Source organism: Pseudobutyrivibrio ruminis HUN009 (genome assembly GCF_000703005.1).
Lineage (GTDB): Bacteria > Bacillota > Clostridia > Lachnospirales > Lachnospiraceae > Pseudobutyrivibrio > Pseudobutyrivibrio ruminis_A.
The window spans coordinates 2,160,071-2,275,413 of the sequence record NZ_JNLH01000001.1 but is presented as its reverse complement, the minus strand read 5'-3'; the positions used below and the strand labels follow the sequence as shown (position 1 = coordinate 2,275,413).

Below are 115,343 nucleotides of genomic sequence, written 5' to 3'. Positions count from 1 at the left end.
TGATCCTAGATACACACGTGTGACTATTGTCACACATGGTGATGAAATGATATTGGAACAGATTGAAAAGCAGGTGTCAAAGCTTACAGAGGTTGTTGATCTCAAGGTTTTGGAGCATGGCACTTCTGTAAAGAGAGAGCTTATGCTTGTTAAGATTTCTGTTAGAAATGACGAGAGACAGGATGTTCTCACTATCGTTGAAATCTTCAAAGGAAAGGTTGTTGATGTTACTCACGATTCTATGATTCTTGAGCTTACAGGCAACCAGGACAAATTGGAAGCATTTTTGGATATGCTTGGAGACTACGACATCTTAGAGCTTGCTCGCACCGGTGTTACTGGTCTTAGCCGTGGCTCAGAGGATGTAGTTATATTATAAGGAGGATAAAAGAATGTCACAGGAAGCAAAGATTTATTACCAAGAAGATTGTAATCTCTCATTATTGAAGGGTAAGACAATAGCTATTATTGGTTATGGTAGCCAGGGTCACGCACACGCTCTTAACCTTAAGGAAAGCGGATGCGACGTCATTATTGGTCTTTACGAAGGTTCAAAGTCTTGGGCAAAGGCTGAAAAGCAGGGCCTTACAGTATATACAGCTGCAGAAGCAGCAAAGAAAGCTGATATTATTATGATTCTTATCAACGATGAGAAGCAGGCTGATATGTACAAGGCTGACATCGAGCCAAACCTTGAGGCTGGCAACATGCTTATGTTCGCTCATGGTTTCAACATTCACTTTGGATGCATCAAGCCACCAGCAGATGTTGATGTTACTATGATTGCACCTAAGGCTCCAGGTCACACAGTACGTTCTGAGTACCAGGCGGGTAAGGGAACTCCTTGTCTTGTTGCTGTATACCAGGATGCTACAGGAAAAGCTCTTGATCTTGCACTTGCTTATGGTGCTGGTATCGGTGGAGCTCGTGCTGGTATTCTTGAGACAACATTCAGAACAGAGACAGAGACAGACCTCTTTGGTGAGCAGGCAGTACTTTGTGGTGGTGTTTGTGCTCTTATGCAGGCTGGTTTCGAGACTCTTGTTGAGGCTGGATACGATCCAAGAAATGCATACTTCGAGTGTGTACACGAAATGAAGCTTATCGTTGATCTTATCTATCAGTCAGGCTTTGCTGGAATGAGATATTCTATTTCAAATACAGCTGAGTACGGTGATTACATCACTGGACCAAAGATTATTACAGAGGATACAAAGAAGGCAATGAAGCAGATTCTTTCTGATATTCAGGATGGTACATTTGCTAAGGAATTCCTTCTTGATATGTCACCAGCTGGTCGTCAGGTTCACTTCCAGGCAATGAGAAAGCTTGCTGCTGAGCATCCAGTAGAAAAAGTTGGTGAGCAGGTTCGTAGCCTTTACTCATGGAATAATGAGGAAGACAAGTTCATCAACAACTAATATAAAAAAATAAACCGCGAGGCCTAAGCCTCGCGGAAGTTTTTATTATGAAAGAATTTATACAGATGAGATGATATTTTGATTTCGGTGTATATGTCGGCATATTCACGAGGGGAATATTCAGATATAAAGTTGGTAGGAAATGCTTTTTTCATACCGCGGGCTTTGCATAAATCTACAGCCTTGTTGTAGGCTATAGCAGCTTTTGCTTCGCTATTATAACGGCCTACAATAAAATCTCCGTTAAGATGAATCTTAGCTGCATAAATTACCTTTCCGCCTTTTTCCTCGCGGTATACGCCGTGATATTTATTTACAACTATAATGTTTGAATATCTGAAATCAGTTTCGTCACCATTGGCGAAGAGAAAGTCCTTACCTTTAACACTGTAAGGCTTGATGCCATAACGGCCTAGAATGTTGTACTGCATTCCATAATCACTGACAAACATGTGGCCTCCGCGATACTGAATCTTATGACTTGAATAATAGAAGAGGTCATCGTTATCGAATTTCAAGATAGTTGTTTTATCTAAATAATATAGAAAATAATTTCTCTGAAGATATATTGGAGTTTTGATATAAATATGATTATCTCTAAAATTAATTAGAGTGATGCACTTATCAAAGGGAAGCTCTTTGATTTTGCTTTGTATATTCAAGATGGTTATATCATCATTTTTTAGTATATTCCAAGCTTCGTTGTAAGCTTTGTTGCATTTAGCTTCTGTAGAAAAACTACCGATGCTGATGTGTTTTCCGTTGTAAGTGATGTTGCCACGATAATAGACTGTTCCGTCTTTTTTAGTGGCTTGATATACGCCAGGTTTCATATAAAATCCTCCTATGTATATTATTTTACACTTTTGAGAAGAAAAAAGTTTAAAAAATTGGTGAAATAAAGGAATAATATGAATTTGAAAAAAACTAATTCGAATTTAACAGTATTTAGAGAAGGAGTGAGAGATGGTTTTCCTATCGGACTAGGATATTTTGCTGTTGCTTTTTCTCTTGGAATTCTTGCTAGAACCGCTCATTTCACTCCACTGCAGGGTTTTATTAATTCATTCTTAAATCGTGCTAGTGCAGGTGAATATGCCGTATATACGGTAGTGGCTGCTGGAGCTGGTTTTGTGGAAATGGCAATTATGACTTTAGTCGTCAATGCCAGATATCTACTGATGTCTACGGCCTTAAGTCAAAAGTTTGATCCTAAAACCCCTTTGATTCATAGAATGCTAGTGGGATTTAGTGTCACTGATGAGATTTTTGCTATAACCATTAACAGACCTGGTTTTATCAATCCAATCTATAATTATGGCGCTTGTGCAATAGCAGTTCCCTGCTGGGCTCTTGGAACTTCATGTGGAATTGTTGCAGGAGAGTTGATGCCTCTTAGAGTGGTTAGTGCATTTTCTGTTGCTTTGTATGGAATGTTTTTAGCTTGCATTATGCCGGAAGCCAGAAAACACAGAATAGTGGCAGTGTTTATTATAATAAGCTTTGTTCTTAGCTATTTAGCATCTAGATTAGAAGTTTTTGCATCCATATCAGCTGGAACAAAAACTATTATTCTTACTGTTGTAATTGCTGCTGTAGCTGCAATACTATTTCCGCATCCAATGGAGGAAGATGATGACTAGAACTTATATTTATATATTAGTGGCTGCCGTTGTTAGTACGTTTATACGTATTTTGCCAGTCACAGTTTTTAGAAAACAAATAAAGAATCGATTCATTCGTTCTTTTTTATATTATGTTCCTTATGTGACTCTTGCAGTTATGACATTTCCAGCAATCATTGATGCAACACAGGTAAAGCTTGCTGGAATAATTGCATTGATTGTGGGAGTTATAGCTGCCTGGTTTAATCAAAGCCTGTTTAAAGTAGCAGCACTTTGCTGCATTGTTGTATTCGTATGTGAATTGGTATTAGCTTAAAATAAAGAATTTGTATTATAAGAAAACAAGCCTTAGTGCTTGTTTTTCTTATTTTGTACAATTTGTAGTGTAGAATTTCAAAGATTATAAATAGAATTTTCTATTTTAAACAAAAAAAGTTACTGTTAATATCTATTTATAGTTAAAAACGACAACAAAGTTGTCAAGAAAACACAGGAGGAGAAGGTAAAATGAAAAAACGTGTTCTAAGTTTTATGATGACAGCCGCTCTTGCAATGGGGTTATTTGCAGGATGTGGCCCTGCAGACACAGGCGCTGATCCAGCTGCTACAACTGACACAGCAACAGAATCTTCTGATTCTTCAACACCTGCAGCTTCAAACGGAAAGAGAGTTGCAGTTGCAATGCCTACTCAGTCTTCAGAGAGATGGATTAATGATGGTAACAACATGAAAGAGAAGCTTGAGGCTCTCGGATATGAGGTTGACCTTCAGTATGCTGAGGATGATGTACAGGCTCAGGTGTCTCAGATTGAGAACATGATTGCTGCTGGCGCTGATTGCTTAGTAATCGCTGCAGTTGATTCATCAGCTCTTGTAAACGTAGAAGAGCAGGCTAAGGAAGCTGGTATTCCTATCATCGCTTACGACCGTCTTCTTATGGACACAGACGCTGTTTCTTACTACGCAACATTCGATAACAAGGGTGTTGGTACAGCAATTGGTAAGTACATCGAAGAGTCAAAGGATTTGGCTAACACAGATGAGACTTACACAATCGAGTTCTTCATGGGATCTCCAGATGATAACAACGCTGTAATGCTTTACAACGGACTTATGGAAGTTCTTCAGCCATACCTTGATGATGGTACATTAGTATGTAAGTCAGGTAGAACATCATTTGAAGATACTTGTATCCTCAGATGGTCTCAGGAAACAGCACAGCAGAACTGTGAGAACTACTTAACAGGTTTCTATGCTGATGAAAAGCTTGATATCTGCGCAACAGCTTTTGATGGTTTTGCTTATGGATGTAAGGCAGCTCTTGAGGGAGCAGGCTACACAGTAGGCGAGGATTGGCCACTTATCACAGGTCAGGATGCAGAGCTTATGGCTACAAAGAACATCATCGCTGGCTCACAGACAATGTCAATCTACAAAGACACACGTCTTCTTGCTGACAAGTGCGTAACAATGGTTCAGGCAGTTCTTGAAGGCTCAGAGCCAGAAATCAACGACACAGAGCAGTACAACAATGGAAAGATTACAGTTCCTTCATACCTTTGCACACCAGTTGCAGTAGATAAGGACAACTACAAAGAAATCATTGTTGATGGCGGCTACTACACAGAGGAGCAGTTAGCTGAATAGTAATTAATGTATTAATTGTAGTGGCGACTTAGTCTTAAGTCGCCATTACTTTTAAGAAGGAGAAGAATATGTCAGATTACATCTTGGAAATGAAGCATATTGTAAAAGAGTTTTCTGGAGTTAGAGCCCTTGATGATGTTAATCTGCAGGTTAAAAAGGGAGAGATTCATGCTCTTTGTGGGGAAAATGGTGCTGGAAAATCTACTCTGATGAATGTTTTATCAGGAGTTTATCCATACGGCTCATATGAGGGAGATGTTGAATATCACGGCGAAATCTGCAAATTCCATAACTTAAGAGATTCAGAGGCGAAAGGAATCGTTATTATCCATCAGGAGCTTGCTCTTAGCCCACTTCTTTCAATTGCTGAAAATGTTTTTCTAGGTAACGAACAGCTTAAAATGAAGGGCGTTATTGATTGGACAAAGACAAGACAAAAAGCCCAGGAAATGTTAGCTAGAGTTGGTCTTGAAAATGAAAATGTCAATGCTCCAGTAAATTCACTTGGCGTTGGTAAACAGCAGCTTATTGAAATTGCAAAGGCAATGGCAAAAAAGGTTGAGCTTCTTATTTTGGATGAGCCTACAGCGGCTTTGAATGATGAGGAGTCAAAGAAGCTTCTTGATATCATGTTTGAATTAAAGAAGCAGGGTATTACATGTATTATTATTTCTCATAAATTGAACGAGATTAGCTATGTTGCTGATGCCGTTACAATTATCAGAGATGGTAAGACAATCGAAACACTTGTTAAGGGTGTTGATGATTTCTCTGAGGATAGAGTTATTAAGGCAATGGTTGGTCGTGAAATGACTAATCGATATCCTGAAAGAGAAGGTGTCACTATTGGTGATACAATTTTTGAGGTTAAGAATTGGAATGTATATCATCCTGATGATCCAGAGCGTCAGGTACTTAAAGACATTAACATCGAAGTTAAAGCTGGTGAGGTTGTTGGCCTGGCCGGTCTGATGGGAGCAGGTCGTACCGAATTTGCCATGAGTGTATTCGGTCATAGCTATGGTCAGAAAATCTCAGGAACTGTAAAAATAAATGGCAAAGAAGTCCATTTAAATACAGTCAAGGATGCTATTGATAACAAGCTTGCGTATGTAACTGAGGATAGAAAGACAAATGGTCTTATTCTTATTGGTGATATCAAGGAGAATATGACAATTGCTGCTCGTCCAAAGTTCTTCTCAAAGCATGGTGTTATTAATGGGAACGAGGAAATCCTTGCAGCTGAAGAATATAAAAAGAAAATTAACATAAAATCGAATTCCATCAATCAGGTTGTTGGATCACTTTCAGGTGGTAACCAGCAGAAGGTTGTCCTTGCTAAATGGATGCTTACACAACCGGATGTATTGATTTTGGATGAACCAACTCGTGGTATCGATGTTGGTGCTAAATACGAAATTTACTGTATTATCAACGATTTAGCAAAGGCTGGAAAAGCAGTCATTGTTATTTCTTCTGAAATGCCTGAAATCATTGGTACCTGTGACCGTATTTACGTTATCAATGAGGGCGAGATTGCGGGAGAGCTTTCTAGTGCAGAAGTATCTCAAGAAAAAATCATGCAGTGTGTAATGGCACATAATAGAAAGGATGATGGAAATGAAAAATAAAAAAGCAAGTCTTGATATGAAACAATACGGCATGTTCATTGCCCTTATTGTTATTTATTTGATATTTGCCATTCTTACTGGTGGCAAAAACCTTACACCAATGAACATCAACAACCTTGTTATGCAAAATGGTTACGTTGTTATCCTTGCAATTGGTATGTTGCTTTGCGTATTAACTGGTAACGTTGACCTTGGTGTTGGTTCAGTAGTTGCATTGTGTGGTGCCACAGCTGGTATCATGATGATGGATTACAAAATGAATATGTGGGTTGCTATTATAGCAGCACTTGCTATCGGCCTTTTAGTTGGTATGTTTGCTGGATTCTTTATAGCATATTTGAGCATCCCACCATTCGTAGTTACCCTTGCTACAATGCTTATGGGTAGAGGATTAACATACACACTTTTACAGGCTCAGACAAAAGGTCCTCTTCCTACAAACTACAACTTTATTGGAGCAGGTTTCCTTCCTACATACAAGATTTTCTTTGGTGACGGAATTCTTGATTTAGTTTCAATTGCTGTTGCACTTATTGCTTCAGTAGCTCTTATTTGGAATGAAATCAGAGGAATCAAGACAAAGAAGAAATATAATTTTGTTCTTACTCCAACTTGGCAGACAGTTACAAAGCTTGTAATTGAGCTCTTCATTATTTGGTTCTTCTTCTACAAGCTTGCTCGTTACAATGGACTTCCATTTGTTCTTCTTATCATGGTAGTTCTTATTGGAATTTACGCATTTGTTACTACAAAGACTGTAGCTGGACGTCAGATTTACGCTTTAGGTGGTAATAGAAAAGCAGCAAACCTTTCTGGTATCGATACTAACAAGGTTTTCTTCTGGGTATATACAAACATGGGCGTTCTTTCAGCTATTGCAGGTATCGTTCTTTCAGCCAGAAACGGATCATCTACTCCTAAAGCTGGTGATGGTTTCGAGATGGATGCCATTGCATCTTGCTATATCGGTGGTGCTGCCGTAGCTGGTGGTTCTGGTTCTATCCTTGGTGCAGTTGTTGGAGCCTTTGTAATGGGTGTTCTTAACAACGGTATGTCACTTTTTGGATGGTCAACAGATATCCAGAAAATCGTAAAGGGTGCTGTACTTCTTGGCGCTGTTACTGTAGACGTTCTTTCTAAGCGTAAAAAGAACTAATATATTATTTCTTAGTCTAGGCTAAAGCTGGTAGGCAGCAAGCTCTTAGGTTTCTGAATGAAGCATTCTTAGCTGAATGAAGAAACTCTAAGGCTTGTAGCTGTAACCAGCTTTTTGTTATACTAGAGGTAGGTGTTTATGGGGGAATAATGTATGTATAATGTTATGTTAGTTGATGATGAGGAGGAAGTCCGCATCGCCATTGAAAAAAAGATTAATTGGCAGGATTTGGGGTTTAATGTTGTAGCAACTGCGGAAAACGGTCAGGATGCTTTGGAGAGAGCGCTTGAGGCCCAGCCGGATGTGGTTATGACTGATATTAATATGCCTTTTATGAATGGCTTGGAGTTTTCAAAGCAGTTAAAGGCGGAGCTTCCTGCAACTAAATTTGTTATTTTCTCTGGCTATGATGAGTTTGAGTACGCCAAGGAAGCAATCGAACTTTCAGCCGAAGAATATATTTTAAAGCCTATTGATGCAGATGAGCTGCATTCTATTTTTACGCGTATCAAACACACCTTAGATGAGGAGTTTGATAAGAGGCGGAATCTTCAAAATCTTGAAAAATACTATCAGGAGAGCTTCCCATTTTTTAGGGAGCAGTTTCTTATTGGCCTTATTGAGGGGCATATTGAGGTTGATAGGATAGCTGAGATAGCGTCTGATTACGGAGAAGATATTAAGGGGAATTTCTATGCCGTCGGCATAATCAAATTATCCTTTGAAAACAGTGAACAATTTAATAATACCGATAGAAAGCTATTTTCTGTTTCATTGAATCAACTTGCAAAGGAAACATTAAAAGACTACGGAAATTATCATTGCTTGAATTACCTGGGCAATGTTATTGTGCTGGGCTGTTTTGAGAAAGAAAATGAATACGAAGAGTTTGTTTCTAATCTTGATATGATTTGTAAGCTTTCTGCGAAGCTAATAGAGGTGCCAACTACTGCTGGTGTTGGCTTAATGGTAAATGAACTTAAGGATTTATTTAGTTCTTTTAAATCAGCTCGAGAGGCTACTGCCTATAGAAAGCTTTTTGATGAAAATCAGGCATTTTCTATTATGGATGTGGAGCCGGATAAGACAGATATAAATCTATTTGAAAATGATAACGTAAATACGATTCTTAAACTAATTAAGATTGGTTCGACTGAAGAGTTAAATGTTACTATTCATGAATTCTTTTCTAATTTTAGCCAAAAAGGGATTGGGCTATATCAGATGAAGATTTCTATTCTGGAAGCTTATTTTGAAGTCCTGAAACTTGCAAAGAACTATGATATTTCTGGATTATCGATTGATGGCAATGATGGTGATATTTTTGAGTTTTTGGACAATATTGATTCTATCCAGGAAGTTGAAAAATGGTTCTTAGATAAGTGCTTCTTTATCCAAAAGGAAATCAAAAAGAGTCGAATGGATTCAACAGAAGTACTTGTAGATAAAGCTAAGGAATATATTAGGGAACATTATAAGGATTCGGACTTATCGGTAGATAAAGTTTGCTCAAACCTTAATGTTAGCGCTAATTACTTTTCTGCTGTATTTAAGAAAAATACAGGGGAAAGCTTTGTTTCATATCTGACTAATATCAGACTAAAAAAGGCGGTAGAGCTGCTTGAAACAACAGATGAAAAGGCATATGTAATAGCAGGTCTTGTTGGCTATGATGAGCCTAATTACTTTAGCTATGTATTCAAGAAAGCCTATGGCATATCACCATCAAAGTATAGACAACAAAGGGAAAGCTGATGAAACTATTTGATTTTCAAAATCAATTTTATAGATTGCGTCGCGCGTCAAAGCGAAGGAGTATACAGCTTGTTATTTCTATTTCCTTTACGTTGGTTGCCATAATCAGCATGAGCTTTATGGCTATGGCCTTTTATACCAACTATATCAATACATCCAGACAGAATGCTATTGATAACGATGAGAAGATAGTAGAGCAGATAAGCTGGAATCTTAATTCGTATTTACGTAATATGATGGGCGTTTCCAATAGTATGTACTACAGCGTAATCAAGAATTTGGATTTAACTAGCGATAGTATGACTAAAGAAATGGACATCCTGTACGAGGCAAACAAGGATGATCTCATAAGTATCGCATGCATTTCCCAGGATGGAGCCCTTATTTCTGCTGCGCCAATCGCCACCAGAAAAAATGGGGTGGATTTTACGGAGCAGTCCTGGTTTAGCGATACTGAAGAAGAGAAAGCAGAGAATTTCCACTTCTCGGAGCCACATGTTCAAAACATGTTTGAAAGTGATAATTATCGATATTATTGGGTTGTTTCGCTCACCCGTAGTATTGATTTAAATTACATGGGCTATATCAGGCGAGGCATCCTTTTGGTAGACATGAACTATTCCGCAATAGAGCAGATGTTCATGAAGGCGAATGAGTCTGGTGAGGGCTATGTATACTTGATAGATTCAAACGGGGAGATTATCTATCATCCTGCCCAAAAGGCTATATATTCAGGTCTTGCTAATGAAAACAATATTGTGGCGGCTAGCTATGATGATGGAAATTATATCGAGACATTTGAAGGCAATGAAAGAGCAGTTATCGTAAAGACGGTAGGCTACACAGGCTGGAAAATTGTATCCGTAACACCTGTAAAGGAGCTGATAGGCGAAAGCTTCCAGCTGCGTGTATTCATGCTTATTATTCTTACAATAACTATTTTTATGATTCTTTTTGGAAACCTTTTCATTGCAAGAGTGGTTACTAACCCTATTAAGAAGCTAGAGGATTCTATTGGGGTTATCGATGCAGGTATGCTTGATGAGGATGTAATATTTATTGGTGGAACTCATGAAATCAGGCATCTGGGCCGTACCATAAAATCTCTGGTAGTTCAGATGAGAACCATGATGGAAGAAAGCGTTGCGGAGCAAAAAGAAAAACGTAAATCCGAATTAAATGCTTTGCAAGCTCAGATAAATCCTCACTTCCTGTATAACACATTGGATTCCGTTGTTTGGATGATTGAATCGGAGAAATATCCAGAAGCTATTTCTATGATTACAAGCCTTGCTTCCCTATTTAGAATTAGTCTTAGCAAGGGGAACAATATCATTACAATCAGAGATGAGATTACTCATGCAAAGAATTATTTAGCGATTCAAAAGGTTCGTTATAAAAATAAGTTTGAAGCAAACATCGATGTTGATCCCGCTATTGAGGATTGCATCACCATTAAGCTTATTATTCAGCCTTTAATAGAGAATGCCATTTATCATGCTGTGGGGGATTTGTATGATGAAGGTGTGATTGATATAAAAGGCTATGAAAAGGATGGAGATATTTATATCGAAGTTAAGGATAATGGAATGGGAATTCCTCCTGAGAAACTAAAGGATTTGCTTAAGGAAAAGGGCAAATCTCAAGGTAAAGGCTCTGGTATTGGATTGTGGAACATCAATCAGCGTATTAATCTTTATTTTAAGGAGGACTATGGCCTGAAAATTGAAAGTGAATTGGATGTAGGAACCACTGCCATAATTCATTTGCCAAAAATCTACTACAAGGATTACATAGGAGGTGACGGAAATGAGACGAAATAGATTCTTTATCGGCATGTTCCTGGTTCTTCTCTTGTTAATCATTGGTGAGTTTTATGTATACGCCAACTCAAGCGTATTTGAGGGCGAGGATGAGCGTATTTCATTTGTTGTGACTGGAGACAATCTGGATGATTGGGAAACATTAAAATCTGGTGCAGAAACAGCTGCGCTGGATAATAAGTGTCAGGTTACATTTTTGAATAGTCCTACATCTGCTGGGGTGGAAGGAGAAATTGAGTTAATCAATAGACAGATATACGAGGGAGCAGAATATGTATATGTTGCCTCAGGCTTTTATGATGAGTTGTACACTTATATCAAAGAACAGGGGCTAAAAAACAAAGTTAGATTTGTAAAGAATGGAAATTGTGATGATGATAAATACTCTATCATAGCTGATGACTATTCAATGGGTTCCGACTATGGAAAATACATTATTGATAGTGGGCTTACTGGGGCGTTGTATGTTATGTACAGCAATGAATCGGTGAACAACTGCAATTTTATCCATGGACTAGAAGAATCAGTAGAAGATTCAGAGGTTTATTTGAAAAAGGAACTTGTCACAATGGACGACAGCTCCTTGATAAACCATATTTACAATATTTATAGATCTGGTTTGTATAGTGGAATGATTCTGCTGGATGATAATGTGCTTGATTCTGCAATGTCATTGGGGATTGATCAAAAATCTGATTTTGCAATTTATGGAGTCGACGATAGACAGGCGGCTGTTTATTATCTCGACAGTGGCTTGATTCAGGCTCTTGCTTGCAAAGATGATTACACGATGGGGTATTTGGCGGTAAAGGCTGTGCTTAATAATGGAGAAAAGGTTTCTGATGAAGGCGTGCCTCTTTATTACATAATCAATAAAGAACAGATTTATTCAGAGGAGTATGAAAAAATCCTATTTCCATTTGTTAAATAAGAGGATGTAATGAGTAAGAGAAGGTTATTTTTGTGTGGAATAGCATTAATTGCTGTGGCTGGCGGTATTTTTGGGGGCTACCATATGGTTCAATCCAAGGAAAAGACTGAACCTCAGGTAATAAGGGTTGGAATTACTATGTACAATCAGTATGATCCTTTTACAGAAGAAATCAGGCATAATATCGAGGATTATCTTGCTGCCTATGGTACGGAAAATGATTTAGAAGTAGATAGTACTGTTGTATATTCTGGCAAGAACCAGTTGGTACAAAACGACCAGGTTATTGATTTTATTGACAAAAACTATGACGTTATCTGCGTAAACCTTGTTGATAGAACTGACCCTTCAGTGATAATTGAGGCTGCTAAATCGGCTGATGTTCCGATCATTTTCTTTAACCGTGAGCTTGTAGAGGATGATTTAAAGCGCTTTAATAAGCTTTATTATGTTGGAGCCAGACCTGAAGATAGCGGAAAGATACAGGGGCAGATTGTTATTGACGCCTTGAATGAACGATTTGATGAGATAGATGTTAATGGAGATGGCATCATACAATATGTTCTTTTAGAGGGTGAGGCTGGCCATCAAGATGCAATCCTTCGAAGCAGAGTTTCTGTAGAAACCATAAAAGCTGCAGGATACGAGATGGAAATGCTTGGAGATGAAATCGCAAATTGGGATAGAAAACAGGCCCAAACTAAAATGACATCTATGCTGGCAGGATATCCTAGACAAATCGAGCTTGTTCTTGCTAACGATGACAATATGGCTCTCGGTGCTTTGGATGCATTGACTGAATTTGGAGTACAAAACAATCCTTTAATAGTGGGAGTGAATGGTCAGGAAGAGGTTCTTTTAGACATTTCGGAAGGCAAAATCGAAGGTACTGCTTTGAATAACGCTAAGGAAAAGGGGCGAATTATAGCTGAATTGTCTATGGGAATTGCAATAGATGGAAGACCGCCAGAGGATATCCAAATGGAGGATGGTAAATATTATTATGTTCCTTATGAACGTATAGATAACACGAATGTTTTTAAGTATACTAATTCCCAGTGATATTACTATTAATTCTAAAAATCTAGTTGATAACATAGGCTTTAAAGAGGTATAATCTTTAAAGTCTATATTTATGTCGTTTTTTACTTGGAGGTTTTACTTTGTTAGACAAATTAGAGAAGAAATTTGGCCGATACGCCATAAATAATTTGATAGTTTATTTGCTTGGCGGATACGCCATCGGATATTTATTATATTTTGGACAGAGATTTACCGGGGTTCCTTATCTTAATTTTCTCAGTCTGGAGCCATATTATATTCTCCATGGGCAAATCTGGCGACTTATTTCGTGGGTTATCATTCCACCTGATACCAGCATTATTTGGGCAGTCATCATGTTTATGCTTTACTATCAATTAGGACAGACTCTAGAGCGTACATGGGGGGCTTTCCGCTTTAATGTATATATTTTTGGTGGTATGGTTTTCACCCTACTTGGAGCGTTTATTACATACTTTATTTATGGTGGAGCATTACCTGTAGGCTATATAGGACAGATTACCAGCACTTACTACATTAATCTTTCTATTTTCCTTGCATTTTCTACATGCTTCCCAGATATGCAGGTGCTTTTATATTTCATCATACCAATCAAGATGAAATGGATGTCTATTTTCTATTTGGTTATTATCGGATACGAAGTAGTCAGATATTGTATGGCAGGCGCATTTTTCGCAGCGGTACCAGTGATTGCATCACTACTCAATTTCTTCATCTTCTTTATGATGACTAGAAATATGGCGAGGTTCAATCCAAAGGACATCCATAGACGTAACGAGTTTAAACGACAGGTAACGCCACCACGAACTCAGTACCGTGACGGCACGCCTATCGCGAGACATAAATGTGCAGTATGTGGACGTACAGAACTTACAAACCCAGGTTTGGAGTTCAGATTCTGCAGTAAATGTAATGGAAATTACGAATATTGCAGCGATCATTTGTTTACACACAATCACATTAGATAAATCTAAAATATAATTATTGAAGGGACAATAAATAGATAATGAGTGAAGAAGTAGTTAGCAAAAATTTTATCGAGCTTGAAATTGACAAGGATTTAAAGGAGGGCGTTTACGACCATGTTTGTACACGTTTCCCACCTGAGCCAAATGGTTATTTGCACATTGGTCATGCAAAGTCAATTCTTTTAAACTATGGTCTCGCTGAGAAATACAACGGTGAGTTCCACATGAGATTCGACGACACAAACCCTACAAAGGAAAAGGTAGAGTTCGTTGATTCAATTAAGGCAGATATTCAGTGGTTAGGAGCTGATTGGGGTGAGCATCTCTATTTCGCTTCAAATTACTTTGACAGAATGTACGAAGTAGCAGTTGACCTTATCAAGAAGGGCCTTGCTTACGTATCTGATCTTAAAGCTGATGAGATGAGAGAATATCGTGGTGACTTCGAGCACCCAGGTAAGGAAGATCCAAACAGAAATCGTTCTATCGAAGAAAACCTTGCTATGTTCGAAGATATGAAGGCTGGTAAGTACGAGGATGGTAGTCATACTCTTAGAGCAAAAATCGATATGGCTTCACCTAACATCAATATGAGAGATCCAATTCTCTACAGAGTTGCTCATATGACACATCACAATACAGGTGATAAATGGTGTATCTACCCAATGTACGATTTCGCTCATCCACTTGAGGATGCATTTGAAGGTATCACACATTCAATCTGTACATTAGAGTTTGAGGATCACAGACCTCTATATGATTGGGTTGTTAAGTCGGCAGGCTTCCCTAATCCACCTCGTCAGATTGAGTTTGCAAAGATGTATCTTACAAATGTTGTTACAGGAAAGAGATATATCAAAAAGCTTGTTGAAGATGGAATTGTAGATGGTTGGGATGATCCACGTCTTGTTTCAATCGCAGCTCTTAGACGTCGTGGTTTTACACCTTCATCAATCAGAAAATTCGTTGAGCTTTCTGGCGTATCAAAGGCTAATTCTTCATCTGATTATGCAATGCTTGAGTACTGCATCAGAGAAGACTTAAAGACAAGCCGTGGTCGTGTTATGGCCGTTCTTGATCCAGTTAAGCTTGTTATTGATAATTATGAGAGCGACGATGTTGAATGGCTCGATGCTCCAAACAACCTTGAGAATCCTGAGCTTGGTAGCAGACAGGTTCCATTTGGCAAGGAGCTTTACATCGATAGAGAGGACTTCATGATTGAGCCTCCTAAGAAGTATTTCAGACTTTATCCAGGCAATGAAGTACGTTTAATGAATGCATACTTTGTAACATGCACAAGCTATGAGACAGATGAAAACGGCAAGGTTACATGCATTCACTGTACATATGACCCAGCTACAAAGGGTGGCGATGCTCCTGATGGACGTAAGGTTAAGGGAACAATTCACTGGGTTGCAGCTAAGACAGCTCTTAAGGCAGAGGTTCGTCTCTATGAAAACATTGTAGATGAAGAAAAAGGAGTGTATAATGAGGATGGTAGTTTAAATCTTAATCCAAACTCACTTACAGTTCTTAAAGATTGTCTTGTTGAGCCATCTCTTAAGGATGCCAAGGCTTATGATAGTTTCCAATTTGTTAGACAAGGATTCTTCTGCGTTGATTGTAAAGATTCAAAGCCAGATGCATTAGTGTTTAATAGAATTGTTTCTTTAAAGAGCTCATTTAAATTGCCTACAAACAACTAAGTTATAGATTTAGTAATCTATTAGAAAAGGATTGCAAAATGAATTTATTATCTGGAATGGAAAAATTCGGCTTCTCTATGGACGGAGAGCTTGATATTTTGGCGGACGACAAGCCTAAGAAGGATGCTGCACAAAAGACAGCTGCGGCTCCTGTTGTTAAAACTGAGAAAGATTTTATTATCGATAAAAAGGTTAGATGTCCAGTTTGTGATAAGGAATTTCCAATAAAGGCTGTGCTTACTACAAAGCTCAAGAGATTAGAGCCTGATTTCGATTTAAGACCTAATTACGAGCATGTTGATAAGTGCAAATACGACTTTATGTCATGCCCAAACTGCGGCTATTCTGCTCTCGATACTACATTTGCTAAGATTGACACAGCACGTGTAAAGCTTATCAGAGCTGAGTTCTGTCCAAGCTTTAAGCCACAGAAGGAGACAGCACTTCCTGAGACATATTCATACGAGTATTCAATCGAAAAGTTCAAGCTTGCATTGATTTGTACTATGAAAAAGCGTGCAAAGATGTCTGAAAAGGCTTATGTTTGCCTTAAGATTGCATGGCTTCGTAGAGCGCAGCTTAAGGAGCTTGAGGGAAACAAGGATGCTGATCCAAAGATTGTAGATATGATTCAAAAAGAATACGAAGGTTTCTACTCACAGGCATACGAAGGATTTATGAAGGCAGTTTCATCAGAAACACCTCCATATTGCGGAATGGCATCAGAGGCAGTTGAATACATGCTTGCTAATATGTCAGTTCACTACAAGAAATACGATGCAGCTATGAAGCTTATCGCAAGACTTATTCAGTCACCAAGTACTTCCAGAAAGCTTAAGGATAAGTGCTTAGAGCTTAAGGAAGATATTGTTGCAAAACAAGGAGCAAAGTAGAATTGACACATATCAGATTATTCTGATATGTGTTTTTTTGAGGTAAATATGAATTGGATTAAATATTCTATAAATACAACAACTGAGGCAGAGGATTTTGTTAGTGCAATGCTGATGGAGCTCGATATTGTCTCAATTGAAATTGAAAATAATGTTCCAGTTTCTGGCGAAAAGCAGGGTGGAGAATTCAAAGAGCTTCAGCCTGATTTGCCAGATGATGACGGTACATCTAGAGTTTGCTTTTATTTAGGAGAGGATGAGGATCATGAGTCAAAGCTTTCTGAGGTAAAGGCAGGCTTAGCAGAGCTTAAGGATATGATGGATATCGGTGAAGGAACAATCGATACATCTATCACAAAGCAAGAGGATTGGGTTAATAACTGGAAGGAATTCTTTAAGGCCTTCTATATCGAAGATATCCTTATCAAGCCTACATGGGAGGAAATCCCAGCAGATGCAAAGGATAATCTTGTTGTTGAAATAGATCCAGGTGTTTCTTTCGGTACAGGAAAGCATGAGACAACTCAGCTTTGCATTAGACAGCTCAAAAAATACCTTAAAGCAGGTGATGAGATTCTTGATATTGGTTGTGGCAGCGGTATCCTTTCTATTATTGCTAATAAGCTTTTAGATGGTAAGTGCCATATCGTTGGTACAGATATCGATGAAGATTGTATCGAATCGACATACGAAAACTTCGAAGTAAATCATATTTCAAAGGATGCAGGAGATTTCTATGTTGGAAATCTTACTGAGGATAAGGATTTACAGGACAAGGTGGGCTATGAAAAATATGATGTAGTTGTTGCAAATATTCTTGCAGACATCATCATCGGCATGGCGCCAGCTATTTATCCAACATTGAAAAAGGGAGCTTATTTCATTTCTTCTGGAATTATCAACTTCAAGGAGAATGAAGTAAAAGAAGCTCTTGAAGCAGTTGGACTTACTATAGTTGAGATTAATTATCAGGGTGAGTGGGTAAATATTACCGCTCGTAAATAATAGTATGCAGCAAATATTTGTTAATGAAGAGCCAATAGAAGGAAGATTTACTGTTACAGGTGATGACATGCATCATTTGGTGCGTGTAGTACGCATTAAAAAAGGTGAAATTATCCGTGTTTCTACTGCTTCGGGCAATAATTATCTTTGCTCTGTTAGTGATATTTTGGATAAAGAGCTTTTAGTTGATGTTACTGAACAGGTAAATTCTACTGAGCTTTCAAATAAAATATATCTTTTCCAGGCTATTCCTAAAGGGGATAAAATGGAAACTATCATCGAAAAAACTGTTGAACTTGGAGTATACGAAATTATCCCTGTTCAAATGAAAAACTGTATAGTAAAGCTTGATGATAAAAAGAAAAAGAATAAGCTTTCTAGATATCAGACGGTTGCACTTACAGCAGCAAAACAGTCAAAACGTTCTATCGTACCAAATATTCATGATGTGCTTTCCTTTAAAGAAGCTATGGAATATGCGGCAAATCTTGATTTGCTTTTGCTTCCTTACGAAAGCAAAAATGGCATGAAAGATACTTACGACGTTATTAACAGTTTGCAAAAGGGACAGAGTGTTGGTATATTTATTGGGCCTGAAGGAGGATTCGATGAGTCTGAAATCGAGCTTGTAAAGGATAAATGCAAGCTTATATCTTTAGGCAGAAGAATACTTAGAACTGAAACTGCAGCGATTTGTTCACTCAGTATGTTAATGCTAAAAAGCGAGGAATTGGAACTACAATGATATACTTTGATAATTCAGCCACCACTAGATGTTCTGATGGTGCGCTTAAAATAATGCAGGAAGCTTTGCAGGTAAACTATGGAAATCCTTCATCTTTACACAATATGGGTTACAAAGGAAAGGATTACCTTAAAACATCCAGAGAGATTATTGCCGGTATTTTAAAGTGCCAGCCTAAGGAAATCTATTTTACTTCAGGTGGAACAGAAGGCAATAACCTTGCAATAAAAGGTGGTGTGGAGGCTAGAAAACGTCTTGGCAATCACATTATCACTACAAAGATTGAGCACGCAAGTGTTTTGAACCCAGTTAAAGCACTTGAAAAAGAAGGCTTTGATGTAACCTATCTTGGCACTGACAAATATGGTGTTATTGATTTAGATGAGCTTAAAGCTGCAATCAGACCAGATACCATTTTTGTATCAATCATGATGGTAAATAATGAAATCGGTAGTCTTCAGCCAATAGAAGAGGCTGCCAAAATCATTAAGGCGGCCAATCCGGATATCATTTTCCATGTGGATGCTATTCAGGCATTCGGTAAAATGAATATCATTCCAAAGAAGATGGGGATGGATATTCTTACAGTTAGTGGTCACAAGATTCATGGACCAAAGGGTTCTGGATTTATATATATCAAAGACAAAGTACGAGTCGTTCCCCAAATTCTTGGAGGAGGACACGAAAATGGCATGCGATCTGGTACAGAAAACGTTCCAGCTATTGCCGCCCTTGGAGTTGCTGCAAAGGAAGCATATGATAATCTTGAAGCTTCTAGAAAGCATATGTATGAAATGAAGTTTAGACTTATCGAAGGACTTACAGCTATCGATGGTGTCACTGTAAATGGCCACCACGATGAAAATAGTGCCCCTCAGATTGTTAGCGTTTCCATCAAAGGAAACCGTACTAGAGCACAGGTCATGCTGAATGCACTTCAGGATACTTATGGAATTTATGTTTCAGCTGGTTCAGCATGTTCTTCAAACAAGCCAGCTATCAGTGAGACATTAAAAGCTATTGGATTGGAAAAGGATTTATTGGAGCGTACTATACGTTTTAGCTTTTGTCCTGAAAATACAATGGAAGAAATTGAGGAAGCAATTAAAGCAATGACTGAATTGGTTCCTATGATGGTTTTATAAATATAATCTAAAGGAGATTATTAATGACATATCAAGCATTTTTGATTAAATATTCAGAGATTGGTGTCAAAGGTAAGAACCGTTACGTGTTTGAGGATGCCTTGGTTCACCAGATTAAAAGAGCACTTTATGGTGTAGATGGCCACTTTGTGGTTAAGAAGCAGAGCGGTCGTATTTTGGTTTCTGTAGAAGGTGAATACGATTATGATGATGCAGTCGCAGCTTTACAGCATGTATTTGGTATCAGTGCTATTTGTCCTACAGTTGTTGTGCCAGACGAAGGCTTTGATAAAATGGCTGAAGCTGTTATCAAGTATGTTGATGAGGAATTTGCAGATAAGAACTTCTCATTCAAGGTAATGGGTAGAAGAGCAAATAAGCAGTATCCAATGACATCAATGGAAGTTGCAGCTGAGATTGGTGCAAGACTTCTTGATGCTTTCCCAGAGATGCATGTAGATGTTCATCATCCAGATCGAATTATTTACGTGGAAGTTAGAGAGAACATTGCTATCTATTCTACAGAGATTCCTGGACCTTGCGGTATGCCAGTTGGTACAGCAGGTAAAGCAATGCTTCTTTTATCAGGTGGTATTGATTCACCAGTTGCCGGATATATGATTGCAAAGCGTGGTGTTACACTTTCAGCAACATATTTCCATGCACCACCATACACTTCAGAGCAGGCAAAGCAAAAGGTAGTAGATTTAGCAAAGCTTGTTGCTAAGTATTCTGGCCCAATTGATTTGCATATTGTAAACTTTACAGATATTCAGCTTTATATTTATCAGCAGTGTGCTCATGAGGAGCTTACAATTATCATGCGCCGTTACATGATGAGAATAGCAGAGCACTTCGCCAAGGAAAATGATTGTCTTGGTCTTGTTACAGGTGAGTCTATTGGACAGGTTGCCAGCCAGACAATGCAGTCACTTAACTGCACAAATGCTGTATGCTCACTTCCTGTATACAGACCACTTATTGCATTTGATAAGCAGGATATTGTAGATATTTCAGAGAAGATTGATACATACGAGACTTCAATATTACCTTACGAGGATTGCTGTACAATTTTCGTTGCAAAGCATCCTGTCACAAAACCAAAGCTAGAGGCTATTGAAAAACATGAGCATAATCTGGATGAAAAGATAGATGAGCTTATGAAGCAGGCTATAGATACAGTTGAGGTTATTAAAGTTAGATAAAAAATATGAGCTTTGCTAATATAGCAAAGCTCATAATATTTAACACATTGATTTAAAGAATTAAACGATGTAATCCTTTAATGTAGACATTACGTCTTCTGCATCACCCTCAGCGTGTACAGTAAGATCGATTGGCTTAGATAAATCAAGGGAGAAAATACCCATGATAGACTTGGCATCGATTACATAACGTCCGCTAACAAGATCAAAATCATAGTCAAACTGTGAAATAGTGTTAACAAATGACTTAACCTTGTCAATTGAGTTAAGAGAAATTTGAACTGTTTTCATTCTGCTTGCCTCCTCTAATAGTTTTAAAATATAAATTTATACTAAAACAATGGTACCTAAAAGTCAATAAAGTATTGCACTTTTAACAAAAATAGAAAGGTTTTTAATCTAATGAAAAAAGCTGCTTTACACAACCTTGGTTGTAAGGTTAACGCATATGAAACTGAAGCAATGGAAGAACTACTCAAGAAAGACGGTTTTACCATTGTCAGCTTTGATGAAAAAGCTGATGTATATGTTATAAATACATGTTCTGTAACGAATATTGCTGATAGAAAATCTCGTCAGATGATTCATAAATGCAAGAAAATGAATCCAGATGCATGCGTTGTTGCTGCTGGATGCTATGTTCAGAATTTTGGTAAGGACATAGCTGATGAACTAGGGGCTGATATCATTCTTGGTAACAATAAAAAGAATGAACTTGTAGAAAAGGTCCATGAGTATTTTCAAAATTTGGACGCTTCAAATGGACCAATTCTTGAGTGTTTTGATATCAATGATGGTAACGTAGAATACGAAAATATGCATATCGAAAAGGACTCTGAGCATACAAGAGCTTTTGTTAAGGTTCAGGATGGCTGTAACCAATTCTGCAGTTACTGTATTATTCCATTTGCTAGAGGACGTATTAGAAGCAGAGCCATTGACGATGTTGTTGAGGAAGTTACAGGTCTTGCAAAGGCTGGCTACAAAGAAGTCGTAATTACTGGCATACATTTGAGCTCATTTGGCTCTGGTACAGAGTTTGGACTTGCAGATTTGCTGGAAGCTGTTCAAAAAATCGACGGTATTGAAAGAATTAGAATGGGTTCGCTGGAGCCTCAGATCGTTACAGAAGATTTTGCAAAAAGAGTATCAGCTTTATCAAAGATGTGTCCTCATTTTCATCTTTCTCTCCAGTCAGGTTGTGATACAGTTCTTAAGAGGATGAACAGAAAATACACAATTGAGGAGTATACTAATGGAGTTAACATCCTTAGAAAGTATTTTTCAAATCCAGCAATCACTACTGACATAATCGTAGGTTTTCCTGGTGAAACAGAAGAAGAGTTTAATGAGACAGTTGCATATGTTGATGAGATTGCATTTGCAGAACTTCATGTATTTGCGTACTCAAAACGTGCTGGAACTAAAGCTGCAACTATGCCAAATCAGATTATTAATGCTGTAAAAAAGGATAGAAGCGCTAAGCTTATAGAAGCCGGAAATATGCAGACTAAAGCCTACAGAGAAAATCATATTGGTCAGGAACTTGATATTCTTTTCGAAGAAGAAGCACAGATTGATGGTGAAAACTATTTCATAGGTTTTTCGAAGGAATATATAAAATGTGCTATTAAGGCAGAGGGCGAGTCATTATCAAATGTTATTTTAAAGGCAAAAGCTGTATCTATAACAAAAGATAATGAGTACTTGATTGTTGAAATTTAGCCATTTGTATATTAATATTATTGTAATAGATTTTTAGTGTGGGATATTTTTATTAATACGAGGTAGATATGGCAGATTTAAGTAACACACAATATTTTAAAGTTCAAAAAGAAAATCCTGTTGGGGTAAAAGAAGTTTTAGAACAGGTTTATGGAGCGTTATCGGAAAAAGGCTACAATCCTGTTAACCAAATCGTAGGATATATTATGTCGGGTGATCCTACATATATTACAAGTCATAACAATGCACGAAGCCTTATTATGAAGGTAGAGCGTGATGAGCTTGTAGAAGAGCTACTCAAGGAATACATCATCAACGAGAGTTGGAACAAGTAATGAGTGGCAGAATTCTTGGTCTAGATTATGGAACCAAAACAGTAGGGGTCGCGATTAGTGACCCCTTACTTTTGACTGCGCAGGAATTAGAAACAATTACTCGTGATAGAGCTAGTAAACTACGTCATACTTTAGTTCGTATCAAGGAATTATGCGATGAATATCAAGTATCTACAATCGTACTTGGCTATCCTCTGAATATGGATGATAGCGAAGGCTTTCGATGCGAAGATACTATCAAGTTTAAAGAACTTTTAGAAAAGCGTGTTGATATACCTATAGTCCTCATTGATGAGAGACTTACTACCATGTATGCAGACGAGATTCTTGAAGAATCTGGTGTTGATAAAAAAGACAGAAAGAAATTTATTGATCAAATTGCAGCTGCAATTATATTACAGGACTATCTCGATAATCATCGAGATAAATAAGGAGTTTTATGGAACAGATTATTTTATCAGGAGCTGACGGAGAAGATTTACCAGTATATGTTATCGAAGAGACACAGTTATCAGGCGTAAAATATCTTCTTGTATGCGACAGCCAGGATGAAAATGAAGATGCTGAAGCATTTATTCTCAAAGAAGTATCAGAAGACAACGGGGAAGTTATTTATGACGTTGTTGAGGACGATGTTGAGTTTGATGCAGTGGCAAAATTATTTGAAGAATTAGTTGGCGACGAAGCTGACATTGATTATTAATTGATTACAATTAGGAGGTTTATTTTTGAAGAAGAAAACTGAAAAGAAGGCTGAAAGGCTAAAGATTATTCCACTTGGAGGTCTTGAGCAAATCGGCATGAATATTACTGCTTTCGAGTATGGAGACAGTATTATTGTTGTGGATTGCGGACTTTCATTTCCTGAGGATGATATGTTGGGCGTAGATCTGGTTATTCCGGATATAACATATCTGAAGGAAAACCAGGACAAGCTTAAAGGCTTTTTTATCACCCATGGTCACGAGGATCATATAGGTGCTATTCCTTATGTATTTAAGGAGCTTAATGTTTGTCCTATTTATTCGACAAAGCTCACTAACGGTTTGATTGAACACAAACTAGAAGAGCACAAAATGCTTACAAAGGTTAAGCGCAAAGTAGTTAAATACGGTACACATATCAATGCAGGTGAATTCAGAGTAGAGTTTATCCGTACAAATCACAGTATTCAGGATGCGGCTGCACTTGCTATCTATTCACCAGCTGGTATTGTTGTTCACACTGGAGATTTTAAGGTTGATTACACACCAGTTTACGGTGATCCAATCGACTTACAGCGTCTTGGAGAGATCGGTAAGAAGGGTGTACTTGCACTTATGTGTGATTCTACAAATGCAGAGCGCCCTGGCTTTACTGCGTCTGAAAAGACTGTAGGAAAGACAATCGATTCAATTTTTGCTGATAATGATTCATCTAGAATTATTATTGCTACATTCGCATCAAACGTAGACCGTGTTCAGCAGATTATTAATTCTGCAGATAAATACGGACGTAAGGTCTGTGTGGAAGGTCGCTCAATGGTCAACACTATTGAGACAGCTTCAAAGCTTGGATATTTACAGATTCCAGACAATACACTTATCGATATAGAGTCGCTTAAGTCTTATCCAGATGAAAAGGTAGTACTTGTTACTACAGGTTCTCAGGGTGAGTCTATGGCTGCGCTTTCTCGTATGGCCAATGGTACTCATAAAAAGGTACAGATTAAGCCTGGCGATATGATTGTATTTTCATCTCACCCAATTCCAGGTAATGAAAAGGCTGTATCAAACGTTATCAACGATTTGACAATGCGTGGAGCGGAAATTGTTATGCAGGATGTACACGTTTCAGGACATGCTTGTGCAGAGGAGATTAAGCTTATTTATTCTCTTGTACGTCCACAGTTTGCTATTCCTGTTCATGGTGAATACAAGCACCTTACAGCTCAGGCACGTATTGCAGAGTCTTTAGGATGGGATCATGACCATATCAAAATCATTCGTTCAGGCGATGTATTAGAGCTTGGTGACAATTATGCAAAGGTTTCAGGTCATGTTCATACTGGTGCTATCATGGTTGATGGTATTGGTGTAGGTGATGTTGGAAACATCGTTCTTAGAGATAGACAAAAGCTTGCTGAGGATGGAATTATTATAGTAGTTCTTACCCTTGACAGTGCTTCTGGTACAGTATTAGCTGGACCGGATATTGTATCCCGTGGTTTCGTATACGTTAGAGATTCAGAGGATCTTATGGAAAGCGCTCGCGCAGTCCTTACAGAAACTATGGAAGTTCTTGAGGAGAAGAATATTACAGATTGGAATAAGATTAAGGCAGATATCAGGGACAATCTTTCTGATTTCGTATGGCATGAGACTCAGAGACGTCCAATGATTATTCCAATTATTATGGAAGTTTAAAATGATTGTAGACGAAAGATATACCACATACTTAAACAGTCTTTATCCTGAGCTAAGCCCGGTACTTTCAGAAATCAGGAAAGAGGCTTTGGATACATATGTGCCAATTATTCGCACAGAGACAATAAATCTTTTACAGACACTTATAAAGCTTCATCAGCCTAAGAAGATTCTTGAGGTTGGTGCGGCTGTTGGCTTTTCAGCTTGCCTTATGGCAGAAACAGCTGGAGAGGATGCAGTCATTACTACAATAGAAAACTATGAGCCACGTATTCCTATAGCAAATAACAATTTTGTTAGAGCGGGCAAGGACAAACAAATCACTCTTTTAGAGGGCGATGCCATGGAAATCCTTCCTACACTTGAGGGGCCATATGATTTTATTTTTATGGATGCAGCCAAAGGTCAGTACATTAATTTCTGGCCTCAGATCAAGCGTCTCATTAGAGACGGAGGAGTGGTTGTAACAGATAATGTTCTTCAGGATGGCGATATAATCGAATCTAGATATGCAATCACAAGACGTAATCGTACTATTCATAAACGTATGCGCGATTACTTATTTGAACTTACACATGATGGAGAATTTAACACAACTATTTTGCCATTGGGGGATGGAGTTAGTATTAGTGTGAAAGGAACAAAATGAGAGAAACAGAATTACTAGTTCCAGCAAGCAGCCTTGAAGTACTTAAGGTTGCTGTAATATATGGAGCTGATGCAGTTTATATTGGTGGAGAAGTTTACGGACTTCGTGCTAAGGCTAAAAACTTTTCTAAAGAGGATATGATTGAGGGTATCAAGTTTGCTCACGAGCACGGTGTAAAGGTTTATGTTACATCAAATATCCTTGCTCACAACGAAGACCTCGAAGGCGTAAAAGAATATTTTAGAGAGCTTAATGAAATTAAGCCGGATGCTCTTATCATAGCAGATCCAGCGGTATTTATGTTGGCAAAGGAAATCTGTCCTGATATTGAGCGTCATATTAGTACTCAGGCCAACAACACAAACTACGGTACATACAATTTCTGGTATGAATTAGGTGCAAAGCGTGTTGTTTCAGCTAGAGAGCTTTCTCTTAAAGAAATCAAAGAAATCAGAGCAAATATTCCAGATGATTTAGAGATTGAGACATTTATTCACGGTGCTATGTGCATTTCATACTCTGGTAGATGTCTTCTTTCAAACTATTTTACAGGAAGAGATGCAAATCATGGTGAATGTACTCATCCATGTCGCTGGAAGTATGCAGTAGTCGAAGAGCAGCGTCCAGGAGAGTATCTTCCAGTATACGAAAATGAGCGTGGTACATACATTTTCAATTCAAAGGATTTATGTATGATTGAACATGTTCCTGATCTTTTAGATTCTGGAATCGATAGCTTCAAAATTGAAGGTCGTATGAAGACAGCTTTGTATGTTGCTACTGTTGCTCGTACATACCGCAAGGCTATTGATGATTGCAAGGAATCCGAAGAAAAATATCTTGCAAACCTTGATTGGTACAAGGAGCAGATTTCTGCATGTACTTATCGTCAGTTTACAACTGGATTCTTCTATGGAAAGCCATCTGAGGAATCACAGATATATGATAACAACACATACAATATAGGTTATACATACCTTGGTATTGCAGGTAAGCTCAATTCTGAGGGATACTTTGAAATTGAACAGCGTAATAAATTTTCAGTTGGCGAAACTATTGAAATTATGAAGCCAAATGGAGATAATATAGAGGTAGAAGTTCTTGGAATTAAGAATGAAGAGGGAGAGGATATGGAATCTTGCCCACATCCTAAACAGAAGCTTTTCATTAAGCTTAGCATTACTCCTGATGAGTTTGATATTTTAAGAAGAAAAGAAGCATAAGTTAGTTACGAGGAGAATATAATGGCAGAGAGCAAATATGTGGCTTATGTGGGAACCTATACACATGAGACTAGCGTTGGTATTTATGTTTATGATGTTGATCCTGACACAGGAAAGATGGTTGAACAGAGTGTAGCTCCTATCAATAATCCATCGGACATCATCAATTCAAAGGATAACAAATATCTTTATTCAATTGCAGATGAAGGTGTTGCTTCCTTCAAGATTCTTGAAAATGGTGATCTTGAAAAGATGAACCAGGAATGGGTTGGCGGTATGAGAGGTTGTAACCTTTGCGTTGACTCACAGAACAGATATCTTTTTGTAGCAGGTTATCATGATGGCCGTGTTACAATGATGAAACTTAACGAAGATGGAAGCATTAATGGTATCGCTGATGGTATTTTCCATCAGGGAATTGGTAAATCAGTAGCAGATCGTCCTTTGTATCCACATTGCACATGTGTTGAGCTTACTCCAGATGAGAGATTCCTTTGCGCTGTAGAAAATGGTCTTCATCAGATTAAGATTTACGAAGTAGATTATGAGATGGGCAAGCTTCATCTTGTAGATATTGTTCGTTGTGCAATGGGTTCAGCACCTCTTAAAATGAAGTTTTCTCCAGATGGAAAATATGCATATGTAATCACTGAAATGTCTAATGAGATTTTAGTTTATGATTACCATATTATTGATGATCATCCTGATTTTGAAAATATTCAGTCAGTATCACTTCTTGTTGGTGTTGATGAGGAAATCAGTACTGGTACAAACATCAAGTTTGGTGAGGATGGCAAGTTTGTATATGCCAGCGTGGATGGTTTAAATGCTATTTGCATGTACGAACGCGATGAAAAATCTGGAAAGATTAAATACTTCTCACACAGTTTCATCAGTGGAGATTATCCAAAGAGCTTTGCTGTATTGCCTAAGGATAAGTATTATGTTTCACTAAATCATGATACAAATGAAATTCGAAGCTTTACTATTGATAAAAAGACAGGTCATTCATTAATGCAGAATGCACCTATCAAAATTGCTAAGCCTAATAGCATTATTGTTGTAAAGATAAAATAAATTATCGGTTGTATTATCTAAGGGCTGCAAGGCGCAGCCCTTTTTTCATAGGAGGAGAATATGGCAGGGTCTACATTTGGCAATAGAATTTCAGTAACTACTTGGGGAGAATCACATGGCAAAGCGCTGGGCGTTGTTATAGATGGTTTTCCAGCAGGGTTAAAGCTTTCAGAAGAAGATATTCAACCATACCTTGATAGAAGAAAGCCTGGACAGTCTAAATTTACGACGGCTAGGGCTGAGGGAGATGAGGTTGATATTCTTTCAGGCGTTTTTGAAGGCGTTACTACTGGTACACCAATTTCTTTGATGATTGAAAATAAGGATCAACATTCAAAGGATTATGGAAATATTGCCACTACTTTTAGACCTGGCCATGCAGATTACGGCTTCATTGAAAAGTTTGGACTTAGAGACTATCGCGGTGGTGGAAGATCATCTGGAAGAGAAACTATTGGCCGAGTCGCTGCAGGGGCTATTTGCGCCAAGCTTTTAAATGAGGTTGGAATTACTGTTTGTGCTTATACCAAGTCAATTGGAGATATCAAAATCTATGATTTTGATTTATCAGAAAGAGACAACAATCCTTTATGTATGCCTGATGCTGTTGCAGCTAAAAAGGCAGAAGAATACCTGGAAGCCTGCATGCTCAACAAGGATAGCGCGGGTGGAGTTATCGAGTGTCTTATTACTGGAGTTCCAGCCGGCATAGGTGATCCAGTTTTTGAAAAGCTTGATGCAAAATTAGCGCAGGCTCTTGTGTCTGTTGGCTCAGTGAAGGGCGTTGAAATTGGTGATGGCTTTGCTGCTTCAAAGACTTTAGGCAGCATTAATAATGACAATTTCAGAATGGATAATGGGGTTGTGACAAAGGTCACTAATCATAGTGGTGGTATTCTGGGCGGCATCTCAGATGGTGATGATATTATCGTTAGATGTGCTATTAAGCCAACTCCATCTATTGCTCAAGCGCAGGCTACTGTTAATGAAAAGCATGAAGACGTAGATATTGAAATCCATGGTAGACATGATCCTGTGATTGTTCCTCGTGCTGTAGTTGTCGTAGAGGCAATGTGTGCTATTACAATTTGTGATGCGTTGCTTTCACACATGACAGATAGAGTAGATTATATTAAGGAGTTTTATAAGAATTGAAATACGAATTGTTAAAAACAGAAGGTCGAGCTAAAAGAGGTCGTTTCCATACTGTTCATGGTGTCATCGAAACACCAGTATTCATGAATGTTGGTACTGTCGCTGCAATCAAAGGCGCTGTATCTACTGATGATTTAAGAGATATTAAATGCCAGGTGGAGCTTTCAAACACCTATCATTTGCACGTTCGTACAGGAGATAAGCTTATTAAGGAGCTTGGTGGTCTTCATAAGTTTATGGCTTGGGACAGACCAATCCTTACAGATTCAGGCGGATTTCAGGTGTTCTCACTTGCTGGTATACGAAAAATCAAAGAAGAGGGTGTAACATTCAATTCCCATATCGATGGCCACAAAATCTTTATGGGGCCAGAAGAATCTATGCAGATTCAGTCTAACCTTGGTTCTACAATTGCTATGGCCTTTGATGAGTGTCCGCCAGCTCTTGCTGAACGTAAATACGTAGAGGATTCAGTGGCTCGTACTACAAGATGGCTTCATCGTTGCAAGGAAGAGATGGCTCGTCTTAATTCATTGCCAGACACAATCAATAAAGAGCAATTGTTGTTTGGTATCAACCAGGGCGCAATCTATAATGACATCAGAATTGAACATGCAAAGGCTATTTCAGAGCTTGATTTGCCAGGATATGCAGTAGGTGGTCTTGCTGTTGGTGAGAGCCATGAGCAGATGTACGATGTGCTTGATCATGTTGTACCTTATCTTCCTCAGAACAAGCCTACATATTTGATGGGAGTTGGTACTCCTGCAAATATTTTAGAGGCCGTTGATAGAGGTGTTGATTTCTTTGATTGTGTATATCCTAGTCGTAATGGTCGTCATGGTCATGTATATACAAACCATGGTAAGCTTAATCTTTTCAATCAGAAGTTTGAAAAGGATATGAGACCTATCGAAGAAGGCTGTGGTTGTCCAGCATGTAAGACTTACTCAAGAGCATATATTCGTCATTTGCTTAAGGCTAAGGAAATGCTTGGTATGAGACTTTGCGTTCTTCACAATCTATACTTCTACAACACAATGATGGAAGAAATCAGAAACGCTTTGGATGCAGGTGAATTTGCTACTTACAAGAAAAATAAGCTTGCTTCAATGGAAGCAGGAGAACAGTAATTCTTAAAAATATATTAAATAGTATAATTTTCTTGCGAATATAGTGTTCTTTATGTAAAATAAATTTCAGTGACTGGCCCATAGGGTCAACGATTAGGAGGAATAATCTAATGAACAGTTCAGTTTTATTAACTGCAGCTAATAGCTCAATCAGCTTAATTATTTGGGTAGTAGTTCTTTTTGTATTCATGTACTTTTTCATGATTCGTCCACAGCAGAAGGAGCAGAAGGAAAAGACAGCTATGATGTCTACTCTTGCTGTAGGTGATACAGTTCTTACTACAAGCGGTTTTTATGGTGTTGTTATCTCTATCCCTGATGACACAACTGTTATCGTAGAGTTCGGAAGCAACAAAAACTGCCGTATTCCAATGCAGAAGGCAGCAATCGCTCAGGTAGAAAAGCCAGAGGACGCTGTTAAGGCTTCTAAGGAAGAAGATAAAAAAGAAAAGACTAAATAATTAAATTTAGACTAAGAAAGCCACCTTATTAGGTGGCTTATTTTTTACTATTTTTTGCGATGACGAAGATATTCTGAACCTTTGTTTAATAGTGATTTTGTAGATGCTACTGGGTGAGTGAATTTTGCAATGTGTCTGAACTGTCCGCGCTGGGTTTCTGTGGCGTTCATAATCCATTGTTTAACAGCTTCGCTAGATAGTTGTTCCTTTATTTCTTCAAGCTTTTCTGCAGTTATTTCACGTTTAACAAAAGCTGCTTCTTTGCGTTCATTTGCCTTTTCAATTCTGGCAAGCTTGGCATCAGCAAGATTAGTGGTAAGTGCTTCGACTTTTTCTGCCATTTGGTTATTGATCTGTTCGTTAATACGTTCAAATTCCTTGGCAAAAGTGGTAAGAGCGGAAACTGTTAATGCCATGTCCATTCCAAATAGGAACATAAATATAAGTGCAAGTAACTCAATGACAATCTGAGGGATTAATACTATAACGCTTACAATTGGTGGAACAATAAACTGGGTTACAATAATTCCTGCGATTCCAAAACAGCAGGTAAAGATAAGGCATACACGGCCGTTTATATTTAGTGGTAAATCACTGTAATCCCACCATCTTGCGTGAAATCTTTTTTCTAAGATATATGATGTACCATATTCTAGAAAGAAAGAGCCGACGGCACATCCTAAGAATATTGTTAAATATGAAGGGCTCTTACTATGTACGAAAGGCAAATCTACAAAAATAATCTGGGCTAGTGTAGCGCCGACTCCGTAAAGTGGGATACAAGGACCATATAAAAAACCTCGATTTTCCCAAGCTTTTTCGTGTATAGTGCAATAACACGTCTCGTAAATCCACCCGATAAAACTATAAATAATAAATAATACAAAATACCTACTTAACATAACTTATTCTCCTTTGTGTTAAGTAATAGTATAGTTGTTTTGGGGACAAAATAAAAGGATACAGATTTGCTGAATTTGCTTGAAATCAAATATACCCTATGATATACTTCAAATGTTGCGAAAGGTCGCAATTTTAGTTTTTAAATATTAGCTATTCGGGAGGCATTATGCAAACATTAAAGATAGTTCTTATATTTTTATTAATTGCTATTTGTGTGGCACTTACAGTTATCATTCTTTTCCAGGAAGGAAAGCAGAATGGCCTTGGTTCATTATCAGGCCAGCAGTTTGATTCATACTGGAGCCGTAATAAGGGACGTTCGCGTGAAGGCTTATTAGTTAAGCTTACAACAGTTTGTGTTATCTTATTCTTCGTGCTTTCAGCAGTATTGAATATTGGTAGCTTTTAAGAGAGATTTTATTTTGCCACCCTTTTAGGGTGGCATTTGTTGTTTAGGAGGTTTATGAGAGAGTACGATAAACAGAAGCATTTTCTGATGGATGTATTTAAAAGTCAGGCTTATGTTCCGATGAAAAAGAAGGAACTTGAAATTCTACTTGATGTTGAGAAAGATAAGCGTAGTGAGTTCGCTCAGGTTCTACAGGAGCTTGTTGACGAAGGACAGGTGGAAATTACAAAGCGTGGCAAATATCAGATTGCTGAAAACAGACCTAAATTCATAAAGCTAAAAGATCATAAATCAAAGAAGCCTTCAAAAGCAGAATTAGCTACTAAGAAGCAATCTCTCAATCAGGTTGCTAAGAATGCTAATCGTCCAAAGAATGAAAATCTTGAACCAGATATTATTGGTAGATTTATATCCCATAAAGATGGATATGGATTTATCGAAGTTGAGGGCAGTGATGAAGACTATTTTGTAGGCAGAGACAATACTGCTTTTGCTATGCAGGATGATACAGTTGCCGCAGTTCTCACATACGGTGCTCCAGGCAAACGTCAGGAAGCTCGTGTTATTCGAATTATTGCTCATGGTTTCTCAGATGTAGTTGGTACATATGAGAAAAGCAATGGCTTTGGTTTTGTTGTTGCAGATAGCAACAAATTAGATAGAGATATTTTCATCCCGGCAGGCAAGGATATGGGTGCTGTTACAGGCCATAAGGTTGTTTGTCATATCGAAGATTATGGTGACGATTCTCACAAGCCAGAGGGTGTTATTACAGAAATCATTGGTCATAAGAATGATCCAGGTGTAGATATACTATCTATAGTGAGAGGCTTTGGTATAGATCCAGAGTTTCCTAATAAGGTTCTAAAGCAAGCTACAAACGTCGCTAAACCTGTTTCAGAGGCGGATAGAGCTGGAAGAAATGACATTCGAGATTTAACAGTTATTACTATTGATGGCGAGGATACAAAGGATATCGATGACGGCGTTTCTCTTGAAATGGACGGGGATAATTTCGTTCTTGGTGTTCATATAGCTGATGTTACTAATTACGTACAGGAATCTTCAGCCCTTGATGTAGAAGCTCTTAAACGTGGAACTTCTGTATATCTTGCTGATAGAGTAATTCCAATGCTTCCGCATACCCTTTCAAATGGCATGTGTTCATTGAATGAGGGTGAGGATAGATTGGCACTATCTTGTATCATGACTTTTAATCCTAAGGGCGAGCTTATTGATCACAATATTTGCGAGTCAGTAATCAACAGTAATCATCGTATGACATATACAGATGTATTTGCTATCATGACTGGTGACGAAGGTAAACGTAGTGAATACGCTGATGTTGCAGAGATGATTGATCAAATGTATAAGCTATCTCAGATTCTTCGTGCAAAACGTAAGAAAAGAGGTGCTATTGATTTTGATTTCCCTGAAACACATATTATCATTGATGAGTCAGGAAAGGTTGTTGGCTTAGCACCATACGAGAGAAACGATGCTCATAAGCTTATCGAAGATTTTATGTTGGCGGCTAATGAAACTGTTGCAGAGCACTTTAGCCTTATGGAATCACCATTTGTATATCGTGTTCATGGAGCACCAGACCCAGAGAAAATGCAGACTTTGAGTCGTTTCTTGGGTGCTTGTGGCTACACACTTAAGGGCAATAAGGATAGCATTCATCCCAAGGAAATTCAAAAGATGTTAGAATCTTTGGCAGGTCATGAGGATGAGGCGGTTATTACAAAGATGACTCTTAGAAGTATGCAACAGGCTAGATATGATACTGAATGCAAAGGACATTTTGGCTTGGCTGCTCAATACTATTGTCATTTTACATCTCCAATTCGAAGATATCCTGACTTGCAGATACATCGTATTATTAAGGATCATCTGCGTGGAAGAATGAATGACAGAAAGATATCTCATTATGAATCTTTACTTCCTCAGGTAGCTCTTGAAACAAGTAAGCTTGAGCGTAGAGCAGAGGAATGTGAGAGAGAAGTAGATAAGCTGAAAATGGTTCAGTTTATGAAGAACTTTATTGGTGAGGAATTCACTGGAAATATTTCTTCTGTTACTGGATGGGGAATGTATGTAGAGCTTGAAAATACTGTCGAAGGATTGGTTCATGTATCTACATTGTATGATGATCATTATGACTTTATCGAGGAAAATCTTACACTTGTTGGAGAACGAACTGGTCGTACATTTAAGCTTGGTCAGCCTGTTACAGTAATACTGGATTCGGTGGATGAGCAAGCTCGTACTATTGATTTTATCCTTACAGAATTTCAGCGTTTTTAATTGGAGCTAAAGATTATGAATAAAGAAGGCAGAAAACTAATTGCAAATAATAAAAAAGCTTATCATGAGTACTTCCTAGAAGAAGAATATGAGGCGGGGATAGAACTTCACGGAACAGAGGTTAAGTCTATGCGACTTGGTCAATGTTCCATAAAAGAGGCTTTTGTGCGTATTGATAATGGCGAGATGTTCATCTATCAGATGCATGTTAATCCATACGAAAAGGGCAACATTTTCAACAGAGACCCACTTCGTCCTCGTAAGCTTTTGCTTCACAAGTCAGAGATTAATCATCTGCTTAGCAAAATCAAGGAAAATGGTTACACTATTGTTCCTATTGAGGTTTACCTTAACAATGGCCTTGTGAAGGTAAAGGTTGCTCTTGCAAAAGGTAAAAAGCTTTATGATAAGCGTGCTGATATTCAGAAGAAGGATATGAAGCGTGAAGCAGAAAGAGATTTTAAGATAAGGAATTTAGGCTAATGAAAATTATACTTGCATCAAACTCTCCTAGAAGAAAAGAACTTTTACAGCAGGTTGGTATTGATTTTGAAGTGCAGGCTGCCAATGTAGAAGAAGTTACAGATAAAACTAAGCCAGATGAAGTCGTTATGGACTTAAGCCTGCTTAAGGCAAAGGCTATCGCTGACAAGAATCCTGGCAGAGTTGTTCTTGCGGCAGATACGGTTGTTGCCTACGATGGCAAGATGCTTGGAAAGCCAAAAGATGAAGAAGATGCATTTTTAATGCTTTCGCGCTTGTCAGGAAATGCCCATCAGGTGTATACTGGAGTGGCTATCGTTGACGAGACAGGAAATATCAATACATTCGCAGAATGTACTGAAGTTGTTATGTATGAGAACAGTCCTGAATTGATTAAAAAATACATTGCTACAGGTGAGCCAATGGATAAGGCTGGTGCCTATGGCATTCAGGGCAAAGGTGCTGTTTTAGTTAAGGAGATTAAAGGTGATTACAATAACGTTGTTGGTTTACCTTTGGCTAAAGTTTATAGGTCGCTGTAAACTGTAATAAGGGCTAGTAATGGTTTCGACAGGGGTCATGCAGCGGAAGAAGCGAGTCCCACGGTAATGGGTTAAATGGCCAAACTTAAAATTAAACGCTGAAGATAATTTAGCATACGCTGCCTAGTTGCGGCAGTCTGACCTAGGGCACCTACACCTTAGGACCCAGACTTCGACTCTGTAGGAAACGACGCTATCAAAGCTTTGCGATAGTGGGCGTATCATGAAGCTACTAAAGCACATATCTTGTTTGTAAGAGCTGTGTGGAGGGAATGTAAAATTACAAACTACACTCGTAGAAGGGCCGGGAATTGGCTTTTGGACACGGGTTCGACTCCCGTCTAGTCCACTTTCTTAAGTCTCATTTCACATTGTGGAATGGGACTTTCGTTATATTTAACAGAAATTCCGTTCTGAATTGTCTGGTCTCCTTTAGGATGTTAGAATTAAATTATTAAAGGGGTGGAGAGTAATATTATGGCAAAATCTGTACGACACATGACAAACGAAGAGCGTATAGCTTATCGTAAACGTAGAAAACTTATACGAAGAATCCAGGTTTATTCTGAGCTTGGAGCAATTTCTTTAGCCATCGTTATTATCGGTGGTCTAATCGTTTCCCATATAAAAGGTACTGATGATACTATGCGAGTTGCTGCAGAGGAAAGTGTTTCTGAGTCTGCTTCTGATTCTGAAGAGGAGGAAGCTACTGGCCTTAAGGTGACAACAGGTGCTTCTACAGAATCTAGCCAGGATACAACAGAGGCTGAATCAGAAGAATCAACTAGTTCAACCGGCACTTATTCTGCTGCTGAAACAGATTCAACTGTTGCCATTGGCGGGGATGTAGTTAGCGAATATGCTATATTAATAAACAATGACACAAAGGAAATAGTAGGTACTAGAAACTCCTATGAAAAGATTGTTCCAGCGTCTATGACAAAGGTTATGACTGTGCTTGTGGCAGCAAACAATCTTACAGAAGAGCAGCTAAATGAAACTGTTACCATGTCACATGAGGCTATAGATTATTCTTATGCTGGTGGTGGATCCACATCAGGTTTTGTTGAGGATGAAGAGGTTACTGTAAAGGATTTGTTTTACGGAACCATTCTTCCTTCTGGTGGTGATGCTGCGGCCCAGTTGGCTATGTATGTAGCAGGAGATATTGATAGCTTTGTTACTATGATGAATGATGAGGTTTCAGCGCTGGGGCTTACAGGTACACATTTTACTAATCCAGTAGGATTCCATAGTGATGAGCATTATAGTACTCCTTATGATATGTCTATTATTATGATGGCGGCGCTGGACAATGAATTGTGCAAAGAGGTTCTTACTACTAAGGTTTACAATTCTACGGCGACGAATGTTAATCCTGAAGGAATTACAATATCAAACTGGTTTTTACGTAGAATTGAGGATAAAGATATTGGAGGGACTATTGAAGGAGCAAAGACAGGATATGTCGATGAATCTGGAAGTTGTGCTGTAAGCTCAATGATAGCTGATGATGGAACTGAATATATATGCTGTACAGCAAAATCTTCAAGCTCTTGGAGATGTATTTATGATCACGTAGATATATATAAGGCCTACACGCAGTAGGCCTTTTTCTTTTACAAATAATCTTTGATTTTATTGATTGAATCGATGAAAGCAACAGGTGAGAATTCCTTTAAATCTTCCATATCGCGAAATCCGTATGTACATAAGATATAATCGAGCCCTGAGTTAATAGCAGTGGAAGCGTCAACATCGGAATCTCCAACATATAAAACAGAAGATTTGTCCTTGACATCTAATGCTTCAAGGGCTAGATTGATTGGCTCTGGATCAGGTTTTCTTTTATGCTTTCCATCATCACCAATGACAATATTAATATATGGCTTAAAGAAATCATCTAGTAATGAGTTGCTGGCTGTTTGCCCCTTGTTGGTAACGATTGCCATTTTGATACCCATTTCAGATAGTTCTTTAGTAGTTTCTAGGATGCCATCATATGGCTTTGTTTTTACACGGTTGTGACTGTTGTAGTAATTTACAAAGTCTGAGAAAAATTGGTCGAACTTCTCATAGTTTTCTCCATCGGGTAAAGCTCTTACAACTAGCATTCTGAGACCGTTCCCTACGAATCGCCTAACGCTTTCAATAGGGTGAGTAGGTAAGCCGTATTCTGTAAGTGTATGATTAATGGAATCTGTTAAATCCTCAAGGGTGTACAAAAGTGTACCATCTAAATCAAATAGTATTGTGTCGTATTTCATTGTATTAACCTTTTTCTTTCTCGTTTCTTCTAATTGTTATATAGCTATTGTTGTTATTTGTAAAGGAAAAATATTGAATTATTAGTATGCCTTTGTTATGATTTTTTTACCGGCTTATTTAGGAGGACATGCAATGGAATTTTATATCAGAGAGGCTGAAATTACCGATGCCGCTGCAATTTGTGACATTTATGGATACTATGTTAAAAATACCTTTGTTACTTTCACAGAAGTAAATGGTTCTGTTGAGGACTACCAGCAGTCTATTATCGAAACAAAGAAGGATTATCCATATATCGTTGCTTGTGATTCCGATGGCAAGGTGATTGGTATGGCTTACGGTGGCAGGGTTCGCCATCATGATGCATACAAATATTCAGTTGAGACTACTATATATTTAGCACCTGATGTTCCTAGGAATTCGGGTATAGGTAAAGCTTTATATGATGAGCTTCAAAAGCGTCTTTCTGAAATGGGATATAAATTCATGTACGGAGTCATTACAGATGACAATGAGCCTAGTATCAAATTCCATCAGGCTTTGGGATTTGAAGAGGTTGGTCATTTTACAGATATTGGCTATAAATTTGGAGAATGGAAAGGGATTGTGTGGTATAGAAAACAAATCGGTGATTTGAATGATATGCCTCGCTAATAGTGGTTATGAAAAGAGCGCTTAGATATATATTGGTATCTACATTATCAATATTTTTTACTTTAATTGCGGTTGGAATTATTTATATAGTTGCTGATACACATAGCAGAATACAGGTTCAAGAAGGGGAAACTTATTCTAGTGAGCAGGTTGAAGAGCTTGTGGATGAGGCAAAGGCGGAAGGACAGAAAAGTGTTCTTGATTCTATCAAAGAATCATTGGAAGAAGGAAACACAATTATCTCTGTTTTGAAGTCACTATATCCAGAATATATTGTTGTAGCGGCAAATTCCAAATACAACTTTGTTCCAGTTAACGATTCACTTCCTAAGAATTCTTTTGATATCAATAATCTTCAAGAGGATGAAAATGGCTTTTATTCCTATGTGGTAGATGGCCAGGTTGTTTCTAGAAAAGGAATAGACGTATCATCACATCAAGGTGATATTGATTGGGAAGCCGTTGCTGCAGATGGCATAGAGTTTGTATTTGTTAGAGCTGTTTACAGAGGATACGGCACAGGTAAAATCGTTGTAGACGAAAAATGCATTGAAAACATCGAAGGAGCTCAAGCAGCAGGTCTTGATGTTGGTGTTTATGTATTTTCACAGGCGATTTCACAGGCTGAGGTTTTAGAAGAAGCATCCACTGTTCTTAATCTTTTAGATGGATACACGCTTCAGCTTCCAATAGTATTCGATGTAGAAAAGGTAAGTGATAGCGAGGCTCGAACAAATAGCCTTACAGTGGAAGATAGAACAGCTCTCACCATTACATTTTTAGAGGCCGTTCAAAATGCTGGATATGATTCAATGATTTATCATAATACGGAAATGGGAGCTATGCTTTTAGATTTCACTCAGCTTACAGAGTATAAGAAATGGTTTGCTGGGTACAATAAAGAGTTCTACTGGCCATATGAATTTGATCTTTGGCAGTACTCTGAAACTGGTAGTGTAAATGGAATAAATGGAAATGTCGATTTAGATATTTGGCTAGCCCAATAAAAGGCTAGCCAATTTTGTATTATCTTCTGGATTCATAAAGCAAATTCTAATGTATTTTTCGCCAAGATAAGGGAATGTAGAGCAATCTCTAATCATAAGTCCCTGGCGAATACATCTATCAAATAAATCACCACTTGTAATATCATCCTCTAAGATTTTAAGAAGCATGAAATTACCCTGAGGCTTAAATGGCTTAAAGCGACTGCTTTCTTCAAAAAGCTTGAATAAACGATCTCTTTCAGATTTAATCAAATCTCTTGTTTCTTGGATATAGTCCTCGTCGGTAAACATAAGTGTGCCAGCGATTACAGCGATTGAATTGATAGACCATGGGTCCTTGCGCTGGTTCATAATCTGCATTAAATCAGAATTAGAGCAGATAGCATAGCCTAAACGAAGGCCAGGTGCAGCGAAGAACTTTGATGTTCCTCTTAAAATGGCGATATTTGTATATGTTCTAGTAAGGCTGACTGCTGATATTTCTTTTACATTTTCAGCAAATTCAACGTATGTTTCGTCAACCATTACGAAAATATCACTTTCCTTACAAGCATCCAAAATAAGTCGCATATCGTGAACGTTAATTGCTGTTCCAGTAGGATTGTTTGGATTGCAAATAATAAGCATATCGATATCTTCTGAAAGCTTGCTTATAAAATGAGCTGGATTAAGTATAAAATCATTTTCTTCGCGAAGAGGATAATAGATTGTTTTTCCACCACATAAAGCAATTTCACGCTCGTATTCTGAGTATGTTGGTCCTAAAATAAGAGCCTTTTTAGGCTGTTGAATCTGGATGAATAGGGAAATCAGCTCTGTAGAACCGTTTCCTACAATGATATTTTCAACTTCTGTAGAGCAGTAGTCTGCAATACATTGGCGGAGCTGCATATAATCTCTGTCAGGATATGTTGTAATGCAATCGATTTGCTCTTTGATTCCTTCTCTTAATTTTGGAGAAATCCCAAGAGGATTAACATTAGCAGAGAAGCTAATGATATTTTCTTTTTTGATTCCATAGATTTTTTCAATTTTTTCTAAATCACTTCCGTGGAAGTGGTCTTTGTGTTTAATCATGCCTATCACCTCGTTTTTTATATAGTAGCACCACGTTTAATAAATATCCATCTTTTTGTTTCTATTTCGTTTGAAAACACAACATGTTGTGCTATAATTTGAAAAGAATATGCTAGGATTAGTGGGTGTATACCTAAATCCTTGGAATGTAGAGGAAGAATGTTTTGAGAAAAAGAATCTATCGAATATCAGAGGATAAATTCGATGACTTAAAACCAAATATAGAATTCGAAAGAGAACAGATAGAAGAAACTTGCTATGTGGGCGATACTTTTAAAGGCAATTTCTTCTTTAAGAGTCTTAATAACGTTAAAATCAGGGGCGTAGTCTATTGCACAAACCCATACGTGCAGGTTAGTGACCCTTGGTTCGATAAGGAAAATGTTCGTGTTGAATATACTGTTGATGATTTCAATTTCAAATCATCAGAGACTCTTTCTGGCGAGTTTATTATTGTTGCGGTAGGGGTTGAAAAACATATTCCTTTTACCATTACTTATGCAACTCGACCATTAATTACATCTGTTGGGGAAATTCACGATTTAAAAGCTTTTGCAGAGCTTGCTCAGAATCATTTTAGCGAGGCAGTTTCTGTATTCTATTCAGATCGATTTGCAGAATTTATTTCTGATTTGGATAAACGCACCAGATTATTATATCGAGGCTTTAAAGCTGCTCCAATTGCAGCTGTTAATGTAGATGAATTTCTTGTATCTACAGGACTTAAGCCAAAGATGTCTTTCGACATTCAGGAGAGATGCGACAAATACTACGAAGTTAATGAAAATATTCGCGGCGAAATAGAGCTTGTTCGTTCTACCTGGGGCTACATAGATATAAAAGTATCATGTGATGCGGATTTTGTTTCAGTTGAAAAAGAACACATTACTTCAGACTTTTTCCTTGGTTCTATTTTCAATATGAATTATTACATTCACAAAGATAGAATGCATGAAGGTCTTAATTATGCAAAGATTTCCTTTGATTACAGAGGCATTCATAAGGAAATTACTATAATTGCATCCTCTTTAAAGGAAGATGCTACGTTAGATTCTGAAAAACATTTGAAGGATATGCAGATTCTTAAGGCATGTCGCCTTTACGAAGATTTTAGACTTCGTAAAATCACTACTGGACAGTGGTGTCAGGAGACACTGGCTGTGTTGGATGCAATTTCAAAAGAGGACGAGGAAGATAACTTTACCCTTTTGATGAGAGCGCTTGTTTATGTAACAAACAATCAAAAGCAAGAAGCTCTTTGGATTATCCAGGATTTGAAACGTACTATTGAAGACAAGGGCAGTACAGAGTGGGCTTTTCTACTTTACATTTGCACCCTTATTGAAAGGGAAGAGTCTTATGTAGATAGACTTACAGGCAACATAGAGTCTATTTATCTTGAGCATCCTGATGATGTTCGACTTTTTTGGTTTTTAATGTTCCTGAGAAAGGAATACATTAAGAACCCTACAGCAAAACTTAGGGATATTTCAGAATGGGTATCTCGAGGATTTGATTCGCCTCTTCTTTACATTGAGGCTTACTATATTTTTGTTCAGGATCCATATTTAATATCATCCTTTGACGAGCTTACTATCAAGGTTTTAAATTGGGCCAGAAAGAAAAATGCAATTTCAAAAGATATTGCTATTCAGATGATTCACGTAATTGAATCAGAAAGAACTTACAATCCGAAAGCCCTTCCTATTATTGAAGCATGCTATGAGATATATCCTGATTTGCAGTTTTTACTTGCAATTGTTACTTATCTTTTGAAGGCTAACTATATCGAAGAGAAATTCTTCAAATGGTTTAAGATGGCCATTGAAGCAAATTTACATGTATCAGGCATTTTTGAAGCATATATGGAGGCTATGCCTACCTATTCGGTAGACAGATTTCCACAGCTTCTTACAATGTTCTTTAAATACAACAATGACCTTTCTTATGAAAAGAAAGCTCTTCTTTACGCAAATATTATTCTTCACAGGGCAGAAGACAATGATACATATGAGCATTATGAATCAGCCATTGAAACCTTTGCCCTTGAGCAGTTAAAGCTTGGCCGTTTGGATGACAATCTTGCTGTATGTTATCAGCGTCTCATGGAGATGGGAATTTTTGATAAAGAGGTTGCAAAACTTGTTTCTGAATTAGCATTTAAAAAGAAGCTTGCTGTTATTAATCCGGATATACGTAGAATCTTCTTATATCAGGAGGAATTCAAGACACCTGTGATTGCAAATGTGTCAGATCACAAGGCCTATGTTAACTACATTGGTAGCGAGGGCGTTTTCTTCCTTGAGGATAATGATGGTTATTTATTTGTTGATGACGAGGCTTATTTTAAAGAGGATGTTATAGATGCTACAGCATATTTCAACACTCTAAAGGAATTGGCGCCACAGAGCATGGCTTTTGTATTGATGGATTTGAACAATCTAGAGGATTCAGAAAGCATCAAAATGCTCCTTGATTCAAAACAGATTTCCTTGGATTATTTGCGCAGCATGTATCCTAAGATTATCAGCGTACTTCGTAAAAACGATGAGGAAGCGCTGATAGAACGTCATTTTATGCATGAGGCAGATCTTAAGTCTCTTAGAGCCGAAGTAATAGCAGATGTTCTTGAGGTTTTTGTGAGCCGTAGTAAATACGAAGAGGCTTATTATATGCTTCAACACACTAACGGGTCCAAACTTAGGCCGGAGGTTGCCACAAAGCTTTGCCAATTCATGATAAATCAGGATTCCGAAAAAGCGGATGATTTCCTTATCCTGATGACAGCTCATTTGGTACAAAAAGGATTTGTACATGGAGATATGATTAAGTATCTTATCAAATTCTTTGTAGGTCCTACAGACACCATGATGCTCATTTATAACAATGCATATGAGCGTGGTGAAGATGTAGTGGAATTCTCTGAAAGAATCCTTACACAGGTTTTATATAGAGATTTCCTTTGTGATGGCATAATGGATGTCTTCGAATCATACATTGCTCGAAAGAACAATAAAATGATAGTAGAAGCCTTCCTAACATATGAAGCACATAGCTACTTATCAGAGCACCAGGAGGTGCCTGAAGAGATTTTCTCACATATTTACAATAGATATAAAAAAGGCCTTGCAGTTAATGAAAGCATGCGAATTGCTCTTCTTAAATATCTTTGTCTGCAAAAAGACCTGGATGATGACGATATGAGCATGTTGGATATGTTGTTAGCGGATGCTATTTTACGCAACCAATACTTTGGTTTCTTTGTAAATTGTAACGAGAAACTGAAAATAAAATATCATTTGTATGATAAGCATTTTATAGAAATTGCTACCGATAAAAGAAAATCTGTTGTTATTACATACTCTATCAACGGCCAGGAGCCACTTGAAGAAGATATGATTGAAATGTATGACGGATTATATGTTAAACAGTTTATCTTGTTCTATGGGGATGAACTGAGATACGAAATCTATTGCGATGAGCTTTCAGAAGATCCTTTGAAAAGCGACACAATAGTTATGAGCGAAGAGCCAGATGTAAAAAATGGGCGATTTGCTTTAATGAATAGCATCAGCAGACATAACCTATATGAGGAAGCAGGAGAGCTTGCTGCAGATCTTAAGACTTATCAGGGTTTGGATGCTGTTACAAGAGATTTATTTACTATTATTTAATGGTGAAAGAGGACATTTATGGGAAATTCTGAGGGGGCTTATCTTGGCATTGATATTAGTGCCAGAAGCACAGTTCTTAGTATTTATAAATCGAATATGGATGAGCCAGCCACAGTCAGCACTATTCTTGGCGAAGAGAACTATTCCATACCTACAGTGCTTGCTAAACGCTATGGTATGGGACAGTGGTTCTTTGGAGATGAGGCTATAAGCAAAAGTCGTACAAAAGAAGCTATGCTTGTTGATGATTTGTATACCTTGGCTCTAAAGAACGAGGAAGTATTTGTTGATGGAGAAAGCTTCCAGGCTAGAGAGCTTATGGTTATTTATTTCAATAAGCTATTTGCTATACCGGGGCCTATGGCTGCCATGGGAGACATTGAAAAGCTTGTTGTTTGCGTGGATCAGGTAAATCTTGAGGTCATGGAATTGATGAACTATATCATTTCCAGACTCTCCATTGATTCAAATAGGCTTATGCTTATTGACCGTAATGAATGCTTTTATTTCTATGCCCTTTCTCAAAGGCCGGAGTTGTTTTTGTATAGTGTAGCTCTTTTTGATTACAGTGGTTCTAATATGATTTCTTGTGTCTTGAATCGTAATCAAAGCACTCGTCCGCAGATGATTACACTTGATGTAGTCAATCATGGAGAAATTACTGATAATCGCGATGAAAAATTTGATGAAATTATTGCAGATACATTTGGAAGTACCTTGTTTTCATCAGTTTATCTTGTGGGAGACGGTTTCGACGGCGAGTGGATGAAGGTTAGCTTGGCTAGACTTTGTAAGGGACGTAAGGTATTTATGGGCAAGAACCTCTATTCAAAGGGAGCTTGTTATGCTGGATACACCAAAGATGGTAAGCGTGATTGGCCTTTCATTTATATTGGTGACAATGATTTAAAATTAAATCTATCAATAAAGATTTTAGAAAACAACGTTATGAAATTTTTCACACTCATCGATGCCGGCCAAAGCTGGTACGATGCGAAAGGTGAATGCGAAGTTATTTTGGATGGTGAGCCGGAACTTGAATTCTATATTCAAAGACCAGAATCAAGAGAGGCGCACACAGAAGTTCTTGAATTGACAGATATGCCAAAAAGAGAGAATAGAACAACAAGACTTCGAATAGAAGCAAGTCCTATTTCTGATGTTGCTGTTTCTATCGTAATTACGGATTTAGGATTCGGAGAAATTTCTCCATCCTCTGGCAAAAGCTGGGAACACACTATTTCAATTAAGTAGGTAGTTTATGAGTACATTGATTTATTGTAAAAATTCAATAGCAGCTACACCTTATTACATCGAAGAAGTTTCTTTGAATGTATATTCGTTAGAAGAGCTTAGTTATTACATACTTAATAATGTTTATTTGCTTTCTACCAAATTAATGAACGCAGAGCTATGTAATTGGATAGGACGAGAGCTCAAGTTTCCAAAGCTAGCTAGTGAGCTTCAAGCTATGGTGCAGAACAATTCGCCGCTACATATTTTTGTTGGTCATATATTAAGCGCCAATGGCTATGCATCAAACAAAGAAATCAAGGATGCACTTTCTATAATATCTACATTTGAAAATAAATCAGAGGCAGAAAGACGCAAACTGAGAGCAGATAGACTTATGCTTGGCAACAAGCTTGTAGATGCTATCTATGAATATGAAACTTTACTTGCTGAGGATGTTGCAAAGACTATGCCTCGCACAGTTGAAGGCGATGTTTATCACAATTTAGGATGTGCTTTCGCAAAGCTATTCTTCTTTGATGAGGCTAGCAAATGTTTTGACGAAGGCTACAAAAGAAATCAAAAGAAACAGACTCTTTATTGCCTTTTATATGCTGCCCGTTGTGGTAAAGACAAGCTCGCTTTTGAGGAGTATGTATCAAAATATCAAGTGCCTAGAAGTGATGTAGAAGAGGTTTTACAAATTGTTTCTAGATCCACAATAAAAGAAGATATTGTTGGTTTTGATAGTGCTATAAATGATTTGCTTTATGGCGATTCATCACAAGGATCAAAAGAAACCATTCAAAATGTTATCAATAATTGGAAAGAAGAATATATAAAAATCTGCAGGATTTAACCAATATCCTAAAGGGAGAAATGTATGGGATTTTTTTCAAGTAGAAAAAAGAAAAAAGAACTTAGAGCAGCTAAAATTGATGATGCTTTTAATAGAGTTTATTCCCAAATCGAAGGTATCGATAGCTGGGAAGACCCAAAGAAGCTTGAGCATTATATTTTAGATTCCTGCGAGCAGATTATTGCGTCTACAAAGGCTATGGAACGTCAGAAGATGGAGTATCGTATTGTTACTCGCTATCTCAACGATATAAAAGCCATAGAAAATCTGCCAAAGGAAAAGGCAAAAGAACTTCGCAATACTGCATCACGTATATGCGAATTGGAAAATAATCTTGTTAACGCAAGATCAATCCAACGAAATATCACTGAAGAGCAGTTTGAAGTAATCTCTGATGATGAGGCGGATATGCCTGAAATCATCAACAGATTTGCCTCAGATGAAATATATCAGGCTAAGCTTAAGCGTAATCTGGCCTATCTCGAAGGTGAAAAAAGCCGATGGGAAATCGAGAGAGAAGAGCTTCAAGGACAGATTAAACTCTTTAGAAAGATGGCCGTTGCCATTCTTGCATCGTTTATGACGCTGCTTATTTTATTACTTGCTATGTATAATGCAGCCCAGACTGATATTTCTATTTGGGTATTTATAGTTTTATTTATTTGTGCTGTTAGTGGATTTGTGGTTTTTATCCGTCAAAATACCATTGCTCGAGAAAACAAAGTAGCCATTGTTCATTTGAATCAAGCTATCAGTATGCTTAACGTAGAACGAATGAAGTATGTCAATGTTACAAATTCTGTGGAGTATTCAAAAGACAGATATTATGTTAAGACATCTGCTGAGCTTCAATATGTATGGGAGCAATATCAAGACAAGCTTAGAGACCAGCAAAGATATATCCAAAACAACGAGGATCTTGAGTTCTACAGTTCCAAGCTAGAAAGACTTTTAGGTGAGATAGGATTGGCGGACGACAAGATTTGGCTGAACCAGGTTAATGCACTTGTTGATAGACAGGATATGTCGGAATGCAGACATAGACTTGTTATGCGTAGAAAGAAAATTAGGGATAGATTAGACGATCATCGAAGAATTGTTCAAGAAGAAAGAGATGAAATAGATAGGCTCATGATTAACCATGAGCACTATCTACCTGAGATTCAGGAAATCATCAAATCTGTTGATAAGCTTTGCGGCACAAGTTCAAGCAGTGCCAAAAAGAATGCTTGAGATTATTCCAAAATGAAATCCATATAAACTGGGTTGTGGTCTGAATACTTGAATCCTGTATCTAATACATTTGAGTATTCAACCGTAACATTGGAAGAAACTATAAAACCATCAATGGTTAATACGAAGGAATCTTCTGTGTATGGAGTATCAGCATTTCTACATGATGGTACAGGATTTGATTCATCAAGTGGACCAACTACGCTAAAGTCATCAGACAATAAATCTTCAGGGAATGGCTGAGCCCAATTTGCTGAACTTGTTGTTCCAAAGTATGCAGATGAATCGCCAAGCATATCTTTGTTCATATCACCACCAGCAATAACGTAATTGCCAGCTGCCACCTCAGCTGTCATATCTTCGTTAAGCATAACAACCTGATTTTCTGCAGTTGATGGGTCTGTTGTGTACGCAGACAAATGAACATTGTATAGAACAAGCTGCTTGCCGTTATCAAGATTAATATAGTTCTTGCAATAACATCTATCTAGGTCAATAAATTTTGATAAGCCTTCTTCGATAGGAAGGGAACGTCGAATAGAACTTGTTATTGTTGCAGGTGAAACTGTTAAAAGTCCGGCCTTCGATTTTCCATGAGGCTGAGTGAAAGGATACATTAAAAATGGGCTATCATAATTTTGAGCAAATGTGTAGTTTACATTGCTAATATTGGCGTCAGCTAAATCTGAGATTATAAGTTCCTTCTGATCTACGTGATAACTTCTAGTAGAATCGGTATCGACCTCCTGGAAGAGCATTAAATCTGGGCTTAATGACATTACACTATTTACTGAGCCGTTGATGTTATCATAGACAGCTTCTTTTGAGTAAGCCCACGATTCTGTGCCACCATCCATGAAGAATGAATAGTCATCAGAGTATGCTCCAAAACCAAGGTTTGCTGATGTAATACGGTATGTTTCGCCGATTGAGAGGGTATCTTCAGATGCAGAACCTTCAACTTCTAGTTCGAGATTATCGTCTAAACGATAATATGAAGCAAAAACATAAATTACATACCCTACAAATAAAAGAACAATAATTAATAGAATAATAAGAATGGTTTTTAAAACTTTTTTTGCCATATATTCTTTCCTTTCAGGTGTTTTAAAAATTCATTAATAATATATCATAAATGATTGTTAGAAATGTAAAATTCATAATATATTAAAAATTTTTTGAGGAGTTTGTCATGATTTTTCAAATTAAAGAGTCAAGAGAGTATAGACTGAATTTATACTACATAATAGCTCAAGGGCTTTATTGGATGATGGTGTGTTGCACAATTAGTATGGGCTCAGCTTACTTGTCAAACAGAGGCTATTCTACAGTTGGGATAGGGGCTTTGTTTGCTATTGCTTTTTTAGTGGCAACAGTTCTACAGCAGGTTGTTTCTTATCTCACTGATAAAGCGTCTAGTTTCGATGTTGTAGACGTATTAGCTTTGCTTGGAGCTATAGTTACATTGGATTTATTCTTTGCTATTGGTACAAATTCTAAAGGATTTGGAACTAGCTTTACATTCTTTATTGGTGCTATGGTTGCTACAGTGATTCAACCGTTTTTGAATGCATTAAATTTTCATATAGAAAAGTATAATGTGAAAATGAATTTCGGGGTTGCCAGAGCAAGTGGTTCGTTCTTCTTTTTTATAATGAGTTTACTTGCCGGAAATTTCATGACACTTACAACTGAAAGAGCAGTTACCATTCTAGGTTTTGTTGTATCAGCTACATTTGTTGTGGTTATTATTCTTATTTATAGAGAACTGAAGTATTCTGGAATTGAAATACAAGATGATTATGATCCTTTTTCGGATGAATCAAAGGATAACAACTTTAGCTTAGAATCGGTAAAGGCATTCATTGATAAATACGAAATGTTTTTTGTATTCCTTATTGGAGTTGTTTGTTTTTATTTTGGGCATGTTTTAATAAACAATTTCTTATATCAAATTACTGTTAACGTTGGTGGTAATGAGGCTAGCAATGGAGGTCTTTTAGCACTTCAGGCAATTGTTGAGCTTCCTGCTATGATTTTCTTCAATCAGCTTAAAGATAAGTTTGGCTCTATTAAGTTGCTTGGTGTTTCAGCTATATTTTATTTGGTTAAAATATTAGTTACAACTTTAGCAACCTCTGTTGGATTACTTTATTTTAGTATGTTATTCCAGGCGTTGGCTTTTGCCATTTTTATACCTGCATCTGTTCATTTTGTAGATGAGATAATGAATAAGCAGGATGCGGTAAAGGGCCAGGCATTCGTTACTATTGCTATGACATTTAGTAATTTGCTTTCTAGTTTGCTTGGTGGAGTATTAATAAGAATCATTGGCGTAACACCAACTTTATGGTTTGGTACAATCATTACTTTCATAGGAGTAGTAATAGCAATATTTGGTTTAGCAAAAATCTGCGAAAATAATTAAATAAAAGATAGATTTTTTTGGTACAAATTGCTAATATAATTATATACAATTTTTTTAAAGGATTAATATGGCTAGGTATAATATTGGTGGATACATCTTCGATGATGAGAATAAAGCAAAAGAAGCCGCCAAAGAGCTTAAGGCAGTTGAGTATATCTTGGGGCAGATAAGAGATAGCGACGAGAAAGCTGTGCTCACTGTATATAAAAAGCTTTTGAATCAGCGTATGTTTTCCACTGAAATCGGTATGAGTTTTCTAGCTCAGCTTAGGCAGAATCTTTTAGATTCAGAGGTTTTTACGCCAGAGGATATTCCTCCTGTTTATTCTTTAGAAGAACCCCCTAAAGACGTGACACCAGAAGAAAAAACAGAAGATACAAATTCATCTTCTGATGAAAAAGTATCTAAAGCTAAGAAGGAAAAAGCCGATAAAAAAGTTGTGGCTAAAGTCACAAATGATTCTTCAGAAATCAAAAGACTAAAAGCTATCAACAAGGTCCTATTAATTTTATGCATTGCATTGTTGCTTTGCGTTTTGGGAATGTTTTATGTGAGTACCACAATAAACAGCCCGACCATACTCGATTACGAAGAAAAGCTAATCGACAAGTATTCTTCTTGGGAGCAGGATCTTACCGAAAGAGAAGAAGCTATCAGGGAGAAGGAACAGGAACTACAATAATATTATTTCAAGGATTGGGGTTGGTGTTATGTCTAAAAACAAAATTCTTGTGGCTGATGATGAAAGCCGAATGAGAAAACTTATCAAGGATTATTTGGTAAGAGAGGATTATGAGGTCATAGAGGCCGAAAATGGTGAACAGGCTCTCGATATGTTCTATATGGACAGCGAGATATCACTTATCATTTTGGATGTTATGATGCCAAAGGTTGATGGGTTTGCTGTATTGAAAGAAATTAGAGAGACTTCTTCAATACCTGTTCTTATGCTCACAGCTAAGGGTGAAGAAAACGATGTCCTTAATGGATTTGAGCTTGGCGCTGATGAGTACATTAACAAGCCATTTTCTCCAAAGATTCTTATGGCCAGAGTTAATGCAGTTCTTAGAAGAAGCACAGATGATTCAATCGGTAAAAAGGTTGTTGAGGCTGGTGGTATTCAGCTTGATGTTGATGCACATGTGGCAACTAACGATGGAACTCCAGTTGAGCTTTCTGTCAAAGAGTTTGAGTTGCTTTATTACTTCATCAACAACGAAGGAATCGCTCTTTCAAGAGAAAAGATTCTCAATCATGTTTGGGACTATGATTACTTTGGAGATGCTAGAACAATCGATACTCACGTTAAAAAGCTTCGTAGTAAATTAGACGATAAGGGAAACTATATCAAGACTATTTGGGGCATGGGGTATAAATTTGAAGTCGACGCAAAGGTCTAATAAAATTAATCGCCAAATTGTAGGATTGATAGTTGCAATCATACTTGGTTCACTTGTTATTGTTAGCATTCTATCATCCTGCTTTTTAGGCGATTATTATGTTTTAACAAAGAGACATGATATGGTAGATCTTTACGATATCATGTCTGAAAAATGTAATGAGGGTGTTTTATATGGACAAGATTATGAAGCAGAAATAGCAGCCTTATTTGATAGGTTTTCTGTGAATTGCGTTGTTACAGGCGCTAGCGGAGAGCCTTTAATTTCGTCTAATACTAATTCTGAGATTTTATTGAATCAACTCAATTATTCAATGTTTTCAAACGATGAATCTGTGGATGTCATTAATAAGAATGATAATTACGAGATTTTTAAGCAGGCTTTTCCAGGTTCAGAGGATGATTATCTTGTTCTATTAGGCTTGCTTCCAGATGGCAACATTGTTTTTATCAGAGCTACTTTATCTGCTATGGAGCATACTAGTTCAATCACAAACAAGTTTTTCCTATATATGGTTATGATTGCGATTCTTATGACTGCAATATTTAGTCATTTTGCAATCGCTAAATTTATGCAACCTTTATTTAATATAATTGATATAACGAAGCGTATTTCAAACTTCGATTTTGAAGCAAAGTATACGCCTCAGGTTATATATAATGAGATGGATGATTTAGGCGAGCATGTTAATGAAATGTCTACTACATTGAAACGTGCTATTAGTCAGCTACGCACTGCAAATGAAAGCTTAAAGCATGATCTTGAAGTTCGAGAAGAAAACGAAAACATGCGAAAAGAATTCGTATCTAATGTTTCTCACGAACTAAAAACACCTATTGCCCTTATTCAAGGCTATGCCGAGGGTCTGCAGGAGGGCATTATGGAGGATGAGAACAGCCGCCAGATTTATCTTGATATCATCATTGATGAAGCCAACAAGATGAATCGACTGGTTAGAGAAATGCTCATTCTTAATCAGCTTGAAGCTGGTCAGATGAATATGGATATGGTTGATTTCGACGTGACAGAGATGATTGATAGCGTTGTTGATAGCAATAAAATCAATTTTGAAGCACAGAATATTAACTATTCATTCATCAATAAGGAACCATGTGTGGTTCATGCAGACGAATTCTTAGTGGAGCAGGTTATTACTAACTTTATTAGTAATGCAATTCACTATGTATTAAATGAAAACATCATTAATGTACGATATGATTTTGTTAAAAAAGGAAAAGTTCGAATTAGTGTATTCAATTCTGGAAATAACATTGCCAAAAAAGATATTAAGCATATTTGGGAGAAGTTTTATAAAGCTGATAAGGCCAGAAGTCGTGAATATGGCGGAAGTGGTATAGGTTTATCAGTTGTAAAGGCTACCATGGACTTAATGCATGAAAAATTTGGCGTTGAAAACTTACCAAATGGAGTTGAATTTTGGTTTGAGTTAACTTTGACAAAAGACACAAAAATCAAACAAAATTCATAGAATTTTCTGATTTTTTGTGTTGAACAATACACATATTAATGCTAACATACCATTAATGATTAGTTTATTCTTCTAGGAGATAGCATGAAAATTAAAAGATTTTTCCTTTTGATTTCGGTTATGTGTTTTTCTCTACTTTTCACCGCTTGTGGTGAACCTTTGTATACTATGACAGAGGAAGAAGAGGCGGTAATCACAGCTTATGCCTCTAAAACTGTTTCAAAATTCAATAAAAATCAAACAACTGGAATTGCAAACGCTCGTGTAAAAGAGGGAGAGTTGGATGATGAATATGAGCCGGATGAAGCTGACTCAGAGGGAACAGAAGAGGTAATTGATGAGGAAAATACAGAAGTCGAATATGATCCAGAGACTGGAGAACCGATAGTTACAGACGAGACACAGGATGAAACTTCTGAAGAGAATTCTGATGATGCAGGATATTCTATGACTGATGCCATCGAGATACCAGGTGTAGAATTTACTTGTTCAGAATTTGATGTGACTTCTGATTACAAAACAAATAATTTTGTTCTTTCACAGGTCTCTGGTAAAAAATACGTAGTACTTTCGATTGAAGCAAAAAATACATCGGATTCCTCCGTAGATTTTTCTAATTATACAGGAAGAACATACAATTTATCATTGAACGGTGGCACAAAGACTAATACACAGTTCACACCGTTATCAAATGATTTAGCTAATTATGATGGAATACTGGCAGCTGGAGATTCAAAATCATTTATTTTGGTTTTTCTTTTCAGCGATTCGTCAGTAGAAAATATATCCTCACTTGAATTATTCATCACAAGTGATGGCACAACAAGAGGGACAACCATATAAATCATATTATTGATTTAAATGAGAGGAGATTTGCATGGATACTAATATTTTATTGGAATCGGGCACTAACGAGCTCGAAGTACTTGAATTTAAGGTTGGCAAAAATTTCTATGGAATTAACGTTGCCAAGATTAGGGAGATTTTGTTATATCAACCAGTTACGCCTCTACCTAATGCGCATCCTTCTATAGAAGGTATCTTCATGCCAAGAGATATTATGATTTCTGTCATTTCTCTTCGCAAGTGCTTAAATATTACAGATGAAGCTGAAACAGACGGCTTATTCATTATTACAAACTTCAACAGTTTAAATACAGCTTTTCACGTTGATGAGGTTCTTGGAATTCATCGTGTATCTTGGGAAGACATCATTAAGCCTGATGCAACTATCAGTTCTGATGAATCTGGTGTTTCAACAGGTGTTATTAAATTAGAAGATAGACTCGTTGTTATTCTTGACTTCGAGAAGATAGTTACAGATATCAATCCTGAGACTGGTCTTAAGGTTTCAGAAATGGATGATTACGAGACAAAGGATCGTAGCAAATCACCTATTATGCTTTGCGAAGATTCACCACTTCTTTCAAAACTTATTGTTGAGTGCTTGAAGAAGGCTGGTTACACTAACCTTATCGTCAATATGAACGGTCAGGAAGGTTGGGACAAGTTAGTTGAGTTCCATAAGAGAGGTACAGTTCTTGATGATGTACATCTTATTATCACTGATATCGAGATGCCTCTTATGGATGGTCATCGACTTTGCAAGCTTGTTAAAGAAAATGAAACCATGAAGAACATTCCGCTTATTATTTTCTCATCTCTTATTAATGATGAGATTAGACGTAAAGGTGAAAGTCTTGGCGCCGATGCTCAGCTTACAAAGCCTGAAATTGGTAAGCTTATTTCAGTTGTTGATGAGCTTGTTGCTAAATACGAAAGTGTTCGTAAAGGCAATTAATAATTAAAAAGATAAGGGGTGTGCTTTGCATACCCCTTAATTAAATTTAAGGGAGGACATGTAGATGTCTCAGTCAGAAGACTACTTAGATGGACTATTAAATTCAATAAATAAGGCTAAGACTGATGCTATGCAGGTCCAGGAAAATGCTATGAAGAAGCAACAGCAGGTTGTTGAAAGCCGTAAGGCTGTTGCTCCTGATGAGGATTTTCTTACTGCAACAGGAATAGATTCTTCTCAAGCACAGACTAAGACTTCCCATCCATACCTCAGAAAAGTTCTTTCTGAGGAGGATTTTTTGCGCCAATTTGAAGAAGAATTAGAAACAGATGATGTAGATTTATTTATTAGTAATTTTGAACAGGAAATTGATGAGGAGGAACGCATCTTCCAAGAGACAGGAGAATTGCCTGATTCAGAAGGCGTTGTCGATTCTCTTCTTAATAATATAAAAAAGGTTGTAAATAAAGCTCAGGATGAACTTGATGAATCAGTTCCTGAAATTAAGGAAGAGCCTAAAGAAGCACCTCAGGAGGAAGAGTCTTCAGAAGAGTTTGAATCTTTAGAACCTGAAGTAGAAGAATCAGATGATGATTCGGATGAGCTTAGTTTAAAAGATATTCTTGAAGATGATGAACCACAGATTGATTTGGCAGCTGATGATTCGCCAATAGAGATACCTGATGATGGGGAAATCGATTTATCTAATTTTATTGAAGAGCCAGAGGATGCTCCATTAGATGAGGAAAGTCCTGTAGATACAGATGATTCTGATGATTTTGGATTATCTTTAGATGATATAATCGAGGATTCTGGAGAGGAAGAACCTCTCGATGATTCCCTTAAAGAATTCCTTCCTGATGAGATGGATGCTTTAGATGAAGCACAGTACGGGGATGGAGAAGAGCCTGATTTGTCTGGTGATGGAGATTTGGATCTTGAAAATCTTCTTGAAGGAGACGATGAGGATCTTCTTGATATTCAATCACTTTTAAGTGGTGATGAAGAAGGTGCTGGTGAAGCTGCAGATATTGATGAATCTGCTGAAGAATCTGAACCTGAAGAAGAGGAAGAAGACAGCAAGGGTAAAAAGAAAAAGAAGAAGAAAAAAGATAAAAAAGAAAAAGGTGAAAAGGGCAAGAAAGAACCTAATCCTATTATCCAGAAGCTTTTACTTATATTATTTGGTCCTCCTGATGAGGATGAGTTGGCCGAGGAAGCCGCTAAAAATACTACTGTTGAGATTACCTATGATGAAGAAGGAAATCCAATAGTTCCAGAGCCTGAGGAAGATCCAAAGGAAAAGAAAAAACGACTTAAAGAGGAAAAGAAAGCTGCAAAAGAAGCGGCTAAAAAAGAAAAAGAAGCTGCCAAGAAAGAAAAAGCTAAAGAGAAGAAACCAAAGGAACCAAAACCTAAAAAAGAGAAGAAACCAAAGGAACCTGATAATTCTCCAAAAATTCCTATTTCCATTATTGCCATATTTTTGGTATTATCTATATCAATAATTGGTGTAGTAATGGTTGGGATGACCTTTACAGGTATTAAGCGTCATATGGCACAGGCTAATGAATTGTTTGAAGCAGGCGATTATATAGCCGCATATGAAAAGCTTAATGGTTTTGATTTATCCGACGAGGATGTGGCCTTACTCAGAAATCAAGCAAGAACTCTTGCTGATTTACAGCTTTGCCAGCAGCAATACGAAGCATTTATTCAGTATGAGCAATATAATTATGCGTTAGACTCCTTGATTATAGGTGTTGGAAGATACGAAAAATACAAGGATGACGCCGCAGAATATGGCATTGCAGACCAATATGATGCCTATGGCGCTACTATGATTTCTGAACTTTCTGAGACCTTTGGTTTATCAGAAGAAGAAGCCTTAGCTATATATAATCAGCCAAACCGACACTACTATACAATAGAACTTAGAAAGGTGCTGAGAAGCTTAGGTTTACCAGATTTATGATTGCGATACTAGATTACGATGCAGGAAATATTAAAAGTGTAGAAAAAGCATTTAAAATCCTTGGTAAGGACACTATCCTTACCAGGGATTTTAGTGTAATTAAAAAAGCCGACCATGTTGTATTACCAGGGGTCGGCTCTTTTGCTGATGCTATGGACCATTTAAAAAAATACGAGCTTGATAAGGCTATAAAGGACTATGTCTCAAGTGGCAAGCCATTTCTTGGTATTTGCTTAGGCTTACAGCTATTATTTGATTCAAGCGAAGAATCTCCAGGGGTTGAGGGACTTCATTTACTTAATGGAGAGGTTGTGCGAATTCCTGATGGACCAGGCTTAAAGGTTCCACACATTGGCTGGAATTCACTGGACTACCCTAATCAGGGACGTTTGTTTAATGGTATAGATGAGGGTTCATTTGTATACTTTGTACATTCGTATTATTTGAAAGCAAAGGATGACTCTATTGTTAAAGCTACTACTGAGTATGGATGTCATATTCATGCCTCTGTTGAGAAAGACAATATATTTGCTTGTCAGTTCCATCCAGAGAAATCATCATCTGTAGGACTTCAGATTCTGAAGAACTTTGCAGAGATTTAATTCTGTTGCTAGTTGTTTGTTCTATAGGAGAATTGTTATGTTTACAAAGCGTATTATCCCATGTTTGGACGTCAAAGATGGAAGAGTCGTTAAGGGTGTTAATTTCGTAGATTTAAGAGATGCTGGGGACCCTGTAGAAATCGCAGCAGCTTACGATAAAGCAGGCGCGGATGAAGTAGTATTTCTTGATATTACAGCTTCATCTGATGGTAGAAATACAGTTGTGGATATGGTTCGTCGAGTTGCAGAACAGGTATTTATTCCTTTTACTGTAGGCGGTGGTATTCGTACTGTAGATGATTTCAAAGCTCTTCTAAGAGAGGGGGCAGATAAAATCTCTGTCAATTCTGCTGCAATTGATAATCCTCGTCTCATATCAGATGCTGCTGATAAATTTGGCAGCCAATGTGTTGTTGTTGCTATTGATGCAAAGAAGCGTCTTGATGGAGGCTTTAACATTTATAAGCACGGCGGTAGATTAGATTGCGGTATAGATGCAGTAGAATGGGCTATTAAGTGCGAAAAGCTTGGAGCCGGTGAGATTCTGCTTACTTCTATGGATTGTGATGGTACAAAAGCAGGATTTGATTTGGAACTTACTAAGGCTGTTTCTGATGCTGTAAATATTCCTGTTATTGCATCAGGTGGTGCTGGCAATATGGAGCATTTCAAGGATGCTCTTACAATTGGTGGTGCTGACGCGGCTCTTGCGGCATCTTTATTCCATTATAAGGAACTGGAAATCGTTGATTTAAAGAAATATCTTAGGAATCAAGGGGTTTCTGTAAGATTATAAAAATATGGGATATGTTTTAACAAAAGTTTCACATGTCCCTGTTATTATATTAATAAGTATAAATGTAAGTAAGAGACAAAACAGTAGAACAAGGATGTTCATGTTTTATTTTCAAAGGAGTGATGTTTATGTCTTTAACTATTAATTCATTTGGAAACAATTCTATATATTCATTGTTTGGTGGCAACAGCTCATCTGGCGTGAATTCAATGTTTGGAGGACTAGAGGGTTCTCTTACAAGTTTATCTCAGATTAAATCAGGTTCATATGGAAAGTTGGTTAAGTCATATTATTCAAAGTATGATAATGATGGAAACCTAAAGTCTGACACATCTAAAAAGTCAAAGATTGCAGACTCTAATTTGAGTGAGATTAGAAATGATTCATCAGATTTGAGCAAAGCTACAGATAAGCTTTTAGCAAAAGGTAAGAATTCCATTTGGAATCAGGTCGAATCTACTGACGATGAAGGAAACGTTACAAAGGACTATGACAAAGATAAGATTTATAGCGCTATAAAAGGCTTTGCAGATGCATATAATGAGCTTGTAGATAGTGGCCAGAAATCAGAGAGTACAGGAATTCTTTCACAGGTTGCCGCAATGGTTACAACTTCAGCCAAGACAGCACAGACACTTGGAAAGGCTGGAATTACCATAGATAATAAGAATCATCTTAATGTTGATGAAGATTTCCTAAAGAATAAAGCTAATATGACTTATGTAAAGGATTTGTTTAACGGAACTGGTAGCTATGCTTATCAGGTAGCCACCAAGTCATCAATGGCTAATTCCTATGCAGGCAATGAACTTGCTAGTATCACTGGTCGTAAGTCATATACTAACAGTGGAGATTATTCTCTATCTGCAGATGATATGATTAGCAAATTTAATACAACTACATAATATAAAATAAAAGCTGGTCCTTAAGGGCCAGCTTTTATCATGCAATTATTTACGTCTGTCAATGCCATTTTCTTTGTAATATCTATTTTTGTCTTCGTACATATGCTTGTCTGCTTTATGCTCCAGATCCTCTATAGATGCATCTTGTGAATCTACATAAGCTGCATATCCTACTGAAAGTGAAAGCCTATCTACTAATAAACCTCTCCATTGGGCTGCTTTCGCCTTTATATCGTTTACTATCTGCCCAGGATTGTTAGTGTGTAGTATTGCCAAGAATTCATCGCCGCCGGTTCTGTAGGTCTTACCAAAGGAGCCGATAGTTGATTGCAAGCAATCTGCAGCGCCCTTAATTAATTCATCACCAGCTGCATGTCCGATTGTGTCATTTGCTTTCTTTAGGCCATTAACATCCACTGAGAAGATAACAAAGTCTTCATGCATGCCTTCTTTTTTATATAATTCTACATCTTCATCGTAACAACGTCTATTGAACAGTCTTGTAAGTTCATCTGTTAAGGAAATGTTTATCAGATGCTCCTCTCGGCGTTTCTCTTCATCGATATTTCGTGTAGTGAATATAACGATATTTGGAATTCCATCTGCCGTCTCATCAACGGCAATATACTGAGCTCGAAACCAACCATATGTAGCATTGATGAAATCGCTTGATAAAATCTTTTTATTTGTTAGTCTTGCTCGAACTGTGGTGATATCAGTGAACTTCCAAAAATCGTCTAATTGCTCAGGTACAACAAATTTTCTAATAGATTGAGTCATTATTGTGTGATTCTGATGTGGCATTTCTATTTTGTGCTCAACCTTGTTTTCATCACGCAGTGAAATTTCCGTAGAGTTAATAAAGTTTATAAGATTAACGTTATTATAAATTTCAGCCATTGAGCGAAGAGTTTTCATTTGCTCTTGCATATCTTTTTCGTGATCACGTATTTCCAGAAATTTCTCCATCAGCTGCTTCATATAGTTTATAGATACTTCGAGTATTACGTATCCAACAATAAACATAAGTATTGCTTCTATGGTGTATCCGGTCATGCAGCCTTTGAATTCCATTTTTGGACTTATGTTTCCAGCTTTTCTAGCTGCATAGAAAGGGGCAGTTTCATATGCGGCAAGTGTCATCATCATATAGTTAAATAATGACGTAAACAAATAAATAGTTTTGTTTACATATAATATGCTTAATAAAGGTACCAAAAACCAGGTAAGCTTTATTGCGAAATGAGAATAATTCAAGAAATATAAAAAAATATCTAGCAAAACTAATGCAAAGATTGCTGTATTTTTAGAATCTGGAAATTTGTATATAGCAAAACGGTGTATTGCAGCAAGTAGTAGGATGATTACAGATAAAAATAGACAGTCGAAATAATCTATGCTATGAATTATGCCCAGTGCAATAGGAATGGCCATAAGCGGACCTATAGATATTCCAATCCATAGACAGATGTTTATATAACCGTTTATCTTTCTATAATTCTTTTTTGAAAAATCTTCATAACTTGTTACGTTATTCATTATATGCTCCTCATAATCGTGTATATAAAGCTTAATCCATTTGTTTGAAAAAGTTGTGAATATAAATGGAAATAACAAACAAAATATGGTGGACTTTGAGATGTTGTTCGGTTATAATTTTTGCGGAAAATGTATTAAAGGAGGAACCCATGGTAGTAAAATCTTTAGCAAGAGAATTATCAGAAACCACGTATCCTGGCAGAGGCATTGTCATTGGTCGTTCGGAAGACGGAACCAAGGCTGTCTCTGCTTATTTTATTATGGGGCGTTCTGAGAATTCCAGAAACAGAGTATTCGTAGAGGACGGTGAGGGTATTCGCACACAGGCTTTCGATCCTTCAAAGCTTACAGATCCTTCTCTTATTATTTATGCACCAGTGCGAGTGCTCGGAAATGATACCATTGTTACAAATGGAGACCAGACAGACACTATTTACGAAGAGATGAAGAAAGGAAAGACATTTGAGCAATCACTTCGTCTACGTGAGTTCGAGCCAGATGGTCCAAACTTTACACCTCGTATTTCAGGTCTTATTCACATTGAAAATGGTGAATTCAATTATTTAATGTCAATTCTTAAATCAAACATGGGCGATAGCGATTCATGTAACAGATACACTTTTGATTATTCTAATCCTAAGGCTGGTTCAGGCCGATTTATTCACACATATATGAATGATGGCAATCCACTTCCTTCATATGAGGGAGAGCCAACACCAATTGAAATAAAGGGAAACATCGATGAGTTTACAGCACTCATTTGGGAGAACCTTAATGAAGATAATAAGGTTTCACTTTTTGTACGCTACATCGATATCGCAACCGGAGCCGTAGAAACCCGTATCATAAACAAGAATAAATAATTTTGTATTTTGGAGGATTTTGTAATGAAAGAATTGGAATTAAAGTATGGTTGTAACCCTAATCAGAAGCCTTCACGTATTTATATGGAAGATGGGGATCTTCCAATTGAGGTCCTTTCTGGTAAGCCAGGTTATATTAATTTTTTAGATGCTTTTAATGGTTGGCAGTTAGTTTCTGAGCTTAAGAAGGCTACTGGTCTTGCAGCTGCTACATCATTTAAGCATGTTTCACCAGCAGGCGCTGCTGTGGGTCTTCCTCTTTCAGACGTAGAGCGCAAGATTTACTGGTGTGATGATTTAGATATGGAATTTACTCCACTTGCAAATGCATATGCTAGAGCAAGAGGTGCAGACAGAATGTCTTCATTTGGTGATTTCATTTCACTTTCTGATGTTTGTGATGTTGCTACAGCAAAGCTTATTAAGCGAGAGGTTTCTGATGGTGTTATTGCACCTGGTTTCGAGCCAGAAGCACTTGAAATTCTTAAAGCTAAGAAAAACGGCAACTATGCAGTAATCAAAATTGATCCAAACTACGTTCCAAAACAGCTTGAGCGTAAGGAAGTATTTGGTATTACATTTGAACAGGGAAGAAATGAGCTTGTCATTGATGACAACTTCTTTTCAAATATTGTTACAGACAATAAAGAGCTTACAGAGCAGGCTAAGATTGATCTTGCCATTGCAATGATTACTCTTAAGTATACACAGTCTAATTCTGTTTGCTACGTAAAGGATGGTCAGGCAATCGGTATTGGTGCTGGTCAGCAGTCACGTATTCACTGTACTCGTCTTGCTGGACAGAAGGCAGATAATTGGTGGCTTCGTCAGTCTCCAAAGGTTCTTAACCTTGATTTCGTTGATGGAATCAAGAGAGCTGATAGAGATAATGCAATCGACCTTTACATTGGAGATGAATTCGAGGATGTAATCGGAGATGATGTATGGCAGAAGACATTTAAAACAAGACCAAGCGAGTTTACAAGAGCAGAAAAGCGCGCATGGCTTGATAAGATGTCTGATGTAGCACTTGGAAGTGATGCTTTCTTTCCATTTGGTGATAATATTGAGCGTGCCCATAAGTCTGGTGTTAAGTATGTAGCTCAGCCAGGCGGCTCTGTTCGTGATGACAATGTTATTGAGACATGTAACAAGTACGGAATGGTTATGTCATTTACTGGACTTCGTTTATTCCATCATTAATATGGGTTTTTCCTAAAAAGCTTGAAAAATCAAATAATTCTGATATAATGATTATTGTTATTGAAGAGAGCGACCGAAAGAGAGAGCGTTTTAGCTCTCTCTTTTACTATGTTTGTTCACTTTTAACATGCACAACTGAATAAGGAGGACATTTATGTCAAAACACACCGATTACGAAAAACGTACGGAAGAATTGATAACTCCTATTCTTGATGAGATGGGCTTTGAGCTCTATGACGTTGAATACGTTAAAGAGGGCACAGATTATTATCTTAGAGCCTACATCGACAAGGAAGGTGGTATCACAATTGATGATTGCGTAGATGTAAGCCGTCGCATGAACGATTTACTTGACGCAGAGCCACAGATTGGTGGAGACGAAGGTTATATCTTCGAAGTTAGTTCACCAGGTCTTGGCAGAGTATTAAAGAAAGATAAGCATTTTGAAAAAGCCATTGGACTTGATGTTGATATTAAGACATACAAGCCAGTTAATGGTGCTAAGGAATTTACTGGAACACTTAAGGCCTTCGATAAAGATACTTTTACAATCGAATTCGAAGATGGTACAGAGGTGTTTAATAGATCAGATGTTGCACAAATCAAATTATCAATAGATTTCTAGTAGAAATAGGAGGAAATAATGGCAGCTAATACAAATGATTTTTGGGATGCTCTTACAGATCTCGCAAAAGAGAAAAATATCAGCATGGACGTGTTAATCGAGACAATCGAAAATTCACTTCTTATTGCATGTAAGAACAATTATGGAAAGGCAGATAATGCTACAGTTGAAATCGACAGAGAGACTGGCGCATATCATGTATTTCTTGCAAAGACAGTAGTTGATGAGGTTATGGATCCTGTTGAGGAAATTTCACTTGCTGATGCTCAGAACATCAATGGTAAGCATCAGATTGGTGATGTTCTCAATATCGAAGTAAAGTCAAAGGACTTTGGTCGTATCGCAGCTACAGCAGCTAAGAACACAATCACACAGAAAATCCGTGAGGAAGAACGTAAGGTTCTTTACGAGGAGTACTATGAGCTTCAGCACAAGGTTGTTACGGGCGTTGTTACTCGTTTCTCAGGAAACAATATCCATGTTAACCTTGGAAAGCTCGAGGGATTCCTTGCAGAGTCTGAGCAGGTTAAGGGAGAGTTCTACAAGCCACAGGACCGTATCAAGGTTTATATCGTAGAAGTTAAGACATCTAACAAGGGACCACGTATCCTTGTATCTCGTACACATCCAGAGCTCGTTAAGAAGCTTTTCGAAGAGGAGGTTTCCGAGGTTCGCGATGGTATCGTAGAAATCAAGTCAATCTCTCGTGAGGCTGGTAGCCGTACAAAGATTGCTGTTTGGTCAAACGACGAGGATGTAGATCCAGTTGGCGCATGCGTAGGTCAAAACGGTGCACGTGTAAACGCAATCGTTAATGAGCTTCGTGGCGAGAAAATCGATATCGTAGAGTGGGATGAGAACCCAGCATACCTTATTGAAAATGCACTTTCACCAGCAAAGGTTGTTGCAGTTGTTGCTGACGCTGATGAAAAGAGCGCACGCGTAGTTGTTCCTGATTACCAGCTTTCACTTGCAATTGGTAAGGAAGGACAGAATGCTCGTCTTGCTGCTCGTCTTACAGGCTTCAAAATCGATATCAAGAGCGAAACACAGGCTAAGGAAGCTGGTGATTTCCTTGATTACGAAGAAGATTACGATGATGACGAGTACTATGATGAGGATGAGTACTACGACGAGGACGAGTATGCTGAGGACGCTGATGTAGAGTCTGATGCTGCAGAGTCTGAGGAAGAGTAATGGAAGTCAAAGAACTACCTCTTAGAAAATGTGTTGCTTGCGGGCAAATGCTTCCAAAGAACCAATTATTTCGATTGGTTAAAACGTCTCAGGGTGTTCAGCTTGATAAAAGCTATAAGGCGCAGGGACGTGGAGCATACATCTGCAGAAGCAAATCTTGTCTGGATTCTGCGTTAAAGAAAAAATCTTTAAACAGATCCCTTAGACAGGCAGTTAATGAAGAGGTATTTAATATTTTATATACGGAGTTAGAAAATGACAGATAAAGCACTTAATATGATTAGCATAGCAATGAAAGCTGGAGCTCTTGTTAGTGGTGAATTTGCATGTGAGCAAGCCATTAAAGAAGGCAGTGGTTTTCTTTGTATTGTTGCTGGCGATGCTTCAGATAACACTAAGAAATCATTTTCAAATTCGTGTGAGTTCTATGATGTTAAATACATAGAATACGGAACTAAAGAATCTTTAGGTCATGCAATTGGAAAAGAATATCGGGCATCAATCGTAGTGTGCGATGAAAATCTATCCTTAAGCATCCTTGATAAGATAGATAAAGCTTGATGAGGAGGATATTAGATGGCAAAAATTAAAGTACATGAATTAGCCAAAGAGCTTGGAAAAGAAAGTAAAGATATTATTGCTTTCCTTGGCTCTAATGGAATAGAAGCAAAAGCAATGAGTGGTGTGGAGGACGATATGGCAGAGAAAATTCGCAAGAACTTCTCCAAGTCTGAAGCTCCAAAGGCTAAAAAGCCACGTCCTGTAGATAAAGACGGAAACCCAGTAAAGAAGAAAAAGAACGTTTTCGTTGTTACTCGTGGAAGTGATGACAGAAGACGTCGTAGCTCTGATAATTCTTCTAGAGGCGAGAGAAATGATAATCGTGATAACAATCGCGAGAAGCAGCCTCAGCAGCCTAGAGGACCAATCAGACCACGTTCATTTGCTGATGGTGTTCGTCCATCTCAGCGTGCATCTGCACAGTCTACTGATACTGAGTTTGTATCAAAGAAGAAGCCAGCTGAGGGACAGGAAAACACACGTCCAGCAAAGAAGCAGGATAGAAACGAGCGCCCAGAGCGTTCAGAGCGTTCAGAGCGTCCAGAGCGTAACGATAGAAGAGACAGAAACGATAATCGCAACGAAAATCGCAACGACAGACGCGATAACAACAGACCTGGAAACAGAAACGATAGAAACAACGACAGACCATCAGCAGGAAGAAACAATCGTCCATCACAGCAGGCAACTGCTCCTGATATGGCACCTTCTTCAAACTCAAAGGGCGGTCGTCGCGATGACAAGAAAAAGAAGAACAACGATAGAGAAAACAACTTAGGCGGCAAGAAGCAGGAGCGTTACATCAATCTTGAAAAGAATGGTGGAAAGAAGAAAAAGAACAATGCTCCAAAGGCTCCAGAGCGTAACATGGACGAAGTTCTTACAATCACAATTCCTGAGAGAATCACTATCAAGGATCTTGCTGACAAGATGAAGGTTCAGGCATCTGCAGTTGTTAAGACTCTTTTCATGAAGGGTACAATGGTTACAGTTAACCAGGAAGTTGATTTTGAAAAGGCTGAAGAAATCGCTCTCGAATTCAACTGTATCTGTGAAGAAGAGGAAAAGGTAGATGTTATCGCAGAGCTTCTTAAGGAAGAGGAAGAAGATACATCAAACTTCCCAACACGTCCACCTGTTGTTTGTGTAATGGGTCATGTAGATCACGGTAAAACATCACTTCTTGATGCTATTCGTGATACTAAGGTTACAGACCGTGAGGCTGGTGGTATCACACAGCACATCGGTGCTTATACAGTATCTATTAATGGACAGGATATCACATTCCTTGATACACCAGGACACGAAGCATTTACTGCTATGCGTATGCGTGGTGCTAACTCAACAGATATCGCTATCCTTGTAGTTGCTGCTGATGATGGTGTTATGCCACAGACAGTAGAGGCTATTAACCATGCAAAGGCTGCTGGTATCGAAATCATTGTTGCAATCAACAAGATTGATAAGCCTAATGCAAATATTGATAGAGTTAAGCAGGAACTTTCAGAGTATCAGCTTATCCCAGAGGATTGGGGTGGAAGCACAGTATTCTGTCCAGTTTCAGCTCACACAAAGGAAGGTATCGACAACCTTCTTGAAATGATTCTTCTTACAGCAGAAGTACTTGAACTTAAGGCAAACCCAAATCGTAAGGCTCGTGGTCTTGTTATCGAGGCTCAGCTTGATAAGGGACGTGGTGCAGTTGCAACTGTACTTGTTCAGAAGGGTACACTTCACGTTGGTGATCCTGTTGCCTGCGGTAGCTGTCATGGTAAGGTTCGTGCAATGCTTGATGACACTGGTGCTCGTGTAAAGAGCGCAGGTCCATCTGTTCCTGTAGAGATTCTTGGTCTTTCTGAGGTTCCAAATGCAGGTGAGGTATTAATGGCATTTGATTCTGAAAAGGAAGCACATGCATTTGCAGATACATTCGTTGCAGAGCACAAGAACAAGCTTGTTGAGCAGACTAAGTCTAAGATGTCTCTTGACGCACTCTTTAGCGAGATTGAGTCAGGAAATCTTAAGGAACTTGATATCATTGTTAAGGCTGACGTTCAGGGTTCTGTTGAGGCTGTTAAGCAGTCACTTGAGAAGCTTTCAAACGATGAGGTTGTTGTTAAGACAATCCACGGTGGTGTTGGTACAATCAACGAGTCCGATGTAGTTCTTGCATCTGCTTCAAATGCAATCATCATTGGATTTAACGTACGTATCGATCCACAGGCAAAGGCTACAGCTGATAGAGAAGGTGTAGATCTTCGTCTTTACAAGGTTATTTACGATGCTATCAACGATGTAGAGTCTGCTATGAAGGGTATGCTTGATCCTATTTACGAGGAGAAAGTTATCGGTCATGCTGAAGTTCGTCAGATCTTTAAGGCTTCTGGTGTTGGTAACATTGCTGGTTCATATGTTACAGATGGTTACTTCCAGAGAGACTGTATGGTCCGTGTAACTCGCGAGGGTGAGCTTATTCACGAAGGCAAGCTTGGTTCTCTTAAGAGATTTAAGGATGACGTCAAGGAAGTTAAGGCAAACTTTGAGTGTGGTCTCGTAATTGAAGACTTCAACGATGTTCAGGAGATGGATATTATCGAGGCTTACATCATGGTAGAGGTACCTAGATAATGAGAAAAAATTCAGTTAAAAATACACGTATAAACGAAGAAGTTATGCGTGAGCTTAGCAATATTATTCGTCTTGAGGTAAAGGATCCTCGCATTTCACCAGTTACATCCGTTGTATCTGTTGAGGTCGCTCCTGACCTTAAGACTTGCAAGGCTTATATTTCAGTTCTTGGGGATGATGAGGCTGCCAGAAAGACTCTCGAGGGTCTTAAAAGCTCTGCTGGATTCATCCGCAGAGAGCTTGCTCACAGAGTAAATCTTAGAAACACTCCAGAGATTACTTTTGTTAGTGATCAGTCTATTGCATATGCTGCAAAGATGAGCAAGCTTATTGATGAAGTCAATGCTCCTCTTCATGAAAGAGAGCAGAACGGCGAAGAAAACTAAAATATATTAAATTGGAGACGGGAATATGATAGATAATTTACATGAGCTTTTGGCAAATGCAAAGACAGTAGGTATAAGCGGGCACATCAGACCTGACGGAGATTGCGTAGGTTCTTGCCTTGCTATGTACAATTATATAGTTACTTACTATCCTAATGTGGAAGCTCATGTTTATCTTGATCCCATTCCAAACATTTTCAAATTTTTAAAGAATGCTGATAAGATTCAGGATATACATACTGTTTCAGATGACACTGTTTTCGATTTATATATAGCTCTTGATTGTTCAGAGGGCTCAAGACTTGGAGATGCTTTTAATTTCTTTGAGAAAGCAAAGCATACAGTGTGTATCGATCATCATTTCAGCAATAATGGATTTTCGGAATTTAGCTACATTATTCCAGATGACAGTTCTACATGCGAATTAGTCTATAATCAAATTGGTAAGGAGAAAATCACTAAGGATATTGCAGAATGCCTATATTTAGGAATCATCCACGATACAGGTGTTTTCCAATATTCATGTACTACAGAAGCTACTATGGCGGCTGCAGGCTTCCTTATGACTAAGGGCATCGATTATCCAAAAATTTGCACTGACACATATTTTGCTAAGACAATGATTCAAAATCGTATGCTTGGTAAGGCTTTATTGGGGTGCAAAACATACCTTGATGGCAAGGTAATTGCAGCTGTTATTACAGCTGAGGATATGGCAGAATTTGGTGCTGAAAGCAAGCATTTGGAAGGCATTGTTCAACAGCTTCGTGATACAACAGGTGTTGAGGTTGCTGTATTTTTATATGAGCTTGCTGATGGAGATTTCAAGGGAAGCACTAGAGCAACTGGAGATGTAGATTTAACAGTTATAACAGGTGTTTACGGAGGCGGCGGCCACAAAAAAGCAGCTGGCTTTTCAGTAGATACCGATAGACCATGGGACGTTATCGATAATATCGTTTCTATGGTTGAAAAACAGCTTAAAGAGTTAGGATTATATTAAATGAATAGTGGCATAATCAATGTCTATAAAGAAGCCGGGTATACTTCATTTGATGTGGTTGCCAGGCTTCGTGGTATATTAAAAATAAAAAAAATCGGACATACTGGCACTCTTGATCCAGACGCCACAGGTGTGCTTCCGGTTTGTGTTGGCAAAGCTACTAAGCTTTGCGATATGCTTACAGATAAAGATAAGGTTTACGAGTGTGTCATGCAGCTTGGTATTGAGACTGATACCTACGATATGAGTGGTCGTATTCTAAATCGCAAATCTGTAGATGTGACAGAGGAACAGGTTAAAAACACCTTGGATTCCTTTGTTGGTGATATCATGCAGGTTCCACCTATGTATTCTGCATTAAAGGTTAATGGCAAAAAGCTTTATGAGCTTGCCAGAGCCGGTAAGGAGGTTGAAAGAAAGCCTCGTCCTGTTCAGGTTTTTAGCATAGATATTATTTCTATGGAATTGCCATTAGTTACAATAAGAGTTCATTGCGGCAAAGGCACCTATATTAGGTCTATCTGTCATGATGTAGGAGAGGCATTAGGCTGTGGTTGCGCCATGAAGTCTCTTGTTCGTACAAAAGTGAGCATGTTTGATATTAGTGATGCTCACACCTTAGATGAAATAGAGCGAATAGTTAAAGCAGGCAATATCGATGGCATTATGATGCCTATAGATCATGCCTTTGAGGGAATGGGGACTGTATTTGTTGTTCCTACTGAGGACGCTATTAAGCATGCTATAAACGGTGCTCCAATTCCTGATACTCACGTTTTTGCAGAAGCTGTAAGCTCATTTGAAGAGGAAAATAAATATAGAATTTACTTACCTGATAATAGATTTTTGGGAGTATATACTTACAGGGATTCTATCTTTACATTGGAGAAGTTCTTTCTCGAAGGAACGGAATAAACTATGGAATATTTACATTCATTATTTGACGCTAAAATTTCTACTCCTACAGCAATCACTGTAGGCAAGTTTGATGGTATTCATAAGGGACATCATCTTTTAACTTCTGATATTATCAGCAAATCAAAGGATGGACTTAGTTCATGTCTTGTGACATTTACAAATACTCCAAGAGCCATTGTTTCAAATGATAAAACACCTTCTCTTATTACAAATAAAGAGAGAGTGTTTATGCTTGAAAATAACGGCTTAGATTATTTGGTTGAATGTCCGTTTGATGCAAAGCTTATGGAAACTGCCCCAGAATGCTTTATAAAGCTTCTAGTCGACAATCTAAATATGAAATATATGGTTGTTGGCGCTGATTTTACTTTTGGTTACAAGGGTGCAGGTAATGTTGAACTTCTTAAAAAGCTTTCTAAGGAGTTTGATTTTGAATTAAAGGTTTATGACAAGATTCAAAAGAACAACCGTGATATAAGCAGTACTTATATTCGCGAAGAGCTTAAGGAAGGTCATATCGATATAGTTAATGATATGTTAGGATATGACTATTTCGTATGGGGCGAAGTGGTACACGGTGCTCATTTAGGTACTAAAATTGGTATTCCAACAATCAATATTATGCCTGAAAAGACAAAGCTGGTGCCTAAATTCGGTGTTTATGCAACCTCCATTGATTTTGATGGAAGAATATATCATGGTGTTACCAATGTTGGCACAAAACCATCTGTTCAAGATGAAAAAATAGTTGGAATTGAAACCCATATCCTTGATTATAACGGAGACTTATATGGAAAATACGTAAGGGTAGCTTTCCATACATTCATCAGACCAGAGCAGAAATTTGGTTCAGTAGAAGAGCTTAAAAATCAAATGAATAAGGATAAAGCAACTGCAAAAGCATATTTCAATAGATAATTATTGCAAAAATGTTACGAAATATTGACATTTATCTCAATGGTTGCTATAATTTGCATGTTGCGTTAAAAGTTTTTTACTTTGGAGGTACTATGAAAAAGCGCATTATTTCGGCTTTCTCATTAGTTTGTGCTACGGCACTTATTTTTGATTATTGTATCGATACAAAAAATAATATAGATGTTGCTTCTGATACTGATGCTTCTAGCACAGCTATTGCTGGCGTTATGACAGCCGGTGCGGTAGATTTGGCTTCACTAGAGTCGGTTTCTGTTACAGATTCAGATGCTGTTGCTACAGCAAAATCACTCGGTGATATTTATGGCTACACAAATATTGGTATTTGTAATGTATCTGAAGGAAACTTAAACATTCGCGAGTCAGCAGATACAGAAGGTAAGCTTGTTGGTAAGTTTCCAGCAAATGCTGCCTGCGAAATTGTTAGCACTGAGGGCGATTGGAGCTATATCAAGTCAGGCGAGGTAGAAGGATATGTTTTATCTGAGTATCTATTGACTGGCGATGAGGCCTGGGAAAAGGCTGCAGAGCTTGCAGAATACGTTGCTACATCAAATACTGGTGGTCTTCGTGTTCGTGTAGAGCCTAACACTGATTGTGAGATTATTTATCAGCTTGCTGACGGTGAGGAAGTAGCTATTCTTGACAATACTCAGGACGATGATTGGATTAAGGTAGACGTAGACGGAGATGAGGGTTATGTATCAGCAGAATATGTTGATGTAGATCTTTCTCTTAAGACTGCTATGACACTTACAGAAGCTAGATATGGCGCGGGTGTTTCTGATGTTCGTACAGCTATTTGTGACTATGCGCTTCAGTTTGTAGGTAATAGATATGTTTGGGGTGGTACATCCCTTACTAATGGTTGCGACTGTTCTGGATTTACAATGCAGATCATGGCTCAGTATGGTGTTTATCTATCACACTCATCTAGGGCTCAGGCCAATGAAGGTACAACCGTTTCTACATCTGAGTTAAAGCCAGGAGATTTAATTTTCTATGGAAAGGGAAGCTACATTAACCACGTAGCAATTTACATTGGTGGTGGTCAGATTGTACATGCTTCAAACAAGCGTGATGGAATAAAGATTTCCAACTATACATACAGAACACCTATCAAGTGTGTCAGAGTTATTTATGATTAGTATAAAGGCTAGATACCGCATAGTATCTAGCCTTTTAATTTTCTGTATGGTATAATTTTATGCGTGGCTTAGCCACGGATTAGATTACAAATTGGAGAGGAATATAATATGAGTTTACTAGAAAATTGGCAGAAGGTTGCCTACAATCAGAATCAGTCACAGGCTGATTTACAGAGATTTTGGCAGAATTATTTTCTTTTAGAGAAAGGCATTTACGAGCAGTTACTTGACGATCCTGATACAGAGGTAAAGGGTACTGTTAAGGAGCTCGCCGAGAAATATAAAATCGATGTTATGCCTATGGTTGGTTTCTTAGATGGCATCAATGAATCACTTGTTACACCAAACCCTATCGAGACAATGGAAGAGGATACAGTTGTTTCTCTTAAGTTCGATAAGGAAAAGCTTTTCAAGAACATGATTGATGCAAAGGCTGATTGGCTTTATGGTCTTCCACAGTGGGAGCAGATTTTTGATGAGGACAAGAGAAAGGCTCTTACAAAGGAAGCTAAGAATATGCACACAATCATTCGTTCAGAGAAAAAGGTTGGACGTAATGATCCATGTCCATGTGGCTCTGGAAAGAAGTATAAGCACTGCTGCATGAACAAAAAATAATTAAAGTTATTTTGGCACATCCTTTAGAGGATGTGCTTTTTAATTCCAAAAATATCGCATATTTGTCAGAATTAACAGAATATACACAAAATATACTCACATTTTAGATATAATCCATTTAGTCGGTTTACTCGCTAAGGAAAGTAATACTGTTCAATCGACCAGAAGGGAGAAAACACGGAGGTCGAATATGGATAAAAAAAGCAAAAGTGCGTCGTTGAGAATCATGCTTATTGGCTTGGTTGTAGTATCACTTGCTTGTGTTGGTACAGCAGCTACTATTGTAGGATGTGCTAACCTAAGACGTGGTATGGAATACGAGGTCGAGACTGGCGTAATGGCTACTTGTACTTCATATGCTCAGGTTCTTGACTACACCTATGATGGTGTTGAAGTTGATGAATCTTCTACATTGGAAGAAGAAATGTCTGCTGAAACAGGGTATGATTATACTTTCTTCCTTGGAGACACTCGAGTACGTTCAAGTATTCCTGGCGTTGTAGGAACAAAAGCTGGAGACGCTGTTATTGCTACAGTATTAAACGGAAATCAGAGCTATCAGGCTCAGAATGTAATGATAGATAATGAACCATATTATGTTGCATATCAACCATTAGTTGATGATTCAGGTAATGTATATGGTATGGCTTTTGTTGGTTTAAAGAAAATAGAAATTACTCATTATATTAGTAAGAGAGTAGCGTGGACTGTTACCTTAGCACTTGCAATTGTTATTTTATTTACTGTAATTGCTATTTTATACACTGTTAAAATCATAGAAGCTATTGATGAAAATGTTAAGGCTGTTCGTAAGATGGCAACTGGTGATTTGGAGATTGTTCTTAGCGATAAGGTTAAAAATAGAAATGATGAATTAGGTGAAATGTCATCGGCATTGTTTGATATGGCGGCAAGAATCAGATCTGTTATCGGAAACGCAAGAATATCTTCTGATGAAGTGGATGAATCTGCTAGCTATTTATCTGATACAGTAAAGACAATTACAGATACTACAGAAAGCGTTAGTATTGCAGTTGGTCAGGTCGCCACAGGTGCCGAAAATCAGGCCCAATCTTTGCAGGATGCAGTAGAATCAGTAAATAGCATTAATGATGCTGTTGAGACGATAACTGCCAATGCAATGGAAATGCAAAGCCTGGCAGATTCAATGCAGGAAAATTCAAAGGCCAGCCAGGACAAGCTTACAGAGCTTAGAATGACTACTAGAGAAAGTATAACTGCTATTGATGGCATTGTTGAATTGATTGGTAACACTAATACTGCAGTTACGACTATTAGCGAAGCTGTTTCTATTATCGATGCAATTGCAGCTCAGACTAATTTGTTGTCTTTGAACGCAAGTATTGAGGCTGCTCGTGCTGGCGAAGCAGGAAAAGGCTTTGCAGTTGTTGCAGATGAAATTAGACAATTGGCTGATCAGTCAGCAGAAGCTGCACAGAATATCCAGGAGGCTATGAAGGGACTTTCTTCTGATTCCAATAAGACAATGGAAGAGGCTGGACAGGTTCAGGAGACTATGACTACACAACGTCATACTATTCATAGAACAATCGAACAAGTTGATAGCTTAATTGAAGATATTAATAAATCTATCACCTTGACGAAAGACATTGTATCTAATGTACATAAGACTGAGGAAGCAAGTAATTTGATTTCAGATACTATTTCTTCACTTTCTTCGATTTCCGAAGAGAATGCAGCAAGTTCAGAAGAAACAAAAGCTTCTATGACGGAATTAGCAGATACAATGGAGGCTCTCACCACTAAAGCCGCTAGCCTAAATAAGGTTGCACATACTCTTGAGGAAGAAATGGCATTCTTCCAATAAAATTTCTCAACAACATTATTTTTTGATAAGATTCCCCTCCCTTATGTTATTCTATTTATAGTTTGAATAGGGAGGGGTTTTTGGTGCTAATATGAATATAAATGTAATACTTGGAATTTTAATACCATTTGTTGGAACAAGCCTTGGTGCTGGAATGGTATTTATATTAAAAGATGAGATTTCTGATAGATTACAAAAGATTCTTACAGGCTTTGCAGCTGGAGTAATGGTTGCGGCTTCATTTTGGAGTTTACTTTCCCCAGCACTTGAGAGTAGTGAGTATCTAGGTAAGCTGTCTTTTTTGCCAGCCGCTATAGGTTTTCTTATTGGTACAGGGTTTTTGCTTTTCCTGGATTGCGTTACACCTCATATGCATATGGATAAGCAGGACGAAGGTCCTCATAGCAGACTGCAAAGAACCACAAAATTAATATTGGCTGTGACTCTTCATAATATTCCAGAAGGCATGGCTGTTGGTGTTGTTTTTGCAGGAGTTAAATCAGGCCAAGTAGGAATTACAGCAACTGGAGCTTTGGCACTTTCTATAGGTATAGCGATACAGAACTTTCCTGAAGGAGCAATTGTATCGATGCCTCTTTTATCTGAAGGTATGCCTAAGCACAAAACATTTTTATGGGGTGTTTTGTCAGGTATAGTGGAACCTATTGCTGCATTTATTACAATTGTAGCGGCAGGATTAGTTGTTCCGTTAATGCCATATTTTCTTTCATTTGCTGCTGGTGCGATGATGTATGTGGTTGTAGAAGAGTTGATTCCTGAAATGTCTGAAGGAAAACATTCGAACCTTGGAACGATTGCTTTTTCTATCGGTTTTGTTCTGATGATGGTTCTTGATGTTGCTCTAGGATGATGATTTGTAATTTTAAAACGGTATTGACTATGAATTTAATAAATAGTAATATACTACTATAAAGAATAAAGCTGACAATAATTGTCAGCTTTATTTATGGGTAGAATAGTATATGAAGGATGTTATGAAAGTTATGGACAAAATTAAATTCTCTAGAATAAGTATTGGGTTATATGTTTTTGCGGGTTTTAGTCTTATCAATCTTTTAATTCATTTAATAGGTTTTTATTCATTTCCACTATTTTCGCAATTTGATTATTTGCTGTATATTGCAAAAATATTGATAGATATTGCTTTGTACAACACATTCAAAGAATCTAAAGCTTTTTTGAAGGAGACAAAGTGGCTTAGTATTATTCTTTATCTTGATATAATTGAACTATTTATTAGTTTCTTTTCACCTGGAATGAACAACATTGGTGTACTTTACATAGGTATTCTTATAATTTTAAAATTCGCTTTAGAATATCGTATATTCGGATTGTTAATTAAGGAAGCTACAGGTTATGCATATGATAGGATCGACACAAGATTATCCGATAAGATTCAGAAATATAATAGAAAATGGATTGTTATAAATGGGCTTATAGTTGTAGCTTTTATTTCAGAATTTCTAATAAAGAAAACACTATTAGTGGCTGTTATATGCATTCTTTTTACTGCTAAAATTGTATTTGAAATATATATTTCGATTTATTTGTTTAACAAATGCTTTAATTATCAAGGCCCTGTATTTGACAGAAATAATATACCAACTATAGAGCTTCTTCATTTTGACGAACTGGACAAAAATGATTTTGAAATACATGAAGAATCTAAAACTAAGCCTAAAAAGTATATTAAGTTTCCAAATCCTCATATTCATATAGATAAGAGAATAACCTACTGTGTATGCCTTTTGGTAGCACTGTTGTTTGTATTTATGAGATTCACTTATATTGAAGGGGATATGGATATTTTAGATGATAATGAAAATGTGGTCTCAGAAAGAAAGACTGTAAGTGAGGTTTGGTTCAGAAATTATTATGACGATCCTTTTGACGATGTTGATGAAGAGATTGTTCAATACAATGTTCGTAATAGAATGCCAAGCTGGTCTTGCTTTTATAAAGAAAAATATGGTCTTATTAATCTTAAAACAGGAGTAGATACAGGGGCAATATATGATGAGCCTTTAGCCTTTGATTCTGAGGGGATAGCATACGATTATAATGGTCATTTCGTAAATACTTCTGGAGAAAAGATAAAAAAGGTTCCATATATCGTTAATGCTAAGACTTCAGAGCGACAGTATCTGTTATATTTATTATTGGACAAATCTAACAGTAATGATAAGAATAGACATCATTTTATATTTATGCCATTCACAAACGAGATGGGTGGATTTCTTCTATCAGGTGATTATACATATTTCGCTAATGGTGTAGCTTGTTATCATTCTGATTTAAATGATAAGTATGGCTTTATATCTGATGATGACGATGTTCTCACTTTGCCAGTTTTTAGTTTTGTATCAGGTGAACAAAACTTTAAAATATCGTTGGTTATTAATTATAACAATACTGAGCTTGATTTAATTGATAGTAAGGGTCAATCTTTAGCTGGTGGCAATATCACTGAAGTTCTTTTTTGTGATGACGAAGAGCTTGTAAGTTTCAGTTATAGAAATACTTTTGATAGTGATTCTTTAATGACATATGATGGAAAGTTCTTTGATGATTCATATTTCTATAGAAAGGTAAAAGGCACTGGAGATTTAAAGGTATTTTATAAAAAAAATAAAGAGGATTATTCTGATAGTAGTTTAATTTGCTTCTATAGGGATAGCACGCCTATACTTACCTTAGATTCTCACTATGATTGTTATGCATGTGCCGATGAAAATAATATAATTGAATTTGTCGTATTGGAAAAAGATGATAAATATAGCATTATTGATTTGGATGGTAATGTAGTTACGGATTATGATTACGAAGATATTATAAGAACTGCAGATCCTTATACTTTTATTGGAATAAGGAATGAGAATCAATTCGATTTAATTCATTTAAAAGGCAGTACTGAAACATATGATTATAGTTATGTTGGCATAAATAATGATAAAACAGAAGTGATTATTAAAAAATCGGATGGAAGTGAACTGACAAATTACATGGACTTAGATGGCAATATTCTAAAATTATGGATGAAAAGATATGATGATTAAAAATAAGCACTATCGCATTTACGATAGTGCTTTTAATGTTTCAAAGAAATCTGGATATGAGATTACACAGCATCCTTCATCATCAAATGAGGTCTCACCATCGGCAACAAGGCCTGCAATAGCGAAAGACATTGCAATACGATGATCTTTGTATGTGCTAATCAATGCTCCTTGTAAAGGATTCCCTCCAACAATTATCATTCCATCTTCGGTTGGTGTGATGTCACAACCCATTTTTTTAAGATTTTCGGTGACTGTAGCAATACGGTCACTTTCTTTTACTTTAAGCTCTGCTGCATCCTTTATAACAGTGGTGCCGTTAGCACATGCTGCCATAACAGCAATAACAGGAAGTTCATCAATAAGAGTAGGTATGATTTCACCGGATACTTCGCAACCATGTAAATCGCTTGAACTTACATGAATATCAGCAACTGGTTCTCCTGAAACTATGCGCTCATTTAATAATTCAATGTTTCCGCCCATATTCTTTGCAACCTGAATAATGCCTGCTCGGGTTGGATTCGTATTTACGTTTTTGATAAGTAAATCTGCGTTAGGACAAATTAAACCTGCAACAATGAAATAAGCAGCAGAGGAGATGTCTCCAGGTACTGTAATTTTTTGACCAATTAGTCTTGGACCGCCAGCTATTGATGCTGTTAATCCTTCTGATTTGATATCGGCACCGAATCCCTTTAGCATCAATTCTGTGTGATTTCGAGAGATAACTGGCTCAGTTACTGAAGTAACACCGTCTGCATACAATCCAGCCAAAAGTACGCAGGATTTAACCTGGGCGCTGGCAACAGGTGAGTCATAGTGAATTGCATGTAGTGGAGCGCCTCCTATTTCTAGAGGAGCACAACCATTATCTTTAATTGATTTGATATGAGCGCCCATACTTGTAAGCGGGGTTATGATACGTCCCATAGGTCTCTTTTGTATAGATTCATCACCATTTAAAGAACTAATAAATTTTTGTCCTGCAAGAATTCCTGAAATCAATCTGGTGGTAGTTCCGCTGTTTCCTACATCAAGCATTTTTGAAGGTGCGGATAGTCCTTTTAGACCCTTTCCATGAATAACTACATGATCATGTTCTTGAGTGATATCAATGCCCATAGCCTTAAAGCAACTGATTGTGCTACGGCAGTCAGCGCCATCCAAGAATCCTGTAAGCTCAGTAATTCCTTCGGAAATAGCTCCAAACATTACACCGCGGTGGCTAATAGACTTGTCACCTGGAACTGTTATTTCGCCCTTTAAGCTTTTTACTTTTGTAATAGTCATTAATTTGTCCTTTGTCTTGTATAGTAATTGTTGTGAGTAAGAACTGTGCGGGCCTTATCTAAAGCATCCTGGGTGTAGAATTCGATTCGAAGAACACCAGGCTCAAACTCACGGTTATGAATGATATCTATATTTTTAACACTAATTTCTGCATTGGCAAGCAATTGAAGTACTCCTACAAGTGTACCAGGTTTATCGTCAATATCACAGTACAGTTCGAAGAATCGTGAGTGGGCACTGTCTGGAATTGTAATAGAATCACGATAGTCCTTCGCTTTTGTCCAAAGATTAATTATCTCATCAGGATCAGATGAAGATATCGCATTTTCGAATTGGCTCAATTCATCCTTGAAATCGCCTATCAGTTTAAGCACTGCATCCTTATTACTTAGGAAAATATGCTGCCACATTGTAGGTGAACCTGATGCGATTCTTGTAATATCTTTAAATCCGCCTGCTGCAATGGTTTTGCATATTTTGCGGTCGTCGTCAGTGTCATTAACAAGGTTTACCAGAGCTGCTGCAACTACATGAGGAAGATGTGAAACTGTGGCGGTAGCTTCATCGTGTTCCTCTGGAGTAAGCTGAATTGGAATGGCTCCAAGGCTTTTTATATAATCTGCGAACTGAGAGTAAGTTTCCTTATTCATTTCTGAATCAGCTGTAAGGATATAATAAGCGTTTTCTAAAAGTGAAGCAGAAGAGTGCTCAAGACCTGTTAATTCAGAACCTGTCATTGGATGTCCCCCAATAAATTGATTGGTCATTTCAAGCTCTCTGGCAACTGCAGTAATATCCCCTTTTACTGAGCCTACATCTGTGATGATACAATCTGGCTTAACTACGTCTTTAAGTTTTCTTAAATAGTCACAATTGACTTTAACAGGAGAGCAAAGAAAAATAATATCACACTGACCAAACTGGTGAATCTTAAGCAATCCGTTATTATCTATAAGTCGTTCTTCAAATGCTGTTTCAATAGTTGATTCTCTTGAAGCTGTTGCAAGAATTCTAGTGTTTGGATATGTTTTCAATATCGCTTTTGCGATACTGCCTCCAATTAAACCTAGCCCAACAAATCCTATTGTTTTACTTTTCATAATTACCCTCACCTCTAATTCACTTTCACACTTTAAAGCGATTATTTTCTTTTATAATATCACATTTACTCATTGTAAATAGTCTGAATACTAAATATAATAATTATAAGTTTTATAAACAACATGGCGCGGCGGGGTTAAAGCGTCAAATAACTATTGGGAGGTACGGCACATGAAGGTTTTTACTACGGACAAGATTAGAAATGTTGTGTTACTTGGTCACAGCGGGGCGGGCAAAACCAGTCTCATCGAATCAATGGCTTTTCTAGCTGGTCAAATCAGCAAGCCGGGCACTATCGAGGCTGGTAATACCATTAGTGACTATGACAAATTGGAACAAAAAAACAAGTTTTCTATCTACACATCTTTAGCACCTATCGTATGGGGCGATACCAAGATTAATTTCCTAGATACACCAGGATTCATTGATTTCGTTGGAGAAGTTGAGGAAGCTGTTAGTGCAGCTGACGCAGCTATTATTGTTATATCTGGAAAAAGCGGAATTGAAGTTGGTACAAAAAAGGCCTGGGAGATGTGCGATAAGTTTAATCTTCCTAGAATGGTATTTGTAACTGACATGGATATAGATGATGCCAGCTATAGAGAAATCGTTGAAGAACTTCAAAGCTTATATGGCAAAAAGATTGCTCCTTTCCATTTGCCAATTCGTGAAAATGGAGAGTTCGTTGGCTATGTAAATGTTATACAGCAAATCGGAAAGCGCTGGAAGGCAGATGGCACTGTAGAACATTGCGATGTACCTGACTATAACAAGGAATACTTAGAGAAATATCGAGAGGCTTTGATGGAATCTGTTGCCGAGACATCAGAGGAATTCATGGACAGATATTTTGGCGGCGAAGAATTTTCAGAGGATGAAATTCGTCAGGCTCTTCGTGCAAATGTAGGTACAGGCGACATTGTTCCTGTTATGATGGGCTCAAATCTTACAAATCGCGGACAGTACACAATGCTTACTGACGTTGTAAAATATCTTCCTAGTCCAGAGGATCGCAAGGTTTCTGGAATTAACGCAAATACGAATGAGGTTTACGAAGCAAATTATGATTTTGCTAAGCCAAAGAGTGCATACGTATTCAAGACTATTGTAGATCCATTTGTTGGAAAATATTCATTGATTAAGGTTAATTCTGGCGTTCTTAAAACAGATGATTTACTTTACAATAAACATAAGGAAACAGAAGAGAAAATCGGCAAGCTTTATATTTTAACAGGAAGTAAGGCAGAAGAAGTACCTGAGCTTCATGCTGGTGACATCGGTGCTTTATCTAAGCTTTCAAAGGTTGCTACAACAGATTCTCTTTCTACAAAGGCTAATCCAATCCTTTACATCAGAACACCTTTATCTACACCTTATACTTACAAGAGATATAAGGCAAAGAATAAGGGGGATGAGGATAAGATTGCTCAGGCCCTTGCAAAGCTATGTGCTGAAGACTTAACTCTAAGAGTTGTTAATGATGGCGAAAACAGCCAGTCACTGATTTATGGTATTGGTGATAGACATATCGACATGCTTGTTCAAAAGCTCAATGAAAAATATAAAGTAGATATTGAGCTTAGCCAGCCAAAGATTGCTTTCAAAGAGACAATCAGAGGTAAAGCTGATGTCGAGTATAAGTATAAGAAACAGACTGGTGGCCATGGTCAGTATGGACATGTAAAGATGACATTCGAGCCTTCAGGAAATATGGAAGAGCATTACAACTTTACAGAATCAGTTGTGGGTGGCGCTGTTCCTAAGAACTATTTCCCAGCTGTAGAAAAAGGTTTGCAGGAAGCAGTACTGGCTGGTCCGCTTGCAGCATACCCAGTAGTTGGAATTCATGCTAATCTTTACGATGGAAGCTATCATCCAGTTGATTCTTCTGAAATGGCATTTAAGGTTGCTGCAAAGGGGGCTTTCAAGGAAGGTATCATGAAGGCTAATCCAATCCTTTTGGAGCCAATTGAAACTCTTAAGGTTGTGGTTCCTGATGCATACACAGGTGACGTTATGGGCGACTTGAACAAACGTCGTGGCCGTGTACTTGGAATGAATCCTACAGAGACAGCTGGAAAGACAGAAGTACTTGCTGAGGTTCCTATGGCAGAGCTTTATGGATACGACACAACACTTCGTTCTATGACAGGTGGATATGGAACATTCTCTTATGAATTAGCTCGTTACGAGCAGGTTCCATCAGATGTTCAGGCCAAGGAAGTTGAGCGTCGCGCTAATAAGATCAAGGATGTCGATGAGGAATAAATAACAGATAAAAAGTAAACTAAGGGGCTACCGAATGGTAGCCCCTTTTTTAGTAGTTAATCACAACTTTAGTATTGACTTTACATATAGTAAGTATTATTATACTACTCAGATGAAAAATTCAAAGGAGAAAAGTTATGTTAATTTTATTTGGTACAAGAAGAATGAATAAAGAGATGGGAGTAGACAATCGTCAGTTGTACAAATGTCCACATTGTAACAATGTTTCCCATTACAAGATTGTAAGAAATAGGCTGTATTTTACATTATTCTTTGTTCCGGTTCTTCCGTTGTCGTCAACATATTATGAGGTTTGCCCAATCTGCGAAAGAGGTGGAATTATAACAAAAGCTATAGCTAAAGAAGCAATTGTAGCTCCAGAAGCTATAGCAGTTAATCAGTAATTATTTAACAGAAGAGCAACAAAATCTTTGTATTCCTGGATTTTGTTTGCTTTTCTGATTTTTTTGATTGTTTTTTCACAGTCATTAAAATTTGATTGCCAGAAAGACCAGAACTCTTTCATGCGATGAAGTACAGGTTTCTCGCCTGAAAGGATATCAATGTATTGATTTAGTAATTCATTGTGGAACTTTTTGAATGTATCTAAATCAATAGTTTGGTTATCTATTTGATTATTGTAACTTAATGCTAATTCTGGATTTGAAATCAAACCGCGGCCAAGCATTATCGCATTTACGTTAGGATATTGTTCCTCAATTTGTTTGATGTCGTTAACGGAAGTCAAATCTCCATTATATACAATAGGGTGTTTGGAATTTGCCATTGCATAATCAAAGAATTCCATTCTGATTGGTTCTCTATAATAATCTGATTGAATTCTTGGATGGATAGTCAATTCTGAAATAGGATATTTATTATATATACCAAGTATTTCATAGAATTCTTCTGGTTCTATTTTGCCAAGGCGAGTTTTAATTGAAATATTTGGCACCTTAGCATTTTTGATTGCACATTCTGTTTCGAGTCTGTTGAAGACACTATCCAACATCATATCCAATTCCTCAGGATAATACAAAAGTCCTGAACCTTTTTTCTTGGCAACTACAGTACCACTTGGACAACCAAGGTTAAAATTGATTTCTTTAAAGCCTAAAGCTGCTATTTCAGCAGCTGCCCATAAAAAATGATCTTCGTTATTAGTGAGCAACTGAGGAACAGTGATAATGACATCGTTTTTTTCTGGGTCAATATCCTTGAATTCTCTTGTTGTAAATTTAAAAGTAGAATTAGGAGATATGAATGGGGTGTAAACCTTATCTACGCCGCCATAATATTTGCAAAAAGTATTTCTATAAATGCTGTCTGTTACGCCCTCAAGTGGAGCTAAATATAATTTCTTCATATGGGTATTTTATTAGGCACATGTAGGAATTGCAATAGAATAAAATTTTTATATGACAATACTTGAATTCTTTTAAGTATTATACGAGAATATATTTTGTTTAACGGGAGGAATATATTTATGAATAAGTTTATGACAAAGTATTTTATGGCCATCTTTGGCGGTATATTTGCGCTAGTGGGAACGATTTTAATTATCGTTGGAATTATGACAAATGTAAAGTCGTCTCAGTTTAAAGAATCCGCAGTTGAAGTGAATGGTGTAATTGACAATATCATCGTTGATGATCGTGGAGATGAAACTGATTATGATGTTTTTGTTTCGTTTGAATTTGATGGAGAGTATTACGAAGATGTTCACTTAAATTTCTATTCAAGTAGTATGTATGAGGGGCAAGAAATAGATTTGCTTATTGATCCTGATAATCCTACAGATATTCATACAAACGATGGCGATTTATTCTTCACGTTGATGTTTGTTGGCTTAGGAGGACTATTTGCATTAATTGGTTACATTATTCTTATTGTTAGTATTCTTAACAAGAGAAAGAAGGCAGGATTGCTGGAACGTGGGCAGCATATTTATGGTGAAATAGAATCTATGGAGCAGGATTACAGTATAACAATTAATGGTAGACATCCTTTTAGAATTTATTGCAAATATAAGAATCCTACTGATGGATATATTTATAAATTTAAAAGCAATGTTTTAGATTTTAATCCTTGGGATTCCTACAAGACCGGAGATTCCATTGATATTTATGTGGACCCGGATAATTTCAAGAAGTACTATGTAGATGCTGTAGATAAGGCTGCAGATATAGTAAGAGATTATACCTAATACGCGGGAGGATTTAATTCAATGACAGAATATGATTATAAAGTACATGAGTCTGGTATCGTTATAGGTTTGGGAATTTTTGTTGAGATAGTTGCAATTGGATTAGCTATTCTAGGCCTATTTATAAGTCCTGAAAATGGACAGTCAGTATGCTTTGTGACTGCTTTAATTGTGGCATTTTTAGGCAGCCTTATTTTATTGGATTACTTCAGACGTGGCTTATATGTCATTAAAGAAGGAAGGGAATATTTATATACACCTTTTATAGGTTCATCAAAGAGCTTCAGTAGATCTGATATTGCCAGATATGAAATTCGTCCTGTGAAGCTTTCTCCACAGGATGAATGTATTGTTTTATATGATTACGAAGGTAAAAAGCTTGTAGGTCTTGAGCTTAATATGGTAAACGCCAGAAGATTTGCCGAGGAGATTGCAAGTCCTGAAGAAGTAGATGTTCGTCTTGAAGAAGATGCTAATAAATCAGTTGGAGATTATTTCGTAGAAGACAATTGGTCTACAGACAAAACTATCCCTAAAGAAGAAAAAGAATCAAGAAGAAATAAAGTTAAGATTCTTCAAAATATAAATTATGTTTTGGGATTTCTTCTGTTTGCAGTGCCTTGTATTTCTTTGATTATTGACACCAAGTTATTCTGCATGATTTATATTATTTGCATACTCGTAGCATGGGTATACTTTATAATCTTCAGAAATTACATGGTTTTCGAGCATAAAGACAAAACTAATTACGATAAAAGTATGTATGCATCGGGAGAAGTTCCTATCTGGTGCGCTGCAGTTGCATCTTTGTTTGGTTTGTTAAAGGTATTTTTGAATATTAATCATGTGAATTATACCGTATTTACGATTGAAATTATTGGCTTTGCTGTTATTGTTACTTTACTGTTTGGCCTTCTTCCAAAAGAAAGAGAATATAAAAAATACTTTTATATTTGTGTAGCAATTCTTGGAGTATATAGTGGGTGGCTCTTATCTGATTCAATATCTGTAGTTACAGCGCAAGTAGAATCTGAGGAAGAGTTAACTATTGTAGATGCTGAAATACATCATAGTAACAGAGGTCCAGATACACATTATCTGACAGTTGATTCAGAGTCATTTACTGAAGAAGAAATGAGTGTTTCTGATGAAATATATTATCTTGCAACAGAAGGTTATGAGGATGAATTAAGATTATATATTGCTAAAGATATTTTGGGTGTAGAGGTATATTACATTGATGAAGTTCAGTAAGATTTGTATTATTTCTGTTTGCTTATCAACATTATTATGTTTTCTTGGGTGTGGCAGCATTGAGCCTTCTCATGAATATGGCGTTTATAATGGAGCTAATCCAGAGGATTTAGAAGACAGAGATTTAGCATCCACTATTGTAATTGATGCTCAGTATTATTCAGAAGAAGAGATTTCAAGCTTGCAGGTTGATGGGCATATCGTATATACGTACATCAACATAGGCTCTATTGAGAACTTCAGAGACTATTACAGTGATTATGAAGACATTACTTTAGGAACATATGAAAATTGGGAAGATGAACAGTGGGTTGATGTTACCCAGGAAAAATGGCAGCAGTTTATTTCCGCCAAGGCCGATGAACTTATGGATAAGGGTGTCGATGGATTTTTTGTAGATAATTGTGATGTTTATTATCAGTATCCTACAGAAGAAATCTTTTCTGGTGTATCAAATATACTGGAGGATTTAAAGGACAAAGGCGGATATGTTCTTATTAACGGCGGAGATAGTTATGTAACTGAGTATTATAATCGCTATTATTCTTTGGATGCCATTTTGGATGGTGTTAATCAGGAGAGTGTTTACACTTGCATTGATTGGGATAACGATTCCTTTGGGATTAATACCGAGGAAGATAGAGAGTATTTTAGTGATTACTTGAATATGGTATTGGATGATAATAAAGATGCATATGTACTGGAATATACAAATGATTCCGAGGTAGAAGAAGAGGCGTATAACTATGCTAGCAAAATGGGATACATCCCATACATTTCTCATTCACTTGAATTAAAATAAATTAGACAACCTTGTCTAATAGCTTAAAACAGGGCACTCTCGTTTTGTGTCCTGTTAATTTTTAGCTTATATTTTATACTTCAATTATCAACGAAAGGAGGAAATTCACTTTGGATCAACAGAAAATTGGCAAGTTTTTAAAACAGCTTAGAAATGAAAAACAAATGACTCAAGAAATGCTTGCCCAGGTTTTCAATGTGAGCTCAAGAACTATATCAAGATGGGAGACTGGAAGTAATTTACCAGATATATCTTTGCTGGTAGAAATCGCTGACTTTTTTGATGTAGACGTTCGCGAGATAATTGAAGGTGAAAGAAAAAGCGATATGATGAATGAAGAATTACATGATGTTGCTGAGAAAATGGCTGATTATGCAGATGCTGAAAAAACTAACCTGCTTAATTGGGTAAGAGGCTTTAGCTTGGTGGGGACCTTTTTACTTACTCTTGCAATTGCGCTTCAATGCATTAATTATGAGCCCAATTTTATGAGGGCTTTGGCTATTCTTTTTTCTTTTCTTGGCTTTGTTGGTATGGCAATAACTACTTTGTATACTAATGGTATTTTGCAGAAGCTGGCGAAGAAAAAGCATTTTAGTCTAGTTGTAAAAGTTATTGTAGGAGTTCTTGCTATATTTAGTTTGCGATTTATTCTTGTGTTTTTATTTATATATGTTCTTTGCTTTTATGAAATGTCGCAACCTTATGTACATAAAACAGGAATTGAAAACTATGATAAAGAATACATATTAGAGGAATACGGAGGAGATATAAACAGTAGTTTATTAATATTTCCTGACGATGTATCTGATATGTTATCCTCAGACTATGAGTATTTTCTTAAAACAGGGCTTTTTGATACAGATGGCGACATAATTTTAGAGGCCACATATACAGATGAGAATTATGATAAGGAAGTAGAACGTTTATCTGAAATTAAATGTACTATCTATGACACTAGCAAGGAAGATAGTGACTATCATATAAATAAGATTTTGTATGACGAGGAGTCTTATAATTATCCTGCGTATATCGCATCTGATGGTCAAAGTAGCGTATATGAGTATGCGTTACTTGATGACGATGATAATAAAATTGTTTATGTATATCTATCATATCCGGATAGCCTTATTAATGGAGGGCATCTGGTAAAATATAAAGACTATTTATTGAAAGATTTATCTTCATATGTCTTCGAGGGTAATACATTAGAGCGATTTAGCATTTATTATTACAATTTTGGCGATGATATTTGGACAGGGTATGACCCCGAGGAAGAAGGTCGTGTTACCACAGGACAAGAGCGATAATTATTAAAAAGCTGTAGATGTTTTCATTGCAAAACTCTACAGCTTTTATTATAATTTCGGTTAGTTGTATAGATTACGAGGTGAGAAAATGAAACATAACTTTAAAGCTATTGAGAAAAAATGGCAAGCAGCTTGGGAAAAGGACGAGATTTTCAAAGCTGTTGATGGTTCTGATAAGCCAAAATTCTATGGTCTTGTAGAGTTCCCATATCCATCTGGTGCTGGTATGCACGTTGGACATATCAAGGCTTATTCTTCAGTTGAGGTAGTATCTAGAAAGCGAAGAATGCAGGGATACAATGTATTATTCCCTATCGGTTTTGATGCATTTGGTCTTCCTACAGAGAATTACGCTGTAAAGACAAACACTCATCCAAGAAAGATTACAGATGATAATATCAAGAAATTTACTACTCAGCTTAAGAGTGTAGGATTCTCTTTTGATTATAGTCGTACAATCGACACTACACAGGAGGACTACTACAAGTGGACTCAGTGGATTTTCCTTAAGATGTTCGAGAAGGGCCTTGTTTTCAGAGATAAGACTCTTGTTAACTACTGCCCACATTGTAAGGTAGTACTTTCAAACGAGGATTCACAGGGTGGTAAATGTGATATCTGCGATACAGACGTTATCCAGAAGGAAAAGGACGTTTGGTATCTTCGTATCACAGAGTACGCTGATAAGCTTCTTCAGGGACTTGATGGTCTTGATTTCCCAGAGAATATCAAGCAGCAGCAGGTTAACTGGATTGGTAAATCAAAGGGTGCTTTCGTAAATTTCACACTTGAAGGAATCGAAGATAAGCTTGAGATTTACACAACACGCCCAGATACACTTTGCGGTGTTACATTTATGGTTATTGCTCCAGAGCATCCATATATTGATAAATATGCAGACAAGATTTCTAACATGGACGCTATCTTAGCTTACAGAGCAGAGTGCCAGAAGAAGTCTGAGTTTGAGCGTACACAGCTTGTTTCAAAGGACAAGACTGGCGTTCGTGTTGAGGGCTTCGATGCAATCAACCCAATCACTGGCAAGAAAATCCCTGTATTTATTTCAGATTACGTAATGATGGGCTACGGTACTGGTGCTATTATGGCCGTTCCTGCTCATGATCAGCGTGACTGGGACTTCGCTACTAAGTTTGGCATTGATATTATCCCTGTTATCGAGGGTGGAGATGTTACAAAAGAAGCTTACACAGGCGAAGGAAACATGATTAATTCTGAGTTCCTTAATGGTCTTAACAACAAAAAGGACTCAATCGATAGAATGATTCAGGAACTTGAAAGAAAAGGCTGCGGTAAGGCTGGTGTTCAGTTCAAGATGAAAGACTGGGCATTTAACAGACAGCGTTACTGGGGTGAGCCTATTCCAATTGTACATTGTCCTACATGTGGCGATGTTGCAGTTCCATATGAGGAGCTTCCACTTAAGCTTCCTGTAATGGAGAAGTTTGAGCCTGGTACAGATGGAGAGTCTCCACTTGCCAGAGTAGAAAGCTTTGTAAATTGCAAATGTCCTAAGTGTGGCGGCGCTGCAAAGCGTGAGACAGATACTATGCCTCAGTGGGCTGGTTCTTCTTGGTATTTCCTTCGTTACATCGATCCACATAATGACAACGAATTTGCTGCTAGAGAAAAGCTAAACTACTGGATGCCAGTAGATTGGTACAACGGTGGTATGGAGCACGTTACACGTCACTTGATTTACTCGCGTTTCTGGCATCACTTCCTTTATGACCTTGGTGTTGTAAATACTCCAGAGCCATACAAGAAGAGAAGTGCTCAGGGTATGATCCTTGGTGAGGATGGACAGAAGATGTCTAAGTCACGTGGAAACGTAATCGATCCACTTGATATCGTAGATGCATATGGCGCTGATACACTTCGTACTTACGTATTATTCATGGGCGACTACGGCGCAGCTGCTCCTTGGTCTGACGCTTCGGTTCGTGGATGTAAGAGATTCCTTGAGAGATTTGCTGGTCTTACAGACATCGTTACAGATGAAGCAAATAGCGAAAAGATTGAAACAGGTATTCATAAGACAATCAAGAAGGTATCAGAAGATATCGAAGCTATGAAGTTCAACACAGCTATTGCTGCGATGATGGGACTTCTTAATGATATTGTTGCTGAAGGTCATATCACAAAGGATAACCTTATACTTCTTGTAAAGATTCTTTGCCCATTTGCTCCTCATCTTTGCGAGGAAATGTACGCTGAGCTTGGCGGTGAAGGATACTGCTCACTTTCACAGTGGCCAGAATATGACCCTAAGAAGATTGTGGAATCTACAATTGAAATCGCTGTTCAGGTAAATGGAAAGCTTAAGGCTACAATCACAATTCCTAACGGATGTGACAAAGATGAAGCTCTTGCAACAGCAAAGGCTGACGAAAATGTAGCAAAGGCTCTCGAAGGTAAGAACCTTGTTAAAGAGATTTACGTTCCAAACAAAATCGTAAACCTCGTGGTAAAGTAATACTGTAATTTGATTATTATTAATTGAGCCAGTAGCTATCAAGCTATTGTATTTCTAAAGCGAAACGTGTTGTTGAGCGTAGAAATACAATGCTTGAGAGTGTAACTGGCGGACTGGGTTAAGGAGATAATGTATGAGCAAAATTCAGATGACGACACCTTTGGTTGAGATGGACGGAGACGAGATGACTCGTATCCTTTGGCAGATGATTAAGGACGAGCTACTTCTTCCATTCATTGATTTAAAGACAGAGTATTATGACTTAGGTTTAGAGCATAGAAACGAGACAGACGACAAAGTTACAGTGGAGTCAGCTGAAGCCACAAAGAAATATGGAGTTGCTGTTAAGTGCGCAACAATCACTCCTAATGCAGCACGTATGACTGAATACAATCTCAAGGAAATGTGGAAGAGTCCAAACGGTACAATTCGTGCAATCCTAGATGGTACTGTTTTCCGTGCACCTATCGTTGTTAAAGGTATTGACCCAAATGTTAAATCTTGGAAAAAGCCTATTACAATTGCTCGTCATGCTTATGGTGATGTATACAAGAACACCGAAATGAGAATTCCAGGAGCTGGAAAAGTTGAGCTTGTATACACAGCTGAAGACGGAACAGAAGAGCGTTCTCTTGTTCATACATTTAATGGTCCCGGCGTTGTTCAGGGACAGCACAATCTTGACAATTCTATCGAAAGCTTTGCTCATAGCTGCTTTAAGTACGCTTTAGATACTAAGCAGGATCTTTGGTTTGCTACAAAGGATACTATTTCAAAGAAATATGATCATAGATTTAAGGATGTGTTCCAGGAAATCTTTGATAAAGAATATAAGGACGCATTTGATAAGACAGGAATCGAATATTTCTATACACTTATCGATGATGCGGTTGCTCGTGTAATGAAATCTGAAGGTGGTTTCATCTGGGCTTGTAAGAACTATGATGGCGATGTAATGAGCGATATGATTTCATCAGCATTTGGCTCACTTGCTATGATGACATCAGTACTTGTTTCACCAGCTGGCTACTATGAGTACGAAGCGGCTCACGGTACTGTTCAGCGTCACTATTACAAGCATTTAAAGGGTGAGGAGACATCAACAAACTCTGTAGCTACAATTTTTGCTTGGACAGGTGCTCTTAGAAAGCGCGGTGAATTAGACAACATTCCTGAGCTTTCTGCATTTGCAGATAAGCTTGAGAAAGCATGCATCAAAACAATCGAAGATGGCAAGATGACAAAGGATTTGGCTCTTATCACATCTATCGAAAATCCAACAGTCCTTAATTCACGCGATTTCATCATTGAAATTCGCAAGACTTTAGAATCGCTTTAAAATTGTCTGACAACTACATATAGTGGTATATCGTGTTGACATACACAATATAGTCTTTTATAATGGTCTCATACGTGGTCTAGGCGTACGAGACCATTTTTAGTTCGTAGAAGATAGAATTTAGATACAAGTATTTAATATTTAGATGAGTCTGTAGGCTACAAGCTCTTTGAATTCTCAAGCGAGACATATGTCGAGCGGAGAATTACTAAGGCTTGTAGTCGTAACAGACGGTTTTTAGGGAGAGAAAAACTTGGAAATGAATGTTAAGCTTCAGGCGTTTGAGGGGCCTTTGGATTTGCTTCTTCACCTGATAGACAAAAATAAAGTTGATATATACGATATTCCAATCGTTGAGATTACTGATCAATACATGGAATATGTGCGTGCAATGGACCAAAGTGATTTGGATGTCATGAGCGAGTTCTTACTTATGGCAACAACTCTTTTGGATATCAAAAGCCGCATGCTTCTCCCTCGCGAAGAAAAAGAAGAGGATGGAGAGGAAGCTGAGGACCCACGTGCAGAGTTGGTACAGCAGTTGTTGGAATACAAAATGTACAAAACAATTTCTTACCAACTTAGGGATAGACAGATGGATGCTAGCCTTGTATTCTACAAGGAGCCTACCATTCCTGACGAAGTTCTTAAGTATGAGCAGCCGGTTGATTTAGAAGAGCTTATGGGCGATTTGACACTTAACAAGCTCAACGATATTTTCAACCAGGTTCTCAAGAGACAGGATAATCGTCGAGATCCAATTCGTTCTACATTCGGCAAAATCAAAAAAGAAGAAGTAAGCCTAGAGCAGAAAATGGAATGGACTATTGCTTTTGCTAAGGCTCACAATACATTTAGTTTTAGAAATCTTCTTGAGGCATCTCATTCAAAGACAGAGGTTATTGTTACTTTTCTTTGCATTTTAGAGATGATGAAGGCTGGTCAAATCAACATCACTCAGGAAGATACATTTACAGATATTCTTATAGAATCAAAGATTGCTGCCTAGACAGCTTTTGAAGGGGTATTATGGAATTAAAAGAAATCGAAAACATAGTTGAGGGTATACTTTTTGCAATGGGTGGCACTGTTGAGCCATCTAAAATCGCAAAGGCTCTTGAAATAGATGAAAAACAAGTTGTAGAGGCTATTGAGTCATTAAAAAGCAACTACAAAGAGCAGAACAGAGGTATCACAATTACTGAAATTGATGGGGCATACCAGATGTGTACTAGCCCTGATATTTACGAATATCTTATTCGTATAGCAAAACAGCCTAAGAAATATGTTCTTACTGATGTCTTGCTTGAAACTCTTTCTATCATCGCATACAAACAGCCTATCACAAAATCTGAAATCGAAAAGATTCGTGGTGTTTCCTGCGACTTTGCTGTTTCAAAGCTTGTTGAGTTTGGTCTTTGTACAGAGCTTGGACGTCTTGATGCGCCTGGTAGACCTATGCTTTTTGGTACTACAGAGGAGTTCCTTCGTTCATTTGGAGTAAGCTCAATCGAGGAACTTCCTGAGTTATCTCAAACCCAAATCGAAGAGTTCAAAATCGAGGCAGAAAACGAAGCGAATAATGTTGAAGTTACCATTTAATTTTATATGTATGTTATATAGCCAATCCATCCTTTGGATTGGCTATTTTTATGCCTATTTTTCAAGGAAAATAATGACCAATCTTTTCTTCATAAATTTATGACAATTTTTTAACACATTCGCATTGAAATGGGTGATAAAAATGGTTATCATTAAACTTGCGAGAAATTTTGAAATAATTTATATAAATGGAGGTATAAGATGGGTAATGATTTAAGTCAGGCTCAGGCTAGAATTAACGCGTTACTTGATGACAACAGCTTTGTTGAGCTTCAGTCATTAGTGACAAGTCGCAACACTGATTTTAACCTTGATGCGAAAAAGGAACCATCAGACGGAGTAATTATTGGACATGGTCTTGTGGATGGAACTTTAGTATTCGTATTTAGCCAGAATGCCGATGTTTTGGGTGGCACAATTGGCGAAATGCACGCTAAAAAGATTCTTTCTGTATACGACATGGCACTTAAGGTTGGTGCACCAGTAATTGGCTTTATTGATTGCGGCGGAGTTCGTCTTCAGGAGTCATTTGATGCACTTGAAGCACTTGGTTCTGTTATTGAAAGAGCTGCCGATGTTAAAGGGGTTATTCCACAGCTTATTTGTGTAGCTGGCAACTGTGGTGGAGGTCTTTCAGTATTACCTGCACTTGCAGATTTCACATTTATGGTTGATGGAGCAAAGCTTTTCATTAACTCACCAGATACAATTTCTGGAAACAGTTCTGATAAATGCGATACTTCTTCAGCAGCATTCCAGTTTGAAGAGGCTGGTACAGTTGATATGCATGGTTCACTTGCAGAGGTTGTTTCATCTATGAGACAGGTTATTTCTATGATTCCAAACGATATCGTAGAAGCAAGTGATGATCTTAATAGAGCAGCAGAAGGTCTTGAGAGCAAGCTTACAGATGCGGCTGCAGTTGCAACAGAGCTTGCAGATAACAGACAGTTTGTTGAGCTTAAGGCTGGTTTTGCTAAGGAAATGGTAACTGGTCTTATTAAACTTGATGGTGTTACTATCGGCGTTGTTGGTAATAGAGAGATTGATGGTGAGGCAGTTCTTTCAGCTGCTGGCTGTGAGAAAGCAGCTGATTTCGTAGATCTTTGTGATATGTATGAAATCCCAGTTCTTTCAATTACAAATGTTGCAGCATTCAAATCATGCACATGTCAGGAAAAGAGACTTCCAAGAGCTCTTTCACAAATGACACAGCGTTTTGTAGATGCTAGTGTTCCAAAGATTAACCTTATTACAAAGCAGGGCTATGGCACACCATATGTACTTATGAATTCAAAGTCACTTGGTGCAGATTTAGTTTACGCTTTTGATACCACATCTGTTGGAGCAATGGAAGCTTCTAAGGCTGCAAAAATTCTTGCAGATAATGGTACAGATGCTGCAGCAATCGAGAAAGATTATGCTGAGCTTCAGGATAGTGCCCTTACAGCAGCTGCTCACGGACATATCGATAGAATAGTTTCAATGGCAGATGCTAGAAAATATATTATTGCAGGATTTGAAATGTTCTTTTAAGAGCAGGAAGGTGAACATATGAAGAATAAATTAAAGATTTGCTTATGCACCTTAGCGCTTGCTCTTGGTTTGATGGCGTGTGGCGGTCAAAAGGACGATACTTTAGGTGGTCGTACAGAAGCTGACTACCAGTCAGAATTGTCTAGTATGTTAACACAGCTTTCAACACTTGATGAAGCAGCAATTGACTACAATATTTCATATATTTCGTCATATGAAGATGGTGCAACACTTGTAACACTTCTTGAAGATTACAAGGATTGTTATGATGAGGCCAATGAATATGTTGGCATCGGCGAATTTAATGTCGAAAAATCTGGCAAGACAATCACTGCAACACTTGTTGGAGATTACTCAAAAAGAGATTTAAAGATGACATTTGTATACAGTACTTTAGATGTATCTACTCCAACTGCAATGAATATCGAGCCAGTATACACTTTAGGTGAGACAATGCAGAAGGCTGCTTTGAATACAGTAATGGGCATCCTTATTGTGTTCTTTATGCTTATTGTTATGTCTGGTGTAATCAAGCTTTTTGAAATTATTCCAAAACTTGAAAAGAAATCTAAAGAAAAGAAAGAGGGTGCTGTGGCTGCTCCAGTTGTTAGCAAGACACCTGCACCAGTTAAAAACGAAACAGATGATTTACAGCTTGTAGCTGTAATTGCCGCAGCAATCGCTGCTAGTACAGGAGCTTCTACAGATTCGTTTGTAGTTCGTTCTATCAAGAAAAGACATTAGAATTAGGAGGATTTTTCCATGAAAAATTATACAATCACTGTTAATGGAACAGTTTATGATGTTACTGTAGAAGATAAGGGAGGTTCTGGCGTATCTCCAGTTACTCCTGCAGCTGCACCTAAGGCAGCAGCACCAGCTCCAGTTGCTACAGGTGCTGCAGGCGGTGTTAAAATCGAAGCTGGAGCAGCTGGTAAGGTTGTAAAGATTGCAGCTGCAGCTGGTACAGCAGTAAAGAAGGGTGATCCTGTAGTAGTACTTGAGGTTATGAAGATGGAAACACCTGTTGTTGCACCACAGGATGGTACTGTTGCATCAATCAATTGTAACGAAGGACAGCAGGTTGAGGCTGGCGCATTACTTGCAACTATGAACTAATAGGAGGATTACACATGAGTTACGTTGGAGAGACATTGTTAAATCTCGCCGGTCAAACTGCATTTGCAAATTTGACTTGGGGAAACTTTGTCATGATAGCGGTTGCCTGTGTTTTCCTTTATCTTGCAATCAAAAAGGGTTATGAACCACTTCTTTTGTTACCAATCGCATTTGGTATGTTGTTGGTTAACATTTACCCTGACATTATTGCATCACCAGAGGAAACATCTAATGGTGTAGGCGGCTTGCTTTATTATTTCTATACTCTTGATGAGTATTCAATTCTTCCTTCGCTTATTTTCATGGGCGTTGGAGCTATGACAGATTTCGGTCCACTTATCGCCAATCCAATAAGCTTTTGGCTTGGCGCTGCAGCACAGATTGGTATTTTCACAGCTTACCTTCTTGCAATCCTTTTAGGATTCTCAGATCAGGCAGCAGCTGCTGTATCAATCATCGGTGGAGCAGATGGACCTACATCTATTTTCTTGGCTGGTAAACTTGGACAGTCAGCACTTATGGGACCTATTGCTGTAGCAGCATACTCATATATGTCACTTGTTCCAATCATTCAGCCACCAATTATGAAGGCACTTACAACAAAAGAAGAGCGTTCAATCAAGATGGCACAGCTTAGACCTGTATCAAAGCTTGAAAAGATTCTCTTCCCAATTGTTGTTACAATTATTGTATGTTTGATTTTACCTACAACAGCTCCTCTTGTTGGTATGCTTATGCTTGGTAACTTGTTCAAGGAGTCAGGTGTTGTAAATCAGCTTACAGAGACAGCATCAAATGCTCTTATGTACATTGTAGTTATTTTACTTGGTACATCAGTAGGAGCTTCTACATCAGCTGAAGCATTCTTAAATCCAGCTACAATCAAGATCGTTGTTCTTGGTCTTGTCGCATTCGTATTTGGCACAGCTGCTGGTGTATTATTCGGAAAGATTCTTTGCCATGTTACTGGCGGAAAAATTAATCCACTTATTGGATCAGCAGGTGTTTCTGCTGTCCCAATGGCAGCCCGTGTTTCACAGAAGGTTGGTGCAGAAGAGGATCCTACAAACTTCTTGCTTATGCACGCTATGGGACCTAACGTAGCAGGCGTTATCGGAACAGCCGTTGCAGCCGGTGTATTTATGGCAATTTTCGGTGTTTAGTTCTTACATATTAATTATTCAGGAGGGAATTACAAATGGCAGATATTAGTCCAAAGCCAGTTAAAATTACAGAGACAGTGCTCCGTGATGCACATCAGTCTCTTATAGCAACACGTATGCCTACCTCAATTATGCTTCCTATCATTGATAAAATGGACCAGGTTGGATATAACGCAGTAGAGTGCTGGGGTGGTGCTACATTTGATGCATGTCTTCGTTTTCTTAAAGAAGATCCATGGGATAGACTTAGAAAGCTTCGTGATGGATTTAAGAATACAAAGCTTCAGATGCTTTTCAGAGGTCAGAACATCTTAGGATACAGCCAGTATCCAGATGATGTTGTTGAATACTTCGTTCAGAAGTCAATTGCAAATGGTATCGATATCATTCGTATTTTTGATTGCCTTAACGATATCAGAAACCTTCAGACAGCAGTCAATGCTACAAACAAAGAGAAAGGACATGCACAGGTTGCCCTTTCATACACTCTTGGAGAGGCTTATACACTTGATTACTGGAAGGATATTGCAAAGCGTATCGAAGATATGGGTGCATCTTCAATCTGTATCAAGGATATGGCTGGTCTTCTTGTCCCAGCTAAGGCTTCAGAGCTTGTTTCGGCTTTAAAGGAATCTACAAGCCTTCCTATCGAGCTTCATACTCACTACACATCAGGTGTTGCTAGTATGACATACTTAAAGGCCGTAGAAGCTGGTTGTGATATCATCGACTGCGCAATTTCACCATTCGCACTTGGTACATCTCAGCCTGCAACAGAAGTTATGGCTGCTGCATTCGAAGGAACACCTTACGATACAGGATTTGATCAGGAACTTCTTTCAGAAATTGCTGATTACTTCAGACCATACAGAGAAGAGTGCATCGAGAGCGGTCTTATGTCAACAAAGGTACTTGGTGTAAACATCAACACACTTCGTTATCAGGTACCTGGTGGTATGCTTTCAAACCTTATCAGCCAGCTTAAAGAGCAGGGTAAGGAAGATAAGCTTCGTGAGGTTCTTGAGGAAGTACCTCGTGTACGTAAGGATCTTGGTGAGCCACCACTTGTTACACCTTCATCACAGATTGTTGGAACACAGGCTGTATTCAATGTTCTTATGGGTGAGAGATACAAGGTTGTTACAGAGCAGACTAAGGATATTCTCCTTGGTAAATACGGTCAGACAGTTAAGCCTTTCAACCCAGAGGTTGTAGAAAAGGCACTTGGTCCTGACAAAGATAAAGCTATCACATGCCGTCCAGCAGACTTGCTTGAGCCAGGACTTAAGAAGTTTGAAGAGGAATGTGCTAGATGGAAGCAGCAGGATGAGGATGTGTTATCATACGCATTATTCCCAAAGGTTGCTACAGAGTTCTTCGAGTATCGTGAGGCTCAGCAGACAAAGGTTGATCCTGCAAAGGCAGATAAGGAAAATAAAGCTTATCCAGTATAATTTCATCTATGATGAGGCAATGCAAGATTTCTTGCATTGCCTTTTTTTGCATAGTATAATAAATATCTCAATGATTAGTAAAAGGAGTGTTTATGGCTACTACAACTGATTTAATTTCTAAAATTAATGAAAACTATGGCAGAATGTCAAAGGGGCAAAAGCTTCTTGCAAATTATATTATTGATAATTTTGACAAGGCTGTTTTCCTTACTGCTGCTAAATTAGGGGATATTATCGGTGTATCTGAATCCACGGTAGTTCGTTTTGCTTCTTTTATTGGATATAAAGGTTACCCAGAATTCCAACAAGCATTAGAGGAAATGGTTAGAACAAAGCTCAATACTACAGATAGAATTGAGCTTACAAATGGAGGCATCGAGCAAAATGGAGTTTTGCGTTCTGTATTATCTGCAGATGCTTTAAAGGTTAAAAACACCATGGAGTCCATTGATGAAGCTGCATTTGAAAATGCAGTTGAAGCAATTAATAGTGCCAGAAGAATATACATCGTAGGCCTCCGTACTTGCGCACCTTTAGCTTCATTTTTAGCATTTTATCTTAATATGATATTCGACAATGTAATCAATCTTCAAACTAGCTCTACCTCGGAGCTTTTTGAGCAGATGATTCATATCGGCGAGGAGGATTGCATTATTGGTATTTCATTCCCTCGTTATTCTATGCGTACGCTAAAGGCGTTGGAGTTTGCTAATAATAGAAGAGCTAATGTTGTAACTATTACAGATTCTATTCATTCCCCTATGAACCTTTACAGTTCTTGCAATCTTATTGCTGAAAGTGGAATGCATTATGTAGTAGATTCGCTAGTGGCTCCCTTGTCTGTGATTAATGCATTAATCGTTGAGCTTTGCAATCGTAATCAAGCTACGGTTGCAAACAATTTAGATATGATAGAAAACATTTGGAATGATTATCAATTCTACGAAAATGATGAAATAGATTTGGTGGATGATTCTATTAGAATGAATTATTCAGGAGATTTTAATGAGTAAAGTTATTGTTGTTGGTGGCGGTGCTGCCGGCATGATGGCAGCTTATGCTGCTGGCATGTGTGGCCACGAAGTCACATTGTTAGAAAAAAACGAAAAGCTTGGAAAAAAGATTTATATAACAGGAAAGGGGAGATGTAATTTTACCAATGCCTGTGATGAGACAGATTTCTTCAAGAATGTAGTTAGCAATCCTAAGTTTTTGTACAGTGCACTGTATACCTTCAATTCCGATGCTATGATTGGCTTTATCGAGATGCATGGCACTGAGACAAAAGTCGAAAGAGGAAATAGAGCTTTTCCGGTTTCTGACCACGCTTCAGATATTACAAAGGCCTTAAAAAATGGTCTTGATGAATACAATGTAAAAATTCTTCTTAACACAGAAGTTTCTAATATAATAATAGAAAATGATACAGCTGTTGGAGTATCACTTAAGGATAAAACTCAGTTAAGGGCTGACCATGTTATTGTTTGCACGGGAGGGCTTTCATATCAGACCACCGGTTCTACAGGTGATGGTCTTCGCTGGGCTAAAAAAATCGGTATAGGTGTTACCGATACAAGACCGGCTTTAGTTCCGCTTAATGTAAAAGAAGACTATGTTATGTCGATGCAGGGCCTTTCTCTAAAGAATGTAAATCTTTCTATATATAATGGAAAGAAAAAGCTCTATGATAATTTCGGTGAAATGCTATTCACTCACTTTGGTGTTTCCGGCCCGCTGGTGCTTTCTGCCAGCTCTATTATCGGAAAGACTTTACAGAGCGAAGGTAAGCTTAATGCTTTTATCGACTTGAAGCCTGCGCTTTCTGTTGAGGAGTTGGATGCCAGAATACTTAGGGACTTTAATGATAATATGAATAAGCATCTTAGTTCTGTTCTGAGAGGACTTCTTCCTTCGTCTATGGTATCTGTTTTTATAGAACTTTTAGATATCGATGATAATAGACAAATCAACTCTATCACCAAAGAAGAACGAGCTAATATTATCAAACTACTTAAGAACTTCCCTTTCACCATTACAGGTTTAAGAGAATTCAAGGAGGCAATTGTCACTCAGGGTGGAGTTTGCGTCAAGGATATTGACCCATCCACTATGAAATGTAAAAATATAAATGGCCTTTCTTTTGCAGGAGAGGTTCTGGATTTGGATGCCTTTACAGGTGGATTTAATCTTCAGATAGCATGGTCTACAGGTTATCTTGCTGGACTTAGTATTTAATTAATTTACGGAGGATATATATTATGGCAATGAATGTTGCAATCGACGGACCTGCAGGTGCAGGCAAATCTACAATAGCAAAAGCTGTTGCAGCAAAGAAAGGATATGTATATGTAGATACTGGTGCTATGTATAGAGCAATGGCACTTTATTTTCTGAGAGCAGGTATCGCTTCGGATGATGAGAAAGCCATTTCTGAAAAAGTAGATGAAATAGTTGTTTCTATTAAATATGAAGATGGTGCTCAGCATGTAATCCTTAATGGCGAGGATGTTACTGGTCTTATTCGTACAGAAGAGGTTGGAAACATGGCTAGCGCAACTTCTGTTTACTCTGCAGTTAGAACAAAGCTTGTTGCTTTACAGCAGGAGCTCGCTAAAACTACAGATGTAATTATGGACGGAAGAGATATCGGTACTGTAGTTCTTCCTAATGCTGATGTTAAGGTATTCCTTACAGCATCTGTTGAGTGCAGAGCAAAGAGACGTTTTGATGAGCTTAAGGCAAAGGGTGCAGATCCTGATTTTGATCAAATCGCAAAAGATATCGAAGAGAGAGATTACAGAGATTCTCACAGAGAGATAAGCCCATTGAAGCAGGCTGACGATGCAGTATTAGTTGATAGCTCAGATATGACTATTGATGAAGTAGTTGCTGCAATTATAGACTTATGTAAATAAAGGTATTTTATATGGAAGTAATCTTAGCTAAATCTGCAGGTTTTTGTTTTGGAGTACAAAGAGCTGTTGATGTTGTAAACAAACAAATAGAAGAGGGTGTTTCTCCACTTTATACCTATGGCCCTATTATCCATAATGAAGAAGTTGTAAAAGACTTCGAAAGTCATGGCGTTCAGGTCATGGAAGAGGATTCTAATGAAGATTATGAACCAGGAACTGTTATCATTCGTTCTCACGGTGTCACAAAAGCTGTTGAAGAAGATTTGAAGGCTGCTGGTCACAATGTTATTGATGCAACATGTCCATTTGTAAAAAAGATTCATCGTGCAGTTGATGAACATTCTAAGAATGGTGAGTACATTGTAATCATTGGAAATCCTGATCATCCTGAGGTACGAGGTATAGTTGGATGGATTAACGGAGATAAGTATACTGTTATTTCAGGAGAGCAAAGCGCTAAAGACTTTTCAGTTAATTCTCACGATACTATTTGTATTGTTTCTCAAACCACCTTTAACCACAATAAATTTCAAGAATTAGTTGAAATTATAAAGCAAAAAGGTTATCATATTATTGTTTTGAATACAATATGCGATGCGACTAATAAAAGGCAGGTTGAGGCTTTTGACATTGCGTCACAGGTCGATGCTATGCTTGTTATTGGAAGTAAAAATTCATCCAATACACAAAAGTTGTACGAAATATGCAAAACACGATGCAACAATACTTACTATATACAGACGGCTGATGATTTCCAGCCATCTGACCTTAGTTCCATTGAAAGTGTAGGTATTACCGCAGGGGCATCCACCCCAAACAATATTATTGAGGAGGTTCAAAAGAAATGTCAGAAATGAGTTTTGAACAAATGTTGGAGGAATCATTTAAAACTATACACAATGGAGAGGTAGTAGACGGTACTGTTATTAGCGTAAAGCCAGATGAAATCGTTTTAAATATCGGTTACAAGTCAGATGGTATCATAACACGTTCAGAGTACACAAATGAGTCAAACGTCGATCTTACTACTGTAGTTAAAGTTGGTGATCCTTTATCAGCTATCGTAATCAAGGTAAATGATGGTGAGGGTCAGGTTCTTCTTTCATACAAGAGACTTGCTCAGGAAAAGGGCAACGAAAGACTTGCAGAAGCTTTTGAAAGTGGAGAGGTTCTTACAGCTACAGTTGATAAGGTTCTTAAGGGTGGCCTTACAGTTGTTGTTGATGAGGCTAGAGTATTTATTCCAGCTTCATTCGTATCAGATGTTTATGAAAAGGATCTTGGAAAGTACCAGGGTCAGGAAATCAGCTTTGTAATCACAGAGTTCGATCCAAAGCGTCGTAGAATCATTGGTAACAGAAAGACACTTCTTGTTGCTGATAGAGCAAAGGCTCAGGAAGAGCTTATGTCTAAGATCGCTGTTGGACAGGAATTCGAAGGAACAGTTAAGAATGTTAAGGACTTCGGTGCATTCATCGATTTAGGTGGTGCTGATGGTCTTCTCCATATCTCAGAGATGAGCTGGGGCCGTGTTGAGAATCCTACAAAGACTCTTAACGTTGGCGATAAAATCAAAGTATTCGTTAAGGAAATCAAGGATGGCAAAATTGCTCTTTCTTGCAAGTTCGATGACGAGAATCCATGGAATGGCGCTGCAGATAAGTATGCAGTAGGTACTGTAGTAAAGGGTAAAGTAGTTCGTATGAAGGACTTTGGTGCTTTCGTAGAGCTTGCTCCTGGAATCGATGCACTCCTTCACGTATCACAGATTTCTAAGGATCGTATTGAAAAGCCTTCAGATGTTCTTACAATTGGTCAGGATATCGAAGCAAAGGTTGTTGAATTCAACGATGCTGAGAAGAAGATTAGCCTTTCTGTAAAGGCACTTCTTGAGCCAGAAGCTTCCGATGATGCAGATGTTGCAGATGTAAATATCGAAGAAGTAGCTGCTACAGAAGAATAATTCGTTGACTATTTTAAGGTCTAGGTTTTAAATCTAGACCTTTTTTCTTTTCGAGTGAAATTATTCTTAGAAAAATAACAATAAATACACAAATGATGTATATAATGTATCTATTACGAGTTACAGAAGGATATAAAATATATAGATAGGAGAAGATTGCATGGAGAATTACGATGGATTCAAGAAAGAGGTTTATGATCTCACTAAAATCGATTTAAGTTCCTATAAAGAGAAACAGATGCGTAGACGTATAGATTCTCTTGTAACAAAACATAAATGTAAGGAATATCACGATTACGTTGCACTTTTAAAGAGTGACAAAGAAGTTTTTGATGAGTTTGTAAACTTCCTTACCATTAATGTTTCTGAGTTCTATAGAAATCCAGAGCAGTGGGATCTTCTTACAAAAGAATTCATTCCAGAATTAATCAAACATTCTGGCCAGAATCTTAAGATTTGGAGTGCTGCATGTTCTACTGGAGATGAGCCATATTCGTTAGTAATGGCATTATCACAGCATCTTCCTCTTAACAAAATTAAGATTCTTGCAACAGACATTGATAAGCAGGTTATCGCTACTGCAAAGGTTGGCTTATATAATGCCAAGAGTATTGCTAACGTTCCTGCAGATTTAAAAAAGAAATATTTTACACCAGTAGGAAATTCATTCCAGATAAGTGAAGAGATAAAGAAGTGTGTAGAATTTAAAGAGCATAATTTGCTTCGCGATACATATCCTACAAACTATGATATGATTGTTTGTCGAAATGTATTGATTTACTTTACAGATGAAGCAAAGGACGAAGTATATGACAAATTCTGCAAATCACTTCGTCCTGGTGGCATTCTATTTATTGGCTCTACAGAGCAGGTTATTAATTACAAAGATCTTGGATATAAGCGTCGTTACTCTTTCTATTACGAGAAGAACTAATGCTTAAGCATGTATCTAACAACCTTCAATAGCAGATTAGGAGTAATGTCATTGACATCAACAAATGCCTCTTTTGCTTCATATGAAGGTTTGAATATCCGAGTAGTTCCAATATCGATTTTTTCAGGAAGGGCAAGGAATTGCCCTTCTTTTTTTACCTTACAATCCTGTTTCTTAGCAGGACGACGGCTGTTTTTATCCATGCTTTCTCCTAATGATTTAGGTATTATCATGTCCTCGTTTATCAGATAATAATAGTTTTTATAATCAGGCAGAAAAGTGAGCAGTTCTCCGTTGAATAAATCAAGCGTAACGTATATACGATTGTCCTTTATGATATATATGCCGTAATCTCGTTGTTTATTTATTGAATTTGGAATTGTAATATCTGTTTCAACAATAAATCTAAGTTTATCTGTGTAAAATTCATGAGAAACATATCGTAATTGCGAATTAAATAAATCAGGATAAGCCAGAATATCAGTTATATAAATCATTCCTTGAACGTCTTCATAATTATGAAGAAGAATAAGGTTTTTGGACTCTAAATCACCGGTGAGAGAATACTTTTCGTATACAGGAATAAGCTCGCCGCCGTTATATTTATCATCTCTATTTAACCCTAAATATTGCTCGATAGTTTTTTGCTTATAGTTTGGTAAATCTAGAAGGCATCTGGCTTTTGTTGTTTTTAAATACATATCCATATGATTCTTAGATTTAATCTTGGTATTGAAATTGTATTTTCTACATCGTTCTACGATAAATGATTCGTCAAATCGTGTGGAGTTGAATCCTAGTAGATTATCATAACTCGCCATTACATTTTCGAATTCAGTAATTATTTCGATTTCTTCAGATTCATTAGCCGCCAATAGCTGTGTAATAGTGACAGAATTATCGATTCTTGTAGCATATCCAATTAAATAAATAAAAGATTTCCTAGGAGATAGGCCTGTACACTCAATATCAAAGAAAAGTGTGGTTTTATCAAAATATTTGTCGATTGCATAGCTTAAGTTATCTAATTCATAAGTGTTTTTAATTATTTCCATAATATAACTCGCTTTATAAAGTTTTTTCATTAAATTATACACAAATTTTTCATACTTTGGTATTCGAAAATGTACAATATTAATGATAAATTTTCTCTACTTCAGTATTTTAAATGATATAATTTAATTAACGTTAAAGAAAGAGAGGAGTAAATGCTAATGGGCCTTAGAACATTTAAAGGTGGCGTCCATCCTTATGAAGGCAAGGAACTTTCCAAAGAAAAGCCTATTAAGGATATTAAGCCACAGGGCTTAATGGTATATCCATTATCCCAGCACATAGGTGCACCAGCACAAGCATGTGTCGCAGTAGGCGATAGTGTGCTCAGAGGTCAGAAAATTGCAGAAGCAGGCGGATTTGTGTCTGCACCAATTTTCTCAAGCGTTTCCGGTACAGTCAAGGCTATTGAGCCTCGACGCGTCGCAACAGGCGACATGGTTAATTCTATCATAATTGAAAGTGATGGCCAATTCATTGAGACAGGATTTGAACCTTGCGAGGATTATACAAAGCTTTCCAATGAAGAAATCATCAAGAAAATTCAGGATGCAGGTATTGTAGGCATGGGAGGTGCTGGTTTCCCTACTCATGTAAAGCTTTCACCTAACAATCCTGAGAAGATTGAATATATTATTGCAAACTGTGCTGAATGCGAACCTTATCTTACATCAGACTATAGAAGTATGGTTGAAGAGCCAGAAAAGCTTATCACTGGCATGAAGATTATTCTTCAGCTTTTCCCAAAGGCAAAAGGTTTGCTTGGCGTAGAAGACAACAAATCTGATGTTATTGCATCATTAGAGAAGCTTGTTGAGAATGAGCCACGTATCGAAGTGGTTCCACTTCTTACAAAGTATCCTCAGGGTGGTGAGCGTCAGATTATCAAGGCGTGCACAGGTCGTGAGATTAACTCAAAGATGCTTCCTGCTGATGCTGGATGTATCGTAGACAATGTTGCTACTATAAATGCTATCTATACAGCAATTGTTGAAGGAAAGCCAGTTATGGACCGTATCTTCACACTTACTGGTGATGCAGTTATGGAGCCACGCAACTACAGAATTTGCATCGGTATGAGCTGCAAGGAAATCCTTGAAGCAGCTGGCGGATTCGTTAGAGAGCCAGCAAAAATCATTTCAGGTGGTCCTATGATGGGCTTTGCTGTTATGGATGCTGATATCCCTACAACAAAGACATCAGGCGCGCTTGTTTGCTTATCAGAAGATGAAGTTTCAATGTACGAAACTACTGCTTGTATTAACTGTGGTAGATGTGTTGAGGCTTGTCCTGAAAAATTAATACCTTCTAGACTTTCTAAGTTCTCTGATCACGGAGACAAGGAAACGTTCGAAAAATGGTATGGTCTTGAATGTATTGAATGTGGTAGCTGCAGCTTTGCTTGTCCAGCTAGAAAGCCACTGGCTCAGTCAATTAAGACTATGAAAAAACAAATTCTTGCAGATAAGAGAAAAAAGTAGAAAGGATGGGGTAGAAAGTGAGTAATTTATTAAAAGTTTCTTCATCTCCACATGTCAGAGCGAAGGACGACAGTAGTATTATCATGTTATATGTGATAATTGCCCTTATGCCAACTACACTATTTGGTATTATCAATTTTGGAATTCGTGCATTATTACTTATAGCAGTATGTATCACATCTTGTGTATTATCAGAGTTCTTATTTGAAAAAGCAGTAGGGAAGAAGAATACAATCGGCGATTTAAGTGCAGCTGTTACTGGACTTCTTCTTGCACTCAACTTACCACATACACTTCCTGTATGGCAGGCAGTGCTCGGTAGCGTTTTTGCAATCGTAGTTGTAAAGATGTTATTCGGCGGATTAGGTCAGAACTTCATGAACCCAGCACTTGGTGGACGTGTATTCTTGCTTATTTCATTCGCAGGAACAATGACTCATTTCGAGTACGATGGCGTTGCTGGCCCTACACCTCTTGCATCAATCGGTGGTGGAAATGTAAACACTCTCGATATGTTAATTGGTCGTACAGCAGGTACAATCGGTGAGACTAGTGCTCTTTGTATTTTGATTGGAGCAATTATTCTTATCTTGTTAGGCGTAATTGATTTAGTTATTCCTGGTGTTTATATTCTTACATTCTCCATTTTCGTTATTTTATTTGGAGGACACGGCTTAGATACAACATTCCTTGTTGCGCACCTTTGTGGTGGTGGATTAATGCTTGGTGCATTCTTCATGGCAACAGATTATGTTACATCGCCAATCACACCTCTTGGCAAGGTCCTTTTTGGTATTTGCCTCGGTGTTTTAACTGGAATCTTCAGATTCTTTGGCAACAGTGCAGAGGGCGTTAGCTACGCTATCATCTTCAGCAACCTTCTCGTTCCACTTATCGAAAAGATTACAGTACCTAGAGCCTTTGGAATATCAAAGGAGGTGAAGTCTAATGAATAAATTGGTAAAAGACGCTTTAGTCCTTACCTGTATTACTCTTGTAGCAGGCTTCGCTTTAGGACTTGTATACGAAATCACAAAAGCACCTATTGAGAAAGCTCATCAGGACGCTATGAAGGAAGCATATTCGTCAGTATTTGCAGATGCAGCTTCATTTGCTGAAATTGAGGATTTCGATTCTTCAGCTGCCACAACTTACGTTAATCAGGCAGGATACGGTACAGAGACAATCGATAATTGTGTTGAGGCACTTGATGCTTCAAATAATGTAATTGGATACGTTCTTACAGTTACAACATCAGCAGGATACGGCGGAAATATTACATTTTCTGTAGGTATCACAAATGATGGTATTATCAATGGCTATTCAATTACTGAAATCTCAGAAACAGCTGGTCTTGGTATGAAGGCTAAAGATACAGGTGATGGTTCATTCTCAGCTCAGTTCATTAACAGAGCAGCAGAAATCTTTACAGTTACAAAGACTGGCGCATCTTCATCAAGCGAAGTAGATGCTATTTCAGCTGCCACTGTAACATCGCGTGCTATGACAGGTGGTATTAATGCATGTGTCACCTACTTCGAATCTATTGTAGGAGGTGCTTCTAATGAATAAGAACCTAGAAAGAGTTTATAACGGACTTTGGAAGGAGAATCCTACCTTTGTATTAATGCTTGGTATGTGTCCAACACTTGCTGTTACCACATCAGCTATTAATGGTATTGGTATGGGCCTTTCTACAACAGTCGTTCTTGTTTTATCTAACATGCTTATTTCTGCACTTAGAAATATCATTCCAGATAGAGTGAGAATGCCAGCTTTCATCGTTGTAGTTGCATCCTTCGTTACAATTGTTCAGTTTTTAATGGAAGGTTTTACACCTTCATTATATGAATCACTTGGTATTTACATTCCACTTATCGTAGTTAACTGTATCATCTTAGGACGTGCAGAGAGCTACGCTAGCAAGAATCCAGTCATCCCATCAATGTTCGATGGTATTGGTATGGGTCTTGGTTTCACAGTAGGACTTACTCTTATTGGTATTGTTCGTGAAATTCTTGCAAACGGATCTATCTTCGGAGCAGTTATTGCACCACTTAATGATTATCACATCACATTATTTGGTCTTGCTCCTGGAGCTTTCTTCGTACTTGCTTGTCTTGTTGCCATCATGAACGTTGTTAGACGTAACATGGAAGCAAAGGGTAAGCCACTTCCAGCAGTACAGGGATGCTTAGGCGGAGATTGCTCAGGTTGTAGCTTATCAAGTGCATGTACAGGAAAGTCTTTGGTTCACAAGGCTGATGAGGTTCCACCAGTTGATCCTAAGGATGTTGCTAAGCCACAGGCTGTGCCTACAGAAACAAAACAGACTGCAAATGCAAAGAATACTGAAGATGTAGAGAAATCTGGTTCTGATTCTTCATATGCTGACGATATCGCTGGAAAGGAGGAAAAATAATGAGTTACGTAACAAGCTTAATTCTTTTATTAGTAGCTTCAGCTATTGTTAACAACGTTGTTCTTTCTCAGTTCCTTGGTCTTTGTCCATTCCTTGGAGTATCAAAGAGGGTTGAGACAGCAGCAGGTATGGGTGGAGCAGTAATCTTCGTAATTACTATTTCATCATTTGTTACATCACTTATTTATAAGTTTATTTTGGCTCCTACTGGATTTGAATATATGCAGACAATTGTTTTCATTCTTGTTATTGCTGCACTTGTTCAGTTCGTAGAGATGTTCCTTAAAAAGAGCGTACCTTCACTTTATAAGTCACTTGGTGTATACCTTCCACTTATCACAACAAACTGTGCAGTGCTTGGTACAGCTATCAATAACGTTACTAAGGAATATGACATTCTTGAGTCAGTAATTAATGGTTTTGGTGTTGCTCTTGGCTTTACAATTGCAATCGTAATCATGGCTGGCATCAGAGAAAAGATTGAATACAACGATTTTCCACAGGCTTTCAAAGGTTCAGCTATCGTTCTTGTTACAGCAGGACTTATGGCTATGGCTTTTATGGGCTTCGCTGGAGTAATTTAAGGAGGGCTAACAAATGAGTATAACAGGAATTTTACTGGCAGCTGTTATAGTTGGCGCTACCGGTTGTATAATTGGATTTTTCCTTTGCTTTTCATCTGAAAAGTTTAAGGTAGAAGTTGATCCACGTGAAGAGGCTGTTCTTGCAGTTCTTCCAGGAAATAACTGTGGTGGTTGTGGATATGCTGGATGTTCTGGCTTGGCTGCAGCTATCGCAAAGGGAGAGGCACCTGTAAATCAGTGCCCAGTTGGTGGCGCACCTGTTGCTGCTCAGATTTCTGAAATTATGGGTGTTGCTGCTGAAGAAGGTGTTCGTAAAGTTGCATTTGTAATGTGTCACGGAACATGTGAGAATGCCACACAGCTTTACGATTACACAGGCGTCGAGGATTGCCAGGCTATGGCATATGTGCCAGGTGGCGGTCCTAAGGCTTGCTCTTATGGTTGTATGGGCTTTGGCTCATGCGTAAAGGCTTGTCCATTTGACGCTATTCATATTGTTGACGGTGTAGCTTTAGTTGACAAAGAAGCTTGTAAGGCTTGTGGTAAGTGTGTGGCTGTATGTCCAAATCATCTTATCGAGCTTATTCCTTACGATTTTGGTCACGCTGTTCGTTGTCACAATAATGACAAGGGAAAAGATGTTATGAGCGTTTGTAAAGTTGGCTGTATTGGTTGCCACAAGTGCGAAAAGGTCTGTGAAAGTGATGCTATCCATGTTGATGGATTCTTTGCTCACATAGATCAAGATAAATGTACAAGCTGTGGCAAATGTGCAGAAGCTTGTCCAAGAAAGATCATTTTGTAAGGAGGAAATATGCGTAATAGTACAAAGAAAATTTTAGGTGTAACAATCTGTATATTACTTGCATTATTCTGTGGTTTAGCTCCACTCGTAAAGAAGGGAGCTTCTGGTAAGTCTTATGTTGCTAATGCACAAGGCTTTGGAGGTAACATCGAAGTTACAGTATTTGTTGATGGTGATACTATCACAGACATTACTTATGATGCTCCTGATGAAACACCTTCAGTAGGTGGTGTAGCATTGAGCAACTTAAAGACTCAAATTATCGAAGAGCAGAACAGTAATGTAGACGTTATCGCTGGTGCTACATACAGTTCTACAGGTTTCCTTGAGGCTGTAAATGCAGCTCTTAATGAAGCTGGTGTTGTTGCTGATGGTTCTAACGGTTCAAAGACAGTTGCTGAGGATTACGAAGGAACTGCTGATATCGTAGTTATCGGTGGTGGTGGAGCTGGTATGACAGCTGCTATCAGTGCTGCAGAGGAAGGAAAGTCAGTTATCCTTCTTGAGAAAAACTCAATTCTTGGTGGTAATACTGCTCGTGCAAGTTCTGGTATGAACGCTGCAGAGACACATTACGAAGAAGAGCAGGGCGTTGAGGATTCTGTTCAGTCATTTATCGATGATACAATGGCAAGTGGTAAGAACATGAACGATCCTGAGCTTGTAAAGGTATTAGCTGAAAATACATCAGGTGCAATTGATTGGCTTGATTCAGAGGGTATCGAATTAAACGGACCTCTTGCTACCATGGGTGGTTTAAGTGCTAACCGTACACATAGACCAGTAGATGCTGACGGAAACATCATTCCAGTAGGTTCTTACCTTGTAGATAAGCTTTCTGCAAGAATGGATGAGCTTGGAATCGAAGTACATACAAACACAGCTGCTACAGAAATCATTATGGAAGATGGTAAGGCTGCAGGCGTTAAGGCTACAGGCTCATCTGGAAACAATGTTACAATTCATGCTGATGCTGTAATTGTAGCTACAGGTGGTTTCGGTGGTAACATGGATAAGGTTACAGAATATCGTCCTGACTTAGAAGGATACATTTCTACAAACGTTACTACAGCAAGTGGTGATGCTATTGATTTCTTAGGAGATCTTAATGCTGATTTTGTTGATCTTGATCAGATTCAGCTTCATCCTACAGTAGTTCCTACAGATGGTACATTAGTTGGTGAGGCACTTCGTGGTGATGGCGCTATCCTTGTAAACAAAGAAGGTCACAGATTCTTCAACGAGACAGGTACTCGTGATGAAGTATCTGCTGCAGAAATCGAGCAGCCTACAGGTAATGTATGGCTTATCGTAAACCAGGATATGTACGAGGGTTCTGCTGTTATTTCTAAGCTTGAAAAGGGTGGTTACCTTGTAAATGGTGAGACTCTTGATGATCTTGCAAAGGCTATGGAATTTGATGCTGATGCAACAGAAGCTTTAAAAGAGACAGTAGCAACATGGTCTGGCTATGTTGCATCTGGTGTTGATGAAGACTTCGGTCGTGAAATCGGCGCTGTAAAGACAGATCTTTCTTCTGGTCCTTACTATGCAGTAAATGTTGGACCTGGTATCCATCACTGTATGGGTGGTGTTAAGATTAACACTTCTGCAGAGGTAATTGATACTGACGGCAATCCAATCGAAGGCCTATATGCTTGCGGTGAGGTTACTGGTGGTATCCACGGTGCTAACCGTCTTGGCGGTAATGCTGTTGCTGATATCGTTGTTTATGGTAGAATCGCAGCTGAAAGTGCAATTGAATACATCGAGAAATAAATAAATTCTTTATCATGCTCCTCGTTTTTACGGGGAGCATTTTTTTTGTTAACAAACGAATAAATATTTGTTAAAATTATCTTTGCTTTTTTAATTATTTCTACCGGAGGAATTTGATGATATTTATTAGAAATCAATTTCACATAGCGTTTTATGCGGCAGCATTAGCAATTTCAATTTCGATTTTATTATTTACTCTTTTACAGAAAAGAACTGATAAAGCACAAAATAGATGGTTTTTATTTTTACTTTTAATTATTACACTTAATTCAATCTCAGAGATTTCTACAGCTGTTTTTGAAATTATCGGAAATGAATCCGATTATAGCCATTTTATGCTATTGGCGTCACAAAATTCCTATTTCATTTTGCATACAGCTCTTTGCCCAGCACTTTATAACTATGTATGTAGCGTAACTGGAAAAAACCGCAGAAGAGAATTTGCCAGAGGAATACTTTTACAGGTTCCTTTTTTTATTACAGAGTTTCTAGCTATATTAAATCCTGTATTTAATTGGGTATTCTATTACGATGAAAATTTAGTATTCCATAGAAACAATGCCGAGCTGGTTATTTATTGGGCAGCAATTTTTTATTTCATTCTTTCTATTTTTGAAATTTTATTTGCCTGGAAGGCTGTTACAAAAAGAAAGAGTATAGCTTTAATATATTTCTTTTTTATTACCTTTGCAGGCGTGTATATTCAATACAAATTCATTGATATTAAATTCGAATTGTTGGCAGAAGCCTTAGCTCTAATGGGTGTTATGCTTGCGATAGAAAGTGAAGATAATAGAATAGATGCAGACACTCATATTTACAATAGACTGGCTCTGCAAGCGGATTTAAATAACATTCTTACTATGAATGAAAAGGCAACCATTATATTTATTAAAATATTGAATGCCAAAACTCTCGAAAGAATTACTCGTTCATCTAATTATGATTTGCTGACAACTGAATGTGCGGAGTTTTTAAAAACACTTGTCCCTAGGTATAAAATTTATCATCCAATTAAAGAGACTTTCATTATTGTTTGCGATAAAAGCGACTGCAAGCATATAGACAACTTGACAAACGCTATTACAAATCGCTTTAACAACGTTTGGAATATAGCAGAAGCATCTATAAAACTAAATGCTATCGTTTTAAAGGCTGATACATCCAATGAATTATGCTCTGTAGATGATATTATGTACATTTCGGACTCTATCATTCCTTCCACAATTGCTGCAGAAAATATTATGGATTGGATTTTACGTAGATCCGAAATTGAGCAGGCTATTAAAAGAAATATTATTAATGATAATCTTGAAGTTTACTACCAACCAACAGTTTATCTAGATGACTATAGAATTCATGGAGCTGAAGCGCTTCTCAGAATGCAGGACAATACAATCGGATATATTTCTCCAGAGGAATTTATTCCAATTGCAGAACAAATCGGTTTAGTTGAACACATGGATGACTTTGTGCTTCGTGAAGTATGCCGTTTTATTAAATACGACATCGAACCAAAGGATAATATTGATTGCATTAATGTAAATCTATCGGTTATTCAATGTCTTAGTCCTGGATTCTTTGAGCACATTAAAGGAATTGTTGATGAGTATGGAATAGATCATTCTATGATTAACTTTGAAATTACTGAAACAGTAGGAGCAGAGGATTATGATGTTCTTTCTATCGTTGCTCACAACTTGAAAGCTGCAGGATTTTCAATATCGATGGATGATTATGGAACCGGCTATTCTAATATGGAGGGTATTTTCTCTCTAGATTTTGACGTTGTAAAAATTGATAAGACCATTTTATGGAATGCGGAGAATGACAAGCGTGGAAAAGTTATATTAGAGAACACCGTAAAGATGATTCATGATTTAGATTGCAAGGTTTTAATAGAAGGTGTTGAATCTGAAAAACATCTTAATATGTTAAAGAAACTTAATGTGGATTATCTTCAGGGGTTCTATTTTGCAAAACCAATGCCAAAGTCCCAATTTATTGAATATCTGCGAAAATAGTGTTATTATGTACCGGATAATATTTCGGGGGAAGAATATGTACGGTGTAGATTTTACAAAAAAGAAGAGAGTTATTGTTAAGGTCGGCTCGTCAACCATAACCCATGATGCAACTGGAAATATCGATTACACAAAGTTGGAGCGTTTAGTGCGTCAGCTTTGTGATTTGCGTGCTCAAGGCAAGGATGTATGTCTTGTGTCTTCAGGTGCAATCGCAGTTGGTCGATATGCAATCGGTTTAAAGGAACGTCCTTCAGATTTGGCTACAAAGCAGGCCTGTGCATCTATTGGGCAAGCTTATCTTATGTCGGTTTATCAAAAGCTTTTTTCTGAGTACAATCAAAGAGCCGGCCAGATTCTTATGACCAAGAAAACAATGACTGATCCAGAATCCAGAGAAAATGCTCGTAATACATTTGAACAGTTATTTAATCTTGGAGTTATTCCTGTCGTAAACGAAAATGATACTGTTGCAACCCATGAAATTCAGTTTGGTGATAATGATTCATTATCAGCTATTGTTGCAGCACTTGTAAAAGCTGATGCGCTTATTCTTTTATCGGATATTGATGGTCTTTATACTGACAACCCAAACACTAACCCTAATGCTGAGTTTGTGCCAGTTGTAAAGGATATTGATTCTGTCTTTGAAATGGCTTCTTCTGACAGTACATCAAATGTCGGTACGGGAGGAATGACTGCAAAACTTAGAGCAGCTCAAATTGCTACATATTCTGGTGCAGATATGGTTATTACAAACGGCGCACACATAGGAAATATTCATCGTATTTTCGAAAACAAAGACAAGGGCACACTCTTTACTGCAAATAAAAGAGATGATGTTCATGTATTAGATTTATTAGAGGATTAATTATGATTACAGAGAAAGATATCGCAAGAATTAATGAACTTTACCATAAGCAGAAAGGTGAAGGTCTTACTGATGCAGAAAAAGCAGA

108 protein-coding genes and 1 other RNA gene (2 of these 109 running past the window's edge) are annotated in these 115,343 nt (G+C 37.7%); 98 read left to right on the top strand and 11 right to left on the bottom strand.

Features of this window, described 5'->3' with window-relative positions; translation table 11 throughout:
- A protein-coding gene (gene ilvN, locus BO15_RS0110310) for an acetolactate synthase small subunit (protein WP_033154244.1) crosses the window boundary here: on the top strand, positions 1-379 show its 3' portion. It extends 122 nt beyond the left edge of the window; 379 of the gene's 501 nt are visible here — the last part of the coding sequence; its start codon lies beyond the left edge, outside the window; it ends in the stop codon at positions 377-379.
- Between the two features lie 13 nt (positions 380-392).
- Positions 393-1,421: a ketol-acid reductoisomerase gene (gene ilvC, locus BO15_RS0110305; RefSeq protein WP_033154243.1), complete on the top strand. Its 1,029-nt coding sequence runs from the start codon at positions 393-395 to the stop codon at positions 1,419-1,421.
- 23 nt (positions 1,422-1,444) lie between these two features.
- Here the strand turns inward: ilvC and BO15_RS0110300 are convergent, their stop codons facing one another.
- Complete coding sequence (locus BO15_RS0110300; RefSeq protein WP_033154242.1) at positions 1,445-2,254, bottom strand: hypothetical protein; 810 nt, start codon at positions 2,252-2,254, stop codon at positions 1,445-1,447.
- A 78-nt stretch (positions 2,255-2,332) separates the two neighbouring features.
- On the opposite strand from BO15_RS0110300, the gene BO15_RS0110295 reads away from it, so the two are divergent.
- The 16 genes from BO15_RS0110295 to thiI all read left to right on the top strand — a co-directional run bounded on the left by BO15_RS0110295 (position 2,333) and on the right by thiI (position 20,721).
- On the top strand, positions 2,333-3,064 hold the full coding sequence (locus BO15_RS0110295; protein WP_033154241.1) for an AzlC family ABC transporter permease: 732 nt from the start codon (positions 2,333-2,335) through the stop codon (positions 3,062-3,064).
- A complete protein-coding gene (locus BO15_RS0110290; RefSeq protein WP_033154240.1) occupies positions 3,057-3,362 on the top strand; it encodes an AzlD domain-containing protein in 306 nt (101 codons plus the stop codon). Before BO15_RS0110295 ends, BO15_RS0110290 begins: the two co-directional genes overlap by 8 nt.
- A gap of 191 nt (positions 3,363-3,553) precedes the next feature.
- On the top strand, positions 3,554-4,693 hold the full coding sequence (gene chvE, locus BO15_RS0110285; RefSeq protein WP_033154239.1) for a multiple monosaccharide ABC transporter substrate-binding protein: 1,140 nt from the start codon (positions 3,554-3,556) through the stop codon (positions 4,691-4,693).
- Positions 4,694-4,761: 68 nt separating this feature from the next.
- The gene (gene mmsA, locus BO15_RS0110280; RefSeq protein ID WP_033154238.1) at positions 4,762-6,324 is read left to right on the top strand and encodes a multiple monosaccharide ABC transporter ATP-binding protein; all 1,563 of its coding nucleotides are present in this window, start codon (positions 4,762-4,764) and stop codon (positions 6,322-6,324) included.
- A complete protein-coding gene (gene mmsB, locus BO15_RS0110275) occupies positions 6,314-7,480 on the top strand; it encodes a multiple monosaccharide ABC transporter permease (protein WP_081828632.1) in 1,167 nt (388 codons plus the stop codon). Before mmsA ends, mmsB begins: the two co-directional genes overlap by 11 nt.
- 153 nt (positions 7,481-7,633) lie before the next feature.
- Positions 7,634-9,235 carry a response regulator transcription factor gene (locus BO15_RS0110270; protein ID WP_033154236.1) on the top strand — a complete coding sequence of 534 codons (1,602 nt, stop codon included), beginning with the start codon at positions 7,634-7,636 and terminating at the stop codon, positions 9,233-9,235.
- Positions 9,235-11,058 carry a sensor histidine kinase gene (locus BO15_RS0110265; protein ID WP_033154235.1) on the top strand — a complete coding sequence of 608 codons (1,824 nt, stop codon included), beginning with the start codon at positions 9,235-9,237 and terminating at the stop codon, positions 11,056-11,058. Before BO15_RS0110270 ends, BO15_RS0110265 begins: the two co-directional genes overlap by 1 nt.
- Positions 11,045-11,989 (top strand): substrate-binding domain-containing protein, encoded by a 945-nt coding sequence (locus tag BO15_RS0110260; RefSeq protein ID WP_033154234.1) that lies wholly within the window; start codon positions 11,045-11,047, stop codon positions 11,987-11,989. Before BO15_RS0110265 ends, BO15_RS0110260 begins: the two co-directional genes overlap by 14 nt.
- Positions 11,990-11,998: 9 nt before the next feature.
- Positions 11,999-13,051, top strand: coding sequence for a galactose ABC transporter substrate-binding protein (locus BO15_RS0110255; protein ID WP_033154233.1), 1,053 nt, complete (start codon positions 11,999-12,001; stop codon positions 13,049-13,051).
- Positions 13,052-13,152: 101 nt separating this feature from the next.
- Positions 13,153-14,019: a hypothetical protein gene (locus tag BO15_RS0110250; protein WP_033154232.1), complete on the top strand. Its 867-nt coding sequence runs from the start codon at positions 13,153-13,155 to the stop codon at positions 14,017-14,019.
- A 38-nt stretch (positions 14,020-14,057) separates the two neighbouring features.
- Positions 14,058-15,728, top strand: a complete 1,671-nt coding sequence (locus tag BO15_RS0110245; protein ID WP_033154231.1) for a glutamine--tRNA ligase/YqeY domain fusion protein — start codon at positions 14,058-14,060, stop codon at positions 15,726-15,728.
- A gap of 38 nt (positions 15,729-15,766) precedes the next feature.
- Entirely contained in the window at positions 15,767-16,621 is an 855-nt protein-coding gene (locus BO15_RS0110240; RefSeq protein WP_033154230.1) for a DUF2225 domain-containing protein, read from the top strand.
- A 48-nt stretch (positions 16,622-16,669) separates the two neighbouring features.
- Positions 16,670-17,626, top strand: coding sequence for a 50S ribosomal protein L11 methyltransferase (gene prmA / locus BO15_RS0110235; RefSeq protein WP_033154846.1), 957 nt, complete (start codon positions 16,670-16,672; stop codon positions 17,624-17,626).
- 4 nt (positions 17,627-17,630) lie between these two features.
- The gene (locus BO15_RS0110230; protein WP_033154229.1) at positions 17,631-18,371 is read left to right on the top strand and encodes an RsmE family RNA methyltransferase; all 741 of its coding nucleotides are present in this window, start codon (positions 17,631-17,633) and stop codon (positions 18,369-18,371) included.
- Positions 18,368-19,516, top strand: coding sequence for a cysteine desulfurase family protein (locus BO15_RS0110225; RefSeq protein WP_033154228.1), 1,149 nt, complete (start codon positions 18,368-18,370; stop codon positions 19,514-19,516). The genes BO15_RS0110230 and BO15_RS0110225 overlap by 4 nt, the downstream gene beginning before the upstream one ends.
- A gap of 23 nt (positions 19,517-19,539) precedes the next feature.
- Positions 19,540-20,721, top strand: a complete 1,182-nt coding sequence (gene thiI / locus BO15_RS0110220; protein ID WP_033154227.1) for a tRNA uracil 4-sulfurtransferase ThiI — start codon at positions 19,540-19,542, stop codon at positions 20,719-20,721.
- A gap of 60 nt (positions 20,722-20,781) precedes the next feature.
- Here thiI and BO15_RS0110215 read toward each other — a convergent pair whose 3' ends face one another.
- Positions 20,782-21,012, bottom strand: a complete 231-nt coding sequence (locus BO15_RS0110215; protein ID WP_028243612.1) for an HPr family phosphocarrier protein — start codon at positions 21,010-21,012, stop codon at positions 20,782-20,784.
- 111 nt (positions 21,013-21,123) lie between these two features.
- Here BO15_RS0110215 and mtaB point away from each other — a divergent pair, with 111 nt between their 5' ends.
- The 11 genes from mtaB to yajC all read left to right on the top strand — a co-directional run bounded on the left by mtaB (position 21,124) and on the right by yajC (position 30,884).
- Positions 21,124-22,446: a tRNA (N(6)-L-threonylcarbamoyladenosine(37)-C(2))-methylthiotransferase MtaB gene (gene mtaB / locus BO15_RS0110210; RefSeq protein WP_033154226.1), complete on the top strand. Its 1,323-nt coding sequence runs from the start codon at positions 21,124-21,126 to the stop codon at positions 22,444-22,446.
- A gap of 68 nt (positions 22,447-22,514) precedes the next feature.
- Complete coding sequence (locus BO15_RS0110205; RefSeq protein WP_033154225.1) at positions 22,515-22,781, top strand: IreB family regulatory phosphoprotein; 267 nt, start codon at positions 22,515-22,517, stop codon at positions 22,779-22,781.
- On the top strand, positions 22,781-23,212 hold the full coding sequence (gene ruvX, locus BO15_RS0110200) for a Holliday junction resolvase RuvX (RefSeq protein WP_033154224.1): 432 nt from the start codon (positions 22,781-22,783) through the stop codon (positions 23,210-23,212). The genes BO15_RS0110205 and ruvX overlap by 1 nt, the downstream gene beginning before the upstream one ends.
- 8 nt (positions 23,213-23,220) lie before the next feature.
- Positions 23,221-23,484, top strand: a complete 264-nt coding sequence (locus tag BO15_RS0110195; RefSeq protein ID WP_033154223.1) for a DUF1292 domain-containing protein — start codon at positions 23,221-23,223, stop codon at positions 23,482-23,484.
- A gap of 25 nt (positions 23,485-23,509) precedes the next feature.
- Positions 23,510-25,186, top strand: coding sequence for a ribonuclease J (locus BO15_RS0110190; protein ID WP_033154222.1), 1,677 nt, complete (start codon positions 23,510-23,512; stop codon positions 25,184-25,186).
- 1 nt (position 25,187) lies between these two features.
- Positions 25,188-25,835: an O-methyltransferase gene (locus BO15_RS0110185; RefSeq protein WP_033154221.1), complete on the top strand. Its 648-nt coding sequence runs from the start codon at positions 25,188-25,190 to the stop codon at positions 25,833-25,835.
- Positions 25,832-27,058: a peptidase U32 family protein gene (locus BO15_RS0110180; protein WP_033154220.1), complete on the top strand. Its 1,227-nt coding sequence runs from the start codon at positions 25,832-25,834 to the stop codon at positions 27,056-27,058. Before BO15_RS0110185 ends, BO15_RS0110180 begins: the two co-directional genes overlap by 4 nt.
- Positions 27,059-27,079: 21 nt before the next feature.
- Positions 27,080-28,135, top strand: coding sequence for a lactonase family protein (locus BO15_RS0110175; protein ID WP_033154219.1), 1,056 nt, complete (start codon positions 27,080-27,082; stop codon positions 28,133-28,135).
- Positions 28,136-28,195: 60 nt separating this feature from the next.
- Positions 28,196-29,290: a chorismate synthase gene (gene aroC, locus BO15_RS0110170; protein WP_033154218.1), complete on the top strand. Its 1,095-nt coding sequence runs from the start codon at positions 28,196-28,198 to the stop codon at positions 29,288-29,290.
- Entirely contained in the window at positions 29,287-30,423 is a 1,137-nt protein-coding gene (tgt, locus tag BO15_RS0110165; RefSeq protein WP_033154217.1) for a tRNA guanosine(34) transglycosylase Tgt, read from the top strand. The genes aroC and tgt overlap by 4 nt, the downstream gene beginning before the upstream one ends.
- 110 nt (positions 30,424-30,533) lie before the next feature.
- Positions 30,534-30,884 (top strand): preprotein translocase subunit YajC, encoded by a 351-nt coding sequence (gene yajC, locus BO15_RS0110160; RefSeq protein WP_033154216.1) that lies wholly within the window; start codon positions 30,534-30,536, stop codon positions 30,882-30,884.
- A gap of 47 nt (positions 30,885-30,931) precedes the next feature.
- On the opposite strand, the gene BO15_RS0110155 is transcribed toward yajC, so the two are convergent.
- Positions 30,932-31,786, bottom strand: coding sequence for a putative ABC transporter permease (locus tag BO15_RS0110155; RefSeq protein WP_052169886.1), 855 nt, complete (start codon positions 31,784-31,786; stop codon positions 30,932-30,934).
- A gap of 167 nt (positions 31,787-31,953) precedes the next feature.
- On the opposite strand from BO15_RS0110155, the gene secG reads away from it, so the two are divergent.
- The 6 genes from secG (at position 31,954) to BO15_RS0110130 (ending at position 37,139) form a co-directional block, all read left to right on the top strand.
- Entirely contained in the window at positions 31,954-32,196 is a 243-nt protein-coding gene (secG, locus tag BO15_RS0110150; RefSeq protein ID WP_033154215.1) for a preprotein translocase subunit SecG, read from the top strand.
- A gap of 54 nt (positions 32,197-32,250) precedes the next feature.
- Positions 32,251-34,506, top strand: a complete 2,256-nt coding sequence (gene rnr, locus BO15_RS0110145) for a ribonuclease R (RefSeq protein ID WP_033154214.1) — start codon at positions 32,251-32,253, stop codon at positions 34,504-34,506.
- Positions 34,507-34,521: 15 nt separating this feature from the next.
- Entirely contained in the window at positions 34,522-34,989 is a 468-nt protein-coding gene (smpB, locus tag BO15_RS0110140) for an SsrA-binding protein SmpB (protein ID WP_033154213.1), read from the top strand.
- Entirely contained in the window at positions 34,989-35,531 is a 543-nt protein-coding gene (locus BO15_RS0110135; RefSeq protein ID WP_033154212.1) for a Maf family protein, read from the top strand. The genes smpB and BO15_RS0110135 overlap by 1 nt, the downstream gene beginning before the upstream one ends.
- A 10-nt stretch (positions 35,532-35,541) precedes the next feature.
- Positions 35,542-35,883, top strand: a transfer-messenger RNA (tmRNA) gene (ssrA, locus tag BO15_RS13525).
- A 125-nt stretch (positions 35,884-36,008) separates the two neighbouring features.
- Positions 36,009-37,139, top strand: coding sequence for a D-alanyl-D-alanine carboxypeptidase family protein (locus BO15_RS0110130; RefSeq protein WP_052169885.1), 1,131 nt, complete (start codon positions 36,009-36,011; stop codon positions 37,137-37,139).
- Between the two features lie 11 nt (positions 37,140-37,150).
- On the opposite strand, the gene BO15_RS0110125 is transcribed toward BO15_RS0110130, so the two are convergent.
- Positions 37,151-37,798, bottom strand: coding sequence for an HAD family hydrolase (locus BO15_RS0110125; protein ID WP_033154211.1), 648 nt, complete (start codon positions 37,796-37,798; stop codon positions 37,151-37,153).
- 133 nt (positions 37,799-37,931) lie between these two features.
- Here BO15_RS0110125 and BO15_RS0110120 point away from each other — a divergent pair, with 133 nt between their 5' ends.
- On the top strand, positions 37,932-38,453 hold the full coding sequence (locus BO15_RS0110120; protein WP_033154210.1) for a GNAT family N-acetyltransferase: 522 nt from the start codon (positions 37,932-37,934) through the stop codon (positions 38,451-38,453).
- A gap of 8 nt (positions 38,454-38,461) precedes the next feature.
- On the top strand, positions 38,462-39,460 hold the full coding sequence (locus tag BO15_RS0110115) for a glycoside hydrolase family 25 protein (protein ID WP_052169884.1): 999 nt from the start codon (positions 38,462-38,464) through the stop codon (positions 39,458-39,460).
- Here the strand turns inward: BO15_RS0110115 and BO15_RS0110110 are convergent.
- On the bottom strand, positions 39,449-40,537 hold the full coding sequence (locus tag BO15_RS0110110) for a pyridoxal phosphate-dependent aminotransferase (protein ID WP_033154209.1): 1,089 nt from the start codon (positions 40,535-40,537) through the stop codon (positions 39,449-39,451). The two genes, BO15_RS0110115 and BO15_RS0110110, sit on opposite strands and share 12 nt — an antisense overlap.
- Positions 40,538-40,701: 164 nt before the next feature.
- Between BO15_RS0110110 and BO15_RS0110105 the strand changes: the two genes are divergently transcribed.
- Genes BO15_RS0110105 through BO15_RS0110090 form a run of 4 tightly spaced genes read left to right on the top strand, consistent with a single transcriptional unit; the run spans position 40,702 to position 47,536 of the window.
- The gene (locus BO15_RS0110105) at positions 40,702-44,211 is read left to right on the top strand and encodes a DUF5717 family protein (RefSeq protein ID WP_033154208.1); all 3,510 of its coding nucleotides are present in this window, start codon (positions 40,702-40,704) and stop codon (positions 44,209-44,211) included.
- Between the two features lie 18 nt (positions 44,212-44,229).
- Entirely contained in the window at positions 44,230-45,465 is a 1,236-nt protein-coding gene (locus BO15_RS0110100) for a DUF5716 family protein (protein ID WP_033154207.1), read from the top strand.
- A gap of 7 nt (positions 45,466-45,472) precedes the next feature.
- Positions 45,473-46,303 carry a hypothetical protein gene (locus BO15_RS0110095; RefSeq protein ID WP_052169883.1) on the top strand — a complete coding sequence of 277 codons (831 nt, stop codon included), beginning with the start codon at positions 45,473-45,475 and terminating at the stop codon, positions 46,301-46,303.
- Positions 46,304-46,327: 24 nt separating this feature from the next.
- Positions 46,328-47,536, top strand: coding sequence for a hypothetical protein (locus BO15_RS0110090; RefSeq protein WP_033154206.1), 1,209 nt, complete (start codon positions 46,328-46,330; stop codon positions 47,534-47,536).
- A gap of 2 nt (positions 47,537-47,538) precedes the next feature.
- Here the strand turns inward: BO15_RS0110090 and BO15_RS0110085 are convergent, their stop codons facing one another.
- Complete coding sequence (locus BO15_RS0110085; protein WP_033154205.1) at positions 47,539-48,621, bottom strand: endonuclease/exonuclease/phosphatase family protein; 1,083 nt, start codon at positions 48,619-48,621, stop codon at positions 47,539-47,541.
- Between the two features lie 107 nt (positions 48,622-48,728).
- Here BO15_RS0110085 and BO15_RS0110080 point away from each other — a divergent pair, with 107 nt between their 5' ends.
- The 10 genes from BO15_RS0110080 (at position 48,729) to BO15_RS0110035 (ending at position 58,932) form a co-directional block, all read left to right on the top strand.
- The gene (locus tag BO15_RS0110080; protein WP_033154204.1) at positions 48,729-49,964 is read left to right on the top strand and encodes an MFS transporter; all 1,236 of its coding nucleotides are present in this window, start codon (positions 48,729-48,731) and stop codon (positions 49,962-49,964) included.
- A 67-nt stretch (positions 49,965-50,031) separates the two neighbouring features.
- Positions 50,032-50,646, top strand: coding sequence for a hypothetical protein (locus tag BO15_RS0110075; RefSeq protein WP_033154203.1), 615 nt, complete (start codon positions 50,032-50,034; stop codon positions 50,644-50,646).
- Between the two features lie 28 nt (positions 50,647-50,674).
- Positions 50,675-51,364 (top strand): response regulator transcription factor, encoded by a 690-nt coding sequence (locus BO15_RS0110070; RefSeq protein WP_033154202.1) that lies wholly within the window; start codon positions 50,675-50,677, stop codon positions 51,362-51,364.
- Positions 51,342-52,853 carry a sensor histidine kinase gene (locus BO15_RS0110065; protein WP_033154201.1) on the top strand — a complete coding sequence of 504 codons (1,512 nt, stop codon included), beginning with the start codon at positions 51,342-51,344 and terminating at the stop codon, positions 52,851-52,853. The genes BO15_RS0110070 and BO15_RS0110065 overlap by 23 nt, the downstream gene beginning before the upstream one ends.
- 84 nt (positions 52,854-52,937) lie before the next feature.
- Positions 52,938-53,696, top strand: a complete 759-nt coding sequence (locus BO15_RS0110060) for a hypothetical protein (RefSeq protein WP_033154200.1) — start codon at positions 52,938-52,940, stop codon at positions 53,694-53,696.
- A 34-nt stretch (positions 53,697-53,730) separates the two neighbouring features.
- Complete coding sequence (locus BO15_RS0110055; protein ID WP_033154199.1) at positions 53,731-54,654, top strand: chemotaxis protein; 924 nt, start codon at positions 53,731-53,733, stop codon at positions 54,652-54,654.
- A 64-nt stretch (positions 54,655-54,718) separates the two neighbouring features.
- Complete coding sequence (locus BO15_RS0110050; protein WP_033154198.1) at positions 54,719-56,629, top strand: hypothetical protein; 1,911 nt, start codon at positions 54,719-54,721, stop codon at positions 56,627-56,629.
- The gene (gene hisH / locus BO15_RS0110045) at positions 56,626-57,231 is read left to right on the top strand and encodes an imidazole glycerol phosphate synthase subunit HisH (RefSeq protein ID WP_033154197.1); all 606 of its coding nucleotides are present in this window, start codon (positions 56,626-56,628) and stop codon (positions 57,229-57,231) included. The genes BO15_RS0110050 and hisH overlap by 4 nt, the downstream gene beginning before the upstream one ends.
- Positions 57,232-57,268: 37 nt before the next feature.
- Positions 57,269-58,027, top strand: a complete 759-nt coding sequence (hisF, locus tag BO15_RS0110040) for an imidazole glycerol phosphate synthase subunit HisF (RefSeq protein WP_033154196.1) — start codon at positions 57,269-57,271, stop codon at positions 58,025-58,027.
- Between the two features lie 128 nt (positions 58,028-58,155).
- Positions 58,156-58,932: a hypothetical protein gene (locus BO15_RS0110035; protein WP_033154195.1), complete on the top strand. Its 777-nt coding sequence runs from the start codon at positions 58,156-58,158 to the stop codon at positions 58,930-58,932.
- Between the two features lie 45 nt (positions 58,933-58,977).
- Here the strand turns inward: BO15_RS0110035 and BO15_RS13300 are convergent, their stop codons facing one another.
- Positions 58,978-60,471, bottom strand: coding sequence for a GGDEF domain-containing protein (locus BO15_RS13300; protein WP_052169881.1), 1,494 nt, complete (start codon positions 60,469-60,471; stop codon positions 58,978-58,980).
- 149 nt (positions 60,472-60,620) lie between these two features.
- Here BO15_RS13300 and BO15_RS0110025 point away from each other — a divergent pair, with 149 nt between their 5' ends.
- The 16 genes from BO15_RS0110025 to BO15_RS0109950 all read left to right on the top strand — a co-directional run bounded on the left by BO15_RS0110025 (position 60,621) and on the right by BO15_RS0109950 (position 77,483).
- The gene (locus BO15_RS0110025; RefSeq protein ID WP_033154194.1) at positions 60,621-61,334 is read left to right on the top strand and encodes an IMP cyclohydrolase; all 714 of its coding nucleotides are present in this window, start codon (positions 60,621-60,623) and stop codon (positions 61,332-61,334) included.
- A 24-nt stretch (positions 61,335-61,358) separates the two neighbouring features.
- Positions 61,359-62,537: a phosphoribosylaminoimidazolecarboxamide formyltransferase gene (locus BO15_RS0110020; protein WP_033154193.1), complete on the top strand. Its 1,179-nt coding sequence runs from the start codon at positions 61,359-61,361 to the stop codon at positions 62,535-62,537.
- Between the two features lie 154 nt (positions 62,538-62,691).
- Positions 62,692-63,162, top strand: coding sequence for a ribosome maturation factor RimP (rimP, locus tag BO15_RS0110015; RefSeq protein WP_033154192.1), 471 nt, complete (start codon positions 62,692-62,694; stop codon positions 63,160-63,162).
- A gap of 18 nt (positions 63,163-63,180) precedes the next feature.
- Complete coding sequence (nusA, locus tag BO15_RS0110010) at positions 63,181-64,359, top strand: transcription termination factor NusA (protein WP_033154191.1); 1,179 nt, start codon at positions 63,181-63,183, stop codon at positions 64,357-64,359.
- The gene (rnpM, locus tag BO15_RS0110005; RefSeq protein WP_033154190.1) at positions 64,359-64,625 is read left to right on the top strand and encodes an RNase P modulator RnpM; all 267 of its coding nucleotides are present in this window, start codon (positions 64,359-64,361) and stop codon (positions 64,623-64,625) included. Before nusA ends, rnpM begins: the two co-directional genes overlap by 1 nt.
- Entirely contained in the window at positions 64,615-64,920 is a 306-nt protein-coding gene (locus BO15_RS0110000) for a L7Ae/L30e/S12e/Gadd45 family ribosomal protein (RefSeq protein ID WP_102048062.1), read from the top strand. The genes rnpM and BO15_RS0110000 overlap by 11 nt, the downstream gene beginning before the upstream one ends.
- 15 nt (positions 64,921-64,935) lie before the next feature.
- On the top strand, positions 64,936-67,548 hold the full coding sequence (gene infB / locus BO15_RS0109995; RefSeq protein WP_081828630.1) for a translation initiation factor IF-2: 2,613 nt from the start codon (positions 64,936-64,938) through the stop codon (positions 67,546-67,548).
- On the top strand, positions 67,548-67,934 hold the full coding sequence (gene rbfA, locus BO15_RS0109990) for a 30S ribosome-binding factor RbfA (protein WP_033154189.1): 387 nt from the start codon (positions 67,548-67,550) through the stop codon (positions 67,932-67,934). The genes infB and rbfA overlap by 1 nt, the downstream gene beginning before the upstream one ends.
- Positions 67,935-67,959: 25 nt before the next feature.
- Complete coding sequence (locus BO15_RS0109985) at positions 67,960-68,937, top strand: DHH family phosphoesterase (protein WP_033154188.1); 978 nt, start codon at positions 67,960-67,962, stop codon at positions 68,935-68,937.
- The gene (gene truB / locus BO15_RS0109980; RefSeq protein WP_033154187.1) at positions 68,938-69,852 is read left to right on the top strand and encodes a tRNA pseudouridine(55) synthase TruB; all 915 of its coding nucleotides are present in this window, start codon (positions 68,938-68,940) and stop codon (positions 69,850-69,852) included.
- A 3-nt stretch (positions 69,853-69,855) separates the two neighbouring features.
- Positions 69,856-70,773: a bifunctional riboflavin kinase/FAD synthetase gene (locus BO15_RS0109975; protein ID WP_033154186.1), complete on the top strand. Its 918-nt coding sequence runs from the start codon at positions 69,856-69,858 to the stop codon at positions 70,771-70,773.
- A gap of 92 nt (positions 70,774-70,865) precedes the next feature.
- On the top strand, positions 70,866-71,939 hold the full coding sequence (locus BO15_RS0109970; RefSeq protein ID WP_033154185.1) for a C40 family peptidase: 1,074 nt from the start codon (positions 70,866-70,868) through the stop codon (positions 71,937-71,939).
- Positions 71,940-72,047: 108 nt separating this feature from the next.
- Positions 72,048-72,557, top strand: a complete 510-nt coding sequence (locus tag BO15_RS0109965) for an SEC-C metal-binding domain-containing protein (protein WP_033154184.1) — start codon at positions 72,048-72,050, stop codon at positions 72,555-72,557.
- Between the two features lie 190 nt (positions 72,558-72,747).
- A complete protein-coding gene (locus tag BO15_RS0109960; protein WP_033154183.1) occupies positions 72,748-74,406 on the top strand; it encodes a methyl-accepting chemotaxis protein in 1,659 nt (552 codons plus the stop codon).
- Positions 74,407-74,497: 91 nt separating this feature from the next.
- Complete coding sequence (locus tag BO15_RS0109955) at positions 74,498-75,277, top strand: ZIP family metal transporter (protein WP_033154182.1); 780 nt, start codon at positions 74,498-74,500, stop codon at positions 75,275-75,277.
- A gap of 112 nt (positions 75,278-75,389) precedes the next feature.
- Positions 75,390-77,483, top strand: coding sequence for a hypothetical protein (locus BO15_RS0109950; RefSeq protein WP_033154181.1), 2,094 nt, complete (start codon positions 75,390-75,392; stop codon positions 77,481-77,483).
- 18 nt (positions 77,484-77,501) lie between these two features.
- Here the strand turns inward: BO15_RS0109950 and aroA are convergent, their stop codons facing one another.
- A complete protein-coding gene (gene aroA, locus BO15_RS0109945; RefSeq protein ID WP_033154180.1) occupies positions 77,502-78,776 on the bottom strand; it encodes a 3-phosphoshikimate 1-carboxyvinyltransferase in 1,275 nt (424 codons plus the stop codon).
- The gene (locus BO15_RS0109940) at positions 78,776-79,876 is read right to left on the bottom strand and encodes a prephenate dehydrogenase (RefSeq protein WP_033154179.1); all 1,101 of its coding nucleotides are present in this window, start codon (positions 79,874-79,876) and stop codon (positions 78,776-78,778) included. The genes aroA and BO15_RS0109940 overlap by 1 nt, the downstream gene beginning before the upstream one ends.
- A gap of 172 nt (positions 79,877-80,048) precedes the next feature.
- Here BO15_RS0109940 and BO15_RS0109935 point away from each other — a divergent pair, with 172 nt between their 5' ends.
- Both BO15_RS0109935 and BO15_RS0109930 read left to right on the top strand, forming a co-directional pair.
- The gene (locus tag BO15_RS0109935) at positions 80,049-82,145 is read left to right on the top strand and encodes an elongation factor G (protein ID WP_033154178.1); all 2,097 of its coding nucleotides are present in this window, start codon (positions 80,049-80,051) and stop codon (positions 82,143-82,145) included.
- Positions 82,146-82,282: 137 nt separating this feature from the next.
- Positions 82,283-82,549 carry a zinc-ribbon domain-containing protein gene (locus tag BO15_RS0109930; protein ID WP_049960262.1) on the top strand — a complete coding sequence of 89 codons (267 nt, stop codon included), beginning with the start codon at positions 82,283-82,285 and terminating at the stop codon, positions 82,547-82,549.
- Here BO15_RS0109930 and BO15_RS0109925 read toward each other — a convergent pair.
- Positions 82,543-83,511 (bottom strand): tRNA dihydrouridine synthase, encoded by a 969-nt coding sequence (locus BO15_RS0109925; protein ID WP_033154177.1) that lies wholly within the window; start codon positions 83,509-83,511, stop codon positions 82,543-82,545. The two genes, BO15_RS0109930 and BO15_RS0109925, sit on opposite strands and share 7 nt — an antisense overlap.
- A gap of 120 nt (positions 83,512-83,631) precedes the next feature.
- Between BO15_RS0109925 and BO15_RS0109920 the strand changes: the two genes are divergently transcribed.
- The 19 genes from BO15_RS0109920 (at position 83,632) to BO15_RS0109830 (ending at position 104,236) form a co-directional block, all read left to right on the top strand.
- Positions 83,632-84,351: a DUF3592 domain-containing protein gene (locus BO15_RS0109920; protein ID WP_033154176.1), complete on the top strand. Its 720-nt coding sequence runs from the start codon at positions 83,632-83,634 to the stop codon at positions 84,349-84,351.
- 21 nt (positions 84,352-84,372) lie between these two features.
- Positions 84,373-85,605 (top strand): hypothetical protein, encoded by a 1,233-nt coding sequence (locus BO15_RS0109915; protein ID WP_033154175.1) that lies wholly within the window; start codon positions 84,373-84,375, stop codon positions 85,603-85,605.
- Positions 85,592-86,407: an endo alpha-1,4 polygalactosaminidase gene (locus tag BO15_RS0109910; protein WP_033154174.1), complete on the top strand. Its 816-nt coding sequence runs from the start codon at positions 85,592-85,594 to the stop codon at positions 86,405-86,407. The genes BO15_RS0109915 and BO15_RS0109910 overlap by 14 nt, the downstream gene beginning before the upstream one ends.
- Before the next feature lie 110 nt (positions 86,408-86,517).
- Positions 86,518-87,717 carry a helix-turn-helix domain-containing protein gene (locus tag BO15_RS13295; protein WP_052169880.1) on the top strand — a complete coding sequence of 400 codons (1,200 nt, stop codon included), beginning with the start codon at positions 86,518-86,520 and terminating at the stop codon, positions 87,715-87,717.
- An 88-nt stretch (positions 87,718-87,805) separates the two neighbouring features.
- Positions 87,806-90,211, top strand: a complete 2,406-nt coding sequence (leuS, locus tag BO15_RS0109900) for a leucine--tRNA ligase (RefSeq protein ID WP_033154173.1) — start codon at positions 87,806-87,808, stop codon at positions 90,209-90,211.
- A 133-nt stretch (positions 90,212-90,344) separates the two neighbouring features.
- Complete coding sequence (locus BO15_RS0109895; RefSeq protein WP_033154172.1) at positions 90,345-91,550, top strand: NADP-dependent isocitrate dehydrogenase; 1,206 nt, start codon at positions 90,345-90,347, stop codon at positions 91,548-91,550.
- A gap of 253 nt (positions 91,551-91,803) precedes the next feature.
- Entirely contained in the window at positions 91,804-92,559 is a 756-nt protein-coding gene (locus BO15_RS0109890) for a segregation and condensation protein A (RefSeq protein WP_033154171.1), read from the top strand.
- 20 nt (positions 92,560-92,579) lie between these two features.
- Complete coding sequence (gene scpB, locus BO15_RS0109885; RefSeq protein ID WP_033154170.1) at positions 92,580-93,152, top strand: SMC-Scp complex subunit ScpB; 573 nt, start codon at positions 92,580-92,582, stop codon at positions 93,150-93,152.
- Positions 93,153-93,353: 201 nt separating this feature from the next.
- Complete coding sequence (locus tag BO15_RS0109880) at positions 93,354-94,688, top strand: carboxyl transferase domain-containing protein (protein ID WP_033154169.1); 1,335 nt, start codon at positions 93,354-93,356, stop codon at positions 94,686-94,688.
- A gap of 18 nt (positions 94,689-94,706) precedes the next feature.
- Positions 94,707-95,432, top strand: coding sequence for an OadG family protein (locus tag BO15_RS0109875; protein ID WP_033154168.1), 726 nt, complete (start codon positions 94,707-94,709; stop codon positions 95,430-95,432).
- Positions 95,433-95,450: 18 nt separating this feature from the next.
- Positions 95,451-95,807 carry a biotin/lipoyl-containing protein gene (locus tag BO15_RS0109870; protein WP_033154167.1) on the top strand — a complete coding sequence of 119 codons (357 nt, stop codon included), beginning with the start codon at positions 95,451-95,453 and terminating at the stop codon, positions 95,805-95,807.
- Between the two features lie 14 nt (positions 95,808-95,821).
- Positions 95,822-96,970 (top strand): sodium ion-translocating decarboxylase subunit beta, encoded by a 1,149-nt coding sequence (locus tag BO15_RS0109865; RefSeq protein ID WP_033154166.1) that lies wholly within the window; start codon positions 95,822-95,824, stop codon positions 96,968-96,970.
- A gap of 35 nt (positions 96,971-97,005) precedes the next feature.
- The gene (locus BO15_RS0109860; protein ID WP_033154165.1) at positions 97,006-98,424 is read left to right on the top strand and encodes an oxaloacetate decarboxylase subunit alpha; all 1,419 of its coding nucleotides are present in this window, start codon (positions 97,006-97,008) and stop codon (positions 98,422-98,424) included.
- 92 nt (positions 98,425-98,516) lie between these two features.
- Positions 98,517-99,437 carry a MurR/RpiR family transcriptional regulator gene (locus tag BO15_RS0109855; RefSeq protein ID WP_033154164.1) on the top strand — a complete coding sequence of 307 codons (921 nt, stop codon included), beginning with the start codon at positions 98,517-98,519 and terminating at the stop codon, positions 99,435-99,437.
- Positions 99,430-100,659 (top strand): NAD(P)/FAD-dependent oxidoreductase, encoded by a 1,230-nt coding sequence (locus BO15_RS0109850; protein WP_033154163.1) that lies wholly within the window; start codon positions 99,430-99,432, stop codon positions 100,657-100,659. The genes BO15_RS0109855 and BO15_RS0109850 overlap by 8 nt, the downstream gene beginning before the upstream one ends.
- Before the next feature lie 23 nt (positions 100,660-100,682).
- Complete coding sequence (gene cmk, locus BO15_RS0109845) at positions 100,683-101,339, top strand: (d)CMP kinase (protein WP_033154162.1); 657 nt, start codon at positions 100,683-100,685, stop codon at positions 101,337-101,339.
- A gap of 11 nt (positions 101,340-101,350) precedes the next feature.
- A complete protein-coding gene (gene ispH / locus BO15_RS0109840; RefSeq protein WP_033154161.1) occupies positions 101,351-102,196 on the top strand; it encodes a 4-hydroxy-3-methylbut-2-enyl diphosphate reductase in 846 nt (281 codons plus the stop codon).
- Complete coding sequence (rpsA, locus tag BO15_RS0109835; RefSeq protein ID WP_033154160.1) at positions 102,184-103,302, top strand: 30S ribosomal protein S1; 1,119 nt, start codon at positions 102,184-102,186, stop codon at positions 103,300-103,302. Before ispH ends, rpsA begins: the two co-directional genes overlap by 13 nt.
- Before the next feature lie 160 nt (positions 103,303-103,462).
- The gene (locus BO15_RS0109830) at positions 103,463-104,236 is read left to right on the top strand and encodes a CheR family methyltransferase (RefSeq protein ID WP_033154159.1); all 774 of its coding nucleotides are present in this window, start codon (positions 103,463-103,465) and stop codon (positions 104,234-104,236) included.
- Here BO15_RS0109830 and BO15_RS0109825 read toward each other — a convergent pair.
- Entirely contained in the window at positions 104,233-105,291 is a 1,059-nt protein-coding gene (locus BO15_RS0109825; RefSeq protein ID WP_033154158.1) for a ribonuclease H-like domain-containing protein, read from the bottom strand. The genes BO15_RS0109830 and BO15_RS0109825 overlap by 4 nt on opposite strands.
- 159 nt (positions 105,292-105,450) lie before the next feature.
- Here BO15_RS0109825 and rsxC point away from each other — a divergent pair, with 159 nt between their 5' ends.
- From rsxC to BO15_RS0109775, 10 genes are all read left to right on the top strand, one after another.
- Complete coding sequence (gene rsxC, locus BO15_RS0109820; protein ID WP_033154157.1) at positions 105,451-106,770, top strand: electron transport complex subunit RsxC; 1,320 nt, start codon at positions 105,451-105,453, stop codon at positions 106,768-106,770.
- 17 nt (positions 106,771-106,787) lie between these two features.
- Positions 106,788-107,726 (top strand): RnfABCDGE type electron transport complex subunit D, encoded by a 939-nt coding sequence (locus BO15_RS0109815; RefSeq protein ID WP_081828627.1) that lies wholly within the window; start codon positions 106,788-106,790, stop codon positions 107,724-107,726.
- Positions 107,719-108,342, top strand: a complete 624-nt coding sequence (locus BO15_RS0109810) for an RnfABCDGE type electron transport complex subunit G (RefSeq protein ID WP_033154155.1) — start codon at positions 107,719-107,721, stop codon at positions 108,340-108,342. The genes BO15_RS0109815 and BO15_RS0109810 overlap by 8 nt, the downstream gene beginning before the upstream one ends.
- Positions 108,335-109,192: an electron transport complex subunit RsxE gene (gene rsxE, locus BO15_RS0109805; RefSeq protein ID WP_033154154.1), complete on the top strand. Its 858-nt coding sequence runs from the start codon at positions 108,335-108,337 to the stop codon at positions 109,190-109,192. Before BO15_RS0109810 ends, rsxE begins: the two co-directional genes overlap by 8 nt.
- Entirely contained in the window at positions 109,192-109,776 is a 585-nt protein-coding gene (gene rsxA, locus BO15_RS0109800; RefSeq protein WP_033154153.1) for an electron transport complex subunit RsxA, read from the top strand. Before rsxE ends, rsxA begins: the two co-directional genes overlap by 1 nt.
- A 13-nt stretch (positions 109,777-109,789) precedes the next feature.
- A complete protein-coding gene (locus BO15_RS0109795) occupies positions 109,790-110,581 on the top strand; it encodes an RnfABCDGE type electron transport complex subunit B (RefSeq protein ID WP_033154152.1) in 792 nt (263 codons plus the stop codon).
- 9 nt (positions 110,582-110,590) lie between these two features.
- Positions 110,591-112,360 carry a flavocytochrome c gene (locus BO15_RS0109790; RefSeq protein ID WP_033154151.1) on the top strand — a complete coding sequence of 590 codons (1,770 nt, stop codon included), beginning with the start codon at positions 110,591-110,593 and terminating at the stop codon, positions 112,358-112,360.
- 116 nt (positions 112,361-112,476) lie between these two features.
- On the top strand, positions 112,477-114,384 hold the full coding sequence (locus BO15_RS0109785; protein ID WP_033154150.1) for an EAL domain-containing protein: 1,908 nt from the start codon (positions 112,477-112,479) through the stop codon (positions 114,382-114,384).
- Positions 114,385-114,421: 37 nt separating this feature from the next.
- Positions 114,422-115,255, top strand: a complete 834-nt coding sequence (gene proB, locus BO15_RS0109780) for a glutamate 5-kinase (RefSeq protein ID WP_033154149.1) — start codon at positions 114,422-114,424, stop codon at positions 115,253-115,255.
- Between the two features lie 2 nt (positions 115,256-115,257).
- Positions 115,258-115,343, top strand: the start of a protein-coding gene (locus tag BO15_RS0109775; protein ID WP_330372025.1) for a DUF896 domain-containing protein. The gene runs 136 nt beyond the window's last position; the window shows 86 of its 222 coding nt (coding positions 1-86); it begins with the start codon at positions 115,258-115,260; its stop codon lies beyond the right edge, outside the window.

Excerpts from the sequence above, each read along its gene's own strand:
- ilvC (WP_033154243.1), top strand. The coding sequence starts at position 393 with ATGTCACAGGAAGCAAAGATTTATTACCAAGAAGATTGTAATCTCTCA.
- BO15_RS0110300 (WP_033154242.1), bottom strand. The coding sequence starts at position 2,254 with ATGAAACCTGGCGTATATCAAGCCACTAAAAAAGACGGAACAGTCTAT.
- BO15_RS0110295 (WP_033154241.1), top strand. The coding sequence starts at position 2,333 with ATGAATTTGAAAAAAACTAATTCGAATTTAACAGTATTTAGAGAAGGA.
- BO15_RS0110290 (WP_033154240.1), top strand. The coding sequence starts at position 3,057 with ATGACTAGAACTTATATTTATATATTAGTGGCTGCCGTTGTTAGTACG.
- chvE (WP_033154239.1), top strand. The coding sequence starts at position 3,554 with ATGAAAAAACGTGTTCTAAGTTTTATGATGACAGCCGCTCTTGCAATG.
- mmsA (WP_033154238.1), top strand. The coding sequence starts at position 4,762 with ATGTCAGATTACATCTTGGAAATGAAGCATATTGTAAAAGAGTTTTCT.
- mmsB (WP_081828632.1), top strand. The coding sequence starts at position 6,314 with ATGAAAAATAAAAAAGCAAGTCTTGATATGAAACAATACGGCATGTTC.
- BO15_RS0110270 (WP_033154236.1), top strand. The coding sequence starts at position 7,634 with ATGTATAATGTTATGTTAGTTGATGATGAGGAGGAAGTCCGCATCGCC.
- BO15_RS0110265 (WP_033154235.1), top strand. The coding sequence starts at position 9,235 with ATGAAACTATTTGATTTTCAAAATCAATTTTATAGATTGCGTCGCGCG.
- BO15_RS0110260 (WP_033154234.1), top strand. The coding sequence starts at position 11,045 with ATGAGACGAAATAGATTCTTTATCGGCATGTTCCTGGTTCTTCTCTTG.
- BO15_RS0110255 (WP_033154233.1), top strand. The coding sequence starts at position 11,999 with ATGAGTAAGAGAAGGTTATTTTTGTGTGGAATAGCATTAATTGCTGTG.
- BO15_RS0110245 (WP_033154231.1), top strand. The coding sequence starts at position 14,058 with ATGAGTGAAGAAGTAGTTAGCAAAAATTTTATCGAGCTTGAAATTGAC.
- BO15_RS0110240 (WP_033154230.1), top strand. The coding sequence starts at position 15,767 with ATGAATTTATTATCTGGAATGGAAAAATTCGGCTTCTCTATGGACGGA.
- prmA (WP_033154846.1), top strand. The coding sequence starts at position 16,670 with ATGAATTGGATTAAATATTCTATAAATACAACAACTGAGGCAGAGGAT.
- BO15_RS0110230 (WP_033154229.1), top strand. The coding sequence starts at position 17,631 with ATGCAGCAAATATTTGTTAATGAAGAGCCAATAGAAGGAAGATTTACT.
- BO15_RS0110225 (WP_033154228.1), top strand. The coding sequence starts at position 18,368 with ATGATATACTTTGATAATTCAGCCACCACTAGATGTTCTGATGGTGCG.
- thiI (WP_033154227.1), top strand. The coding sequence starts at position 19,540 with ATGACATATCAAGCATTTTTGATTAAATATTCAGAGATTGGTGTCAAA.
- BO15_RS0110215 (WP_028243612.1), bottom strand. The coding sequence starts at position 21,012 with ATGAAAACAGTTCAAATTTCTCTTAACTCAATTGACAAGGTTAAGTCA.
- mtaB (WP_033154226.1), top strand. The coding sequence starts at position 21,124 with ATGAAAAAAGCTGCTTTACACAACCTTGGTTGTAAGGTTAACGCATAT.
- BO15_RS0110205 (WP_033154225.1), top strand. The coding sequence starts at position 22,515 with ATGGCAGATTTAAGTAACACACAATATTTTAAAGTTCAAAAAGAAAAT.
- ruvX (WP_033154224.1), top strand. The coding sequence starts at position 22,781 with ATGAGTGGCAGAATTCTTGGTCTAGATTATGGAACCAAAACAGTAGGG.
- BO15_RS0110195 (WP_033154223.1), top strand. The coding sequence starts at position 23,221 with ATGGAACAGATTATTTTATCAGGAGCTGACGGAGAAGATTTACCAGTA.
- BO15_RS0110185 (WP_033154221.1), top strand. The coding sequence starts at position 25,188 with ATGATTGTAGACGAAAGATATACCACATACTTAAACAGTCTTTATCCT.
- BO15_RS0110180 (WP_033154220.1), top strand. The coding sequence starts at position 25,832 with ATGAGAGAAACAGAATTACTAGTTCCAGCAAGCAGCCTTGAAGTACTT.
- BO15_RS0110175 (WP_033154219.1), top strand. The coding sequence starts at position 27,080 with ATGGCAGAGAGCAAATATGTGGCTTATGTGGGAACCTATACACATGAG.
- aroC (WP_033154218.1), top strand. The coding sequence starts at position 28,196 with ATGGCAGGGTCTACATTTGGCAATAGAATTTCAGTAACTACTTGGGGA.
- yajC (WP_033154216.1), top strand. The coding sequence starts at position 30,534 with ATGAACAGTTCAGTTTTATTAACTGCAGCTAATAGCTCAATCAGCTTA.
- BO15_RS0110155 (WP_052169886.1), bottom strand. The coding sequence starts at position 31,786 with ATGTTAAGTAGGTATTTTGTATTATTTATTATTTATAGTTTTATCGGG.
- secG (WP_033154215.1), top strand. The coding sequence starts at position 31,954 with ATGCAAACATTAAAGATAGTTCTTATATTTTTATTAATTGCTATTTGT.
- rnr (WP_033154214.1), top strand. The coding sequence starts at position 32,251 with ATGAGAGAGTACGATAAACAGAAGCATTTTCTGATGGATGTATTTAAA.
- smpB (WP_033154213.1), top strand. The coding sequence starts at position 34,522 with ATGAATAAAGAAGGCAGAAAACTAATTGCAAATAATAAAAAAGCTTAT.
- BO15_RS0110135 (WP_033154212.1), top strand. The coding sequence starts at position 34,989 with ATGAAAATTATACTTGCATCAAACTCTCCTAGAAGAAAAGAACTTTTA.
- BO15_RS0110130 (WP_052169885.1), top strand. The coding sequence starts at position 36,009 with ATGGCAAAATCTGTACGACACATGACAAACGAAGAGCGTATAGCTTAT.
- BO15_RS0110125 (WP_033154211.1), bottom strand. The coding sequence starts at position 37,798 with ATGAAATACGACACAATACTATTTGATTTAGATGGTACACTTTTGTAC.
- BO15_RS0110120 (WP_033154210.1), top strand. The coding sequence starts at position 37,932 with ATGGAATTTTATATCAGAGAGGCTGAAATTACCGATGCCGCTGCAATT.
- BO15_RS0110115 (WP_052169884.1), top strand. The coding sequence starts at position 38,462 with ATGAAAAGAGCGCTTAGATATATATTGGTATCTACATTATCAATATTT.
- BO15_RS0110110 (WP_033154209.1), bottom strand. The coding sequence starts at position 40,537 with ATGATTAAACACAAAGACCACTTCCACGGAAGTGATTTAGAAAAAATT.
- BO15_RS0110100 (WP_033154207.1), top strand. The coding sequence starts at position 44,230 with ATGGGAAATTCTGAGGGGGCTTATCTTGGCATTGATATTAGTGCCAGA.
- BO15_RS0110095 (WP_052169883.1), top strand. The coding sequence starts at position 45,473 with ATGAGTACATTGATTTATTGTAAAAATTCAATAGCAGCTACACCTTAT.
- BO15_RS0110090 (WP_033154206.1), top strand. The coding sequence starts at position 46,328 with ATGGGATTTTTTTCAAGTAGAAAAAAGAAAAAAGAACTTAGAGCAGCT.
- BO15_RS0110085 (WP_033154205.1), bottom strand. The coding sequence starts at position 48,621 with ATGGCAAAAAAAGTTTTAAAAACCATTCTTATTATTCTATTAATTATT.
- BO15_RS0110080 (WP_033154204.1), top strand. The coding sequence starts at position 48,729 with ATGATTTTTCAAATTAAAGAGTCAAGAGAGTATAGACTGAATTTATAC.
- BO15_RS0110075 (WP_033154203.1), top strand. The coding sequence starts at position 50,032 with ATGGCTAGGTATAATATTGGTGGATACATCTTCGATGATGAGAATAAA.
- BO15_RS0110070 (WP_033154202.1), top strand. The coding sequence starts at position 50,675 with ATGTCTAAAAACAAAATTCTTGTGGCTGATGATGAAAGCCGAATGAGA.
- BO15_RS0110060 (WP_033154200.1), top strand. The coding sequence starts at position 52,938 with ATGAAAATTAAAAGATTTTTCCTTTTGATTTCGGTTATGTGTTTTTCT.
- BO15_RS0110055 (WP_033154199.1), top strand. The coding sequence starts at position 53,731 with ATGGATACTAATATTTTATTGGAATCGGGCACTAACGAGCTCGAAGTA.
- BO15_RS0110050 (WP_033154198.1), top strand. The coding sequence starts at position 54,719 with ATGTCTCAGTCAGAAGACTACTTAGATGGACTATTAAATTCAATAAAT.
- hisH (WP_033154197.1), top strand. The coding sequence starts at position 56,626 with ATGATTGCGATACTAGATTACGATGCAGGAAATATTAAAAGTGTAGAA.
- hisF (WP_033154196.1), top strand. The coding sequence starts at position 57,269 with ATGTTTACAAAGCGTATTATCCCATGTTTGGACGTCAAAGATGGAAGA.
- BO15_RS0110035 (WP_033154195.1), top strand. The coding sequence starts at position 58,156 with ATGTCTTTAACTATTAATTCATTTGGAAACAATTCTATATATTCATTG.
- BO15_RS13300 (WP_052169881.1), bottom strand. The coding sequence starts at position 60,471 with ATGAATAACGTAACAAGTTATGAAGATTTTTCAAAAAAGAATTATAGA.
- BO15_RS0110025 (WP_033154194.1), top strand. The coding sequence starts at position 60,621 with ATGGTAGTAAAATCTTTAGCAAGAGAATTATCAGAAACCACGTATCCT.
- BO15_RS0110020 (WP_033154193.1), top strand. The coding sequence starts at position 61,359 with ATGAAAGAATTGGAATTAAAGTATGGTTGTAACCCTAATCAGAAGCCT.
- rimP (WP_033154192.1), top strand. The coding sequence starts at position 62,692 with ATGTCAAAACACACCGATTACGAAAAACGTACGGAAGAATTGATAACT.
- nusA (WP_033154191.1), top strand. The coding sequence starts at position 63,181 with ATGGCAGCTAATACAAATGATTTTTGGGATGCTCTTACAGATCTCGCA.
- rnpM (WP_033154190.1), top strand. The coding sequence starts at position 64,359 with ATGGAAGTCAAAGAACTACCTCTTAGAAAATGTGTTGCTTGCGGGCAA.
- BO15_RS0110000 (WP_102048062.1), top strand. The coding sequence starts at position 64,615 with ATGACAGATAAAGCACTTAATATGATTAGCATAGCAATGAAAGCTGGA.
- infB (WP_081828630.1), top strand. The coding sequence starts at position 64,936 with ATGGCAAAAATTAAAGTACATGAATTAGCCAAAGAGCTTGGAAAAGAA.
- rbfA (WP_033154189.1), top strand. The coding sequence starts at position 67,548 with ATGAGAAAAAATTCAGTTAAAAATACACGTATAAACGAAGAAGTTATG.
- BO15_RS0109985 (WP_033154188.1), top strand. The coding sequence starts at position 67,960 with ATGATAGATAATTTACATGAGCTTTTGGCAAATGCAAAGACAGTAGGT.
- truB (WP_033154187.1), top strand. The coding sequence starts at position 68,938 with ATGAATAGTGGCATAATCAATGTCTATAAAGAAGCCGGGTATACTTCA.
- BO15_RS0109975 (WP_033154186.1), top strand. The coding sequence starts at position 69,856 with ATGGAATATTTACATTCATTATTTGACGCTAAAATTTCTACTCCTACA.
- BO15_RS0109970 (WP_033154185.1), top strand. The coding sequence starts at position 70,866 with ATGAAAAAGCGCATTATTTCGGCTTTCTCATTAGTTTGTGCTACGGCA.
- BO15_RS0109965 (WP_033154184.1), top strand. The coding sequence starts at position 72,048 with ATGAGTTTACTAGAAAATTGGCAGAAGGTTGCCTACAATCAGAATCAG.
- BO15_RS0109960 (WP_033154183.1), top strand. The coding sequence starts at position 72,748 with ATGGATAAAAAAAGCAAAAGTGCGTCGTTGAGAATCATGCTTATTGGC.
- BO15_RS0109955 (WP_033154182.1), top strand. The coding sequence starts at position 74,498 with ATGAATATAAATGTAATACTTGGAATTTTAATACCATTTGTTGGAACA.
- BO15_RS0109950 (WP_033154181.1), top strand. The coding sequence starts at position 75,390 with ATGAAGGATGTTATGAAAGTTATGGACAAAATTAAATTCTCTAGAATA.
- aroA (WP_033154180.1), bottom strand. The coding sequence starts at position 78,776 with ATGACTATTACAAAAGTAAAAAGCTTAAAGGGCGAAATAACAGTTCCA.
- BO15_RS0109940 (WP_033154179.1), bottom strand. The coding sequence starts at position 79,876 with ATGAAAAGTAAAACAATAGGATTTGTTGGGCTAGGTTTAATTGGAGGC.
- BO15_RS0109935 (WP_033154178.1), top strand. The coding sequence starts at position 80,049 with ATGAAGGTTTTTACTACGGACAAGATTAGAAATGTTGTGTTACTTGGT.
- BO15_RS0109930 (WP_049960262.1), top strand. The coding sequence starts at position 82,283 with ATGTTAATTTTATTTGGTACAAGAAGAATGAATAAAGAGATGGGAGTA.
- BO15_RS0109925 (WP_033154177.1), bottom strand. The coding sequence starts at position 83,511 with ATGAAGAAATTATATTTAGCTCCACTTGAGGGCGTAACAGACAGCATT.
- BO15_RS0109920 (WP_033154176.1), top strand. The coding sequence starts at position 83,632 with ATGAATAAGTTTATGACAAAGTATTTTATGGCCATCTTTGGCGGTATA.
- BO15_RS0109915 (WP_033154175.1), top strand. The coding sequence starts at position 84,373 with ATGACAGAATATGATTATAAAGTACATGAGTCTGGTATCGTTATAGGT.
- BO15_RS0109910 (WP_033154174.1), top strand. The coding sequence starts at position 85,592 with ATGAAGTTCAGTAAGATTTGTATTATTTCTGTTTGCTTATCAACATTA.
- leuS (WP_033154173.1), top strand. The coding sequence starts at position 87,806 with ATGAAACATAACTTTAAAGCTATTGAGAAAAAATGGCAAGCAGCTTGG.
- BO15_RS0109895 (WP_033154172.1), top strand. The coding sequence starts at position 90,345 with ATGAGCAAAATTCAGATGACGACACCTTTGGTTGAGATGGACGGAGAC.
- scpB (WP_033154170.1), top strand. The coding sequence starts at position 92,580 with ATGGAATTAAAAGAAATCGAAAACATAGTTGAGGGTATACTTTTTGCA.
- BO15_RS0109880 (WP_033154169.1), top strand. The coding sequence starts at position 93,354 with ATGGGTAATGATTTAAGTCAGGCTCAGGCTAGAATTAACGCGTTACTT.
- BO15_RS0109875 (WP_033154168.1), top strand. The coding sequence starts at position 94,707 with ATGAAGAATAAATTAAAGATTTGCTTATGCACCTTAGCGCTTGCTCTT.
- BO15_RS0109870 (WP_033154167.1), top strand. The coding sequence starts at position 95,451 with ATGAAAAATTATACAATCACTGTTAATGGAACAGTTTATGATGTTACT.
- BO15_RS0109865 (WP_033154166.1), top strand. The coding sequence starts at position 95,822 with ATGAGTTACGTTGGAGAGACATTGTTAAATCTCGCCGGTCAAACTGCA.
- BO15_RS0109860 (WP_033154165.1), top strand. The coding sequence starts at position 97,006 with ATGGCAGATATTAGTCCAAAGCCAGTTAAAATTACAGAGACAGTGCTC.
- BO15_RS0109855 (WP_033154164.1), top strand. The coding sequence starts at position 98,517 with ATGGCTACTACAACTGATTTAATTTCTAAAATTAATGAAAACTATGGC.
- BO15_RS0109850 (WP_033154163.1), top strand. The coding sequence starts at position 99,430 with ATGAGTAAAGTTATTGTTGTTGGTGGCGGTGCTGCCGGCATGATGGCA.
- cmk (WP_033154162.1), top strand. The coding sequence starts at position 100,683 with ATGGCAATGAATGTTGCAATCGACGGACCTGCAGGTGCAGGCAAATCT.
- ispH (WP_033154161.1), top strand. The coding sequence starts at position 101,351 with ATGGAAGTAATCTTAGCTAAATCTGCAGGTTTTTGTTTTGGAGTACAA.
- rpsA (WP_033154160.1), top strand. The coding sequence starts at position 102,184 with ATGTCAGAAATGAGTTTTGAACAAATGTTGGAGGAATCATTTAAAACT.
- BO15_RS0109830 (WP_033154159.1), top strand. The coding sequence starts at position 103,463 with ATGGAGAATTACGATGGATTCAAGAAAGAGGTTTATGATCTCACTAAA.
- BO15_RS0109825 (WP_033154158.1), bottom strand. The coding sequence starts at position 105,291 with ATGGAAATAATTAAAAACACTTATGAATTAGATAACTTAAGCTATGCA.
- rsxC (WP_033154157.1), top strand. The coding sequence starts at position 105,451 with ATGGGCCTTAGAACATTTAAAGGTGGCGTCCATCCTTATGAAGGCAAG.
- BO15_RS0109810 (WP_033154155.1), top strand. The coding sequence starts at position 107,719 with ATGAATAAATTGGTAAAAGACGCTTTAGTCCTTACCTGTATTACTCTT.
- rsxE (WP_033154154.1), top strand. The coding sequence starts at position 108,335 with ATGAATAAGAACCTAGAAAGAGTTTATAACGGACTTTGGAAGGAGAAT.
- rsxA (WP_033154153.1), top strand. The coding sequence starts at position 109,192 with ATGAGTTACGTAACAAGCTTAATTCTTTTATTAGTAGCTTCAGCTATT.
- BO15_RS0109795 (WP_033154152.1), top strand. The coding sequence starts at position 109,790 with ATGAGTATAACAGGAATTTTACTGGCAGCTGTTATAGTTGGCGCTACC.
- BO15_RS0109790 (WP_033154151.1), top strand. The coding sequence starts at position 110,591 with ATGCGTAATAGTACAAAGAAAATTTTAGGTGTAACAATCTGTATATTA.
- BO15_RS0109785 (WP_033154150.1), top strand. The coding sequence starts at position 112,477 with ATGATATTTATTAGAAATCAATTTCACATAGCGTTTTATGCGGCAGCA.
- proB (WP_033154149.1), top strand. The coding sequence starts at position 114,422 with ATGTACGGTGTAGATTTTACAAAAAAGAAGAGAGTTATTGTTAAGGTC.